112 protein-coding genes, 4 tRNA genes, 1 pseudogene and 1 riboswitch (1 of these 118 only partly in view) are annotated in these 113,004 nt (G+C 65.1%); of the genes and pseudogenes, 59 read left to right on the top strand and 58 right to left on the bottom strand.

Features of this window, described 5'->3' with window-relative positions:
- A partial coding sequence (locus H292_RS28420) for a thioesterase domain-containing protein (RefSeq protein ID WP_020111569.1) occupies positions 1 to 1,806 on the top strand: 1,806 nt, incomplete at its 5' end.
- Positions 1,803 to 2,051 carry a phosphopantetheine-binding protein gene (locus tag H292_RS0111950; protein WP_019667398.1) on the top strand — a complete coding sequence of 83 codons (249 nt, stop codon included), beginning with the start codon at positions 1,803 to 1,805 and terminating at the stop codon, positions 2,049 to 2,051. The genes H292_RS28420 and H292_RS0111950, both read left to right, overlap by 4 nt.
- Positions 2,052 to 2,114: 63 nt before the next feature.
- On the opposite strand, the gene H292_RS0111945 is transcribed toward H292_RS0111950, so the two are convergent.
- The 4 genes from H292_RS0111945 to H292_RS0111930 are packed head-to-tail and all read right to left on the bottom strand — an operon-like array spanning position 2,115 to position 8,154.
- A complete protein-coding gene (locus H292_RS0111945; protein ID WP_020111568.1) occupies positions 2,115 to 3,725 on the bottom strand; it encodes a (2,3-dihydroxybenzoyl)adenylate synthase in 1,611 nt (536 codons plus the stop codon).
- Positions 3,726 to 3,774: 49 nt separating this feature from the next.
- Entirely contained in the window at positions 3,775 to 4,596 is an 822-nt protein-coding gene (locus H292_RS0111940; RefSeq protein ID WP_019667396.1) for a sugar phosphate isomerase/epimerase family protein, read from the bottom strand.
- A gap of 58 nt (positions 4,597 to 4,654) precedes the next feature.
- Positions 4,655 to 6,424, bottom strand: a complete 1,770-nt coding sequence (locus tag H292_RS0111935; RefSeq protein ID WP_231383820.1) for an ABC transporter ATP-binding protein — start codon at positions 6,422 to 6,424, stop codon at positions 4,655 to 4,657.
- Positions 6,421 to 8,154 (bottom strand): ABC transporter transmembrane domain-containing protein, encoded by a 1,734-nt coding sequence (locus H292_RS0111930; protein WP_020111567.1) that lies wholly within the window; start codon positions 8,152 to 8,154, stop codon positions 6,421 to 6,423. Before H292_RS0111930 ends, H292_RS0111935 begins: the two co-directional genes overlap by 4 nt.
- A 170-nt stretch (positions 8,155 to 8,324) precedes the next feature.
- Between H292_RS0111930 and H292_RS0111925 the strand changes: the two genes are divergently transcribed.
- The 4 genes from H292_RS0111925 (at position 8,325) to H292_RS0111910 (ending at position 11,898) form a co-directional block, all read left to right on the top strand.
- Positions 8,325 to 9,125, top strand: a complete 801-nt coding sequence (locus tag H292_RS0111925; RefSeq protein ID WP_019667393.1) for a siderophore-interacting protein — start codon at positions 8,325 to 8,327, stop codon at positions 9,123 to 9,125.
- Complete coding sequence (locus H292_RS0111920; protein ID WP_020111566.1) at positions 9,122 to 10,006, top strand: siderophore-interacting protein; 885 nt, start codon at positions 9,122 to 9,124, stop codon at positions 10,004 to 10,006. The genes H292_RS0111925 and H292_RS0111920 overlap by 4 nt, the downstream gene beginning before the upstream one ends.
- Before the next feature lie 51 nt (positions 10,007 to 10,057).
- Positions 10,058 to 10,804: an ABC transporter permease gene (locus tag H292_RS0111915; RefSeq protein ID WP_027498775.1), complete on the top strand. Its 747-nt coding sequence runs from the start codon at positions 10,058 to 10,060 to the stop codon at positions 10,802 to 10,804.
- Between the two features lie 83 nt (positions 10,805 to 10,887).
- Positions 10,888 to 11,898 (top strand): ABC transporter substrate-binding protein, encoded by a 1,011-nt coding sequence (locus H292_RS0111910; protein ID WP_027498774.1) that lies wholly within the window; start codon positions 10,888 to 10,890, stop codon positions 11,896 to 11,898.
- 4 nt (positions 11,899 to 11,902) lie between these two features.
- On the opposite strand, the gene H292_RS0111905 is transcribed toward H292_RS0111910, so the two are convergent.
- Positions 11,903 to 13,330, bottom strand: coding sequence for an MDR family MFS transporter (locus H292_RS0111905; protein ID WP_020111563.1), 1,428 nt, complete (start codon positions 13,328 to 13,330; stop codon positions 11,903 to 11,905).
- A gap of 63 nt (positions 13,331 to 13,393) precedes the next feature.
- On the opposite strand from H292_RS0111905, the gene H292_RS0111900 reads away from it, so the two are divergent.
- Together H292_RS0111900 and H292_RS0111895 are read left to right on the top strand one after the other, a co-directional pair.
- The gene (locus tag H292_RS0111900; RefSeq protein ID WP_020111562.1) at positions 13,394 to 14,278 is read left to right on the top strand and encodes a phosphoribosylaminoimidazolesuccinocarboxamide synthase; all 885 of its coding nucleotides are present in this window, start codon (positions 13,394 to 13,396) and stop codon (positions 14,276 to 14,278) included.
- Complete coding sequence (locus tag H292_RS0111895) at positions 14,275 to 16,401, top strand: S9 family peptidase (RefSeq protein ID WP_020111561.1); 2,127 nt, start codon at positions 14,275 to 14,277, stop codon at positions 16,399 to 16,401. The genes H292_RS0111900 and H292_RS0111895 overlap by 4 nt, the downstream gene beginning before the upstream one ends.
- Before the next feature lie 3 nt (positions 16,402 to 16,404).
- Here H292_RS0111895 and H292_RS0111890 read toward each other — a convergent pair whose 3' ends face one another.
- Positions 16,405 to 17,085 carry a response regulator gene (locus tag H292_RS0111890; RefSeq protein WP_019667386.1) on the bottom strand — a complete coding sequence of 227 codons (681 nt, stop codon included), beginning with the start codon at positions 17,083 to 17,085 and terminating at the stop codon, positions 16,405 to 16,407.
- A complete protein-coding gene (locus H292_RS0111885; RefSeq protein WP_230621146.1) occupies positions 17,082 to 18,569 on the bottom strand; it encodes a sensor histidine kinase in 1,488 nt (495 codons plus the stop codon). Before H292_RS0111885 ends, H292_RS0111890 begins: the two co-directional genes overlap by 4 nt.
- A 193-nt stretch (positions 18,570 to 18,762) precedes the next feature.
- On the opposite strand from H292_RS0111885, the gene H292_RS0111880 reads away from it, so the two are divergent.
- The 4 genes from H292_RS0111880 to H292_RS0111865 all read left to right on the top strand — a co-directional run bounded on the left by H292_RS0111880 (position 18,763) and on the right by H292_RS0111865 (position 22,272).
- Positions 18,763 to 20,145, top strand: a complete 1,383-nt coding sequence (locus H292_RS0111880) for a C4-dicarboxylate transporter DctA (RefSeq protein ID WP_019667384.1) — start codon at positions 18,763 to 18,765, stop codon at positions 20,143 to 20,145.
- Positions 20,146 to 20,281: 136 nt separating this feature from the next.
- The gene (locus tag H292_RS0111875) at positions 20,282 to 20,788 is read left to right on the top strand and encodes a glutathione peroxidase (RefSeq protein ID WP_019667383.1); all 507 of its coding nucleotides are present in this window, start codon (positions 20,282 to 20,284) and stop codon (positions 20,786 to 20,788) included.
- Between the two features lie 55 nt (positions 20,789 to 20,843).
- Positions 20,844 to 21,539, top strand: coding sequence for a DUF2334 domain-containing protein (locus H292_RS0111870; RefSeq protein WP_019667382.1), 696 nt, complete (start codon positions 20,844 to 20,846; stop codon positions 21,537 to 21,539).
- 91 nt (positions 21,540 to 21,630) lie between these two features.
- Positions 21,631 to 22,272: an LppP/LprE family lipoprotein gene (locus H292_RS0111865; RefSeq protein ID WP_020111559.1), complete on the top strand. Its 642-nt coding sequence runs from the start codon at positions 21,631 to 21,633 to the stop codon at positions 22,270 to 22,272.
- A 71-nt stretch (positions 22,273 to 22,343) separates the two neighbouring features.
- Here H292_RS0111865 and H292_RS0111860 read toward each other — a convergent pair whose 3' ends face one another.
- Entirely contained in the window at positions 22,344 to 22,988 is a 645-nt protein-coding gene (locus H292_RS0111860) for an MBL fold metallo-hydrolase (RefSeq protein WP_019667380.1), read from the bottom strand.
- Positions 22,989 to 23,077: 89 nt separating this feature from the next.
- Between H292_RS0111860 and purS the strand changes: the two genes are divergently transcribed.
- Genes purS through H292_RS0111845 form a run of 3 tightly spaced genes read left to right on the top strand, consistent with a single transcriptional unit; the run spans position 23,078 to position 24,381 of the window.
- Entirely contained in the window at positions 23,078 to 23,314 is a 237-nt protein-coding gene (gene purS, locus H292_RS0111855) for a phosphoribosylformylglycinamidine synthase subunit PurS (protein ID WP_026348182.1), read from the top strand.
- Entirely contained in the window at positions 23,311 to 24,003 is a 693-nt protein-coding gene (purQ, locus tag H292_RS0111850) for a phosphoribosylformylglycinamidine synthase subunit PurQ (RefSeq protein ID WP_019667378.1), read from the top strand. The genes purS and purQ overlap by 4 nt, the downstream gene beginning before the upstream one ends.
- A gap of 27 nt (positions 24,004 to 24,030) precedes the next feature.
- The gene (locus H292_RS0111845) at positions 24,031 to 24,381 is read left to right on the top strand and encodes a VOC family protein (RefSeq protein ID WP_019667377.1); all 351 of its coding nucleotides are present in this window, start codon (positions 24,031 to 24,033) and stop codon (positions 24,379 to 24,381) included.
- Here H292_RS0111845 and H292_RS0111840 read toward each other — a convergent pair.
- Entirely contained in the window at positions 24,378 to 25,247 is an 870-nt protein-coding gene (locus tag H292_RS0111840; protein WP_020111558.1) for a hypothetical protein, read from the bottom strand. The two genes, H292_RS0111845 and H292_RS0111840, sit on opposite strands and share 4 nt — an antisense overlap.
- Before the next feature lie 55 nt (positions 25,248 to 25,302).
- On the opposite strand from H292_RS0111840, the gene H292_RS0111835 reads away from it, so the two are divergent.
- On the top strand, positions 25,303 to 26,583 hold the full coding sequence (locus H292_RS0111835) for a M18 family aminopeptidase (RefSeq protein ID WP_020111557.1): 1,281 nt from the start codon (positions 25,303 to 25,305) through the stop codon (positions 26,581 to 26,583).
- Here H292_RS0111835 and H292_RS0111830 read toward each other — a convergent pair whose 3' ends face one another.
- The gene (locus tag H292_RS0111830; RefSeq protein ID WP_230621130.1) at positions 26,584 to 27,375 is read right to left on the bottom strand and encodes a nucleoside phosphorylase; all 792 of its coding nucleotides are present in this window, start codon (positions 27,373 to 27,375) and stop codon (positions 26,584 to 26,586) included.
- Between the two features lie 107 nt (positions 27,376 to 27,482).
- On the opposite strand from H292_RS0111830, the gene purL reads away from it, so the two are divergent.
- The 5 genes from purL to purF all read left to right on the top strand — a co-directional run bounded on the left by purL (position 27,483) and on the right by purF (position 34,303).
- Positions 27,483 to 29,759 (top strand): phosphoribosylformylglycinamidine synthase subunit PurL, encoded by a 2,277-nt coding sequence (purL, locus tag H292_RS0111825; protein ID WP_019667373.1) that lies wholly within the window; start codon positions 27,483 to 27,485, stop codon positions 29,757 to 29,759.
- Between the two features lie 4 nt (positions 29,760 to 29,763).
- Complete coding sequence (locus H292_RS0111820) at positions 29,764 to 31,554, top strand: alpha/beta hydrolase (RefSeq protein ID WP_020111555.1); 1,791 nt, start codon at positions 29,764 to 29,766, stop codon at positions 31,552 to 31,554.
- Positions 31,551 to 32,129 carry a CPBP family intramembrane glutamic endopeptidase gene (locus tag H292_RS0111815; protein WP_020111554.1) on the top strand — a complete coding sequence of 193 codons (579 nt, stop codon included), beginning with the start codon at positions 31,551 to 31,553 and terminating at the stop codon, positions 32,127 to 32,129. The genes H292_RS0111820 and H292_RS0111815 overlap by 4 nt, the downstream gene beginning before the upstream one ends.
- Positions 32,130 to 32,215: 86 nt before the next feature.
- The gene (locus H292_RS0111810; RefSeq protein ID WP_019667370.1) at positions 32,216 to 32,602 is read left to right on the top strand and encodes a sterol carrier family protein; all 387 of its coding nucleotides are present in this window, start codon (positions 32,216 to 32,218) and stop codon (positions 32,600 to 32,602) included.
- A 135-nt stretch (positions 32,603 to 32,737) separates the two neighbouring features.
- Entirely contained in the window at positions 32,738 to 34,303 is a 1,566-nt protein-coding gene (gene purF, locus H292_RS0111805) for an amidophosphoribosyltransferase (protein ID WP_026348179.1), read from the top strand.
- Between the two features lie 61 nt (positions 34,304 to 34,364).
- Here the strand turns inward: purF and asnB are convergent, their stop codons facing one another.
- Positions 34,365 to 36,182 (bottom strand): asparagine synthase (glutamine-hydrolyzing), encoded by a 1,818-nt coding sequence (asnB, locus tag H292_RS0111800; RefSeq protein WP_027498772.1) that lies wholly within the window; start codon positions 36,180 to 36,182, stop codon positions 34,365 to 34,367.
- 181 nt (positions 36,183 to 36,363) lie between these two features.
- Here asnB and purM point away from each other — a divergent pair, with 181 nt between their 5' ends.
- Positions 36,364 to 37,461 (top strand): phosphoribosylformylglycinamidine cyclo-ligase, encoded by a 1,098-nt coding sequence (gene purM / locus H292_RS0111795; protein ID WP_019667367.1) that lies wholly within the window; start codon positions 36,364 to 36,366, stop codon positions 37,459 to 37,461.
- Between the two features lie 70 nt (positions 37,462 to 37,531).
- Here purM and H292_RS27880 read toward each other — a convergent pair whose 3' ends face one another.
- From H292_RS27880 to ygfZ, 3 genes are all read right to left on the bottom strand, one after another.
- Positions 37,532 to 37,747, bottom strand: a complete 216-nt coding sequence (locus H292_RS27880) for a DUF3073 domain-containing protein (protein WP_080732843.1) — start codon at positions 37,745 to 37,747, stop codon at positions 37,532 to 37,534.
- A gap of 201 nt (positions 37,748 to 37,948) precedes the next feature.
- Positions 37,949 to 38,590, bottom strand: coding sequence for an MOSC domain-containing protein (locus tag H292_RS0111790; RefSeq protein WP_020111552.1), 642 nt, complete (start codon positions 38,588 to 38,590; stop codon positions 37,949 to 37,951).
- Positions 38,587 to 39,717: a CAF17-like 4Fe-4S cluster assembly/insertion protein YgfZ gene (gene ygfZ, locus H292_RS0111785; protein WP_019667365.1), complete on the bottom strand. Its 1,131-nt coding sequence runs from the start codon at positions 39,715 to 39,717 to the stop codon at positions 38,587 to 38,589. Before ygfZ ends, H292_RS0111790 begins: the two co-directional genes overlap by 4 nt.
- A 74-nt stretch (positions 39,718 to 39,791) precedes the next feature.
- Here ygfZ and H292_RS0111780 point away from each other — a divergent pair, with 74 nt between their 5' ends.
- The 5 genes from H292_RS0111780 (at position 39,792) to H292_RS0111760 (ending at position 46,611) form a co-directional block, all read left to right on the top strand.
- Positions 39,792 to 40,670, top strand: coding sequence for an aminodeoxychorismate lyase (locus H292_RS0111780; protein WP_019667364.1), 879 nt, complete (start codon positions 39,792 to 39,794; stop codon positions 40,668 to 40,670).
- A 92-nt stretch (positions 40,671 to 40,762) separates the two neighbouring features.
- A complete protein-coding gene (locus H292_RS0111775) occupies positions 40,763 to 42,217 on the top strand; it encodes a cytochrome ubiquinol oxidase subunit I (RefSeq protein ID WP_020111551.1) in 1,455 nt (484 codons plus the stop codon).
- Between the two features lie 12 nt (positions 42,218 to 42,229).
- Entirely contained in the window at positions 42,230 to 43,273 is a 1,044-nt protein-coding gene (cydB, locus tag H292_RS0111770; protein WP_020111550.1) for a cytochrome d ubiquinol oxidase subunit II, read from the top strand.
- Complete coding sequence (gene cydD, locus H292_RS0111765; RefSeq protein ID WP_020111549.1) at positions 43,270 to 44,958, top strand: thiol reductant ABC exporter subunit CydD; 1,689 nt, start codon at positions 43,270 to 43,272, stop codon at positions 44,956 to 44,958. Before cydB ends, cydD begins: the two co-directional genes overlap by 4 nt.
- Positions 44,959 to 46,611, top strand: coding sequence for an amino acid ABC transporter ATP-binding/permease protein (locus H292_RS0111760; RefSeq protein ID WP_020111548.1), 1,653 nt, complete (start codon positions 44,959 to 44,961; stop codon positions 46,609 to 46,611).
- 179 nt (positions 46,612 to 46,790) lie between these two features.
- Here the strand turns inward: H292_RS0111760 and H292_RS0111755 are convergent, their stop codons facing one another.
- Together H292_RS0111755 and H292_RS28745 are read right to left on the bottom strand one after the other, a co-directional pair.
- A complete protein-coding gene (locus H292_RS0111755; protein ID WP_019667359.1) occupies positions 46,791 to 47,465 on the bottom strand; it encodes an FABP family protein in 675 nt (224 codons plus the stop codon).
- Positions 47,462 to 47,584: a hypothetical protein gene (locus H292_RS28745; protein ID WP_254924937.1), complete on the bottom strand. Its 123-nt coding sequence runs from the start codon at positions 47,582 to 47,584 to the stop codon at positions 47,462 to 47,464. Before H292_RS28745 ends, H292_RS0111755 begins: the two co-directional genes overlap by 4 nt.
- Before the next feature lie 210 nt (positions 47,585 to 47,794).
- Between H292_RS28745 and H292_RS0111745 the strand changes: the two genes are divergently transcribed.
- Complete coding sequence (locus H292_RS0111745) at positions 47,795 to 49,321, top strand: cutinase family protein (RefSeq protein WP_020111547.1); 1,527 nt, start codon at positions 47,795 to 47,797, stop codon at positions 49,319 to 49,321.
- Between the two features lie 63 nt (positions 49,322 to 49,384).
- Here the strand turns inward: H292_RS0111745 and H292_RS0111740 are convergent, their stop codons facing one another.
- From H292_RS0111740 to H292_RS0111720, 5 genes are all read right to left on the bottom strand, one after another.
- Positions 49,385 to 49,690: a DUF1416 domain-containing protein gene (locus H292_RS0111740; RefSeq protein ID WP_019667356.1), complete on the bottom strand. Its 306-nt coding sequence runs from the start codon at positions 49,688 to 49,690 to the stop codon at positions 49,385 to 49,387.
- A gap of 2 nt (positions 49,691 to 49,692) precedes the next feature.
- Complete coding sequence (locus H292_RS0111735; RefSeq protein WP_019667355.1) at positions 49,693 to 50,529, bottom strand: sulfurtransferase; 837 nt, start codon at positions 50,527 to 50,529, stop codon at positions 49,693 to 49,695.
- 52 nt (positions 50,530 to 50,581) lie between these two features.
- Entirely contained in the window at positions 50,582 to 51,124 is a 543-nt protein-coding gene (locus H292_RS0111730; RefSeq protein ID WP_020111546.1) for a DUF4395 domain-containing protein, read from the bottom strand.
- Between the two features lie 183 nt (positions 51,125 to 51,307).
- Entirely contained in the window at positions 51,308 to 51,742 is a 435-nt protein-coding gene (locus tag H292_RS0111725) for a thioredoxin family protein (RefSeq protein WP_019667353.1), read from the bottom strand.
- On the bottom strand, positions 51,739 to 52,518 hold the full coding sequence (locus tag H292_RS0111720; protein WP_026348174.1) for an LmeA family phospholipid-binding protein: 780 nt from the start codon (positions 52,516 to 52,518) through the stop codon (positions 51,739 to 51,741). Before H292_RS0111720 ends, H292_RS0111725 begins: the two co-directional genes overlap by 4 nt.
- Positions 52,519 to 52,664: 146 nt before the next feature.
- Here H292_RS0111720 and H292_RS0111715 point away from each other — a divergent pair, with 146 nt between their 5' ends.
- From H292_RS0111715 to pstB, 6 genes are all read left to right on the top strand, one after another.
- On the top strand, positions 52,665 to 53,438 hold the full coding sequence (locus H292_RS0111715; RefSeq protein ID WP_020111545.1) for a winged helix-turn-helix transcriptional regulator: 774 nt from the start codon (positions 52,665 to 52,667) through the stop codon (positions 53,436 to 53,438).
- A gap of 6 nt (positions 53,439 to 53,444) precedes the next feature.
- Entirely contained in the window at positions 53,445 to 54,353 is a 909-nt protein-coding gene (gene mshD / locus H292_RS0111710; protein WP_019667350.1) for a mycothiol synthase, read from the top strand.
- A 204-nt stretch (positions 54,354 to 54,557) separates the two neighbouring features.
- Entirely contained in the window at positions 54,558 to 55,655 is a 1,098-nt protein-coding gene (pstS, locus tag H292_RS0111705) for a phosphate ABC transporter substrate-binding protein PstS (RefSeq protein ID WP_020111544.1), read from the top strand.
- Between the two features lie 103 nt (positions 55,656 to 55,758).
- On the top strand, positions 55,759 to 56,802 hold the full coding sequence (gene pstC, locus H292_RS0111700; RefSeq protein WP_020111543.1) for a phosphate ABC transporter permease subunit PstC: 1,044 nt from the start codon (positions 55,759 to 55,761) through the stop codon (positions 56,800 to 56,802).
- A 3-nt stretch (positions 56,803 to 56,805) separates the two neighbouring features.
- Entirely contained in the window at positions 56,806 to 57,714 is a 909-nt protein-coding gene (gene pstA, locus H292_RS0111695; RefSeq protein ID WP_020111542.1) for a phosphate ABC transporter permease PstA, read from the top strand.
- Between the two features lie 37 nt (positions 57,715 to 57,751).
- A complete protein-coding gene (pstB, locus tag H292_RS0111690) occupies positions 57,752 to 58,528 on the top strand; it encodes a phosphate ABC transporter ATP-binding protein PstB (RefSeq protein ID WP_019667346.1) in 777 nt (258 codons plus the stop codon).
- 165 nt (positions 58,529 to 58,693) lie between these two features.
- Here the strand turns inward: pstB and phoU are convergent, their stop codons facing one another.
- From phoU to H292_RS0111655, 6 genes are all read right to left on the bottom strand, one after another.
- Positions 58,694 to 59,368 carry a phosphate signaling complex protein PhoU gene (gene phoU / locus H292_RS0111685; protein WP_019667345.1) on the bottom strand — a complete coding sequence of 225 codons (675 nt, stop codon included), beginning with the start codon at positions 59,366 to 59,368 and terminating at the stop codon, positions 58,694 to 58,696.
- A gap of 73 nt (positions 59,369 to 59,441) precedes the next feature.
- Positions 59,442 to 61,361 (bottom strand): LCP family protein, encoded by a 1,920-nt coding sequence (locus tag H292_RS0111680; protein ID WP_020111541.1) that lies wholly within the window; start codon positions 61,359 to 61,361, stop codon positions 59,442 to 59,444.
- A 150-nt stretch (positions 61,362 to 61,511) separates the two neighbouring features.
- Positions 61,512 to 62,651 carry a tRNA dihydrouridine synthase DusB gene (gene dusB, locus H292_RS0111670; RefSeq protein WP_026348172.1) on the bottom strand — a complete coding sequence of 380 codons (1,140 nt, stop codon included), beginning with the start codon at positions 62,649 to 62,651 and terminating at the stop codon, positions 61,512 to 61,514.
- A gap of 151 nt (positions 62,652 to 62,802) precedes the next feature.
- Positions 62,803 to 63,759, bottom strand: a complete 957-nt coding sequence (locus H292_RS0111665) for an acyl-ACP desaturase (RefSeq protein ID WP_019667341.1) — start codon at positions 63,757 to 63,759, stop codon at positions 62,803 to 62,805.
- A gap of 275 nt (positions 63,760 to 64,034) precedes the next feature.
- Positions 64,035 to 64,107, bottom strand: a tRNA-Lys gene (locus H292_RS0111660).
- An 84-nt stretch (positions 64,108 to 64,191) separates the two neighbouring features.
- Positions 64,192 to 65,445: a lipase family protein gene (locus H292_RS0111655; protein WP_231383819.1), complete on the bottom strand. Its 1,254-nt coding sequence runs from the start codon at positions 65,443 to 65,445 to the stop codon at positions 64,192 to 64,194.
- A 714-nt stretch (positions 65,446 to 66,159) separates the two neighbouring features.
- Here H292_RS0111655 and H292_RS0111645 point away from each other — a divergent pair.
- The 6 genes from H292_RS0111645 to H292_RS28130 all read left to right on the top strand — a co-directional run bounded on the left by H292_RS0111645 (position 66,160) and on the right by H292_RS28130 (position 68,401).
- Positions 66,160 to 66,819 carry a TetR/AcrR family transcriptional regulator gene (locus tag H292_RS0111645; RefSeq protein WP_019667338.1) on the top strand — a complete coding sequence of 220 codons (660 nt, stop codon included), beginning with the start codon at positions 66,160 to 66,162 and terminating at the stop codon, positions 66,817 to 66,819.
- A 111-nt stretch (positions 66,820 to 66,930) separates the two neighbouring features.
- Positions 66,931 to 67,003 (top strand) — tRNA-Glu (locus tag H292_RS0111640).
- Between the two features lie 132 nt (positions 67,004 to 67,135).
- Positions 67,136 to 67,209, top strand: a tRNA-Asp gene (locus H292_RS0111635).
- Between the two features lie 66 nt (positions 67,210 to 67,275).
- A tRNA-Phe gene (locus H292_RS0111630) sits at positions 67,276 to 67,352 on the top strand.
- 121 nt (positions 67,353 to 67,473) lie between these two features.
- Positions 67,474 to 68,028: a DUF6584 family protein gene (locus H292_RS0111625; RefSeq protein ID WP_019667337.1), complete on the top strand. Its 555-nt coding sequence runs from the start codon at positions 67,474 to 67,476 to the stop codon at positions 68,026 to 68,028.
- A complete protein-coding gene (locus H292_RS28130; protein ID WP_141216209.1) occupies positions 68,015 to 68,401 on the top strand; it encodes a hypothetical protein in 387 nt (128 codons plus the stop codon). The genes H292_RS0111625 and H292_RS28130 overlap by 14 nt, the downstream gene beginning before the upstream one ends.
- Here H292_RS28130 and H292_RS0111615 read toward each other — a convergent pair.
- The 3 genes from H292_RS0111615 to H292_RS0111605 all read right to left on the bottom strand — a co-directional run bounded on the left by H292_RS0111615 (position 68,372) and on the right by H292_RS0111605 (position 69,823).
- Positions 68,372 to 68,668: an ANTAR domain-containing protein gene (locus tag H292_RS0111615; RefSeq protein WP_230594378.1), complete on the bottom strand. Its 297-nt coding sequence runs from the start codon at positions 68,666 to 68,668 to the stop codon at positions 68,372 to 68,374. The two genes, H292_RS28130 and H292_RS0111615, sit on opposite strands and share 30 nt — an antisense overlap.
- Positions 68,669 to 68,776: 108 nt before the next feature.
- Positions 68,777 to 69,364 (bottom strand): helix-turn-helix domain-containing protein, encoded by a 588-nt coding sequence (locus H292_RS0111610; protein WP_020111539.1) that lies wholly within the window; start codon positions 69,362 to 69,364, stop codon positions 68,777 to 68,779.
- Between the two features lie 42 nt (positions 69,365 to 69,406).
- The gene (locus H292_RS0111605) at positions 69,407 to 69,823 is read right to left on the bottom strand and encodes a hypothetical protein (protein ID WP_230594379.1); all 417 of its coding nucleotides are present in this window, start codon (positions 69,821 to 69,823) and stop codon (positions 69,407 to 69,409) included.
- Between the two features lie 76 nt (positions 69,824 to 69,899).
- Here H292_RS0111605 and H292_RS0111600 point away from each other — a divergent pair, with 76 nt between their 5' ends.
- Complete coding sequence (locus H292_RS0111600) at positions 69,900 to 71,003, top strand: hypothetical protein (protein ID WP_020111538.1); 1,104 nt, start codon at positions 69,900 to 69,902, stop codon at positions 71,001 to 71,003.
- 5 nt (positions 71,004 to 71,008) lie between these two features.
- On the opposite strand, the gene H292_RS0111595 is transcribed toward H292_RS0111600, so the two are convergent.
- The 4 genes from H292_RS0111595 to H292_RS0111580 are packed head-to-tail and all read right to left on the bottom strand — an operon-like array spanning position 71,009 to position 76,055.
- Positions 71,009 to 71,908 carry a pseudouridine synthase gene (locus H292_RS0111595; protein WP_027498768.1) on the bottom strand — a complete coding sequence of 300 codons (900 nt, stop codon included), beginning with the start codon at positions 71,906 to 71,908 and terminating at the stop codon, positions 71,009 to 71,011.
- 23 nt (positions 71,909 to 71,931) lie between these two features.
- Complete coding sequence (locus H292_RS0111590) at positions 71,932 to 73,131, bottom strand: lipase family protein (protein ID WP_020111536.1); 1,200 nt, start codon at positions 73,129 to 73,131, stop codon at positions 71,932 to 71,934.
- A gap of 31 nt (positions 73,132 to 73,162) precedes the next feature.
- The gene (locus H292_RS0111585; protein WP_231383818.1) at positions 73,163 to 74,626 is read right to left on the bottom strand and encodes an MFS transporter; all 1,464 of its coding nucleotides are present in this window, start codon (positions 74,624 to 74,626) and stop codon (positions 73,163 to 73,165) included.
- Positions 74,627 to 74,630: 4 nt separating this feature from the next.
- Positions 74,631 to 76,055, bottom strand: coding sequence for a condensation domain-containing protein (locus H292_RS0111580; RefSeq protein WP_020111534.1), 1,425 nt, complete (start codon positions 76,053 to 76,055; stop codon positions 74,631 to 74,633).
- A gap of 207 nt (positions 76,056 to 76,262) precedes the next feature.
- On the opposite strand from H292_RS0111580, the gene H292_RS0111575 reads away from it, so the two are divergent.
- The 3 genes from H292_RS0111575 to H292_RS0111565 are packed head-to-tail and all read left to right on the top strand — an operon-like array spanning position 76,263 to position 79,123.
- Positions 76,263 to 77,270: an alpha/beta hydrolase gene (locus tag H292_RS0111575; RefSeq protein WP_020111533.1), complete on the top strand. Its 1,008-nt coding sequence runs from the start codon at positions 76,263 to 76,265 to the stop codon at positions 77,268 to 77,270.
- Entirely contained in the window at positions 77,271 to 78,200 is a 930-nt protein-coding gene (locus H292_RS0111570) for a glucosyl-3-phosphoglycerate synthase (protein ID WP_020111532.1), read from the top strand.
- A gap of 26 nt (positions 78,201 to 78,226) precedes the next feature.
- The gene (locus H292_RS0111565) at positions 78,227 to 79,123 is read left to right on the top strand and encodes an oxidoreductase (RefSeq protein WP_020111531.1); all 897 of its coding nucleotides are present in this window, start codon (positions 78,227 to 78,229) and stop codon (positions 79,121 to 79,123) included.
- A gap of 48 nt (positions 79,124 to 79,171) precedes the next feature.
- On the opposite strand, the gene H292_RS0111560 is transcribed toward H292_RS0111565, so the two are convergent.
- The 4 genes from H292_RS0111560 to H292_RS0111545 form a co-directional block, all read right to left on the bottom strand.
- Positions 79,172 to 80,167, bottom strand: a complete 996-nt coding sequence (locus tag H292_RS0111560) for an NADP-dependent oxidoreductase (RefSeq protein ID WP_019667324.1) — start codon at positions 80,165 to 80,167, stop codon at positions 79,172 to 79,174.
- Positions 80,168 to 80,178: 11 nt separating this feature from the next.
- Positions 80,179 to 80,601: an organic hydroperoxide resistance protein gene (locus tag H292_RS0111555; RefSeq protein ID WP_019667323.1), complete on the bottom strand. Its 423-nt coding sequence runs from the start codon at positions 80,599 to 80,601 to the stop codon at positions 80,179 to 80,181.
- On the bottom strand, positions 80,598 to 81,044 hold the full coding sequence (locus H292_RS0111550; RefSeq protein ID WP_019667322.1) for a MarR family winged helix-turn-helix transcriptional regulator: 447 nt from the start codon (positions 81,042 to 81,044) through the stop codon (positions 80,598 to 80,600). The genes H292_RS0111555 and H292_RS0111550 overlap by 4 nt, the downstream gene beginning before the upstream one ends.
- Positions 81,045 to 81,131: 87 nt before the next feature.
- On the bottom strand, positions 81,132 to 82,166 hold the full coding sequence (locus tag H292_RS0111545; protein ID WP_020111530.1) for an ABC transporter substrate-binding protein: 1,035 nt from the start codon (positions 82,164 to 82,166) through the stop codon (positions 81,132 to 81,134).
- A 92-nt stretch (positions 82,167 to 82,258) separates the two neighbouring features.
- On the opposite strand from H292_RS0111545, the gene H292_RS0111540 reads away from it, so the two are divergent.
- Positions 82,259 to 82,729 (top strand): MarR family winged helix-turn-helix transcriptional regulator, encoded by a 471-nt coding sequence (locus H292_RS0111540; protein ID WP_020111529.1) that lies wholly within the window; start codon positions 82,259 to 82,261, stop codon positions 82,727 to 82,729.
- Here H292_RS0111540 and H292_RS0111535 read toward each other — a convergent pair.
- Positions 82,726 to 82,863 (bottom strand): annotated as a pseudogene (locus H292_RS0111535) (hypothetical protein); the annotation flags it as partial. The gene H292_RS0111540 and the pseudogene H292_RS0111535 overlap by 4 nt on opposite strands.
- A 313-nt stretch (positions 82,864 to 83,176) precedes the next feature.
- Between H292_RS0111535 and H292_RS0111530 the strand changes: the two are divergent.
- Positions 83,177 to 84,259, top strand: a complete 1,083-nt coding sequence (locus tag H292_RS0111530; protein WP_020111527.1) for a 3-deoxy-7-phosphoheptulonate synthase — start codon at positions 83,177 to 83,179, stop codon at positions 84,257 to 84,259.
- Here H292_RS0111530 and H292_RS0111525 read toward each other — a convergent pair.
- On the bottom strand, positions 84,256 to 84,879 hold the full coding sequence (locus H292_RS0111525; protein WP_019667317.1) for an alpha-ketoglutarate-dependent dioxygenase AlkB: 624 nt from the start codon (positions 84,877 to 84,879) through the stop codon (positions 84,256 to 84,258). The two genes, H292_RS0111530 and H292_RS0111525, sit on opposite strands and share 4 nt — an antisense overlap.
- Positions 84,880 to 85,004: 125 nt before the next feature.
- Here H292_RS0111525 and H292_RS0111520 point away from each other — a divergent pair, with 125 nt between their 5' ends.
- Entirely contained in the window at positions 85,005 to 86,084 is a 1,080-nt protein-coding gene (locus H292_RS0111520; RefSeq protein ID WP_020111526.1) for an iron-siderophore ABC transporter substrate-binding protein, read from the top strand.
- A 40-nt stretch (positions 86,085 to 86,124) separates the two neighbouring features.
- Positions 86,125 to 86,550, top strand: coding sequence for a VOC family protein (locus H292_RS0111515; protein WP_026348168.1), 426 nt, complete (start codon positions 86,125 to 86,127; stop codon positions 86,548 to 86,550).
- Positions 86,551 to 86,563: 13 nt separating this feature from the next.
- On the opposite strand, the gene H292_RS0111510 is transcribed toward H292_RS0111515, so the two are convergent.
- The gene (locus tag H292_RS0111510; protein ID WP_019667314.1) at positions 86,564 to 87,580 is read right to left on the bottom strand and encodes an AraC family transcriptional regulator; all 1,017 of its coding nucleotides are present in this window, start codon (positions 87,578 to 87,580) and stop codon (positions 86,564 to 86,566) included.
- A gap of 4 nt (positions 87,581 to 87,584) precedes the next feature.
- Positions 87,585 to 88,802: a pyridoxal phosphate-dependent aminotransferase gene (locus tag H292_RS0111505; protein ID WP_020111525.1), complete on the bottom strand. Its 1,218-nt coding sequence runs from the start codon at positions 88,800 to 88,802 to the stop codon at positions 87,585 to 87,587.
- A gap of 103 nt (positions 88,803 to 88,905) precedes the next feature.
- Here H292_RS0111505 and H292_RS0111500 point away from each other — a divergent pair, with 103 nt between their 5' ends.
- A complete protein-coding gene (locus H292_RS0111500; protein WP_026348167.1) occupies positions 88,906 to 89,892 on the top strand; it encodes an LLM class F420-dependent oxidoreductase in 987 nt (328 codons plus the stop codon).
- A gap of 11 nt (positions 89,893 to 89,903) precedes the next feature.
- Here the strand turns inward: H292_RS0111500 and H292_RS0111495 are convergent, their stop codons facing one another.
- The 3 genes from H292_RS0111495 to H292_RS0111485 form a co-directional block, all read right to left on the bottom strand.
- Positions 89,904 to 90,572 carry a DUF3239 domain-containing protein gene (locus tag H292_RS0111495; protein ID WP_026348166.1) on the bottom strand — a complete coding sequence of 223 codons (669 nt, stop codon included), beginning with the start codon at positions 90,570 to 90,572 and terminating at the stop codon, positions 89,904 to 89,906.
- A 26-nt stretch (positions 90,573 to 90,598) separates the two neighbouring features.
- The gene (locus H292_RS0111490) at positions 90,599 to 92,254 is read right to left on the bottom strand and encodes a DNA repair helicase XPB (RefSeq protein ID WP_026348165.1); all 1,656 of its coding nucleotides are present in this window, start codon (positions 92,252 to 92,254) and stop codon (positions 90,599 to 90,601) included.
- A 122-nt stretch (positions 92,255 to 92,376) separates the two neighbouring features.
- Positions 92,377 to 94,647 (bottom strand): helicase-associated domain-containing protein, encoded by a 2,271-nt coding sequence (locus H292_RS0111485; protein WP_020111524.1) that lies wholly within the window; start codon positions 94,645 to 94,647, stop codon positions 92,377 to 92,379.
- A gap of 61 nt (positions 94,648 to 94,708) precedes the next feature.
- On the opposite strand from H292_RS0111485, the gene H292_RS0111480 reads away from it, so the two are divergent.
- Entirely contained in the window at positions 94,709 to 94,897 is a 189-nt protein-coding gene (locus tag H292_RS0111480) for a hypothetical protein (protein WP_019667308.1), read from the top strand.
- A gap of 76 nt (positions 94,898 to 94,973) precedes the next feature.
- Here H292_RS0111480 and H292_RS0111475 read toward each other — a convergent pair whose 3' ends face one another.
- The 3 genes from H292_RS0111475 to H292_RS0111460 form a co-directional block, all read right to left on the bottom strand.
- Positions 94,974 to 95,588, bottom strand: a complete 615-nt coding sequence (locus H292_RS0111475) for a transglycosylase family protein (protein ID WP_019667307.1) — start codon at positions 95,586 to 95,588, stop codon at positions 94,974 to 94,976.
- 10 nt (positions 95,589 to 95,598) lie between these two features.
- Positions 95,599 to 95,796: riboswitch (cyclic di-AMP (ydaO/yuaA leader) on the bottom strand.
- A gap of 286 nt (positions 95,797 to 96,082) precedes the next feature.
- Positions 96,083 to 96,454, bottom strand: coding sequence for a YccF domain-containing protein (locus H292_RS0111465; protein ID WP_019667305.1), 372 nt, complete (start codon positions 96,452 to 96,454; stop codon positions 96,083 to 96,085).
- 15 nt (positions 96,455 to 96,469) lie between these two features.
- Entirely contained in the window at positions 96,470 to 96,688 is a 219-nt protein-coding gene (locus H292_RS0111460) for a hypothetical protein (protein ID WP_019667304.1), read from the bottom strand.
- 169 nt (positions 96,689 to 96,857) lie between these two features.
- Here H292_RS0111460 and H292_RS0111455 point away from each other — a divergent pair, with 169 nt between their 5' ends.
- Positions 96,858 to 97,271 carry a cold-shock protein gene (locus tag H292_RS0111455; RefSeq protein ID WP_019667303.1) on the top strand — a complete coding sequence of 138 codons (414 nt, stop codon included), beginning with the start codon at positions 96,858 to 96,860 and terminating at the stop codon, positions 97,269 to 97,271.
- Here H292_RS0111455 and H292_RS0111450 read toward each other — a convergent pair whose 3' ends face one another.
- Genes H292_RS0111450 through H292_RS0111440 form a run of 3 tightly spaced genes read right to left on the bottom strand, consistent with a single transcriptional unit; the run spans position 97,272 to position 100,298 of the window.
- A complete protein-coding gene (locus H292_RS0111450; protein ID WP_020111521.1) occupies positions 97,272 to 97,793 on the bottom strand; it encodes a DUF2771 family protein in 522 nt (173 codons plus the stop codon).
- Positions 97,790 to 99,424, bottom strand: a complete 1,635-nt coding sequence (locus H292_RS0111445) for an MFS transporter (protein WP_176458701.1) — start codon at positions 99,422 to 99,424, stop codon at positions 97,790 to 97,792. The genes H292_RS0111450 and H292_RS0111445 overlap by 4 nt, the downstream gene beginning before the upstream one ends.
- Before the next feature lie 43 nt (positions 99,425 to 99,467).
- On the bottom strand, positions 99,468 to 100,298 hold the full coding sequence (locus H292_RS0111440; protein WP_020111519.1) for a glutaminyl-peptide cyclotransferase: 831 nt from the start codon (positions 100,296 to 100,298) through the stop codon (positions 99,468 to 99,470).
- 37 nt (positions 100,299 to 100,335) lie between these two features.
- Here H292_RS0111440 and H292_RS27095 point away from each other — a divergent pair, with 37 nt between their 5' ends.
- From H292_RS27095 to H292_RS0111425, 3 genes are read left to right on the top strand one after another with little or no spacing between them, the layout of a single operon-like run.
- Positions 100,336 to 101,265 carry a DUF3027 domain-containing protein gene (locus H292_RS27095; RefSeq protein WP_442978561.1) on the top strand — a complete coding sequence of 310 codons (930 nt, stop codon included), beginning with the start codon at positions 100,336 to 100,338 and terminating at the stop codon, positions 101,263 to 101,265.
- A complete protein-coding gene (locus tag H292_RS0111430; protein ID WP_020111517.1) occupies positions 101,262 to 103,976 on the top strand; it encodes a sacsin N-terminal ATP-binding-like domain-containing protein in 2,715 nt (904 codons plus the stop codon). The genes H292_RS27095 and H292_RS0111430 overlap by 4 nt, the downstream gene beginning before the upstream one ends.
- The gene (locus H292_RS0111425; RefSeq protein ID WP_019667297.1) at positions 103,966 to 104,514 is read left to right on the top strand and encodes a phosphatase PAP2 family protein; all 549 of its coding nucleotides are present in this window, start codon (positions 103,966 to 103,968) and stop codon (positions 104,512 to 104,514) included. Before H292_RS0111430 ends, H292_RS0111425 begins: the two co-directional genes overlap by 11 nt.
- Here the strand turns inward: H292_RS0111425 and H292_RS28415 are convergent.
- Both H292_RS28415 and H292_RS0111415 read right to left on the bottom strand, forming a co-directional pair.
- Entirely contained in the window at positions 104,480 to 104,626 is a 147-nt protein-coding gene (locus tag H292_RS28415; protein WP_167336921.1) for a hypothetical protein, read from the bottom strand. The two genes, H292_RS0111425 and H292_RS28415, sit on opposite strands and share 35 nt — an antisense overlap.
- 174 nt (positions 104,627 to 104,800) lie before the next feature.
- On the bottom strand, positions 104,801 to 105,049 hold the full coding sequence (locus H292_RS0111415; protein WP_019667296.1) for a DUF2530 domain-containing protein: 249 nt from the start codon (positions 105,047 to 105,049) through the stop codon (positions 104,801 to 104,803).
- Between the two features lie 18 nt (positions 105,050 to 105,067).
- Here H292_RS0111415 and H292_RS0111410 point away from each other — a divergent pair, with 18 nt between their 5' ends.
- The 3 genes from H292_RS0111410 to H292_RS0111400 all read left to right on the top strand — a co-directional run bounded on the left by H292_RS0111410 (position 105,068) and on the right by H292_RS0111400 (position 108,430).
- On the top strand, positions 105,068 to 106,522 hold the full coding sequence (locus H292_RS0111410) for an NCS2 family permease (protein ID WP_019667295.1): 1,455 nt from the start codon (positions 105,068 to 105,070) through the stop codon (positions 106,520 to 106,522).
- 52 nt (positions 106,523 to 106,574) lie between these two features.
- Positions 106,575 to 107,003, top strand: coding sequence for a MarR family winged helix-turn-helix transcriptional regulator (locus H292_RS0111405; RefSeq protein WP_019667294.1), 429 nt, complete (start codon positions 106,575 to 106,577; stop codon positions 107,001 to 107,003).
- A 143-nt stretch (positions 107,004 to 107,146) separates the two neighbouring features.
- Complete coding sequence (locus tag H292_RS0111400; protein WP_170947491.1) at positions 107,147 to 108,430, top strand: MFS transporter; 1,284 nt, start codon at positions 107,147 to 107,149, stop codon at positions 108,428 to 108,430.
- Here the strand turns inward: H292_RS0111400 and H292_RS0111395 are convergent.
- From H292_RS0111395 to H292_RS0111375, 5 genes are read right to left on the bottom strand one after another with little or no spacing between them, the layout of a single operon-like run.
- Positions 108,398 to 109,003, bottom strand: a complete 606-nt coding sequence (locus H292_RS0111395) for a response regulator transcription factor (RefSeq protein WP_019667292.1) — start codon at positions 109,001 to 109,003, stop codon at positions 108,398 to 108,400. The two genes, H292_RS0111400 and H292_RS0111395, sit on opposite strands and share 33 nt — an antisense overlap.
- On the bottom strand, positions 109,000 to 110,241 hold the full coding sequence (locus H292_RS0111390; protein ID WP_037188362.1) for a sensor histidine kinase: 1,242 nt from the start codon (positions 110,239 to 110,241) through the stop codon (positions 109,000 to 109,002). The genes H292_RS0111395 and H292_RS0111390 overlap by 4 nt, the downstream gene beginning before the upstream one ends.
- Before the next feature lie 33 nt (positions 110,242 to 110,274).
- Entirely contained in the window at positions 110,275 to 111,048 is a 774-nt protein-coding gene (locus H292_RS0111385) for an ABC transporter permease (protein ID WP_020111515.1), read from the bottom strand.
- A complete protein-coding gene (locus tag H292_RS0111380) occupies positions 111,045 to 111,965 on the bottom strand; it encodes an ABC transporter ATP-binding protein (RefSeq protein ID WP_020111514.1) in 921 nt (306 codons plus the stop codon). The genes H292_RS0111385 and H292_RS0111380 overlap by 4 nt, the downstream gene beginning before the upstream one ends.
- Positions 111,962 to 112,186: a hypothetical protein gene (locus H292_RS0111375; RefSeq protein ID WP_020111513.1), complete on the bottom strand. Its 225-nt coding sequence runs from the start codon at positions 112,184 to 112,186 to the stop codon at positions 111,962 to 111,964. Before H292_RS0111375 ends, H292_RS0111380 begins: the two co-directional genes overlap by 4 nt.
- Positions 112,187 to 112,357: 171 nt before the next feature.
- On the opposite strand from H292_RS0111375, the gene H292_RS0111370 reads away from it, so the two are divergent.
- Together H292_RS0111370 and H292_RS0111365 are read left to right on the top strand one after the other, a co-directional pair.
- On the top strand, positions 112,358 to 112,882 hold the full coding sequence (locus H292_RS0111370; RefSeq protein ID WP_230594381.1) for a hypothetical protein: 525 nt from the start codon (positions 112,358 to 112,360) through the stop codon (positions 112,880 to 112,882).
- A 16-nt stretch (positions 112,883 to 112,898) separates the two neighbouring features.
- A protein-coding gene (locus H292_RS0111365) for a sensor histidine kinase (RefSeq protein WP_020111512.1) crosses the window boundary here: on the top strand, positions 112,899 to 113,004 show its 5' portion. 935 nt of this gene lie beyond the right edge of the window; the window shows 106 of its 1,041 coding nt (coding positions 1-106); the start codon lies at positions 112,899 to 112,901; its stop codon lies off the right edge, out of view.

The following is a 113,004-nucleotide window of genomic DNA, read 5'->3' as shown; positions in this document are numbered from 1 at the left end:
GTGTTCTTCTCCGGCGAAGCCCTCCCCGCCGCGAACGCCGCCGACGCCGACCGACTCTTCGCCGGCGCCGACCTGCACAACCTCTACGGCCCCACCGAAGCCGCCGTCGACGTCACCGCAGCACCCATCCACGCAGACGCGCTCGCTGATGTGGTGACCGTGCCCATCGGAATACCGGTGGCGAATACCTCTGTGCACGTCCTCGACTCGTGGCTACGCCCGGTACCCGTCGGGGTGACAGGTGAGCTGTATCTCGGTGGTGTCCAACTCGCCGACGGCTACATCGCCCGACCCGACCTCACCGCCACCCGCTTCATCGCCGACCCCACCACCGCAGGTGAACGCCTCTATCGCACCGGTGATCTCGTGCGCTGGAACCACGCCGGTGAACTCGACTACCTCGGCCGCTCCGACGACCAAGTCAAGATCCGCGGCTTCCGCATCGAACTCGACGAGATCCGCGTCGTCCTGCAGCAGCACCCCGCCGTCACCGCCGCCGTCGTCATCGCCGCCGCCCACCCCGGCGGCAATGACAAATACCTTGCCGCCTATTACGTCGGTACCGACGTCACCGACGACGAACTGCGGGAGCATCTGACCGCACGGGTGCCGGACTACATGATCCCCACGGTGTTCATTCCCATCGACACCGTCCCGGTCACCCCCAACGGCAAACTCGACCGCCGCGCACTACCCACACCCGACCTCACCGGAGCACTCACCGGCGGACAGGAACTCGAGACCGATGCGGAGAAAGCACTCGGGCGGCTGTTCCGCGAGGTGTTGGGACTCGCGGACGACATCACGCTCGCCGCAGACGACCACTTCTTCCGTCTCGGCGGGCACTCGTTGCTCGCTGTCCGGTTGGTCGCTCGGGCGAACGAGGAGATCGGTACGTCGTTGCTCCTGAACGACGTGCTCCGGAACCCGACCGTCGCAGGTTTGGCTGCTGCAGCGCAGGATCGCGCCGCGAGTACGGTCACCCCGACCGACGTGGCCGACGCGATACTCGCCCCGCTGTTGCCATCCTCGTCCGGTCGCTTTCTGTTCTGTGCGCACACGATGTACGGCGGCGATGCTGCTGCGTACGACGTGTTGGCCGACTACGTGCCGGACGGACTGGGGATCGTGGGGTTGCAGGACCCGGCACACGGCGGTGTCGACATCGAATTCGACACGCTCGCCGAACTGGCGGTCGTCTACGCGAATGCGGTGCAACGTGTGCAGTCGACCGGGCCGTACGACCTGCTCGGCTGGTCCTACGGCGGACACATCATGTTCGCCGTGGCACAGGAGCTTCGCTCGAGAGGAGAGGAGATCCATTCCTTGACGATCCTCGACACCTATCCGACCAGCGCCCCCGACACGCCCGAGACGCCTGCGCCCGACGTGTCGTTCGTCGACGACCGGGATGCCCAGTTGGAGTACCTGGAAAGCAGACGCGAGGACTTGCTGGTCATTCTCGGCGACGAGGGAAGCCGCGCGTTGTTTGCGAACCAGACGCTCGTCAAAGCCTTTGCGGTGTCCGGTAACCGATGTGAACAACTCATGGCTCAACCGACCAGCGGCCGACTCGACTGCGGCTCGCTCGTCGTGTTGGCTGGGGAAACCATCGACAACTCCGAGGCGGAGGGGCTCACCGCTGGACGGGGCGCCTGGCGTGTCCATCTCCCGCGGGCCGTGATCACTGTGGCCGACGGCGAAAACCACACGTCGGTGATCCTCACCGCGCGCGGACGAGCCCACTGGGGTGCGCAGCTCACCCGACTACTGGAACCAGGCGACGAAGGAGCCGAACAGCGATGACACTGAGCAGCGAACAGGTACAGGAAGATGTGGCGAACGTGCTGTACGTGGAGGTCGACGAGCTCGACCACGAATTGGATTTGCGCGAGCAGGGAATGGATTCCGTGCGCGTGATGCAACTCGTCGAGCAGTGGCGCAGCGCAGGGGTGGAGAAGGTGGACTACATCGTGTTGGCAGAGGATCCACGGCTGGAACGCTGGCTTGCGGTTCTGGAGGACCTGCAGCAGTCTGCGCAGAAAACGTAGGGACGCGAGAGTGTGGGGCCGGGAAAGGATCCGGCCCCGCACTCGTCGACACGCGAAGCGGTTCTACTTTCTCTTGCTGATTTTTCCGACGGCGGTGCGCTCGAACTCGGTGACCAATTCGACGACGTCAGGAAGCTTGTACGTCGCGAGCCCCTTGGCCTTCAGGAACTGCCGAACCTTGGTCAGCGACAACGATTTCGGATCCACACCCTCGCGTGGGAGCAGGAATGCTTTGACACGCTCACCGAGGACGGCGTCGGGAATGCCCTGGACGGAGGCCTCGTGGATCGACTCGTGCGCCAGCAGCAGGTCTTCCACCTCTGCGGGTGCGACTTTCTCCCCGCCACGGTTGATCTGATCCTTCGAGCGTCCGGTGACCGTCAGGTAACCGTCGGCGCCCTGGACGACAATGTCACCCGTGCGGTAGAAGCCGTCCTCGGTGAACACGTTCTGGTGCTGAGGGGCGTTGTAGTAACCGCGGATGGTCGACGGTCCACGGGTCAGAAGGTCACCGGCGGTGCCGCTGTCGACATTCTGGCCATGAGAGTCGACGACGCGGATTTCGTCGTAGTCGGTGGTCGGGCGCCCCTGGCGAGTGGTGATGATGTCCTCGTCCGCATCGAGTCGTGTGAAGGTGTGCAGGCCCTCGGCCATACCGAAGGACTGCTGGACCGTTGCCCCGAGTTCAGGCCGAACTCGTCGCGCCGAGTCGGGGCTGAACTTCGCCCCGCCGACCTGGATGACGGCGAGCGTGGACAGGTCGTATCGCTCTTTCAGTGACGAGTTCAACCACGCCAGCGCGAGCGGGGGAACCAGCGCGACGATGGTCACACCATGCTCGGCGATGAGGGGGAAGCTCACGTCCGGACTCCCGTTGGGCGCCATGACGACTGTGCCGCCGGCAGCGAGAGTGGACAGGTAACCGGGGGAGCGCATCGCGAAGCTGTGCGACATCGGTAGCACGACGAGTTGCACTGTGTCCGAGGTGATATCGGTCATCGCGGCTGCCGCCCGCACGGAGGCGAGGTACGTCTCGTGGGTGTGCGGGACAAGCTTGGGGCGATCGGTCGTGCCTCCCGACAATGCCAGGAAAGCGACGTCCGACGGGAGCGATCGTCGACGATGTTCCAGTGTGCCCTGTGCAAGAAGCGGTTCAAGTCCATCGGCGTCGACGATGATCGTGTGTTCGAGTGTGGACGACGTCGACTTCAGTTCGGCTGCGAGGGCTGCGAGATCGTTCCCGTCGTGCGCGGCGGTGGCGATGTACCCGCGGGCACCGGATTCTTCGACGATGTAACCGATTTCGTGCAGGCGCAACGCGATCGGGGTGAGGACGGGTACTGCGCCGATCTCGTAGAGTGCGAACACCAGCGCCACATAGTCGGGAATGTTCGGGAGGTGGACCACGACGCGGTCGCCGCGCCGGATTCCGAGACGCTCGAACCCGGCCGCGAGCGTCAGAATCCGCTCGCCCAGGTGGCCGTACGTGATCCGGGTGTCACCGAAGATCAGTGCAGTCTCCTCCGAGTGCTGCTCGATCGAGCTGAACAGAAACTCCGTGAACGTCTGGTCCACCCAGATGCCCTCATCCCGGTAGCGCTGCGCGAACTCCGGTGGATAGGGGACGACTCCGTCCAGGACGAGGGGTGCGAGGTCGTGAGTGGACGCGGTCATCTATCCCTTCCTATGTGAGCGGAAATGTAGGTCAGGCCTACATTTCCGCTCACGTTGTGGTGTATTGCAGACGAGAAATCAAGGCGTCGAGCGATTCTGCCCCGTGTGCCGCGACGTCGGCTGCGGGGCGTTCGCGGTATCCGGGGTTGAAGATTTCCAGTGAAAGCGGACCGGTGTATCCGGCTTCGATCACGCCGGCAACGGGGGCGAGTACGTCGAACTCGCCGTCTCCGGGGAAGCAGCGGTGATTTCGGCTCCACTGGATCAGCTCGAGATCCATCCACGGGGCGTCGGCGACCTGAAGAAAGCCGATACCGCGGGGGTCGAGGGCGTGGATCTGTTCGATTCCGTCTCCCACCGCATAGAGGTGGAAGGTGTCGACGACGAGTGACAACGACGGGTGGTCGGCGCGCCTCAGTGCATCTTCGACGTCGGCGATGCGGTTGATGTGGGTGCCCCAGGCCAGCGCTTCGAACATGACGGTGGCGCCATGTTCTGCTGCGGCCTCGCCGAGTGCGTGCAATTGCGAGGCGGAGAGGTCTCGGTCGTCGATGGCGTCGTCGTCGGTGTTGGAGACGACGAGGATTGCATCTCCGCCGAGCGCCTCCATGATGTCGCTTTCGCGGTGGAAACGTTGGAGTACGTCGGCGAATTCGGTTTCGGTGACACCTTCGGCGCGCCTGAACGGTTGGTAGAGGTCGACGGTCAATCCGAGGTCGTCGCATCGCCGACGGATGTCTGCGGTGCTCGATGATGCAGCCGTCAGGTCGGCGTCGAGAATTTCGACGCCGTCGAAGCCTGCCGCGGCGATGCCGTCGAGTTTGTCCTCGAGCGTTCCGCCGAGTGACACGGTGGCGATGCAGGTCTTCACGGGTGCTCCTCGGCGTAGGTCCGGCGAGGCTGACATTGATAGCCTAACCTAGCTCAGCTTAACCTAGCCTTACCTCGGAATGGGGTTGTATGTCGGCGCTGTACACGGCCCACAGTTCGGCGTAGCGGCCCGCGGCATCGAGTAGCTCGTCGTGGGTGCCTTCCTCGACGATGGACCCCCGCTCGAGGACGACGATACGGTCGCACGCACGCGCCTGCGAGAGTCGGTGCGCGATGACGATCGCCGACCGGCCATGTAGTGCCTTCGCTGTGGCCTCGTCGAGCAGAGCCGAGTTGCGCGAATCTGCTTCTGCCGTGGCCTCGTCCAGAATCGCCACCGCGGGGTCGTGCAGGACCAGCCTGGCCAGCGCGAGCAGCTGAACGTCCGCCGCGGTGATGCGGTGACCTTCCTCGCCGAGTTCGGTGTCGAGGCCACCGGGGAGCGAGCTGAGAAGGACATCCCCGCCGACGAGTGACAGTGCGTGCGTAAGTGACTCGTCCGAAGCATCCGGCGCGGCGAACGCCAGATTCTCGCGCAGTGTTGCCGAGAAGACTCGTCCCTCTTGGTTCAGGTACGCGATCCGCGATCGGTGTACCGATGCCTCGATGGTTCCGCCGCCCGGCTCGCGCACGCCGGCGATCAGACGGGCGAGCGTTGTCTTGCCCGAACCGCTCGTGCCGACGATCGCGAGGTGCTCCCCGGCGTGGAGCGTCAGATCGACGCCGTTCAGCACGGGGTGCTCCGGCAGATAGGAGAAGGATGCATCACGAACCGAGACGACGGGGCCGGTTCGCCTCACGGTCGAGTCCGGCGCGGCGGCCGGGGCGGCGTAGTTCTTCGTGACACCCACGACCCGAGCGAGAGATGCTGCGGCGGACTGCAAGTCGTCCATCACGAACATCAGCATCGAGATCGGTCCGGTGACCTGCAGGAACAACAGCGAGGCGGCGGTGATCGAACCCAGTGACGTGCCGTACCGCGCAGCCAGAACGAAACCACATCCGACGATCAGGAGCAGGCAGACCGCCTCGGCGAGGTTGATGCGGCTGAAGAAACGGTTCTGCATGATTCGAGCGCGCACCTCCCAACGTGCCACATCCCATGTTGCGCTCTGGATGTCGTTGATACGTGCATCGCCTACCTGAAATGCGGTAACGGTTGGAAGCGCCGTGAGTGTGGTGAGTACGCGTTCGCCGCGGGTGCTGTCTGCCGAGCGCAGTGCGCCGTACACCGGCGGCACCGCGGGGAGGTACCACCTCAATGCCCGTACGTACAACGGCGCGGCAAGCAAGAACGCGATGCCGAAGCGCCAGTCGATGGCCGCTGCCCCGATGACGGTCAGCACGATCGTGAAGATCGCTGCTGACAGCGTCGGCAGAATTGCTGGGAGTTCGTCGGACACGTTCCGCGTGTCGGATGCGGCACGAGTCACGATGTCTCCGACACCCACTCGTTCCACCTCGGTCTCCGTCAGATCCAGTGTCGCCGCCATGAACTTCTCGCGCAGGTCCGCGACCATCGTGTCGATGACGCGTCCGAGCGCCACCATGCCGAAGAACTCGACGACGCCGCCGATGAGGGCAGCGGCCACCAGTGCAGTCAACTGCCACCAGAACACCGCTGGAATTCCCGACGCTTCACTGGCGGTGACTGTGTCGACGATCCACCCGATGGTCAGTGGGAGGACGAGCGTCGTGGCTGCCGAGATCAGCAGAAGTAGGAGGATGCCCGCGATCCTCAGCTTCTTGCCCTCGGCGAGTTCTGTTATCTCGTTACGCATCTCGCGCCAGTCGGCGACCGGCAGGCGCTGCATTTCGGTATCGCTCACGAATGTTCTCCTGCGATGCTGTGCGTGGACACTGCGTGAAAGGCGGGCGAGGACGTGATGACGATCGTGGTCAATCCTTCTCGCGCAGAACGTACCCTGGTGGCGATGTCGTGCTCGGTGGCCGAGTCCACGGAATTCGTGGGATCGTGCAGAACGAGTACCGGCGGACGGCGATGCAGTGCGCGGGCGAGTGCGACGCGTTGGCGTTGGCCACCGGACAGGGTTCTGCCGCCGTCGCCGATATCGGTGTCGTAGCCGTCGCGAAGTTCGTGCTCCAGGCCGTCGCAGCGGGCTGCCTGCAGCGCGCCGCGGGCGCTGGTGTGCTCGTCCGACCCCGGAACTGCCTCCGCGGACGCCACGTTGGCAAACAACGTCGGTTCGAGGAGGTCCGGCTGATGGGGTGAGACGAGTATTCGGCGGCGGACCTCGGCCGGGTCATGTTCTCGCAAGGGACGTCCGTCGAGTGTGATGCCCGGGGTCTTGTCTTGCTCGCCGCGCGAGGTCAAGGTCATCGCGGCGACGAGCCCGTCGGCATCGATCGCGGACGGGTCGATCACGAGAAACTCGCCGGGCGTGACGAGAATCGGGTCGGTCATCTGGGGCGAGTGGATCCGAAGCGTCGGGGACTCCGGGATCGGAGCGGTTCCGAGCGCCTCCGGATCGGGGCCGATGTGCAGTTGATCGAGAACACGCTTGGCCGACGCCAACACCATCGCACCCAACGTTGCGGCGTCCTCGATGAGACTTCTCAGCGGATCGAGAAGCACCTGGGCCATGGCGGCAGCGGCGATAAGGCCGCCGATCGTGATGGAGCCGTTGAACGTGAGCATTGCAGCGATGACGGTCACCACGCCCGCGAACAGACCGGTCAGCGCATTGTTGATGCCGATGACCGCGCCCTCTGCCCTGTTGGCCGCGAGTGTGCCGCGCAGGGCCGATCGGGACACACCTCGATAATGGTCAGTGGCGGCGCGCTGAGCGTGGATGCCCGTGATCACTCGGTAGCCGGACACCAGATCGGCGGCGATGCCTGCCGCGTCCGCGACGGCATCTTGTTCTTCCTCTGCGCGTCTCTGCAGTGGACGCGCGACAACCGCCATGAGCGCCAACAGCAATGGCGACCCGAGTATGACGGTCAAGCCTAGAACCGGGTGGATGGCGAAGAGCGACACAGCCGCGACGACGATTGCGACGATATGGCCGAGTGGATACACCGCGAAATAGATTGCGCTGCTGGCCCGGTCGCTGTCGGAGGTTGCCACCGACAGCAGCCGCCCTGGCAGCTGCGGTCCGCCTGCGGTTCCGCGTGCGTCGAGGATGCGCTCGATCACTCGCGACGACAGCTCGTACTTCGCACGCTGTACAGCGAACCAACCGATGCGCCCGCCGAAGCGATACGTCAAGTTCATGACCACATAGAGGCCTGCGATGACGGCAAGCCACTGCAGGAACCCACCGACGGCCTCACCGGGAGGGGTGCCCGTGGTGACCGGCCCGATGCCGCGGTCGATGGCTGCACCCAATGCCAGCGGAACGAGCGTCGTCGCGGTGTTGTACAGCACCAGGAGCAGGCACCCGAGTGCCGCATGCCAGCCTGCCGATCGGATGATCGACGCCGAGAGGCGTAGCGGCGACATGCCGTCGCGGATTCTGATTCGACGCTGCGGCGGCGTGTCCGGAATGTCGAAGAAAACGGGGATGTGCTTGGGCGGATTCCAGGCGGATGTCATACGTCGGCAGGCTCGTGTTCCAGTGGGAGGGGATGGACGGTGGGGTTCCGGTGCTGCGAGCGGACGCGTCGACGGGGTTGGCCGTAGGGGTTCGACGAATCACAGGGGGTGCGCCCGACTAGTTCTATAGGTTAGCCTAACTTCGAATGTTAATCGATCAGGAGCCTGTAGTGCCTACGCCCGCCCGACGCCAGCCTTATCCCATCAAGATCCGTGCGGCAGAGGTCGTCCGGACCGAGATGATCACCGACACGATGATCCGCGTGACGTTCGGTGGAGCCGGGACCGATGGATTTGTCAGTCAGGTCGCCGACGAGCACGTCAAGCTCATCTTCCCCGACGTCGACACCGGTGAGCTGCGGCTCCCGGTGCCCGACGGCGACCATCTCGATTGGCCGGAGCCCTTCCCGACCACCCGTGAGTACACAGTCCGGAAGTACCGTCCCGAGGAGCGGGAGATCGATATCGATTTCGTCGTGCACCGACATGGGCTCGCGTCGGGGTGGGCGATCGCGGCAAGGCCGGGTGACACCCTTCATGTCGCGGGACCTCCCGGCGGGGTGATCATCGATCCCGGATACGACCATTTCGTCATCGTCGGCGACGAGACCGCGCTGCCTGCGATCGCTCGCTGGGTGGAGGAGATGCCGCGTGACACCCGCGGAGACGTGTACATCGAAGTGCACACCGAATCGAGCATTCAGAAGCTGGACCCGCCGGGTGGAATCGACGTCCACTGGATTGTGACGCCGCACGGTGAGGCGTCGGGGCTCGAGACGGCAGTACGATCGACGAAGATTCCGGACGGCGCTTCGGTGTTCGTCTGGCTCGCCGGCGAGGCCGGGGACATACGTCCGCTGCGGTCCTGGATCCGGAAGGATCTGGGTTTGGGCAAGGGGGACAGCTCGATCACGGGATATTGGCGCCGAGGTGTCTCCGATACCCACGAACATCTGGACGAGGAAGAATGAGCAAGGGTTTCTACTACGCCGAAGTTGTTGCCGTCGAGCAGATCACCAAGCACATGGTGCGGGTGACGTTCGGAGGTGAGGACGTCTCGGAGTACGTCAGTATCGGCGCGCCCGACGAATGCGTGACGTTGTTCTTCGCGCGTGAGGGTGAGGATCGTCCGCCTGCGATGACCGAGGTCGACGGCGAATGGTGGTTCCACGGCATCGAGGATGCGCCCGAGGGCCGCAACTACACCGTCCGTCGGTTCGATGCCGACTCCGGGCGCCTTGTCATCGATTTCGTCGCGCACGAAGGCGGTGTTGCTGCCACCTGGGCGCTGAACGCGACGGTCGGCCAGGTTTTGCTGTGGACGCGGCCACGTTCCTGGTACAACATCCCGGCTACGGCGCAGTGGCAGTTGCTCGTCGCAGACATGACGGGTCTGCCTGCGCTCGGACGCATCATCGAGGAATTGCCGAGTGGCGCACAAGCTCACGCGATCGTCGAGGTGCTCGAGCGCGGTGACAAGCAGGAGTTCGAGACAGCCGGCGACGTGACGTACGACTGGCGATTCGGCTCCGGCAACGGTGATTCCGCGAGTGTGCTCGAAGACGCGGCACGTCAGTGGGAACTGCCCGACGGCGAGGGTTACATCTGGTTCGCCGGTGAGGCTGCGTCGTCCCGCGTCGTGCGAAAGTACTTCCGGAAGGAGCTCGGCTACCCGGTGACTCGATTCGAGATCATCGGATACTGGCGCGCCAACTCCGAGCAGTGGCTGGAAAAATACAAGAAGTACCAGGAAGAAGCGCTGGCGGTGTACAACGGCGCATTGGCCGCAGGCCGCAGTCAAGCCGAGGCCAGCGAGGAGTTCGACGCCATGCTGGAGCGCGTCGGTCTGTAAGTGGAAATGTAGGCTCCCGCCTACCTTTCCACTCACGTGGATAATCTATGGGTGAGTTCTTCCCTGGTCGAGCCCGGCGTTCCCCTTGCAGTCCTGTGCGTGGTCATGGTCCTGCTGGCGGCCTCGGTGTACCGAGTCTCTGCCGTCGGGCGAGTGTGGACGGTGCCGTCGGCAGCTGGCCGTGGGTTCCTGCAGTTGGCCGCGGTGTCGCTGGTCCTCGCCGCGGCGCTCGCTCATCTGTGGTCTTCGTTGCTGGTGTTGGTCGTCATGTTCGCTGCGGCGGCCTTCACGTCCATTCGCCGTTCGGAGGCCGGGAGATCCGGGCTGTGGTTGACGGTCCCGCTGGCCGTGGGTATCGGCGTCGTCGTTCCATTGTGTTTGTCGACGGGAGTCGTTCCTGCCGAAGGGATTGCGATCGTGCCCGTCGGTGGCATCATTCTGGGCGGCACGATGACAGCGACGTCGCTTGCGGCTCGTCGAGCTCTGGACGCACTGTCCGAGCGGCACGGTGAAGTAGAAGCCGCGTTGAGTCTCGGCCTCACCGAACGTGATTCGCGTCTCGAAGTCGTTCGTCCCACTGCCGGGGACGCGCTGCTGCCTGGGTTGGATCAGACGCGGACGGTCGGGCTCGTGACACTGCCCGGAGCTTTCGTGGGTGTGCTGTTGGCCAGCGGTTCGGCCATCCAGGCCGGAGCCGTGCAGATACTCGTGTTGACCGGACTCTTGCTCGCTCAGACATTGGCGGTGGTCCTGACGGTCGATCTCGTCTCGCGCGGTGTGGTGCATCGCGAAAGCTGACCCACCACAACTGCGAGTGATCGATCTAGAATGCTGAGTTGGTCGAGCACTACTGACGTCTCGCGCTTTCGAAAGGATTTACCTTGTCCGGTTCACTTCTTCGGCGGCGCAGTGTGCGCGTGATCGCCGCGCTCGCCGCAGCGACGATCGGTCTCACCGCATGCAGTAGCGACAACTCGCCCGGTGACGACACCGGAACTGGAGCCACAAGCAGCGAGACCAGGGTGATCTCGACCGACAAGGGTGACGTCACCGTGCCCGCCGATCCGCAACGCATCGCGGTGCTGTCTGCAGGACTGGCCGGATACCTCTTCACCCTCGACGCACCGATCGCCATCACCGACACGCGGCTTCTGGGCGTGACCAACCTCGACGGTGGCTTCCCGCCGCAGTGGGCCGAGAAGGCGGAGGAGCAGGGCACCGAAGAACTACCCGCAGGCGAAGCGCTGAACATCGAGGCGATCGCACAGGCAGAACCCGACCTCATCATCGGTGGCGGACAGGGAATTTCCGCCGTCCAGGCAGACGAAGCATACGACCAGCTGACCGCCATCGCGCCGACTGTTCTGATACCCGCGTCCGTCAACACGTGGCAGGGGCAGCTCGAAGCCGTTGCCGACGCTGCGGGTGAGTCGGACAAGGTTGCCGGACTGCTCGAGGCATACGACGACAAGGTCGCCGAAGTAAAAGGCGCCATCAGGGTGCCGGGATCGCCCGTGTCGTACCTGTTGTCGCTGAGCACCAACGAGCCCGCGTTCATCCCGCAGACTGCAACGTTGCCGGAGTTGCTGAAGAACGTCGGCCTCGAACCGGACGACGTGCTCACCAAAGCCGACAACCCCGAGCTCTACGGCTCGGGTGACTCGTTCATCATCAGCCCCGAACTCCTGGCTCCGGTGGCGAGCGCACCCGTCATCATCGTCGTTCCGGTCGCCGGTCGTAGCTTGGACGAATTGAAACAGGATCCCGCCTACGCGAGTCTGCCTGCCTTTGCATCCGGCAACGTCTTCGAGCTGCCTGCTACGAGCTACCGACCGGATTACGACGGGGTCATCTCGACCCTGGATCAGGTCCAGACGCTGTTCGCCCAGTAGATCGTCACGGCTGAGATGCCCGTCCACTCACCTGCGGCGGAGCCGCCTTGGGCATCAACGTTGCGGCGAGGAGCATGAGTACTGCCGCACCGAAGACGCCCAGGAAGACCAGATGAATGGCGTCGGACAGCTGCTGCGGTTCCGGATCCCCGGAGACACGCGAGTTCACGATCGCACCGAAGATCGCGACGCCGACGGCGCTGCCGATGGAGCGGGCGAACATGTTGGTCGACGTCGCGACGCCACGCTCGGACCACTCGACCGACGACTGCGCGGCGATCAGCGTCGGGCTTGCAATGAGACCCATGCCGAGCCCGACGACGAAGCAGACGGCGGCGATCATCCAGATCTGCGACTGCGCGCCTATCAGCGTTGCCGATCCGGTTCCGACCACCGCGATGGACCCACCGGTCAACGCCGTCGCGCGGAATCCGAACCTCAGATAGAACTTGCCGGACAGCGACGCCGCGATCGGCCAGCCGAGCGTGAGGGTTGCCAGAGCGAAGCCGGCCACGATGGCACCGGTGCCGAGGACGCCTTGCACGAAGGTGGGGACGTACGACGTCAACCCCAGCACGATTGCCCCGACGATGAGGGACACCAGGCTACTGACGACGAGGACGCGCCGGGTGAACACCCAGAGCGGCAGTATCGGCTCGGGCGCGCGGGTCTGCTGCCAGGTGAACAACGCCAGTGAGACGACCCCGAGTGCAAAGATCCCCACCGACGTGCCCGACGCCCATGCCCAGGACTGTCCGCCTTCCAGCAACCCGAGAAGCAGCGCAGCCGCGCCGACGGTGAGCAGACCCGCACCGAGGTAGTCGATCGTGGGTTTCGAGCGGTCGACGGGCCCTTCGTGGAAGCGTCGGATCAGCATCCAGGCGGCCAGTGCGCACAGTGGGATGTTGACGAAGAAGATCCAGCGCCAGGACAGGAACTCGGAGAACACACCGCCGAGTGCAGGCCCCAGCACTGCCGACATGGCCCACACGCTGGCCAGGTAGCCCTGGGCTTTGGCGCGTTCCTGCAGGGTGTAGATGTCGCCCGCGATCGTGACGGACATCGGCTGCACCGCCCCCGCCCCGAGTCCCTGAACCGCACGGAAAGCGATCAACGCGGGCATCGACCACGCCAGGCCGCACAGAATCGAGCCGAGCAGGAACACTCCGATCCCCCACAGCATGACCTTCTTGCGGCCGAACAGGTCGGCCAGCTTCCCGTAGATCGGCACGGACACGGCCTGGGCCAGCAGATAGATCGAGAACAGCCACGGGAACTGACTGAAACCACCGAGATCGTCGACGATGGTCAACACGGCCGTCGCGATGATCGTGGAGTCCAGTGCGACGAGGGAGGTGCTCAGCATCAGTGCAATGAGCACCGGCCCGCGCTCGGAGCGGAAGCCGACGTCTGCGATCTCGTTGGTTGCCATCACCAACCATTCTTCTCCTGAGGCAGGAACACGACCACATCAGGCCCAGATAGGGTTGGTTTCGTGCGCCCAACACTCAGTAGCTACCAGCATCTGGCCGGCGGCAAGGTTCGCGATCTCTACATCGTCGACGACGACCACCTGCTTCTCGTCGCAAGCGACCGCATCTCCGCCTACGACTACGTCCTCGATACGCCGATCCCCGACAAGGGGCGCGTCCTGACGGCGATGAGCGTGTTCTTCTTCGAAGAGCTCGGGGGAGTCAATCACCTCGCCGGTGATCCGCTCGACGATCGGATCCCTCAGGAACTGCTCGGACGGGCTCTTGTCGTCAAGCGCCTCGAGATGGTGCCGATCGAATGCGTCGCTCGCGGTTACCTGACCGGTTCGGGGCTCTCGGACTACCAGCGGACCGGCGCGGTGTGCGGTGTCGCCCTGCCCGACGGTCTGGTCGAATCCAGCAAGCTCGACGAGCCGATCTTCACGCCCGCGGCCAAAGCGGCTCTCGGCGAGCACGACGAGAACGTCGACTACGCCGCCGTCGTCGACAAGGTCGGGGAGGAACTGGCGTTCAAACTTCGCGAGGACACCCTCGAGATCTACGCCCGAGCTGCCAATTTCGCACTCGACCGCGGAATCATCCTCGCCGACACCAAGTTCGAATTCGGGCAGGACGCCGACGGCAACCTGGTTCTCGCCGACGAGGTGCTCACCCCGGATTCCTCGCGGTACTGGCCGGCCGACAGCTACGAGGAAGGTCGCGTTCAGCCGAGCTTCGACAAGCAGTACGTCCGCGACTGGCTGACGGGCGAATCGGGCTGGGACCGTCACGGTGACACGCCGCCGCCCGCTCTTCCCGACGACGTCGTCGCGGCGACTCGTGCACGGTACATCGAGGCCTACGAACGCATTTCGGGCCTCAACTTCGACGATTGGGTCAAGCCATGACAGTTACTCCACCGATTGCCAAGAAGGTCCCCCTCGAACGGACCCACCACGGCGACACCGTCGTCGACAACTACGAGTGGCTGCGGGACAAGGAAGATGCCGAGGTGATCGCCTATCTCGAAGCCGAGAACGCCTATACCCAGCAGCAGACCGCCGGTCTCGAGGAACTCCGCGGACAGATCTTCGACGAGATCAAGTCACGCACCCAGGAGACAGACTTGTCGGTCCCGACGCGTATGGGCGACTGGTGGTACTACTCGCGGACCATCGAAGGCAAGTCCTACGGCCTCCAATGCCGTTGCGCCGTGGATTCTCCCGACGACTGGACACCTCCCACTCTGTCCGGTGAGGTGCCGGGCGAGCAGGTCCTTCTCGATTCCAACATCGAGGCCGAGGGGCACACCTTCTTCTCCCTCGGAGCATTCTCGATCAGCCAGGACGGTAACCTCCTGGCCTACTCGACCGACACCGAGGGCGACGAGCGGTACACGTTGCGTTTCAAGGACCTGCGCACCGATGAGATGCTGCCCGACACCATCGAGAAGGTCTCCACCGGAGCGACCTGGTCGATCGACCACGGTCACGTCTTCTACCAAACCGTCGACGAATCCTGGCGTCCCGACACCGTGTGGCGGCACAAGCTCGGCACACCATCCTCCGAGGACGTCAAGGTCTTCCACGAGCCGGACGAGAGCTACTGGGTCGGATTCGGCTCCACCCGTAGCGAGAAGTACCTGATGATCTGGGTCGGCTCCAAGATCACCTCCGAATGCCTCGTCCTGGAATCCGAGAATCCGGAAGGCGAATTCCGCGTCGTACTCCCGCGCGAAACCGGTGTGGAGTACAGCGTCGAGCATGCCGTGGTGAACGGTGAGGATCGATTCCTGATCCAGCACAACGGCTCCGTCAACGGCTGGGGAACTGACGGCGAGAAGGCGGAGAACTTCCTCCTCGCCGACGCACCCGTCGACGATCCGTCGAACCAGACCATTCTGATTCCGCACCGCGACGACGTCAGGCTCGAGGACGTCGACGCGTTCGCCGACCATCTCGTACTCAACTACCGCCGAGAAGCGTTGACACGGCTGGCCATCTGGCCGATCGGACCCGAGGGGTACGGCGACTACGAGGAACTCGAGTTCGAGGAAGAACTCTTCGCCGTCGGCGCCGGCTCGAACCCCGAGTGGACGCAGCCACTTCTTCGTCTTGTCTACACCTCGTTCATCACCCCCGGGCAGGTGTACGACTACGACGTGAAATCAGGCGAGTTGCTGCTCCGTAAGGCGCAGCCCGTCCTGGGCGATTTCCGCGCCGACGACTACGTCCAGCATCGAGATTGGGCCGTCGCGGCCGACGGGACCCGTATTCCGCTGTCCATCGTGTTGCGCAAGGACGTTCCCGAAGGCCCTGCTCCGACCCTGCTGTACGGCTACGGATCGTACGAAGCATCGATGGATCCGGCGTTCTCCGTAGCCAGGCTCTCGCTACTGGACCGCGGAATCGTCTTCGTCGTCGCACACGTGCGCGGTGGCGGCGAGATGGGCCGCCACTGGTACGAGAACGGCAAGACTCTCACCAAGAAGAACACGTTCACCGATTTCGTCTCCGCTGCACAGCATCTGATCGACACGGGTCGGACGGCGCCGAAACACCTCGTCGCCGACGGTGGTAGCGCGGGCGGGCTCCTGATGGGTGCTGTCGCGAACCTGGCGCCGGAGCTGTTCAACGGCATCCTCGCGAACGTTCCGTTCGTCGATCCACTGACCTCCATTCTCGACCCGTCGCTGCCGCTCACGGTCATCGAGTGGGACGAGTGGGGCAATCCGTTGGCGGACAAGGAGGTGTACGACTACATGAAGTCGTACAGTCCCTACGAGAACGTCGAAGCCAAGGACTACCCAGCGATCCTCGCGATCACGTCCATCAACGACACCCGTGTGCTCTACGTCGAGCCCGCCAAATGGGTTGCCGCACTGCGTGCCACCAAGACCGGTGACTCCGACCTGCTGCTCAAGACCGAGATGAGCGCAGGCCACGGCGGCGTCAGTGGACGATACGAGAAGTGGAAGGAAGCCGCCTTCGAATACGCCTGGATCGTGCAGCAGACCGGCGCCCGTATGTGAGTGTCAGCGCCAGACGTACCTGACCTGCGGGCGACCGGCCTTTCCGTACTCGGTGTTCCGGGTGACCAGGCCGTCGTCGGCGAGGCGCTCGAGGTACCGCCAGGCCGTCACGCGCGAGACTCCGACGAGCTTGGCGGCCTCGGACGCGTTGAGCCCGTCGGGGGCGTCGCGGACGATTGCGGTGACGCCGTCCATCGTCTGCGGCGCAATGCCTTTCGGGGTCGAGGCGCGTTCGTCCGCGGTGCGCAGGTGGGACATCGCTCGGTCGATGTCCCGCTGGCTCGCGGCGTTCTCTCCCGCGGGAAGGGCGTCGTGGAACTCGCGGTACCGGTCCAGCTTGTCCCGAAACGCGGCGAACGTGAACGGCTTCAGTAGGTACAGAACGACACCGTGGGCCACGGCGGATCGGACCACCGAGAGGTCACGCTCCGACGTGATGGCGATGACGTCCGGGCTGGGCCGGAGGCCGCCGAGCGCTGCGGCGACGTCGATGCCGTTGGAATCGGGCAGGCCGATGTCCAGCAGCACCAGGTCGATCGGTTCGACGGCTTCGGCTGCGGCCCGCAGTGCGGCCGACCCTGTGTGCGCCAGGGCGACGACGGTGAAACCCGGAACGCGCTCGACGTAGCTGCGATGCGCCTCGGCGATCAACGGTTCGTCCTCGACTATCAACACTCGGATCACGAGGGCCTCCCCAGCGGAATGGTCGCGGTCAACACCGAACCGTAGGTGACCTCGGAGGTCAGCGATCCGCGATACCGATTGACCACCTGTGTCACCAGTGCCAGACCCAGGCCGCGCGACCCGGATTTGGTCGAGTATCCGCGGGTCAGTGCAGTTCTCAGTACGTCGGCGGGCATCCCCGGGCCGCTGTCGGACACCCGAACCATCAGCTCCGATTCCGAATCACGCACCGTCACTTCGACCCACGGCTGCTCTGCTTCCTTCGACGCATCGATTGCATTGTCTATCAAATTACCGACCAGCGTGACCAATTCCCGCGGAGTGACGATGCCGGCATGTTCGAGTGCTGTGTCCTCGGTGATCGTGAGTTCGACGCTCTGCTCGGCTGCCTGACTGACCTTGCCCAACAACAAGGCGGCCAGAGCGGGTTCACCCACGGCACTCATCAATCGGTCGATCAAGTTCTGCGACAGTTCGAGGTCCGCAGTCGCGAACTCGACAGCTTCCTGTGGCCGACCGAGTTCCACCATCGTGATGACGGTGTGCAGGCGATTCGCGGACTCGTGCGCCTGCGAACGCAGCGATTCGGCGAAGCTCCGCACCGAATCGAGTTCACCGATCACCCCTTGCAATTCCGTGCGATCGCGGATCGTGAGAACGTCGCCGAGGCGTCGACCCTCCCACATCACCGGGTCGGAGTTGACGACCAGCACGCGGGTTTCGGTCAGGTGGAGTTCGCCGCCGGACGTCATGTGCTGCAGTGATTCCGGCAGGTCCGTCCGTCGAACAGGGCCGTCGGGGAGATCGAGGAGCCGCCTGGCCTCGTCGTTGACGATTTCCGCCGTGTCCCTCTTGCCGAACACGAGCAACCCTTCGCTGATGGAGTGCAGAACGGCGTCGTGATGCTCGTACATCGAACGCAACTCGTCCGGCGCCATGCCCAACGTCTGACGACGAAGTCGTCGGCTCAGTGCCACCGAGCCGCCGGCGGCGACGATGAAGGCCGAGATCACCACCCCGACGATGAGAGGCAGCCCGGCCAGGAACTGATCGCTGATCTTGTCCCTCGTCACCCCGGCCGACACCAGGCCGACGATGGCACCGGTGGAGTCGGTCACCGGCGTCACCGCGCGGATCGAGGGACCGAGCGACCCGACGTAGGTCTCGGTGAACGTCTCGCCCTCGAGCGCGCGATCGATGTTGCCGCTGAACGGCTGACCGATCAGGTCGACGGTGGTGTGAGTGAAACGAGTTCGGTCCGGCGCCATCACGACGATGAAGTCGACGCCGGTGACCTTTCGGATCCGTTCGGTCTCCGGTTGCAGGTACGCAGTGGGGTCGTCCGAGGCGATCGCCGTCGGCGTCGACGGTTCGTTGGCGATGCTCGCCGCGACGGCGATGACCTCGCGGCGGGTCGCCTCGTCGCTGTTGGACCGCTCGTTGACGATGGTCAGGAACCCGCCGGCAAGCACGATGACGGCCATGACGATCAATTGCAGGATCAGAACTTGCCCTGCAACGCTCGTCGGACGCTTCGCCACGTTTCGTTCCTTTGTTTCGTACCCGGTTCTCGTGAACAGAATGAACGTATTCGTGACTACGGTCACGAATTCCACCAACATCGTCCTCTAGCAAGGCGTGATCCAACTCACTCCATTAGTCACAAAGGACGTACCCATGACTACCAGCATCGATGCTGAAAACCGGAATCCGGCGCCGGAACCGAAGAAGAAGCGCGACAAGACGCACTGGCTCTACATCGCGGTGATCATCGCCGTGGTCGCCGGTGTTGCCGTCGGTCTCCTGTGGAAGGACTTCGGTGTCGAGCTCGCAGTGCTCGGCACCCTGTTCGTCAGCTTGATCAAGATGATGATCAGCCCGGTCATCTTCTGCACCATCGTTCTCGGCATCGGCTCGGTCAAAGCTGCAGCCAGTGTCGGCAAGGTCGGCGGGCTCGCGCTCGCCTACTTCATCGGAATGTCGACGATCGCCCTCGGCATCGGCATGGTCGTCGGCAACTTGATCCAGCCAGGCACCGGCCTGAACATCGTGCCAGGCGGTGGTTCGGAGTACGCCGAGGACGCCGAAGGTGCAGGCGGCACGATGGACTTCATCGCCGGAATCATCCCCGAGTCGCTGTTGTCGTCCTTGACCGCAGGCTCGGTGCTGCAGACGTTGTTCGTCGCCATCCTCGTCGGCTTCGCACTCCAGGCCATGGGCAAGCAGGGCGAGGGCATCCTCAAGGGCATCGGCGCAGTGCAGAAGCTCGTGTTCCGCATCCTGACGATGATCCTGTGGCTCGCCCCGATCGGCGCTTTCGGCGCCATCGCCGGTGTGGTCGGCAAGACCGGATTCGACGCTGTCGTTCAGCTCGGCACACTGATGCTGGCGTTCTACATCACGTGCTTCATCTTCGTGTTCGGCTTCCTCGGCCTGATCCTGAAGTTCGTGTCCGGCTTCTCGATCTTCAAGCTGGCCAAGTACCTGGGGCGCGAATACCTGCTCATCGTCGCGACGAGCTCGTCCGAGTCGGCTCTGCCGCGTCTGATCGCCAAGATGGAGCATGTCGGCGTCGAGCGCACCACCGTCGGCATCGTCGTCCCGACCGGATACTCGTTCAACCTCGACGGCACCGCCATCTACCTGACCATGGCGTCGATCTTCATCGCCGACGCGATGAACATGCCGCTCTCGATCCCCGAGCAGTTCTCCTTGCTGCTCTTCATGATCATCGCGTCGAAGGGTGCTGCCGGAGTCTCCGGTGCCGGTCTGGCAACCCTCGCGGGCGGCCTGCAGAGCCACCGCCCCGAACTGCTCGACGGCGTCGGCATGATCGTCGGCATCGACCGGTTCATGTCCGAGGCCCGGGCACTCACGAACTTCTCCGGCAACGCAGTTGCAACCCTTCTCGTGGGAACCTGGACCAAGACGATCGACGCGTCACGCGTCAAGACCGTCCTCGACGGAGACCTGCCGTTCGACGAGGAGACCATGGTCGACGACCATCTCCCGGAAGACGACAAGCGCGTCGAGCTCGATAAAGCCGCAGCCAAGGCGTAAAAGACCCCGCCTGGTGACGCGCACCCCCCGTCACCAGGCGTGTAGTACAAGAGCGGCCCTCCCACTCGGAGGGTCGCTCTTGTGTGTTCGGACAGCCAACTCACCAGAAGTCGGTACCCACAGGTAAGTTCGTGGAATGACTGAAGTCCAGAACATCGGCATCAACACGCTGGGCGGTGCGCCCACCTCGCTCGACGAGTACGCGGGCAGAGCCGTCCTCGTGGTGAATGTCGCCTCGAAGTGCGGCCTGACGCCTCAGTACGCCACACTCGAGAAGCTTGCCACCGAATACTCGGCGAAGGGACTGTCCGTCATCGGCGTTCCTTGCAACCAGTTCGGTGGTCAGGAGCCCGGCACCGCCGAGGAAATCGAAACGTTCTGCTCCACCACCTACGGCGTCACCTTCCCCATCACGGAGAAGATCGAGGTCAACGGAGAGAACCGGCACCCGCTCTACGCGGAGCTCACCAAGACCGAGGACGCAGAAGGCGTCGCAGGAGACATCCAGTGGAACTTCGAGAAGTTCCTGATCTCACCCGAGGGCGTCGTCACCAACCGCTTCCGCCCACGTACCGAGCCGGACGCCCCTGAAGTACTGGCTGCGATCGACAAGATCCTGCCCAAGGAGAACATCGCCGTTTAGACGCGATCAATTCTGCCGTCGAGCCTCGTTCACATCGGTGTGCGAGGCTCGCGGCATGTCTGGAGCACTGATCGTGTCGGTGAGCGGAATCAGGGACGACACCTGCGACAACGCAGCGGAGTTCGCCCTCGAACTGGACAAGCGTGGCGTCGCGCAGTCGCTTCTCGTTGCGCCGCGGCTGAAGGACAAGTACCGGCTCACGAAAGACGAGAACACCCAGGACTGGCTGCGAGGGCGTCGGGACCTGGGGGATGCGATAGTCCTGCACGGGTACGACCAGGCCGCGACCAAGCGTCGCCGAGCCGAATTCGCAGCACTTCCACGTCACGAAGCACGGCTGCGGCTCATGGCCGCCGACCGGGTCATGGAGCAGACCGGCTTGCGCACAAGGGTGTTCGCAGCGCCGAGGTGGATCGCATCACCCGGAGCAGTTGCCGCTCTGCCCGAGGCCGGCTTTCGAATGATCGCCGGCCTCAGTGCAATTCACGATCTGGAATCGGGATCGCTCGTACGGGCACGAGTCCTGGGCATCGGCGAAGGCTTCAAAGCCGAACCCTGGTGGTGTCGAGCACTGGTCATCGGCGCCGGACGTACCGCCCGACGCGGCGGCACCGTCCGATTGGCGGTCAGCGCAAAACAACTGGGCCGCAGCGGTCCCCGGCAGGCAATCCTGGACGCGGTCGACCTGGCGCTCTACAGCGGTGCAACACCGGGCGTGTACGAACACGTTCGCAGGGTGAGAGCAGCCTGACCGCTCGCGGGGTTATGAGATCGTGACGTAACGGACCACCTGGTCCAGTGGATGTAACCCTCGACGATGCAATCGATGTCGAGGCGGCGCCATGAAAAGAATCGTGCTCGTGACCCTCTGCATGATGGCCGCTGTGGCCTGCGGAAACACCGATGGCGGCACAGCGACCGCAGTGTCGGAATCCACTGCCGCGCCGGGGCAGCAGGCCGCGACGCCGACGGTTGCACCCTCGGTGGGCGCGCTGCCGTCGGTCGTGGTTCCGTCGCCGGTCCCTGCCCTTCCGTCGGACATCAGGATCCCGACGGCGGACGCAGCTCCGACAGTGACCCCGGTCCAGCCGAAGACATGTGTGGACGCTGCCGTGGTCGCCGATGCTGTGGCATCCATTCCGCGATACTTCCCGGACGAAGCCTGGACCGCAGGCCGGACAGGTGATCCCTGTGCGGCGTTCACGTGGGTGGAAGCTGCGGCGTCGCCGTATGCAACCGCGAGCACACCGGAGCACATTCTGTTCTTCGGCAACGGTGTGTACCTCGGCACGGCGACGGCAGCGCCGTACAGCTTCACGAGTGTTGCAACCCAGACCGCCGACACGATCACCGTGAACTATCGCTGGCTCGTCGCCGACGAGGCGTTCGCAGCACCCGACGGTGGCCCCGCCGCAATCCGCTACCAGTGGGACGGGAGCTCCGTGATCATGCTGGACACTCTGCCGCCCGAGGTGACCGGTTGATGTGAGTGGAGATGACAGTGCCATCGGGTCGCTCCGCAGGCTCCGCTCCTGTCCCCGGCCTATATTTTTACTCACATGGAGAGGGAGGATTCCTGAGGAAGCTCGCGGAATTCGGTGTTCTCGTCGGCCATGTCCTTGAACCGGCCGTAGTAGATTCCCCTGGCCTCCTCGGCGACGACGGCCTGGTGGATCGGGAACGCGGTCCGAGGTGCGACTGCGCGCAGAAACTCGACGTTCTCCGAGAGCTTCGACCACGGCGCCGCAGTCGGGAGCGCCAGCACGTCCACCTTCTGCTCGGGAACGAACAACGAGTCGCCGGGATGGAACAGTTGCCCCGGATTCTCCGGTGTCCCCAGCAGATAGCCAGTGTTGTCGATCACGGGCAGTTCGGGGTGGATGACGGCATGGGTTCCGCCGACACCACTCACCTGGATGCCGCCGACGGAGAACGTCTGGCCCGCGTGTGTGGCCGTCCACCGCTCGCCGAGTTGCGACGCGGTCATCGGATCCGCGTACAACGCTGCGTTCGGATTGCCGTCCACCAGTGCAGGAAGACGCTCGAGGTCGACGTGGTCGGGGTGCTGGTGGGTGATCAGAATGGCGTCGAGCCCGGTGATGCCCTCGAAGCCGTGTGAGAAGTTGCCGGGATCGAACAGCACCGTGGTGCCGTTCAGCTCGACGAGTACACAGGAATGTCCGAAGTGCGTCAGCTTCATTCCTCCACACTAAGCGCAGTTTCGCGGCTCGCGCTGGTGCTGCGTAAACTCTTCACCGCCGGTATTTGTCTTATCCAAGGAGCTCCCTCGTGGCCCGAGTAGTTGTCGATGTCATGCCCAAGGCCGAAATCCTCGACCCGCAGGGTCAGGCCATCGCAGGCGCGCTTGGTCGTCTCGGCGTAGCAGGCGTCTCCGACGTCAGGCAGGGCAAGCGGTTCGAGTTAGAGGTCGACGACAGCGTCGACGACGCCGAGCTCGAGAAGATCGCGGAATCGCTCCTCGCGAACACCGTCATCGAGGACTGGAAGGTCACCCGAGAAGCATGAGCACACGCAACTCGTCCGCCCGCGTGGGGGTCATCACCTTCCCCGGAACTCTCGACGACGTCGACGCCTCCCGCGCCGTGACGCTCGCCGGCGGCGAGGCCGTCAGTCTGTGGCACGCCGACGCGGACCTGAAGAACGTGGACGCCATCGTCGTCCCCGGCGGGTTCTCCTACGGCGACTACCTGCGTGCAGGCGCGATCGCCCGGTTCGCACCCGTCATGGAATCCGTCGTCAAGGCGGCCGAAGGCGGCATGCCGGTCCTCGGCATCTGCAACGGCTTCCAAGTTCTGTGTGAAGTCGGCCTGCTTCCCGGCGCGCTGACCCGCAACGAGGGCCTGCACTTCGTCTGCCGCGACCAGTGGCTGAAAGTGGAGAACTCGGACACCGCGTGGTCGTCGCGCTACGAGACGGGTGCCGAGATCCTGATCCCGGTCAAGAACGCCGAAGGCCGGTTCCAGGCATCACAGAACGTGCTCGACGAGCTCGAGGGCGAAGGCCGCGTCGTGTTCCGCTACAGCGGATCCAACCCGAACGGTAGCCAGCGGGACATCGCCGGAATCTCCTCGCCCAACGGCCGCGTCGTCGGACTCATGCCGCATCCCGAGCACGCCACCGAGCCCCTCACCGGCCCCAGCGACGACGGCCTCGGCATCTTCTACTCGGCACTGGACGCAATCGTCTCGGCCTAGCAGGAAGCAGGGTCTATTCTCCGACGCATGACCCTGACACCGGTGATGATCACGATCGACTCCTCCGATCCTGGACCGCTCGCGACGTGGTGGGCGGCCAGGACCGGCGGAACCATCGAAGAAGAGAACGACGGGTGGTTCTACACCGTCTCGCTGCCCTCGGCGCCGTACCGCCTTGCCTTCCAGAAGGTCGACGACCCGACGCCGGGCAAGAACCGAATCCACCTGGATCTGACGACGGCGGATCTCGACACCGAGGTGACGGCTCTGGTCGATTCGGGTGCGTCCAAGGTCGACGAGCACACGATGGGCGAATTCCGCTGGGTCACCCTGACCGATCCGGACGGAAACGCATTCTGCGTCTCGGGCGCGCACTAGAGCTCGGCGAGAGTCCGCTCGAACAGATCTGCCGACGAACTACCGTTGACCTGGCAGTACTGCCCGTCACGCCAGAAGTAGAGATCCTGGGACAGCGGATTCGGGGTGTCCCGAGAGAATATGCGCGCCAACTGCACGAGCAGTGTCGACGCACGAACGGTGGCGTCGAACTCGAAGGGTTTGTAGTAGTCGATCTCGTAGGCATTGGGAACGACGAACAGAACGCCGAACGGTGAATCGCCGAGGTGATCGGCGATCAGCGTGGGCATGTTCGCGACCTTGGATGCGAGATAGATCGAATCGCCTTTGCACACGTCGATCGTCACATCGTCCTTGGTCAGGGTTTCGCGATCGTCGAAGGTCATCGCGGCTGTGTTGTCGCGACCGAACGCCCACGCGGCCTCGAGGTCTCGATTCTCCAGATACCGACCTTCGAGAGTCAACGCAAGGTCCGGAAACGTCAGGTTCAGCACTCGGCGTGGTGAATTCGGCGCATCGACCAGCGGACTCGAATAGCGGAAGTCGCCCCTGCCCGGCAACGCGCTCGGCGCAGTGACCCGCTCACGCAATCGCATGTAGAACTCGTCGTCCGGCATGTTCAGCAGATACTGCGGGTCACTCAGTCGCTGTGACTCGAGCATGCGCGCGACATGGATCTCGATGATCTCGCCCCAGTACTTCCGCGGAGCACCGAGGCAGCGTGCCGTCAGATTCTCGAGCGTCACGTGGTGGCCGTCGTCGGTCTTCAGAGTGGTGGCGTCGATCTTCGTCAGCTTCACCCCGTGCCTGCCGAATGCCTCGATCACTTTCTTGCGGACGATGGCTGTCGTAGCCGGTCCCGATGCCTGCGCTGCCAGATGATTCATGACGCCCCCGAGTCGATGTGTGGTCCTTGCTCTGTTCGACGCAGCTACTGACACAATGGTTCCCATGTCGTCTCTTGCGTCTGCCGCTGGTCTGTGCAATTTCGTCGACGTGTCGCCGTCGCCGTTCCATGTGTGCCGCACCGTAGCGGTGCAGCTCGAGGAGGTAGGTTTCGTCCGCGTCGACGAGACCGAAGCCTGGCCGGCCGAGGCAGGGCGGTACTACCTCATCCGCGGCGGGTCGCTCGTCGCTTGGAGTACCGAGAGCAGCAGCGCTGCATTCCGGATTGTCGGCGGACACACCGACAGCCCCAACCTGCGCGTCAAGCAGCACCCTGATCTGGAGTCGGCGGGATGGCAGATGGTCGGCCTCGAGCCGTACGGGGGAGCGTGGCTCAATTCCTGGCTCGACCGCGATCTCGGTGTGTCCGGTCGACTCAGTGTGCGCGACGGCAACGGGCTGCGTGAGGTGCTCGTCAAGGTCGACGAACCGATTCTCCGTGTCCCGCAGCTCGCAATTCACCTGTCCGAGGATCGCAAGGGCGTGACCTTGGACCCGCAACGACACGTCAATGCCATTTGGGGCGTGGGTAACTCACCGCGATCGTTCATCTCGTTCGTCGCGGAACGCGAAGGCGTCGACCCGTCGACGGTTCTCGGGTGGGAGCTGATGACGCACGACCTCGCGCCCAGCGCAGTCGTCGGCGCTCAGAGCGAACTGGTCAGCGCGCCGAGGCTCGACAATCAGGGAACGTGCTACGCGGGTACACAGGCTTTGATTGCCGCAGTGCAGAATCCGACGGACGTCACCCCGGTGCTGGCATTGTTCGACCACGAGGAAGTCGGCAGTATGTCCGACCGTGGCGCGTTCTCGGACCTGCTCAACACGGTGCTCGAGCGAATCGTGTTGGGCCGCGGCGGCGGTCGCGAGGAGTTCCTCCGCACCATGGCCGGATCCATCTGCGCCTCCGGTGACATGGCGCATGCGACGCATCCGAACTACCCGGACCGACACGAACCCGCGCACCGCATCGAACTCGGTGGAGGGCCCGTGCTCAAGGTCAACCAGAACCTCAGGTACGCAACGGATTCCGCGGGTGCAGGAGCATTCGCGCTGGCCTGCGACCAGGCGGGGGTGCCACTGCAGCGCTACGTTCACCGCGCCGATCTGCCCTGCGGTTCGACTATCGGCCCGATCACGGCCTCACGGACGGGCCTGTCGACCGTCGACGTCGGTGCCGCACAGCTCGCCATGCACAGCGCACGCGAGCTCATGGGCGCCTCCGATGTGAAGGCCTACGCCGACGCCCTCGCTGCGTTCCTGGCTCCGTCGGCCTAGCTAGCTCAGCTGCAGGCACGCGTCGGCTGCGAGCCAGAACAGTTGCTCGCGGACGGTGCCTGCCTTGGTCCAGCCGCGGTGCTCCCAGTCCGCGGCCAGGGAGTCGCCCGCGTACAGCAGTTGCGCGAACCGCACGCCGCGATACCGGGCGACCGCGCAGAACGCCGACGCTTCCATGTCGACCGTCAGGCAGCCCTCGTCGACGCGCCGGGAGACTCGGCTTCGGGTTTCGCGGTACAAAGCGTCGGTGGTCCAGGATCGACCGGTGACGTGTGCGATCCCGGCCTCCGTCAGCACGTTCTGCAGCACCGTGACGCCTGCAGGATCGGCGTCGACGACCCGTCCGGGCGGGAGGTAGTGGAACGACGTTCCCTCGTCGCGGACAGCGCTGTCGACAACCATGACGTGACCCATGCCGAGCTGATCGGTCAGTGCTCCCGCGCCCCCGACGGCGACGAACTCCGAGCAGCCGAGCGCGATCGCCTCTTCGAGGAACAGTGCGGCCAGGGGTGCGCCGACTCCCGGATGGAACACGGCGAGCCGTTCACCGCCCCGCTCGATCTCGTAGACGGGATGCTCGCCGTGCTCGGATCGAAGCACCGACAGGACGCGTGCCTTGCCCTGACCGGCTATGGACTCGATCACTTCCGCGAAGAAGCAGACAACGGCTTTTCTGGGGACATCCACACCCTTGACCACCATCTGAGGCGTCAGGACGCCCGATTCGTCCAGATCGTTCTCCGTCAACGCGATGGGAGCGGAGCCTGAAGAGGCGACAGAAGGGGTATCCACGGCACAATGTTTGCACGCTGCTTTTGGGGCCTGTCACCCTGCACGGATAGACTCCCCCTGGCATTTCGCTCCAGGAAGGGACCCCACTCCTCGTGTCCGACAGCTTTGTGAAAATTGACACTGTCTCCGCCGCAGTCGCTACGCCGGATGTTGCGCAGCCGTACAAAGAACTCGGACTCAAGGACGACGAGTACGCCCGCATCAAGGAAATCCTCGGTCGCAGGCCGACGGATGCCGAGCTGGCGATGTACTCCGTCATGTGGAGCGAGCACTGCTCCTACAAGTCCTCCAAGGTGCACCTGAAGTACTTCGGCGAGACCACCACCGACGAGATGCGTAAGTCGATGCTCGCGGGTATCGGCGAGAACGCAGGCGTCGTCGACGTCGGTGACGGATGGGCCGTCACGTTCAAGGTGGAAAGCCACAATCACCCGTCGTACGTCGAGCCCTACCAGGGTGCGGCGACGGGCGTCGGCGGCATCGTCCGCGACATCATGGCCATGGGCGCGCGGCCCATCGCCGTCATGGACCAGCTGCGTTTCGGTGCTGCAGATGCGCCCGATACACGTCGCGTCCTCTCGGGCATCGTCTCCGGCGTCGGCGGCTACGGAAACTCGCTCGGCCTTCCCAACGTCGGCGGCGAAACGGTGTTCGACGCCTCCTACGCGGGCAACCCACTGCTCAACGCTCTGTGTGCAGGTGTCATGCGCGTCGAGGACATGCATCTCGCGTTCGCGTCGGGCCTGGGCAACAAGATCATCCTGTTCGGCGCTCGCACGGGTCTCGACGGCATCGGTGGCGTGTCCGTGCTGGCCTCGGAGACGTTCGACGGTGATGAGACGGGAGGCGGCAGGAAGAAGCTTCCTGCCGTTCAGGTCGGCGACCCGTTCACCGAGAAGGTCCTCATCGAGGCGTGTCTCGAGCTGTATGCCGAGAAGCTCGTCGTCGGGATCCAGGACCTCGGCGGCGCCGGATTGTCCTGCGCGACGTCCGAACTCGCGTCGGCAGGCAGTGGTGGCATGCACATCGCGCTCGAGCAGGTCCCGATGCGCGCTACCGGCATGACCCCGGCCGAGGTGCTCTCGAGCGAGTCCCAGGAACGCATGTGCGCCGTGGTGACGCCGGAGAACGTCGACAAGTTCATGGCCGTCTGCAAGAAGTGGGATGTTCTCGCGACGGTGATCGGCGAGGTCACCGACGGTGACAACCTCGAGATCACGTGGCACGGGGAGACCGTCGTCGACGTTCCGCCGAAGACCGTCGCCCACGAGGGCCCGGTGTACTCGCGGCCCGTGCAGCGTCCCGTCGCTCAGGACGCACTCGTCGCGAACACCACGGCGTCGCTGAAGCGTCCCGAGACCGCCGAGGAACTGAAGGCAACGCTGCTGAAGATGATCGGCAGCCCACAGCTCTGCAGCCGCAAGTTCATCACCGAGCAGTACGACCGCTACGTCCGCGGGAATACCGTGCTGGCCGAGAACGCTGACGCCGGTGTGATTCGGATCGACGAGACGACTGGCCGCGGTATCGCGCTGGCCACGGACGCGTCGGGCCGGTACACCGCACTCGACCCGTACCAGGGCGCACAACTCGCGCTCGCCGAGGCGTTCCGCAACGTCGCCGTCACCGGTGCGACCCCGAAGGCCGTCACCAACTGCCTCAACTTCGGATCACCCGAGGATCCGGGCGTCATGTGGCAGTTCCAGCAGGCTGTTCGCGGTCTCGCCGACGGCTGCGTCACCCTCGGCATTCCCGTCACCGGCGGAAACGTCAGCTTCTACAACCAGACGGGCTCCGAAGCGATCCTCCCGACGCCGGTCGTCGGAGTCCTCGGTGTCATCGACGACGTGCACCGCCGCGTCCCCACCGGCCTCGGCCTCGAGCCCGGCGAGACACTGATCCTCCTCGGCGACACCCACGACGAGTTCGACGGATCCATCTGGGCACAGGTCGAGCACGATCATCTCGGTGGCGTGCCGCCGAAGGTCGATCTGGCCCGCGAGCAGCTGCTCGCCGACATTCTGCTCGCCGGATCTCGTGACGGACTGATCTCCGCCGCGCACGATCTCTCCGAGGGCGGCCTGGCTCAGGCTGTCGTCGAAGCAGCGTTGGCGGGCGAAACCGGTTGCCGCATCCTGCTTCCCGAAGGCGCCGACCCGTTCGTCACCTTGTTCTCCGAGTCCTCCGGCCGCGTGCTCGTCGCTGTGCCGCGCACCGAGGAGACTCGCTTCACCGGCATGTGCACCGCCCGTAACCTCCCGTGGACGCGCATCGGCGTCGTCGACGAGGGTTCGGACGAGATCGAAGTTCAGGGCCAGTTCGCCGTCGAGATGACCGAACTCCGTGACACTTTCGAGAGCACCCTTCCCAGACTTTTCGGGTAGGGCAGTGAGCGGGGGAGAGGCATCGGAAGGGGCCGTCGACACGGTCGAGCGTGAACACACGCATCACCGTCTGCCGATCGAGTTCGCGGTGCCTTCTCCCGAGCGGCATCCCCTCGTCATGTGGGCGTGGGGGCTGCTGAAACTCGATTTCACGGGCATCGTCTTCAGCGCGCTGTTCTTCTGCTGGTCGCTGACACCGTCGCTGCTGCCGCGTGACTGGTTGTTCCAGGGACTGATCGGCGGAATCAACGCGGCCATCGGTTACGGCTTCGGCGTGGCCGTCGGCTGGGCGGCTCGGAGGTGGTACCTCGACCGGAAGACGTGGTGGCCCCTGCCGCGTCGGGTCGAGCTCTACGTCAAGTTCGCCATCCCGCCGCTCGCGATCCTCGCATCGCTGTACATGCTGTACCTGTCCGCCGGATGGCAGCGCGAACTTGCCGCGTTGATGGACGCCGAGGGAACGACCACCACCGGCTACTTCCGCACCGGTGCGTTGAGCATCGGCGTCGCCGCGCTGTTCATCTCGGGCATGCGTGTGCTGCGTGACCTGGTTCGCTTCGTCGCGCGCCAGCTCAACAAGGTCGTCAAGATGCCCCGTGAGGTCGCGAACGTCATCGGGGTCGTCCTCATCGTCGTTCTGGTCATCGCGCTCGTCCAAGGTGTTCTGCTGCGGGCAGTCTCCGACGTCACCAATTCGATCTTCAGCCTGCAGAACAACGAAACTCGCGAAGGCGCAGAACAACCCACCGAACCCGAGCGATCCGGCAGCCCACAATCTCTCGCGCCCTGGGACACCCTCGGATTCGAAGGACGCAACTTCGTCTCCAGCGGACTGAGCGCACAGGAGATCTCCGACGGCCTCGGACAGCCTGCGCTGGAACCGATCCGCGCCTACGCCGGGTTGGAGACCGCCGAGACACAGGACGAGCGGCTCGACATCGTCGTACAGGAACTCGAACGCACCGGAGCCTTCGAGCGTCAGGCCCTGGTCGTCGTCCCGACCACGGGAACCGGATGGGTCAACCCCACCGCGATCGAAGCCGAGGAACTGATGTTCGGCGGCGACGTCGCCACCGTCGCCGCGCAGTACTCCTACCTACCCAGTTGGATCTCGTTCCTCGCCGAACGCGACAAAGCGGCCGAGGCGGGTAAGGCGTTGATCGACAAGGTCCACGAGCGCTGGCTACAGGAACCGGAGGCCACCAGGCCCAAGCTGTACGTCTACGGCGAAAGCCTCGGAACGCAGTCCGGTGAAGGTGCCTTCGACGGTCTCGCCGAGATCCGGGACAGCGTCGACGGCGTCCTGTGGGTCGGGCCGCCGAACGCGAACCGGCTGTGGTCCCAGTTCAAGAACCGCCGCGACCCGGGTAGCCCCGAAGTACGGCCCGTCTACGCCGATGGTCTCGTCGTCCGTTTCGCCGACAACTCGTCCGGGATCCCGCCCGAGGGTCAGCCGTGGCTCAGTCCCCGCATCCTCTACGTGCAGCACGCGTCCGACCCGGTCGTCTGGTGGTCGCCCGACCTGCTGTTCGAGCGCCCCGACTGGCTGTCGGAAGCTCCTGGCCCCGACCGTCTGCCCGACATGCGCTGGTTCCCGATCGTCACCTTCTGGCAAGTCGCAGCCGATCTGACCAACGCCGCGGGCGTGCCCGACGGTCACGGTCACAACTACGGGACCCTCGTTCTCGACGGCTGGGTCGCCGTTGCGGCGCCCGCAGGATGGACTGCGGAGGACACCGAGAAAGTGCGCGCCGTGATGGACGAATACGCAGGTCGCGACGGCCCCGAGAAGTGAAAGGTCTCGCTCTGGGCGCGGTCACGACGGCATGGAGTACGGCCGTCGTACCTGCGCTGAACTTGCCTGACCGACCGCGCACGGTGGTGAACGCAGCGTTCGGGATTTCGCTGGCCGCAGTGACACGGGCCCCGCTCGGGTTGAGCAAATGGCGAAGCGGTCTGAAGTGGGGGCTCGGTGCGGCGGCGGTACCCGCCCTGGGTTCGGTCGTGATCGCATCCGTACCCGCGCTGGCCACCCGAGTTCGACCGTCGGACGACAACCTCGCCGAGTGGGTGTTGTTTCGGATCCCGATCGGAACCGTCGTCACCGAAGAGCTGGTGTTCAGAGCCGTGTTCGACGACGTGTCCCCGTCGCTGTCGCCGGTGTTCTTCGGCCTCTGGCACATCCATCCCGCCCGTGCTGCCGGCGATTCCGTTCTCGGAACGGTAGCGGGCACCTATCTGGCAGGTCTGTTGTTCTCGTGGCTCCGACGCCGCGGCGGTGTTCTCGCGCCGATGCTTCTTCACTTCGGGGTGAACGCCTCCGGAGCGGTCCTGGCTGCACACAATTCGACCTCGCAGGGCCGGATGTGACCTGCCGGGCGGACTTCTGTGCGCTGGGGACCGCGTCCTGAGCCGGGAGTGGAGCCTGCAGGAACGACCCGAATAGGCTGATCGGCATGGCTCCGAGTAAGACGGTCACCCCCGAGCAGGTTCGAACCGCCGTTCTGGCCGTCGCCGACTGGGTGCGCGACGCCTCCCTCGACAAGCCGCCGCGCGCGGCCGTCGCCGACGCCGTCCGCACGACTGCCCGCACGCTCGCCCAGGTCGCACCGGGATCCAGCGTCGAGGTTCGGGTTCCGCCGTTCGTCGCGGTGCAGTGCATCGTCGGCCCGCGGCACACCAGGGGCACACCTCCCAATGTGGTCGAGACCGATCCGCGCACGTGGCTGGAGGTCGCGACCGGAGTCCGAGCGTTCGACGACGCGCTGAACGACGGTTCGATCACGGCGTCGGGCAGCAGGGCGAGCGAAGTCGGACATTGGTTACCGATCCTGCGTGCCTGACGTGGGCCGAGTGGACAGCCGGTTACCGCAAAACAGACAACCGGGGAATGTCACTCGCCCACGATGCGTTGCCATGGCCTGTGTGCCCGTAGACTGGTGCATGCCCCCCGCCCCGTCCCCCAAGGGAGCAGTGTTGTGACCTCTGCCGATATCTCGGTCGACAGTCCAAATCTTCTGGTAGGCAAGCCTGTAGACGAACCCGAGAACGAACCTCGGGAAGAATGCGGCGTATTCGGAGTGTGGGCCCCGGGGGAGGATGTAGCCAAGCTCTCCTATTACGGCCTGTACGCACTGCAGCACAGAGGCCAGGAAGCTGCCGGCATCGCCGTCTCCGACGGTTCCCAGGTCCTGGTGTTCAAAGATCTCGGCCTGGTCAGCCAGGTGTTCGACGAGCAGACCCTCGGCGCCATGCCGGGGCACGTCGCCATCGGACACTGCCGCTACTCCACCAGCGGCTCGGTGACGTGGGAAAATGCGCAGCCGATCTTCCGGACCACGACGGCCGGTACGGGTATCGCCCTCGGCCACAACGGCAACCTCGTCAACTTCGCCGAACTGGCGACGCGAGCCCGCGAAGAGGGCCTGATCAGCGACCGGTTGCAGGGCAACGGCACGTCGGATTCCGATGTCGTCACCGCACTGCTGGCGCACAAGGCCGCAGACCGCACCATCGAGCAAGCTGCGATGGAACTGCTTCCCACTCTGAAGGGCGCATTCTGCCTCACCTTCATGGACGAGCACACGCTGTACGCCGCGCGTGATCCCCACGGAATCCGTCCGCTGTCCCTCGGACGCCTGGACCGAGGATGGGTCGTCGCCAGCGAGACCGCAGCGCTCGACATCGTCGGAGCCGCATTCGTGCGTGACATCGAGCCGGGCGAACTCCTGGCCATCGACGCCGACGGTGTTCGCTCCTCGCGGTTCGCGGCGCCGGAACCCAAGGGCTGCGTGTTCGAATACGTCTACCTCGCGCGCCCGGACTCCGTCATCGGTGGCCGTTCGGTGCACTCCACTCGCGTCGAGATCGGTCGTCGGCTCGCCGAGGAGCACCCCGCCGAGGGTGACCTGGTGATTCCGGTTCCCGAGTCGGGAACGCCCGCTGCCGTCGGATTCGCGCAGGGCTCCGGAATTCCGTACGGCCAGGGACTGATGAAGAACGCCTACGTGGGACGTACGTTCATCCAGCCGTCGCAGACCATCCGGCAACTCGGAATCCGCCTCAAGCTCAACCCCCTCAAAGAGGTCATTCGGGGCAAAAGGCTCGTGGTCGTGGACGATTCGATCGTGCGCGGCAATACTCAGCGCGCCCTGATCAGGATGCTGCGGGAAGCCGGTGCGCTCGAGATCCACGTACGGATCGCGTCGCCGCCCGTCCGCTGGCCATGCTTCTACGGTATCGACTTCGCGTCTCCCGCCGAGTTGATCGCCAACGGCGTCGACTCCGAGGACGGAATCCTCGAAGGGGTCCGTCAAGCCATCGGTGCCGACTCCCTCGGTTACATCTCCACCGAAGGCATGATCGCGGCGTCGGAGCAGCCCGAATCTCGGCTGTGCACCGCATGTTTCACGGGTAAGTACCCCATCGAGCTTCCCGCCGACAACGCACTGGGCAAGCACGTCCTCGAAGGCATGCTCGCCACCGCCGCCGGACAGGCGTCGGAATCCACCAACGCCAACGTGAGTGCGCTCAGCAGGCCGTGATCCGCTGTGAGCGGAAATGTAGGCCCTGGCCTACATTTCCCACTCACATGCGGCGGAGCCGCTACAGACTGATGGTGTGATCGGCCAGCCAGGAGTTGATGCCGACTACCCGCTCCGCGGCATGCCGGGCGTGCGGATCGTTCTGAGCGCCCAGGATCTTCTCGACGCCGGTTCGGTCCAGCAGGGCCGAGATCGGTGCGTTGGAATCGTCCAGAACGGCGCCGAGCTCCTGCAGGATCGTCTTCGAGTACTGCGGATCCTGGGTGCTCGGGTACGGGCTCTTCACACGCTGCACGACCGACTGCGGCAGTAGATCCGCCGTCGCGGCACGCAGAAGGCTCTTCTCGCGGCCGTCGAAGGTCTTGAACGCCCAGGGTGTACCGAACACGTACTGCACCAGGCGGTGATCGCAGAACGGCACCCGAACCTCCAGCCCCACGGCCATGCTCATCCTGTCCTTGCGCTCGAGCAGCAACGGAAGGAAGCGAGTCAGGTAGAGGTAGGAGATCTCGCGCATCCGGGCTTCCAGGCCCTCGTCACCGGGTCGTCTCGGAACTTCCGCCAGCGCCCGCCGATACTCATTCTCGTAGTACCCCTCCATGTCGAGCTGACGTTGCAGATCGAGCGAGAACGGCGACGTCGTGTCCCTGCCCTGCGCCATCGACCCGGCCAGCCATGGGAACGTATCGGCGGCAACCACGTTCGGGTCGTGGAAATCGGCGTACCCGCCGAACACCTCGTCCGCGGACTCGCCGGACAGCGCCACCGTCGATTGCTCGCGTACGGCCTTGAACAGCAGATACAGCGAGGTGTCCATGTCGCCGAGTCCCGGGTAGTCCCGTGCGGCCAGCACGGCCGCCCGGTGAACCGGATCGAGCAGGTCGTCGTTGCTCAGCACGATGTCCCGGTGGTCCGACGCCACGTGCTGCGCCACGTCCTGCACGAACTTCGTGTCGGGCGCGTCGCGGAGACCGTCGGCGACGAAGTTGTCCGCGTACCCCACGAAGTCGACGGCGAACGACCGCACAGGTCCTGTGCCCTCGGCGGCGAGCCGGCCGGCCGCGAGTGCGGTCAACGCCGACGAGTCGAGCCCTCCCGACAGGAGTGTGCACAGAGGAACGTCGGCGATGAGCTGGCGAGATGCAGTGTCGTCCAGCAGCTCTCGAACCGTGCGGATCGTGGTGTCGAGGTCATGGGTGTGCTCATGATCGTCGAGGCCCCAGTACTTCACTTCGTGCGCACCGTACGCGGTCACTCGAACGACGTGACCGGGCGGAACTTCCTTCATGCCGTCGAACACCGCGTTCGACGGATCGGCGACGAAACCGAGGAGTCGACGCAGACCGTCGATACCGACGTTCTTGGAGGCCAGTGAATTGGCAAGTATCGCTTTCGGTTCGGAGCCGAACAGGACTCCGTCCTCGGTTTCGAGGTAGTAGAGGGGCTTGACGCCCAGGCGGTCGCGGACGAGGAGGAGTTCCTCGGTTGCGGTGTCCCACAGTGCGTACGCGAACATGCCGTTGAGTTGTGGGACGGCGTTCTCGCCCCACTTCTCGTGGGCGCGAAGAACCACCTCGGTATCACTGCTGGTTCGGAAGTCGCCGCCGATCACTCCGCGGAGCTCGCGGAAGTTGTAGGTCTCGCCGCTGTAGACGATGACGGCTTCGGTGCCGTCGGGCCTGCGGTGGATCATCGGCTGATGGCCACCGGGTAGATCGATGATGGCGAGGCGACGATGTCCGAGGGCTGCGTGCTCGGACGTCCACAGTCCCTCGTCATCGGGTCCTCGTCGGGTCATGGTGTCGGTCATGGCTCGCAGCGTTCGATCTTCGCCACGTAGATCCCGCCCGTAGGACACCCATCCCGTGATTCCGCACATATGTTGCCTCCTGGTCCGAAGTCCCCCGACCGGCACATCGACGCAACAAGAACGTTACGCGAACTAAATAGTCTCGGCTACATCCACGGCATCCTGCATCGACGGATCGGACTCCGGTACCGTTAGAGCGCAATTGCGCGCATTTGGTGTGCAACGATCACGAGTACAAGGCTGGAGCCGCATGACCGAGGAAACCCGACCACAGAGCGCAACCTCCTCGGGTGGTGCTTCCTACGCTGCGGCCGGCGTCGACATCGCCGCGGGTGACCGGGCCGTCGAGCTGTTCGCGCCGCTGGCGAAGAAGGCATCGCGTCCCGAGGTCATGGGTGGCCTGGGCGGATTCGCCGGCCTCTTCGCTCTCAAGGGTGACTACCGCGAACCGATTCTCGCTGCGTCCACCGACGGCGTCGGCACCAAGATCGCCGTCGCGCAGGCGCTCGGCAAACACGACACCCTCGGGCTCGATCTCGTCGCGATGGTCGTCGACGACCTCGTCGTGTGCGGAGCCGAACCGCTGTTCCTGCAGGACTACATCGCCGTGGGGCGCGTCGTCCCCGAGATGGTCGCAGAACTCGTCAAGGGCATCGCAGAGGGCTGCGTCATCGCCGGCTGCGCGCTCCTCGGCGGCGAGACGGCCGAGCACCCCGGGCTCATGGCCGACGGGGACTACGACCTCTCCGCCACCGGCGTGGGCGTCGTCGAGGCCGATGCAGTCCTCGGACCGGACCGTGTGCGTCCCGGTGACGTCGTGATCGCGATGGGCTCGTCGGGACTGCACTCCAACGGATACTCCCTGGCGCGCAAGGTTCTGCTCGAGATCAACCACATGGACCTCGGCGGGCACGTCGAGGAGTTCGGCCGCACCCTGGGCGAAGAATTGCTCGAGCCGACGAAGATCTACGCCAAGGACTGCCTTGCACTCGCCGCGGAAACCGACGTGCGCACGTTCTGCCACGTCACCGGCGGCGGGCTTGCCAACAATCTCGGACGTGTGATGCCTGCAGGCCTCGTCGCAGAACTCGACCGTACGACGTGGAGCCCAGCGCCGGTGTTCTCGCTGATCGCCCAGCGTGGCCGCGTCGAGCGCGCCGAGATGGAGCAGACGTTCAACATGGGCGTCGGCATGGTCGCCATCGTCGCACCCGAGGACGTCGACCGTGCACTGGCCGTGTTGACGGCGCGTCACATCGACTGCTGGACTCTGGGAACGGTCAAGAAGTCGAGCGACAAGTCCGCGACCGAGCGAGCGCTTCTGCTGGGTAACCACCCACGCTTCTGAGCGATCAGCACGAACGACAATGAGGGGGAGCCGCCGTGCGGCTCCCCCTCACTTCGTTGTCAACTCGCTGTCAGCGTCGCCAGTCCTCGTATTCGTCTTCTTCGGCGCGGGAATAGCCGTCCGCGTCCGAAGAGGAAATGCCGCCCGAGGTGATACCGCCACGGTGGGAGTTGGACGAATGACCGGAGAGCTCTCTTTGCAGACTCTCCAAGTCCGTTGTCGGCGAGCTGTACTTCAGCTCACGAGCGACCTTTGTCTGCTTTGCCTTAGCCCTGCCTCGGCCCATGGCGTTGCCCCCTCGCGGACTTGCGGGGCGGCCTGGGGAAATTTGGGCGCCCCGTTAGATTTGGTATTTCTTCCTGGCACACACTCTAGCGCGCGAATCGCTCGGATGCTCATACGGAGTACGTGTCCGGCCTGTTTGCTTCATCTCAGCGGCGCAGGCAGTGCCCACAACCTGCGAAAATGTGCTGAGTCTCGGTAAGAATCACGATTGGGTATGTTTTCGGAGCGCGAGCTTGGCGTCCCGTTCCACCTTGACCGGCAGATCGCCGCGACCGAGAAGCTCCGTCAGACCCTCGGGGTTTCGGCCGAGAAACAGGTCTCGAACGGTCACTCCGTGCGACGGCACATCCTCCACCGAGATGCCGACACCGCCTTCGAGAGCGCCCGGCGTGATCACCCGCAGATAGGCCCCGACGTCGCCACGCTCGGTGAACCGTTTGACCCAGTTGGGCTCGCCCACCCACCGAGCGAACGTCGAGCACGGCTTGCGCGCGATGGTCACCTCGAGAACCACCTCACCGAGACGCCACCGCGAACCGACGACGGCGTCCGTGACCGCGATCCCGGACGTCCGCAGGTTCTCGCCGAACCAGCCGGGCGGAATCTCCCGGCCCAGGTCTGCAGCCCACCGATCGGCCTCCGCCGAGTCGTAGGCGTAGACGGCCTGATCGCCGCCGCCGTGGAACTTGGTGTCCAGGCTGTAGTCACCGGTCACCCCGTCGGCGTGCACGAGCACCGGGTGATCGACCGGCCGCTTGTCGATGGCGCTGTCCACGACGCCTCGACGGCCCACCGGAACGTCCGCGTGCACGACGCACACCGCGTCGACCTGCCCAGCGATCATCGCCCGCGAAGTCGGTCGACGGCGGCGCGGCCGGCCTGGACGTCGTCGTAGTCGGGAATCGAATCCGGGTCGATGGAGGCCGCACACGGACCGGCGGTGAGCTCGGTCCCCGCAGGAACGGTGCGCTTGACCAACGCGAGCGCAACCGGACCGAGTTCGAAGTGATCGACGACGGTGCCGAGGCGACCGATCGTGCGACCACCCGCGGTCACCGCATCCCCGGTGGCAGGCCGGCCGTCCGCGGAACCGTCGAGATGAAGCAGGACGAGGTGGCGAGGCGGCCGCCCCAGGTTGTGCACCCGAGCCACCGTCTCCTGTCCTCGGTAGCAGCCCTTCTCGAGGTGAACTGCCCCGAGTTCGGTCACACCGCCGATCCACCGCACCTCGTGCGGGATGGTCTTCTCGTCGGTGTCCACGCCGACTCGAGGCCGGATCGACTCCACGCGCAGGGCCTCGTACGTCCACGTTCCGGCGGGAGAGGCGCCGGCGTCGCGCAGCCTGGAGAACCACTCGGCCAACGCGGCCCGGGGAACCAGCAGGTCGAAGGCGTTGCGGCCCGGCCACGGCATGCGGCGTACGAAACCGCCACCGGTGAGCGGGGCGGCGTCGTAGACCTCCGCGGGCACCGGCGCGCCGACGGCGGGCAGAACAGCCTCGGCTTCGGCGCCCAGCAGGCTCAGCACGGCGAGTTCGCTGCCTTCACGGGGTTCCGCCTTGGACCAGAACACCATCTTCTTCAGGAACGACAACAGGTCCGGGCCGTGCGCGGCTTCGGTGTCGATCCACGTGACACCGTCCAGATCGGTCTGCACGAAATGGTGCTCGACGCGCCCGTTGACGTCGAGCGAGAGGTTCTCCGCGGAGTGCCCGTCGGGCAGATTCGACACGAGCTGGCTGGAGATGGTGTTGAGCCAGGTCAGCCGCTCTTCACCGCTGATCGCGATCACGAAGCGATGGGATCGGTCGATCACCGCAGCGTTCGACACCGCGTCCCGTTGTTCGCCGAACGGGTTTCCGTAATGCCACGCGACGGCACTGTCCGGCGTGTTCTCCGGGGACGGCACGGCGTCGGGGAAAGTCAGAAGTGGGCTCGGTGCGATCACAGCAGTATCCGACACGTCCTCCATAGTAGGTCGACACGGTGACAGCGGGTCGTCGCGGGACGTGAAAACGGACATCAGGGCCCACGTAGGCTGCGTTCATGTCGGATCGCGTAGTAGTCACCTTGGACGGGCAGGTTCACGACGCGGACGCTCCGCTGCTGCATGCGGACGATCTCGCGGCCGTACGCGGAGACGGGGTGTTCGAGACGCTCCTGGTACGCGGCGGAGCGCCGTGCGGTGTCGAACTTCACCTGGCCCGCTTGACGGCGTCGGCCGCTGCCCTCGACCTGCCGACACCGGACCTGGATTCGTGGCGTCTCGTCGTCGGCCTCGCAGTGGACGAATGGACCCGGACGTCCGACGCGGAGGGTGCGTTGCGGCTCGTGCTCAGCCGCGGTCGCGAGAGCGGAGGGGAACCGACGGGCTATGCGACGGTGGGGCCGCTGAACGAACGGGTGACGAAAGCGCGGGACGACGGTGTCTCGGTGGTCACGTTGAACCGCGGTTACTCGGTCGATTACGCGGCGTCTGCGCCGTGGGGATTGCTCGGCGCCAAGACGCTGTCCTACGCGACCAACATGGCAGCACTACGGCACGCGGCGCGTCTCGGAGCCGACGACGTCATCTTCACCAGCAGCGAAGGGCGAGTGCTGGAGGGTCCGCGGTCCACCGTGGTGCTCGCACGCGGTAAGACTCTCGTCACACCCCCGGTGGAGCAGGGCATTCTCGCGGGAACCACGGTCGACGCACTGTTCCAGGTCGCGTCGAGCAAGGGGTACACCTGCGAGCGTGCGAACGTGTATCCTGCCGATCTCGTTGCAGCAGATGGTGTTTGGTTGATCTCGAGCATCACCCTCGCCGCCCGCGTGACGACGCTCAACGGCGTCGAACTTCCGGTCCCGGCCATCGCCGAGGACGTGCGTTCCATGGTCGATCTGGCGGTCGAATCGATCGGAGACTCCGCCGCCGACGCTTGAGCTACTACTACGCGTAGTAGTACTCTCGAACTCGCTGGGGCACGCCCGTAAGCAGCGGTATCTTCCCCGCGGGCCGAGAGTTCGGAGTAGCCATGGACGCCTTGGACGTCTCGAGGTGGCAGTTCGGAATCACCACCGTCTACCACTTCATCCTGGTGCCGCTCACGATCGGTCTTGCACCGATCATCGCGGCGATGCAGACCATGTGGGTCATCACCGGGAAGGACTCCTGGTACCGCCTCACCAAGTTCTTCGGCAAGCTCTTCCTCATCAACTTCGCCCTCGGCGTCGCCACCGGAATCGTTCAGGAGTTCCAATTCGGAATGAACTGGAGCGAGTACTCGCGGTTCGTCGGCGACGTCTTCGGAGCACCCCTCGCGCTCGAAGGGCTCGTCGCATTCTTCCTCGAATCGACGTTCCTCGGCCTGTGGATCTTCGGCTGGAACCGACTGCCGAAACTCGTTCACCTGGCCACCATCTGGCTCGTCGCGATCGGCGTGAACGCATCGGCCTACTTCATCATCGCCGCCAACTCCTGGATGCAGCATCCCGTCGGCGCACGCTTCAACCCCGAGACCGGTCGTGCCGAATTGACGAGCATCTGGGAGTTGATGACCAACAGCACCGCACTCGCGGCATTCCCACACGCTGTCGCAGGCGCGTTCCTGACGGCTGCGACCTTCGTGGCAGGCATCTCGGGCTGGTGGATGGTGCGTGAGGCACGCGGCACATCGACGGGCGAGGGGCGAAGCGACAACTCGCGCAGCATGTTCCGTCCTGCGGCTCGGCTGTCCTTCGTCGTCATGATCGTCGCGGGCGGCGCACTCGCGATCACCGGAGACATCCAGGGCAAGCTGATGTTCGAGCAGCAGCCCATGAAGATGGCGTCGGCAGAATCGTTGTGCGATACGGAGACCGGTGCATCGTTCTCGCTTCTCACCGTCGGAACCCACAACAACTGCGAGTCGGTGGAACACCTGATCTCCATCCCCGGACTGACGTCCTTCCTCGCCGAGAACGACTTCGGCGCAACGGTCCAAGGGGTCAACCAACTGCAGGAACAGTACGAGCAGCAGTTCGGACCGGGTAACTACAAGCCCAACCTGTTCGTCACCTACTGGGCATTCCGAATGATGATCGGCCTCGCCGCCGGATCGGCACTGCTTGCCCTCGCCGGCCTGTGGGTCACTCGCGGCGGAAGGGTGCCGGACCAGAAATGGTTCTCGTGGCTCAGCCTCGCCGCGATTCCGACGCCGTTCCTCGCCAACAGTGCCGGTTGGATCTTCACCGAGATGGGGCGCCAACCGTGGGTGGTGGCACCGAATTTGAACGGAATCGACCAGATTCGGTTGACCGTGGACCAAGGCGTGTCCGACCACCCGGTGGGTCTGGTCGTCGCCTCGCTCGTGACCTTCACACTGCTCTACGCCGCCCTCGGATGTGTCTGGTTCTTCCTGATCAGGCGCTACGTGATCGAAGGACCGCTCGAACACGACGAGCACCCCCACGAGGACGTCGATTCCGAACAACTCTCGTTCGCGTACTAGAGGAAGACGACCATGGGACTTCAAGAATTCTGGTTCATCGCGATAGCGGTCCTGTTCATCGGATACTTCGTCCTCGAAGGCTTCGACTTCGGCGTCGGAATGCTCATGCCTTTCCTCGGCCGTCACGCCGATACAGAGGTGGGGGAGAAGAGGCGCAGGGCTGTTCTCAACACGATCGGGCCGGTCTGGGACGGCAACGAGGTATGGCTCATCACGGCGGGCGGGGCGTTGTTCGCGGCCTTCCCTGAGTGGTACGCCACGCTCTTCGCCGGCTTCTACCTCCCGTTGCTGCTGATTCTCGTCGCGTTGATCCTGCGGATCTGCGCCATCGAGTACCGCGGCAAGATCGACGATCCGGTGTGGCGTCGGCGGTGCGACCTGGGTATCGGTATCGGATCGTGGGTGCCAGCAGTGTTGTGGGGAGTGGCGTTCGCCAATATCGTCAGCGGGGTGGCGATCGACGAGAACAAGAAGGTCACAGCCGGGCTTCTCGACCTGCTCGGTCCGTACGCGCTGCTCGGCGGCGCGACGATGGCACTGGTCTTCGCGCTCCACGGAGCGGTCTTCATTGCGCTCAAGACCTCCGGCGACGTCCACGAGGATGCGGTGAGAATGGCTGTGCGGCTGTCGATCCCAGCTCTGATCGTCGGCGGCGGATTCGCCCTGTGGACCCAACTTGCCCACGGCACGACGTGGACGTGGATTCTCGTCGGCGTCGCCGCGGCATCGTTGATCGCGGTGGTCGCGCTGACGGCCAAGGTCCGCGAAGGGTGGGCGTTCGTGTTCACCACGGTGGCCGTCATCGCCGTCGTCGTGCTGCTGTTCGGGTCACTGTTCCCCGACGTCATGCCGTCGACGACGGATCCCGCCTTCAGTCTCACCGTCGAGAACGCGTCGTCGAGTCCGTACACGCTGAAGGTGATGACCTGGGCAGCAGCGTTCATGGCGCCCGTCGTGATCGGCTACCAGGCCTGGACGTACTGGGTGTTCCGCAAGCGCATTTCCACCGCTCACATTCCTGATTCGATCGGATTGTCGCTCGGTCGTTCCAAGTGAGTACGACTGTCACGGCCGGCCGCGGACCGGTGGACCCACGGCTGTGGCGCTACTCGCGATCCGCACGTCGGTACCTCGTCCTCATCGTCGTACTCGCCCTGATCGACACCGCGGCCGTCGTGGTGTCCGCGGTGATGCTCGGCACTGTCCTCGCGGGCGTCATCACCTCCGACGCCCGCGAGATGTCCGACTGGGCAGCGCAGCTGTGGATTCTCCTGGGCGCCATCGTCGTTCGCACCCTCGCGGCGTGGTTGCAAGCGCGGTACGGCCACCGTGCCGCGTCACGAGTCGTGGAGGAGATCGAGAACGAAGTCCTCGATGCGGCGTCGCACATGGATCCCCGGGACCTGGACTCCGAACGCGAGTCGATCGCGATCGTGGTGACGCGCGCACTCGGCGGCCTCGCGCCGTACCTGACCGGATACGTGCCGTCGCTCGTGCTGGCCGCGACACTCACCCCCATCACGCTCGTGGTCATCCTCACCGAGGATCTCACGTCGGCTCTGATCATCTTCTTCACTCTCCCGCTGATCCCGATCTTCATGATCCTGATCGGATTGCTGACCAAGGGGCGCGCGGAGAAGACGCTCGAATCGATGACGAGATTGTCCGCGCAACTGCTCGATCTCGTCGCCGGCCTTCCGACGCTGCGCGCACTGGGCCGCGAGCGTGGCCCGGCGGCGAGAGTCCAGGCGCTCGGCGACGCGCACCGCCGAGCGACGATGCGGGCACTGAAGATCGCGTTCCTGTCCTCGATGGTGTTGGAATTGCTTGCGACGCTGTGCGTTGCCCTCGTCGCCGTCAGTATCGGACTGCGACTCGTGTTCGGCGACATGGCGTTGGAGGCAGGCATCATCGCACTCGTACTCGCACCGGAGGTGTACGTGCCGTTGCGTCGCGTCGGAGCCCAGTTCCATGCCGCGGAAGACGGAGTTGCCGCCGCCGACAGAGCATTCGCGATCCTGGACCGACGGGCACCGACCGCATCCGGAACGGCCGTCGTCGACGCCGCAGGAACCGGAATCCGATTCGAATCGGTGTCCGCGAGGAGCGTAGCCCGCGGACAGACTCGGCAACGGGAATCCGAGGGAACCGTTGCACCGTACGAACTTTCGGCCGACATCGCGCCCGGGACCGTCACCGTGCTCGCCGGACCCAACGGTGCAGGGAAATCGACGGCGCTGAACATCCTGCTCGGGCTCACCGAACCGTGCGAGGGCCGAGTGGTCGTCGGCGACGTGGACGCCCGCAGCCTCGACCTGCGATCGTGGTGGGATCAGATCGCCTGGCTGCCGCAACGGCCCGTACTGGTACCGGGAACCCTGCGGGAAAACCTGGAATTCACCGGCAGCACCATCGATCTGCTCGGCGACACCGCTGCCGCAGTCGGTTTCGACCGAGTCCTCGCCGAACTACCCGACGGATGGGAGACGAGAGTGGGCACCGGCGGCGTCGGCCTGTCCCTCGGCCAAGTGCAGAGGCTCGCCCTGACCCGGGTCCTGTCCACCGACAAACCCGTCCTGCTGCTCGACGAACCGACCGCGCATCTCGACGACGCAGCCGAGGCACGCGTCCTCACCGCCCTGCGCGAGATCGCCGACCAGGGAAAGACCGTGATAGTCGTCGGGCACCGGCCGTCGGTTCTGGCGTGGGCCGACGTCGTGGTGAACGTGAGGGCCGCGTAGATGTACACCGATCTCCGACGAGCACTCGCGCTGTTCGAACTGCGGCCCGCGAGAGTGGCGACGAGCGTGGCTGCCGGCGTCGCGACGCTGGGCAGCGCTCTGACGCTCGCCGCCGTCTCCGCCTGGCTGATCACGCGAGCATGGCAGATGCCGCCGGTGCTCGACCTGACCGTCGCCGTCGTCGCCGTGCGAGCCCTCGGCATCTCCCGTGGCGTCTTCCGCTACCTCGAACGCCTCGCCACCCACGACACCGCCCTCCGCGGAATGACATCGGCACGCACCAGGCTGTACGAGCGACTCGCCGACGGCAATGCTCGCGCAACTCTGGACCTACGCCGCGGCGACCTGATGGCACGGGTAGGCGCCGACATCGACGCAATGGGCGACGTCGTCGTACGCGCCGTCGTTCCGATCTGCGTGTCCGCGATACTGATGATCAGCGCAACCGTGCTGATTGCACTGATCTCGCCGAGCGCGGCGCTGATCCTGTTTCTCGCGTTACTGCTCGCCGGGGTCGTCGCACCGATCCTGGCCGCACGCGCAGCCCTGATCACCGAAACCGAAGGCGTCGCCGCACGAACCGAATTCACCCTCATCGCGGTACGCGCGCTCGACCACGCACCGGAATTGCGAGTCGCGGGCACGCTGACACGAACCCTCGCCGACGCCTCCGCCGCCAACCGGGCCGCGGTGACCGCCCGCGACCGCGTTTCGATGCCCACCGCCTTCGCCGACGCGGCTCTCCCACTGTCCATCGGCGCATCCGTGCTCGGATCGTTGCTCGTCGGAATCTCGCTGTACGGCAGCACCGGTAGCGCCCTGTCGCCCATGGCCCTGGCCATCATCGTGCTGGTTCCACTGGCGGCATTCGAAGCGACATCGGTCCTGCCCGCCGCAGCGGTGACTCTGACGCGCGCGCGTCTGTCCGCGTCGCGCATCACGGCGCTGTTGGACGACGCCGACGCGCCCGAGCCTCGGCGGGTGGGCACAGGCGCGGCGCTTCAGGGACCGCACGACGCCGCCAGAATCGCCGTCGTCGGGCCGAGCGGCGTGGGCAAGACGACACTGCTCATGGAACTGGCAGGGCTCGTGCCGTCGGACGGTGGACTGGGGGATGCAGAACTGCCGGGCGCACGGTTCTTCGCCGAGGACGCCCACGTGTTCGAGACGTCGATACTCGAGAATCTTCGGGTCGTCCGAGGCGACGTCGACGCCGACCAGGCACGAGCGGCGCTGACGAAGGTCGGCTTGGGGGATTGGCTGGACCAGCTCCCGGACGGCGTCGACACCACTCTCGTCGCCGGTGCTGCCTCTCTGTCCGGCGGTCAGCGTCGACGCCTACTGCTGGCACGCGCCCTGCTGTCGGACGCGCCGGTACTGCTGCTCGACGAGCCGACCGAACATCTCGACGACGTGTCCGGTTCCGACTTGATCCGGCGGTTGCTCGATCGCGACGGCGGCCTCGTCGACGAGGACAGAACGGTTGTTCTCGTCACTCACCAGCTGCCGCCGGACACCCGTGCGGACCAGGTCGTGGATCTCGGGCGTTCGCTGTCGGCCGAACTTCGAAAAAACCCTTTGCGAGCCTCGAAATCCGGGCGTACGTTGTCGAGTACACGAGAGAGGAGGTGGTCTGAAGTTGAAGAACTCTAGGACGCGTGAGGTGGCTGCCAGCTAGCCGCTACCGCTGACGGATTCTTTTACCGCGCGAGCGGCGAGCGAATCCACGGCAGCTACCCGGCCCCCGAGCTCTCGGTCCGTCCGACCGAGACCTGCATCAGCGCAGGTATGGCTCGGGGGCCGTTCGCATGCTCATGGTGTGTAAGGCTGAATCAGCCGATGTACCGGGCGAGCCGGGCGGAGAGTCGCGGTGCGAGTTCGCCGTCGGCTCCGATGCGTTCCTCGACGTAGGCGAGATCAGCCCCTTCGACGATGCCGTACAGGCGCTTCGCGCCGCCGACGAGCGCACCCGACGTCGACCGGATGACGACATCGGTAGCGAGCTCCCACGACGACTGGTTGAGTGCGTGGCCGTAGTACAGCTCGACGACGCCGGTGCTGTGAGTCAGAAGCAGTTCGATGACCTCTTCGTTCTCGGTGCCCTTCTCTCCGTCGCCGCCACTGACCCGCCAGAAGCCCGTCTCGCGGAGATCGGGGTGCGCGTAGTTGCCGTCGGAGTCCAGACGCCAGGACCGCGATTCCCAGCCCAGGTACGCACCGCCGTCGTGGGAGACGACGATCTGCTGACCGAAGGCGTACTCCTCGCCCGATTCCGGGTCGCGGCCCTCGCCTTCGCCGCGCCACACGCCGACGAGCGGCAGCAGTGCGAGCAGCGCGGGATTGAGATCCGGCCCCAGCCGCAGATTCGCCGTGTCCTCGGGATGCGGCAGGTCCGGCAGTGTGGGGATGTTGCGCGTCGACGAGGACGCGAACTTCTCGGCTGCCTCGGCGATGGCCTCGTTGGCAGACCGGGTTTCGTCCGATTCGTCGGCGGCGCGATCACTCACGATTCGTCGGTGACCAGGCGGTAGACGACATAGAGCGAGAACGCGATGATGGCGACTGCAGCGACGGCGAGCAGTACCTCGAAGAAGATGACCACGTCGCCGAGTTTAACCCCAGCCAAGTCCAGGATCGAACCGCGCCCCGACATTGTCGTGACCGCAATAGTGGCTTCTCACTGACGATCGCCCACAGGAATGGTCCGATTCACGTCCCGTCTCTACAGATCGCGTTCTGCACGGTACGTTTCTTCTGGCGTCGGGTCGGGGGAGTATCGAGATCCGGCGCTGACGGCTGTCGAAAACGTTTCGAAGTTCTGGGGAAGGACCCGTACATGCAGCGCCGATCACGTGCCGGCTCTTGGCTGTTCACAACCGCGACAATTGCAACGGCCCTGCTGTTGGTGGTTCCCGCCGCAGCCTCCGCTGCCCCGGACAGTGGCTCTGCGGACAGTGGTTCGTCCTCCGGATCCTCGGACGAACCGAACATCGACCCCAATAATTACGCCCAGGATTGCCCGGACGTGCTGATGCTCGCAGTGTCCGGTGCGACGGACTCCGACGCCGACCGCGACCCCCTGAACGAGGAGCCGCGGTCCCCGGCGTCGAACTGGGTGGGAAATGTCACACTTCCCGTCGGGCAAACGAACGCGAACAGCCCTGGCTCCGTCGGTTGGCTCTACGTTCCGTACCCGTCGACCTACGGCGTCGGCGTGCTCTCCGACGTCGACACCTACCAACAGTCCGTCGCAGAGGGCATCGCCTCCACCAACCGCCTGCTCGACGAGTACAAGACCAAGTGCGGCGACAACACCAAGTTCGTCCTGCTCGGTTACAGCGTCGGCGGTGAAGTCATCGAACGCGTCTCCATGGAGCTCGGCCATCGTGATCCGAACGCACTGGTCACCGGGGACGACATCGCAGGAGTCGTCATGATCGGTGCGCCGTACCGGCCGGCGGGTGTGCCGAACTTCGACGAGCCCGGCCCGACCGACGGTGGCTTCCAGTCGCAGACCGCCAAGGATTACGGAACGCTGAACGACAAGGTGACATGGTCGTGCCGACCGTACGATCTGGCCTGCGACGCGCCGGACAACATCGTCGCGCTGCAGTTGGCTCTCGGAATTCTCGGGCAGATGCGGTTGACGATTCTCAACCCGCTGCAGACCGTCGCCGATTTCGCGCGGGCCGTGAGCTCCATCGCCACCCGCGCCATCGTCGACATCGCCACCAACAAGGACTGGCTCGAGTCCGACGAGACGCTGCTCGAAGTTCTGCTCAAGGTGTCCGATCAGCTCTACGAGGTCGACGAACAGAAGGCCTGGGAGCAGTTGACTCCCGACCAGCTCCTCGCCGATCTCAACTGGGCTCTCGGCCCCGGTGCGGACAAGGTGCGCGAGAAGCTCCGCCAGGAGGGTGAGGGCCTCGTCGAGAACAACAAGGGCATCGTCGACGTCGTCGTCGGGCCGTACATCTTCATCGGCTTCCTCCAGCACCTCCTGTACTGGAACAACAATCCGGGCGACGGCCGCGAATGGGAGAGCGAGAAGATCGTCGCCTGGGTGACCGATCTGGCGCAGACCGAACGCGAACGCAAGAACACCGACGACGCACCCCTGGCGCCTTCCGAGGTGGACCCGGCTCCGGCCCGGGATGCGGAGTCCCTCCCCGAGGCTGCGCGTGAGCCGAATCCGCAGACACTGCCCACCCCGGGCACCGTCACGCGCGACAGCGATCTGGGTGCGTTCCTGGAGTCGCTGAATCTGGTTCCCCCCGGGGTCTTCCCGCCGCAGTACAGCGTGGTGCCGGATCCGTCGACCGAGCCGAAGACCGAAATCGTTCCCGAGACGACGCACGGCTGACACCACACAGAAAAGAACCCCCGCACCGATCGGTGCGGGGGTTCTTTCGGTCTACGGGAGAGATCAGACTCCGACGGTCACGTCCGCCGAGTGGATGCCTGCGCCCTCCGGCGCGATGTCGGCCTGGCCGTTGCCCGACGCCGACAGTGCTCGCAGCGTCCAATTGCCGGGAGCTGCGAAGAAACGGAAGTCTCCGGTCCCCGACGCGACGACCTCGGCGGTGAACTCACCGGTGCCGTCGAGCAGGCGCACGAACGCACCGCCCACAGGCTCCCCGTCGCCTCCGAGGACACGACCGGTGATGACGGTTTCCTTCTCGACGTCGACGCCTGCCGGAATGGCCTGGCCCTGAACGGGTGCAGCACACATGATCAGTGAACCTCCAACTCGATGGGTGCTCCGACGAGGGAGCCGTACTCTACCCAGCTGCCGTCGTAGTTCTTGACGTCCGACTTGCCGAGAAGTTCCTTCAGCACGAACCAGGTGTGGCTCGAACGCTCGCCGATGCGGCAGTAGGCGATGGTGGCCTTGCCGTCGTCGTATCCCTTTTCCTTGTAGAGCGCCTCGAGAGCGTCGTCGTCCTTGAAGGTGCCGTCCTCGTTGGCAGTGGTGCTCCACGGGATGTTGATGGCGCCGGGGACGTGGCCGCGCTGCTGTGCCTGCTCCTGCGGGAGGTGAGCGGGGGCGAGGATCTTGCCGGAGAACTCGTCGGGCGACCGCACGTCGACGAGGTTCTTGTTGCCGATCGCGTCGATGACCTCGTCGCGGAACGCGCGGATCGACAGGTCGGGAGCCTCGGCGCGGTACTGCGCGGCGTCACGGGTGACGACGTCCTTCGACAGCGGGCGGCCGTCGAGTTCCCACTTCTTGCGTCCACCGTCGATGAGCTTGACGTCCTTGTGGCCGTACAGCTTGAAGTACCAGTACGCGTATGCAGCGAACCAGTTGTTGTTGCCGCCGTAGAGGACGACCGTGTCGTCGTTGGAGATGCCCTTCGACGAGAGCAGATCGGAGAACTGCTCCTGGTTCAGGAAGTCGCGACGAACCGCATCCTGGAGGTCCTTGCGCCAGTCGAGCTTCACTGCGCCTTCGATGTGACCGCCGTCGTAGGCGCTTGCGTCTTCGTCGACCTCGACGAAGACGGTCTTCGGGGCGTTCAGGTTCTGCTCGGCCCAGTCGGCAGAGACCAGGACGTCGGAGCGAGCCATGGGTTTCCTTTCGATCTTTTGCGTTACTTCGGTCGGTGGAGGGGTCGAGCGATCAAGCGCGTGCGGATTGTGTCCGCAGTCGCGCTACGAGGGGATAGATCTGGCAGCCCAGGCAGAACGCGAAGGCTGCGTTGAGGAACGCCGCGAACAGCGCGAAGCCGGTCGCGATCGTTCCCACGAGGGGAGCGCCGAGCGCGAAGCCGAGGACGCCGACTGCAGCGAACAGGAAGCCGACGAGCTGAGCGAACTTCAGCGGTGCGACGGGTTCACGTTCGGTGGTCGGTCCGAGTCGCGGCGCGACGAGGTGTCCGAAGAACGCCCCGTACGGGCTCTTCCTCGGCCCCCGCGCAGCGCCGATCGCGAACACGACGGCCTGTACTGCCAGGAGCACCGCAGCAGCGGTGGTCTGGAAGGTGGACAGAACCAGAACGAGTACCAGGACAGCCGTGGTGATCCACGCCGCGAAGCGTGGCCCCCGAACATCGACCTGGTCGACTGCGGCGGACGAAGCTGTGGGCGATGGAGATTCTGGGGACAACGGCGTGCTCCTGCGTGCTGGGCTGATGACAGACAACTGCATGGGCGCGGCGAACACGAAAGATTCGCCGACGATCTCGAACCGGATGGATGCGCGGCCACGAGGCCGGCGGTGAGATCAGTGGCAGCGACAGCAACAACCGCCCAGTCGGCACAGATCGACCGTGCGGCGACTGGTGAGCATCAGCTCGTGGGCGGTGAACACACCGTGCATCCTACCGGACGTCGCGGACCAGCAGAACTACAGGTTCTCGAGGGCGGAACGCAGGGCGTCGGCCTTCGGAACGCCGGAAATCCTGGCTCGTTCCACCAGCTCGGCGTCGAGCACGAACGTCGTCGGTAGCGACAGGACGCCCATTTCCTTCGCGAGCATCGGGTGAGCGTCGATGTCGACCTCGAGTTCACGTGGCCCGCTCGGCGGTGTTCCTCCGTCGGTCGAGCCGCCGATCACCTGGTCGACGACCCGGCGGACAGCAGCACACGGACCGCACCACTCCGCCGAGAAGTGCAGCACCGTTGCCGCGCCCGGCACGGCCCCGGCGTCGAGAAGCAGCGCGCGGCGATCGATCGAACCGTGCGACTCGGTGACCTGCACCCTGCCGGATCGATACCGGAGGACCAGCCCGACAACCGTGGCGACGACGAGCGTCACCACGAGAATTGTGATTCCGGTCATGGCTTCTCGATCTGCTCGAGATCGATGGTCACGTCCTTTGCATTGCCCTCGATCACGATCTGCGAACCCTCGGCGTAGACATCGGTCGGCAGAATCCCGAACGGCAGCGTCTGCCTGTCGATGGTCTTGGTGAAGAGCCCGAGAACCGCAGGCTTCGCGAAGTCCGGAATGCTGAAATCGGCGTTCCCCTCCGGGCCGAAGTAGAAGTCGCTCGCAACGATGTCGACGCTGTCACCGTCGAGGATGAGGTCCGCTTGGACGGCGACCTTGGTCTCGATCGGACCCACGGGCACCGTGCCGGTCAGGACGACGCCGCCGTTCGTGGTCATACCGGAGCCGCCCGACCCGCCCGTGCCGTCCGACTTGTCCGCGGGGGGAGCGGAAACCTGCAGGTCGACGATACCGAGGAACCGTCCGAGGTCGGTCGCCTCGATGCGCACTCGGCCGTCGAGTTCGTCGACGGGCACTGCTCCCACCGACCCGTCGACGAGGTCGGAGAGGGGTACCGCGACGCCGCGGAGGTTGGCCTCGATGGTCGTCGACTCCACGTAGTCGGTCGGTACGTCCTGGGCTCGAATCTCCACGTTCTGATACTTGCCGTCGGCGGCCTGGGTCAGGAACGGGAACCCGTGGACGATCACCTGTGGGTCGGAGGTCAGATCTCCGCCGTCGCGGATTGCGCGTGAGACGCGGTACTCGGAGTACGCGGCCGCTCCGAAGTCCACGACGACGGCAAGTGCCAGCAGGCTCACGAGTCCGATGATCAGTTTGCGCATGACGCCCATTGTGACCGATGCCCGCCGGGGCTTTCGGGCACGGCGGCACGCGACAGGTATGTCGGACGGGTTAGTCTTGTTGCCTGAACAAGGACTCGACCTCGGCGAAGGAGTCTTTGAGTGACAGCGGTAAGAATGGAGGCTGAATGGAGCTCTTGCTTCTGACCTCCGATCCGAACCCGGAGGCCGTACTGCCGTCTTTGGCATTGTTGGCTCACCACGTGCGGCCCGCTCCGACCGAGGTCTCCTCGCTGCTCGAGGCAGGTGCCGCGGACATCGCGCTGGTGGACGCCCGTACCGACCTCGCCGCAGCGCGCGGACTGTGCCGGCTGCTCGGTAGCACCGGTTCCGCGATTCCGGTGGTCGCGGTGCTCACCGAAGGCGGCCTCGTCGCGGTCAACTCCGAGTGGGGTCTCGACGACATCCTGCTCCCCGGGACCGGCCCCGCCGAGATCGACGCGCGGTTGCGACTCCTCGTGGGCAGGTCGGGCGGCATCGCGAGTCCCGAGGCATCGGGCAAGATCACGCTCGGTGAGCTCGTCATCGACGAGGGCACCTACACGGCCCGGTTGCGCGGTCGACCGTTGGACCTCACCTACAAGGAATTCGAACTCCTCAAATACCTGGCCCAGCATGCGGGACGTGTCTTCACCCGTGCCCAGCTGCTCCAGGAAGTGTGGGGATACGACTTCTTCGGAGGCACCAGAACCGTCGACGTCCACGTCCGGCGTCTGCGGGCCAAGCTGGGAAGCGAATACGAGTCGCTCATCGGCACCGTCCGCAACGTCGGCTACAAGGCCGTGCGACCCAGCCGTAGCTCCAAGGGAGGCCCGGCGACTCCCGACGGCGACGACGACAACGAATCGGACAGCGCCGAGTTCAGTTCACTGGGCGGCGCGACAAACGGAAGTACGAACTGACCGACGATGACTCTCTCGATCGATATCGCTCGCATCGATTCCGCGGAGATGGCGCCAGACGTCGTCGACGAGATCCGGGCGATCGCCGCACGCGCAACCGAGGTCGACGGCACGGCGCCGCTGTCCGAACAGGCACTGAAATCCGTCGGATCCGGCGACGACACGACCCATCTGGTCGCGACGGCCGGTTCACGCGTCGTCGGGTACGCGGGCACCGCTCCCGGATCGCCCACGATGACCGAGATCGTGGTGGACCCGGAGTTCCGCACTCGCGGAATCGGAACACAGTTGATCGACCGATCCTTCGCCGACGGCGGGGCCGGGGCCCGGATCTGGGCGCACGGAAACATCGATGCCGCACGGGCATTGGCGTCGACGCTCGGGCTGTCGGTCGCTCGCGAGTTGCTTCAGCTCAGGCGTCCGCTCGCCGAGCCTGCGTTGCCGGACGTCACTGTGCCGGACAATGTTTCGCTTCGGACGTATCGAGGGCATCAGGACGACGCGGAATTGCTCCGCGTCAACAACGCGGCGTTCTCGTGGCACCCCGAGCAGGGTGGATGGACCGAGAAGGACATCGCCGAACGGCGTGACGAGGCCTGGTTCGACCCGGCCGGAGTGTTCCTTGCGTTCGAGGAAGGGACCGACACGCTCCTCGGCTTCCACTGGACCAAGGTCCACCCCGCCGAGGCGGGGGAAGACGAGATCGGCGAGGTCTACGTCGTCGGCATCGACCCCGAGGCTCAGGGCCGAGGGCTCGGCCGAGTGCTGACGCTTGCGGGCCTGCACTACCTGCGTGGCAGGGATTTGCGAGACGTACTCCTGTACGTCGAATCGGACAATGCTGCCGCCGTGCACACCTACGAGCGACTCGGTTTCACGCGTTTCCATACCGACGTCGCCTACGCACGTCCGTAGAACCGGACATACAGCCCACTCTGTTCATCTTCCGTTAACCAACCCGGGGGTAGCCGTCCACCGGCGGCCCTTACCTTTTCCAGCGGGTGGCGCCGACGCCGCCCGGTGCGAGGAACGACAAACGGGCCGGCACCTCGATCCTCGTGACACGCACGACCCGAGTGCGGACACGAGACACGGCACAAGATTCCCCGGAGGAAACAGGTGAAGCTCAAGCGCAGCGCGTCTCTCGTAGGCGCAGTGGCGATCGGCGCCATGCTGCTGACCGCATGTGGCAGTGACGCGAACGTCGAATCTGCTGCGGGCACGGACTCGGCAGCAACGTGTGAGGGCAAGACCCCTCTGACCGGTGAAGGATCTTCTGCTCAGCAGAACGCGATGTCCAACTTCACGTCCATCTACTCCGGTGTCTGCGCCGGGCAGGCCGTCGAGTACACGACCAGCGGTTCCGGTAACGGCCGTACCCAGTTCGTCGCGGGCCTCGTCGACTTCGCCGGCTCCGACTCGACCATCAAGGACGAGCAGGCCGCAGCAGCAGCCGAGCGCTGCCAGGGCAACCCGGCATGGAACCTCCCCCTCGTCTTCGGCCCGATCGCCGTTGCCTACAACGTCGAAGGCGTCGACAACCTCGTCGTCAGCCCGGACGTCGCCGCACGTATCTTCACCGGCCAGATCACCACGTGGAACGACCCGGCGATCGCCGCACTGAACGAGGGTGCGACCCTGCCGTCCACCTCGATCACCCCGATCTACCGCTCCGATTCCTCGGGCACCAGCGACAACTTCCAGCGCTTCCTCTCCGCAGCCGCACCCGAGGCATGGACCCTCGACCACAGCTCGGACTGGGCCGGTGGAGTCGGTGAAGGCGCCAACGGATCCTCGGGCGTCGCTCAGGCCGTAGCAGCCACCCCCGGTTCCATCACCTACGTCGAGAAGGGCTTCGCCGACCAGGAAAGCCTCGGCACCGCCGCGGTCGACTTCGGCAACGGACCCGTCGAGCTGTCCAGCGAGACCGCAGGCGCAGCCATCGACACCGCCGAGTTCTCCGGTGAAGGCAACGACCTCGCAATCGACATCGACGCTCTCTACGCGTCGAACGCAGCGGACAGCTACCCGCTGGTTCTCGCCACCTACGAGATCGTCTGCTCCGCCGGCTACGACGCCGACACCTCCGCAGCAGTCAAGTCGTTCCTGCTGAGCGCAGCGAACGAAGGCCAGCAGGGCCTCGAGGAAGCCGGATACGTCCCGCTGCCCGAGTCCTTCAAGGAACGCCTCGAGACGGCGATCAACGCGATCGCCTGATTCAATTGAGACGAGACCCCGCTTCGGGCGCCGCGAGCAACAGCCGCGGCGCCCGGGTGGGACTCCCGTCTCTCTAAGCCACCAAACGAGAGACGTGAGCGGTATGAGCGACACCCACTCGATCACCGGCGAACCATCTGCGGCGAGCATTTCCGCGGGCGGCGTGCCGCGGAACACGGAAGAACCCAAGCAATTGCCCGACAAAAAAGCCAAGGGCGGCACCGTCACGCGCCCAGGTGACCGGATCTTCTCCACCCTCGCCACGGGCTCGGGTGTCTTCGTCATCGTTCTCATCGCGGCCATTGGCGTGTTCCTGCTGTGGCGCGCGATCCCGTCGTTGCAGAACAACACGGTCAACTTCCTGACCTACAACGGCCAGTGGAACACCTCGAACACCTCCGCGATGATCTTCGGTATTCGCGACCTGTTCCTGGTGACCGCGACCGTGTCGATCTTCGCGCTGATCCTGGCCATGCCCGTGGCACTGGGAATCGCGATCTATCTGACCAACTACGCGCCGAAGAAGGTCGCAGGCCCACTCGGTTACGTCATCGACCTGCTCGCCGCGGTTCCCTCGATCGTGTTCGGCCTCTGGGGCCTCTACGTGCTTGCTCCCGCCATCAGCCCGTTCGCCGAGTGGCTGAACGAGAACCTGAGCTGGTTCCCGCTGTTCTCCACCGGTTCGGTGTCCATCGCGGGCGGCGGCACCATCTTCACCGGCGGCATCGTGCTGGCCGTGATGATCCTGCCGATCATCGCCGCGGTGACCCGCGAGGTGTTCGTACAGACTCCGCGCGGACAGATCGAGGCTGCACTCGCCCTCGGCGCCACTCGCTGGGAAGTCGTTCGCACCACCGTCATCCCGTTCGGCAAGTCCGGCTTCGTCTCCGGCTCGATGCTCGGCCTCGGGCGCGCCCTCGGTGAGACCATCGCCCTGTACATCATCATCCGCAGCGTCCAGTCGAGCTTCGGATGGACGTTGTTCGACGGTGGCAGCACGTTCGCGACCAAGATTGCCCTTGCCGCAGGCGAGTTCAACAACCAGCTGCAGGCCGGCGCCTACATCGCCGCAGGCCTCGTGCTCTTCGTACTCACCTTCGTGGTCAACGCAGGCGCTCGCGCCGCGATCGCAGGAAAGAAGGACTAGGCCATGACCGCAACCATGGATCGCCCGGTCAAAGAGCCCACGTTCAAGGGCGTCAGTGCGCGTCGCAAGTTCTCGAACGGCGCTGCCACCGTCCTCGTCAGCCTGGCCGTCCTCATCGCGCTCGTGCCGCTGGTCTGGGTTCTGTACACGGTGATCTCACGCGGGCTCTCCGCCGTCGTCTCCCCGACGTGGTGGCAGAACTCGCAGGCAGGCATCACCCAGTTCATCGCCGGTGGTGGCGCCTACCACGCCATCGTCGGAACCCTGACGCAAGGCTTGTTCTGCGCCCTGATCTCCATCCCGATCGGCGTGTTCGTCGCGATCTACCTCGTCGAATACGGTGCGGGTACGCGGTTGGCTCGCCTGACCACCTTCATGGTCGACATCCTCACCGGTGTTCCGTCCATCGTCGCAGCCCTGTTCATCTACGCACTGTGGATCGCCACGTTCGGCTTCGAACGGTCCGGCCTCGCCGTGTCGTTCGCTCTCGTCCTGCTGATGATTCCCGTCATCGTGCGGTCCTCCGAGGAGATGCTCCGCATCGTTCCTCAGGACCTGCGTGAGGCGTCCTACGCCCTCGGCGTACCCAAGTGGAAGACCATCGCCAAGATCGTCGTCCCGACGGCACTGTCCGGCATCGTCACCGGCATCATGCTCGCCCTGGCCCGCGTCATGGGAGAGACCGCACCGGTACTGATCCTGGTGGGATCCGCCACGGCGATCAACTTCAACCTGTTCTCCGGGCCGCAGACGTCCCTGCCGCTCATGATGGTCGACCTGCAGAAAGCAGGAACCGGCGCGCTCACCTCCGAGCGCATGTGGGGAGCAGCCCTGACGCTGATCCTGATCATTGCCCTGCTCAACATCGGCGCAAAGCTGGTCTCGAAGTTCTTCTCGCCGAAGAACGTCTGACCGTCACACGCCCACCCCGAAACTTCAGGAGCCGACCATGGCAAAACGTCTCGACCTCAAAGACGTGAACATCTACTACGGCAAATTCCACGCCGTGCAGAACGTCACCCTCGCAGTCCCGCCGCGCGGCGTCACCGCCTTCATCGGACCGTCCGGCTGCGGTAAGTCGACAGTCCTCCGCTCCCTCAACCGCATGCACGAGGTCACCCCCGGCGCACGCGTCGAAGGCTCCGTCCTGCTCGACGGCGAGGACATCTACGGCGCAGGCGTCGACCCCGTCGGTGTGCGACGCACCATCGGCATGGTCTTCCAGCGCCCCAACCCGTTCCCGACGATGTCCATCCGCGACAACGTCGTCGCAGGCCTCAAGCTGCAGGGCGGCAAGAGCAAGAAGGAGCTCGACGAAATCGCCGAGCGTTCCCTCAAAGGTGCGAACCTCTGGAACGAGGTCAAGGATCGCCTCGACAAGCCAGGCGGCGGACTCTCCGGCGGCCAGCAGCAGCGCCTGTGCATCGCCCGCGCCATCGCCGTCCAGCCCGACGTACTGCTGATGGACGAGCCCTGCTCGGCCCTCGACCCGATCTCCACCCTCGCCATCGAAGACCTCATCGGTGAACTCAAGAAAGACTTCACCATCGTCATCGTGACGCACAACATGCAGCAGGCCGCACGCGTCAGCGACCAGACCGGATTCTTCAACCTCGAAGCCACCGGCAAGCCCGGCCAGCTCATCGAAATCGACGACACGGAGAAGATCTTCTCCAACCCCAGCCAGAAAGCCACCGAGGACTACATCTCCGGTCGCTTCGGATAACCTGCACTACGGAAAAACCCCCGACTGCCCAGAGCAGTCGGGGGTTTTCTCGTTGCGCGTGGACGCCGGAAGCGAGTTCGACCGGGGTGTGTGGAGCGAACGTGCCGTTCGGTCACTCAGACTGACCGAACGGCACATTCGCTCCGGAGGTAGACGGAAGAACGATCAGGAGTTGCTGAGCTTGGGTGCGTTCAGGTCGACGGGCAGCTCGCCGGTCACCAGGAAGATCACTCGGCGGCCGACCTCGACGGCATGGTCGGCGAAGCGCTCGTAGAACCGGCCGAGGAGTGTGACGTCGACGGCTGCGGCAACGCCGTGCTGCCATTCGCGGTCCATGAGGACGGTGAAGAGGTGGCGGTGGAGGTCGTCCATTGCCTCGTCTTCTTCACGCAGCTTGGCGGCGCGTTCGGGGTCGCGGGTTTCGAGGACCTCGCGGGCGGATGCGCCGAGCTGAACTGCGATGCGTCCCATTTCGGCGAAGTAGCCGTTGACCTCTTCGGGCAGGGCGTGGGCGGGGTGGCGTCGGCGCGTGATCTTGGCGACGTGCAGGGCGAGGGCGCCCATGCGGTCGATGTCGGCGACGATCTGGATTCCGGAGACCACCGAACGCAGATCACCGGCGACCGGTGCCTGCAGGGCGAGCAGGGAGAACGCTTTTTCCTCGCATACCGCGCTGAGGTCGGTGATCTTGTCGTGATCGGAGATGACCTGTTCGGCGAGAACGAGGTCGGCTTGGAGGAGGGATTGGGTGGCCTTGTCCATGGCGGAGCCGGCCAAGGTGGCCATCTCGCCGAGGGTATCGGCCAAATCGTTCATCTGTTCGTTGTAGGCGACGCGCATAAGGCGCAAGTTTAGTGCGTCACACAGATCCATTCATGGTCCGCCGGGTGAACGGGGCATGAATGGATTCGCACTAGGCGCAGGTGTCGTCGGCGGCGTTGGTGAAAGCGAGGTTCTCGGGGAGTGCCGGAGCTTCCGTGCTGCCCTCGACCTGGGTGGCTTCGATCGGCTGTCCGAAGACCGTCGGTGCGGTGGTGTAGCCGGGGTAGTCGGCGCCGAGGACGACCTCGACCACGCTGTCCAGACCAGCGGACTGTTCGATGACGGCTCCGGGTATGGCGGAGGCGACGGTAGCAGCTTCCGATTCCTGACCGGGCGAGAAACGTACGACGGTCTGCGCCGCAGAACCGACGAAGTTGCCGACGTCGAGAATCTGGAAGCCGTAGGACGCGAGTTCGCTCGACGCGGTGGCAGCCATGCCGGCGGTGTCCGAGGCGTTCGAGACCTGCACGGAGACGGTCGCCGGGTCGACGGCGAGTGTGGGGACCGTCGGCTCTGCGGGGGACTCGGGAGCGGGCGTCGGCTCGGAGCGTTCCTCTCCGGGGAGGGGGAGGTCGTCGATGATCGCTCGGAACAGGGCTGCGATGGCGCTGTCGACGGGGATCTCGTTGCCCCATTCGTTGGTGCCGTCCGTCGGGAGCGTGAGGAACGTGACGGCGCCTGCGTCGACGTTCTGCAACGAACGTCCGAGCGTGATGAGGTCCTGCGTCTTGACGTTCTCCACGAAGGTGTCCCGGGTGAACGCGCTGACGAAGCCGTTGAGCTTGCCGGGATCGAGAAGGACCTGGTTGGACAGTGCGGACCTCAGCAGTGACGACAGGAATCGCTGCTGGCGTTTGATACGCCCGTAGTCGCCGTTGCCTTCGGTGTCGACGTGCCGTGCACGGACATAGTTCAGTGCGGTTCTGCCGTCGATCCTCTGTTCACCGACATTGGGGAGGACGGTGCCCAGCTCGTAGTCGACGAGAGGTTGCGCCGTGCAGACGTCGACTCCGCCGATTTCGTCGACCATCGACTCGAAGCCGGCGAAGTCCATACCGACGAAGTGGCCGATTCTCAGGCCCGAGATCTTCTGGATGGTCTTCACGAGACACTTCGGTCCGCCGAGTGCGTAGGTGGCGTTGAGCTTGTCTCCATCGGCAGCCGGGTACATCTCACCGGTGTAGCTGTTGGTGTCGTTGTCGAACGCTTCGCATTCGGGGCGTTCGACGTCGAGGTCGCGAGGAAAGGACACGGCGACGACGCGGCTACGGTCGGCCGGGATGTTGACCAGCATCACGGTGTCCGATCGGGCGCCCTCGGCGTCCTCGACGGTTCCGGCGCCGATCTCGCCGCTGGCACCGGCCCTGGTGTCGGTTCCCACGATCAGGTACGTCTCGTCGCCGTACTGCCCGTCGGCGTCGACGACGTCGGTGGAGTTGGGGTCGAGCGCGGCAACCTGAGCGAATCCGCGGTCGGTGCTTCGGAGGTAGCCCCAGACGACACCGGTCAGTGCCACGGACAGAATGGCGATGATCGACACCAAGCCTCGAGCCATGTTCTGCATGCGCTTGCGGCGGCGCACCTTGCTCATCGCGAGACGGGTCAGCGCGGGGCGCGACTCGGCGGGTACACCGACTGCTTCCGGGAGCGCGGTCACCGGGGGAGGTGTGCTGTCCGTGATCGGATCGATCTTCTCGGTGGGGGCCTCGACGTCGGGCTCCCGTCGAGCGCGTTCTCCGGTCGACTCTCTGGGCGTGCGCGGTGCCGGGCGCTCGTCCTCGGAATCGCGATCCATGAGCTCGGCGACGGACACGGCGTCCGACTTGCCGGACGGCTTCTTACCGAATCTCTTCAGCAGACCGCCGTTCGATTCCTGCTCGGGCTCGGGCTCGGGTTCGGGGTCGGGTTCCGAAGCCTGTGGCCTCGGCGCGGCGGAAGGCCGAACGGACTCGGACTCGGGGTTGTGGATTCGCGAGATCGGTCGTTCCCACGGCGCGCGACCGTCGGACATGGAAGAGCCCGAATCTCGATCGTCAACCACGGATTCGAACCTGACCTTCCTCGAACACATCTTCTCGCCGTCGATCGGGCGATCCCAGCAATGATACTGAGGAATTCGATGTGGTCCACTTCAGTACGTTCGGCCGGGCGTCGGTGCAGGTCAGCCTCCGGAATGCATGAGGTCTGCGCCCGCCGGGACCGAGATGTCCTCCGGGTCGTCGAGCCACCCCTCCGGCAGTGACACCGCACCGGGAGAGCCCTGGCGACCACGAGGACCTTCGGCGTCCTTCGGGAAAGGAACCGACGGGTCCAGTTGTCCCAGTAGGTCGTCGAGCTCGGGAAGGGTCTTGACCAGCGCCATGGACACCCGGAGGTCCGAGCCGGCGGGGAAGCCGCGTAGGTACCAGGCGACGTGCTTGCGGAGCTCGCGCAGGCCTCTGTCCTCCCCGTGGTGTTCCGCCAGGAGCTCGGCGTGCCGCCTGATGACGACGGCCACCTCGCCCAGCGTCGGTGCAGTGGGTTCCTCGCGGCCGGCGAACCGAGCGCTGAGCTCGGCGAAGAGCCACGGCCTGCCGAGGCATCCGCGACCGACGACCACACCGTCACAACCGGTTTCGGCCATCATTCGGACAGCGTCCGACGCCGAGAAGATGTCGCCGTTGCCGAGGACCGGCACGTCGGTGACGTGTTCCTTCAGGCGTGCGATCTGCGTCCAGTCCGCGGTGCCGGAGTACCGCTGCGACGCCGTCCGCGCATGCAGTGCGACAGCGGCGGCGCCTTCGGCGGCTGCGATTCGTCCGGCGTCGAGGTGGGTGTGGTGCTCCTCGTCGATGCCGACGCGGAACTTGACCGTCACCGGAACATCGGTTCCTTCAGTGGCTTTCACGGCTGCAGCGACGATTCTTCCGAACAGGTTGCGCTTGTACGGCAGTGCCGCGCCGCCACCTTTTCTGGTGACCTTGGGAACCGGGCAGCCGAAGTTCATGTCGATGTGGTCGGCGAGGTTCTCGTCGACGATCATCTTCGCGGCCGCGTACGTCGTGTCCGGGTCGACGGTGTAAAGCTGAAGTGACCTGGGCGTCTCGGTCGGTCCGAATGTGGTCATGTGCATCGTGGCGGGCTGGCGTTCGACGAGTGCGCGCGCGGTCACCATCTCGCAGACGTACAGACCCGAGGTGCTGCCTGCGCGCTCGAGTTCCTGCTCGCGGCACAGGGTGCGGAATGCCACGTTGGTCACACCGGCCATCGGTGCCAGTACCACTGGGCTTCGGAGTTCGAGTGAACCGATCCGCAATGTCATGGGTGAAGCCTCGTTCGTGTTCTTCTCGGAGATGGTCTGTCGGCCGGCAGCGGAGCCTGCGGTGCTGCCTGTCGGATTCACGAGCGAAGCCCTACACCGCGGTCGAGGTGTAGGGCTTCGATCGCTGGTCTGTAGATCAGGAAGCTCGAGATCAGGAAGCTTGCTTCTCTGCCTTCTTCGCCTCGCGAGCGAGCGAGCGATCGCGCATTTCCTCGAACTTCGTCGCCTGCTTCTCGAGGTCCTCGAGGAACGCGGCCAGCTCTTCACGCTTGTTCTCGCCGCGTCCGGTGAAGTCGTCGCGCTCGAAGATGCGCCACTTGCGCAGTACCGGCCACACGACGTCCTCGAGGTGCTGGCGCAGGTCGTAGATTCCGTGCTTGGCCATCAACACACCGTTGCGGCGGAAGTTCGGCATCCCGGCGCCGGGCATCTGGAAGTTCATGACGATGTCCGACAGCGCGTCCAGCGTCTGATCCGGTGCGATGTCGAGGGCCGCAGCGCTGATGTTGCGGTAGAAGATCATGTGCAGGTTCTCGTCCGCCGCGATGCGCTGGAGCATGCGGTCGGCGATGGGGTCGTCGCAGACCTTGCCGGTGTTGCGGTGCGACACGCGCGTCGCGAGCTCCTGGAACGTCACGTACGAGACGGAGTGAAGAAGACCCGTCTGCGAACCGGCGGGAGAGGCGAATCCGTTGGTCATGTGGATCATGCGCGCCTGCTCGAGGGCCACGGGATCGACCCCGCGGGTCACGACGAGGTAGTCACGCATGACGATGCCGTGACGGTTCTCCTCGGCGGTCCACCGGCCTACCCAGGTGCCCCAGGCGCCGTCCTGCGAGAAGTTCTCCGCGATCTCGCGGTGGTACGACGGCAGGTTGTCCTCCGTGAGGAGGTTCGTGATCATCGCGGCCTTTGCCACCTCGGACAGTTTGCTCTGCTCCGGGTCGTAGTCGATGCCACCGAGTTCGGCGAAGTTGCGGCCTTCGTCCCACGGCACGTAGTCGTGGGGATGCCACTCCTTCGCCATGGACATGTGCCGGTTGACGTTGTCTTCCGCAACCGGAACGAGCTCCTGGAGCAGCTCCAGCTGTGTCAGATCCCTCGCCATTACATAGCCTCCATACATTGCGGACAACGGTCTCGAGCTTACGGCACCGTAACCACGCTGTGAACTCCGCTGAGTTCGCTGGGCGCGGCACGTCACCGGCTGATTTGTCGGAGAATCCCCCGAAGGGTGTGTTCGTTCCCCGAAGTCGAACCGTTACCGAGTGTACGACCGTGCACCTCGGAAGTGTGCGTACTCGTAGCTGGGAGTGCGCTGCGAATCCGTCGGCGACCCGATGCGACATACCGCTCGGCCCGGTGGCGGGAGAGGTGGTGAAGTGCCCCCAGTAGGACTCGAACCTACGACCTGCGGATTAAAAGTCCGTAGCTCTACCAACTGAGCTATAGGGGCGCGGATCGAAAGTGTAGTGGGTCCGCCCCGGCACTTCGCCACGCCCCCTGGCGCGCTCTCGAAAAGAACACCGGGAGGGTTCGGTCACCGACCGAAACTGCTGCATCCGTCGGGTGCCGGTATCCCGGCGAGCCTGTCGTCGATCCACTGATGGGAGCCTGGGAGCCCGGAGACGGCGACGATCATGTGTTCGCCGACGTATTCCTCCAGTCGAACCTGGGCGCCGCCCGCGCACCATTCGTCGTACAGGGTTTCGGCGCCTTGTTTGGGAATCCAGAACTCGTGCTGTCCCTGATAGATGAAGACCGGCGCCGACGGTGTGAGGTCGCCACCCATGCGGGTCTGCCGGATGATCTCTTCGGCTATGGGCGTTCGGTCGACGTTCGGCACGTCGGAGAGAGCCTGGACAGGAATCGGCGCGACGAGGCCGCCGGGCGCGAGCAGGTACACGCACATGTCCTTGGCGATCTGGGCGAGTCGCAGCCCGTTGGCGTTCATCAGTTGGAACATCTCGGGATATTCACGTGCCACGCCCATCGCGGCCGACAGGAACAGGGTCGATGCGGCGTTGTTGCCGTTCATCGACCCGAGGAGGATGCGGTAGTCGATGGGGGCGCCGCCGAATGCCGTTCCGACGATGTTGACGTCGGGTGCGTACACCGGTGCGAGTTGGGCCGCCCATCCGGATGCGATGGCGCCTCCGGAGTACCCGGTGATGGCGATCGGTGATTCGGCAGGCAGGCCGAGTGACGGCAGATTCACCATGGCGCGTAGGGCATCGAGGACGGCGTGCCCCGCCATGCGTCCGGCGGCGTACGCCTGGCGCGGGCCTTGGTGATCGGTGACGACGACGGCGTAGTTCTTGGCCAGGAAGAGTTGTACCGCAGCGATTTCCGGTGCGATGCCGCGGGGCAGTGTCCAGGACGGCGCACATGTCTGGCCGAGTGAGTCGATTGCCATGTTGTAGGCGACGACGGGTCGGGGTCCCGGCCCCGCCCAGGGTGCTGTCGGCACGATGACGGTGGTAGCTCCGGCGACCGGCCTATCCTTCGAATCCGTTGTTCGGAAGAGGATCTGTGTCGATTGGACAGGGGTGAGCAACGGGCCGACGGTGACTGTTCTGGTGTTGAGAACCGCGCCGGGAGAGTAGCTTTCGAATCCTGGTGGTGGATCGAACCACGGCTCGCCCAGTGGTGTTGCCGCGGCCAGTGTCGGGTCCTGGGCTGTATCGAGGAAATCGGACACCGGGTCGGCGTTCGCCGTCCAGGTGGCGGTGGTCAGCAGCGCGACGCTGAAGATTGTTGCTGCCGATCGGCGGAGGATGGTTCGAAGAGTCATGCGTGCCCCGAATTCGTTGTCGTCGTTGACCACGATGTGTTGTGGGCCACAGTAAGGGCGAGTTCGGGTGGGCGAGTGCTTCCGGCGCTTTCGGAGGCGAAACCGTTATACGAACCCCTTCTGAGACTTGCACGGCCACAGCGATATCGGCGTCGAGACGTGCGAATGAATCGAACTGGCAACGAATCCCGGGGTGTTCGATTGTTTCGACGCCATCGGTGTGGTCGAGCGGTCCAGAATGTCTGCGTGGCAGGGGATTCGTGACCGGCCGGGCTCGGTCGACCGTCGGCACGGTAGAAGTGTGTCGGACCCGTGGCCGATGGGAGTGCTGCATTTCGAGTCCATCGGAAGAGGCGCTTCACACAATTGTGACGCTTTTGTGGCGGAGGTCTCGATTTCGCCGTGCGTCGAAATCGTGGATTGACACCGGCGGGCTATATGTAAAGCCGTTCGGAATTGCTCGGTGTAGAGCTCCAATAGCGCGGCCCGCGACAAAGAAACGGCTCGAGTGCGCACCCCCTGCAGCGCACTCGAGCCGGCCTGATCGTACCACTCGGATTGTTTGAAGACAGCTCGGAGATTTGTCCGGATTACTGTTTCCAGCACTTTTTCCGAGCGAGTGGTCGGTCTCGAGTGCGCTGGTTCAAGTACGCTCGACTAGCGGTACTGCCTGCTGATAGATGCAGGTCGCTCGGGTTCGGAGGCACGGAAGCAATGGCACAACAAGAGCGCGCTCGGCGAACCCGAGCAGCGATAGTCGAAGCGGCGGCATCGGAGTTTGCACGCCGCGGGTACGCGGCTGCGTCGGTGAACACCATTCTGGAGGGCTCGAATGCCACCAAGGGTGCGATGTACTTTCACTTCCAATCCAAGGAAGACCTGGCTCGTGCCGTTCTGACGGCCGCGCTGGACCGGTACGTCGCCATCACGGAGAAATGGCTCGATTCGCCGCTGCACCCCTTCGAGGTGATCCGAGGGATCATCGACGACCTGGCGCTCGGGTTCCAGAACGACGTGATCGTTCGTGCCGAGTTCCGGCTGATAGTCGAGCCCGAGTTCTACGCCGAGATTCAATCCGGCGGAGGCCGTGTGTGGGGCCGTGCGGGGGTGCAGCTCGCGCGGAAGGCCCAGGAGATGGGCGACCTCGACCCCGAGTTCGGCCCGGAGAAGTTCATCCGAGTGCTGTCTGCGTCTCTTGCAGGCCAGCGGTACATGGCCGACCTCGTCTCCGACAGTCGCGATCTGCGCGTGATGTTCGAGGAATCGCTCGAAGTCGTTCTTCACGCGATGGCGTCACCGGCATGGCTGGACCGCTGGAAGGCTGAGGGATGGCGCGAAAACACCGCAGAAACCGAGTCTGACCTGCCGGTTTGAGTTTTCCGCGAAAAGTGTCCTAAGCTATCCCAGCTCCCAACGGAACGCCGTTGAGGGTAGCGGCGGAGCAGTTCGGAACCGAAGAAATTCGAGTCCGGGTCATTCCGTCGGGCCCCCTTCGTCTAGCGGCCTAGGACGCCGCCCTTTCAAGGCGGTAGCGCGGGTTCGAATCCCGTAGGGGGTACGCAGGAAACGATCGGAATTGACAAACCGGTCGGCAGTACAGCAGTCTCTTGCAGGCCGCCGCGGTTCGAAGCAGGTTCAAAGCCTGCTAAGGTCTACGGCGGGAAGTTCCTCCGGGAATGTTTCACAGCAAGGCCCTGTGGCGCAGTTGGTTAGCGCGCCGCCCTGTCACGGCGGAGGTCGCGGGTTCGAGTCCCGTCAGGGTCGCAAATCCGATGCGAAAGCATCGGCTTGCGCGTAGTTCACGAGATGGCATTGTCACCGGTGCCGCCCGGCCAGGTAGCTCAGTTGGTACGAGCGTCCGCCTGAAAAGCGGAAGGTCGCCGGTTCGATCCCGGCCCTGGCCACCACAGCGTTCACAAGCCTCCACCGAGAAACTCGGTCGGGGGCTTGTTTCGTTTCCGGGTTGCTGCAGGCTCCGCTTCACGGTCACGGCGCCGACCGAGTTGCCGGACGGTTACGCTTCTCGCTGTGGACGTGATCGACAGCGCGCAGCGCGCCTTGGCCGCGGGTGACCTCGACGGCGCTCGGGAACGTCTGTACGAGGCACTGAGGACGGCGCCGGCATCCCAGCCCGTTCTGGAACTGCTCGCGTACACCCACCTGTTGCGGGGCGATCGTGCTTCCGCTGGGGCGGCGTGGTTCCTGACCGACAAAGCCGACGACGACCCGACCGCGTCGTCGGCGTTCGAGGCCCTGGCTGCCCGTCACCGTTCTGCTCTCGAGTTGGCGAAATCGCTGCCCATCAACGCCCCGTCTCGGTACTACCCGGAGCGAGCTCGCGCGCGGCTCGACCGATTGGTCACCGCAATCGCTGCCGGCGGGCAGGAATGGGTGCCACCCAGGGACACGGTGTACTTCGACGAGGCGGGCGTCGATGTCGACGATTTCGTCGACGACGAGTTCTCGGACGGAAGCGTGACTCGCAGCGGCAGGCCACTGCGTCAACGTGTGTTGGCGACCCTGGTGATCGTCGCGATCGCGGCGACGTCCGCATCGGTTGTGTTGGCCATTGTGTTCTCCTGACACACTGCGCGACGGTCGGAGATACTGCAGGCGTAAAGTTTGTTTTTCGACACCGTCCGGAACAGAAGGCACCATCATCGATCCCACCCCGCAGGAGACGAGTCACCGCGACGCCAACTACGCGGTCAATCTTGCGCAGGCCCGCGTCTTCGCGAGGAGTCTTGCCGAGCACATCGAGAAGTGTTCGGCCTCCATCGAAGTTGCGCAGGCCCGGTCTTTTCGAGCGCGCGCGGACAAGGCCTTGACCCGGGCACGTGAACTCGACAGCGAAGCGGCCACGTTGCGTCGTGAGCTCTACGAGATGTATCGCCAGATCGACAACATGACCGCCCGCTTTCCCGAACTACGCGGAGACCCCGCTCTGCGCAACTGAGCCCGGCGCCAACACGTGCCCCCAGCGCGCCAGTGCTATCCGTCGTGACTCGGAATCGTGGCTGTCGCGGCCCTCGGCGATCGTGATGACCGTCCGCGCCAACTCGAACAGGCTCACCCTGTTGTCACGGGCGGTGGCGAACAGGTCGTTCACCGCGGCAGTGACGGTCACGCCGCATCGGCCGACGAGCACACCCGTCGCGATATCCACATCCGAGCGCGATGCGGGTCCCCGAGACACCGTTGTTTCGGGATTTCTCTCAGTCATGAACGTTCCTCGTACCTCTCGTGTGCTTCGGTGGTTCCGGAGCCGACGTCGTCTGCTCTCGGATCGCTCACTCTGCCATATGGATCCGACTGGAAAGTAGCGAAACAGCTACGAATCGGTGGGCTTGGCTCGAACGTGCATCCGTTCGCCCTGCGGGCCGAAAAGACTGAGGATTTCCACAGGGAGATCGTCGACTGCACCGAACCAATGCGGTACCCGGGTGTCGAACTCGGCGGCTTCGCCCGGCTTCATGACGATGTCGTGTTCACCGAGAACGAGGCGCAATCGACCGTTGAGAACGTACAACCATTCGTACCCCTCGTGGACACGGGGCGACGGCTCGGTGCGCACCGGATCCACGATGAGTTTGTACGCCTGCATCCCGCCCGGCCGACGGGTCAGCGGGTGAATGGTCACGTGCTCGCGGCGTACCGGGGTGCTCTTGATGCGAGGGTCTTCGACGGGCGGTGGGCTGATCAACTCGTCGAGCGGAATCTGATGGGCCCGTGCGATCGGCAACAGCAGCTCGAGGCTCGGTTTGCGTGAGCCGGATTCCAGCCGCGAGAGTGTGCTGACGGAGATGCCCGTGGTGTCCGCCAGCGCGGAGAGTGTTGTTCCGCGTTCGCTGCGCACCTTCCGCAGGCGCGGGCCGACGCCTGCGATGACCGAACCGACGTCGTCCTCGGAAGTGCTCATGAGGATATTGCAGTTTCGGCAAACGATTTTGTCAAGCGAGAGTCAGGGGCAGGCGAGTGCGGCCTGGTCGTAGATCCGCTGCGCCTGCTCGGTCGTCGGAACGGCGTCGCCCTTCGCGGCCTCCACCTCCAACTGCGCAACGATGTCCGACTCCGGGGTACCGCCGGCGATCTCCGTACACGTACTGGACAGGAGGTTCTCGATCGCGGTGTCGTCCCTGCCCTCGGCCAGCCCACCGAACTGGGCACGGAACGCGACCACGAACGCTTGCACCTTGGCCTCGTCGAACACGCTTCCGGCGCGATCCCGGACACTCGTCGCGATGCTGCTTGCCGAGCCGGCGGCGTTCTCGAGCGACCGATCCGCGTCGGATCGATCCTCCGCAGTGCACCCCGCAAGAAGCAGGGCACCGATCACGACGGACAGGGCCGCAGTACGGGTTCGCGAAACGATCGTCATGTCCGCGATGCTATCGCGCATCACCGACGTCGCCTTTTCACCCTCATCGGCCCCTGATCGCGCCCATACTTGTGCAGTGACCCCCGACGTCGCACACACGACCGTCCGAGTTCGGCACTCGCGCGTGCACCGTGACGCGTACGGCAGCACCGCCGCCGAAGCATTCATGATCATCGCGATCGTGACGATCCTCGTCACCCGCTTGTATCTGGAACTCACCCACTACCCCCAAGTGGGTGGCAAGACCCTGCACATCGCACACGCGCTGTACGGCGGCGCGCTGATGATGGTGGCGTTGCTCGTCGGGTGGCTGTTCATCGGGTTCGGTGTCCGGGCGCTGGCCGTCGTCCTCGGCGGCGTCGGATTCGGGCTGTTCCTCGACGAGGTCGGCAAGTTCGTCACCAAGGACAACGACTACTTCTACGGGCCGTCGTCGGAAATCATGTACGTCCTCGTCGTCGTGGTCCTCGTGCTGAACCGCATCGTGCGGGATTCCCGACGGCCTTCCCACGAGGAGACTCTGGCCAATGCGGCCGCGATCGCGGCGGAGGGCGTCGCACACGGGTTGCCGGATCATCGCCGGGAATGGGCGTTGCGCATGGTCGACCGCGCGGAAGCCGAGGGCGCCGAGGTCGATACCGTCGCCGGTCTTCGATTGTTGCTGGAGGGTGCCCCGGTGACGCGTTCGCGGTTGTACGACGCTCGCATGTTCGCGCCGCGGCTGATCCCTGGCTTCCTGAAGAGTCCGCGCCTGGTTCCGGTGGTGGCGTGGGCGATGACGGCTGCGTCGTTCGTCGGTGTGGTCTTCGGGGTGGTCGAACTGACGCTCGGTGGACTCGATCTCGACACGCGCGACAGGACCATCGATATCGACGAAATGGGAATTGCCGGCGGAATTCTGTTCGCGTCGTCGGCGATCACGTTCCTGCTCGCGTTTCCGGCCGTGCTCCGGCTTCGCAAGGGCAGATTGTGGCCACTTCGATCCCTGCGTATCGCCGCATTGGTGTTCACTCTGCTGAATGCCTTGGTCGATTTCGCGCAAGAAGGATTCACGGCGCTGATCAATGTCGCGATCGGATTGGCCACAATGGCTGTTCTTTCTCACCGAATCTCGGTGCGAACGGCCGAGATCGCCGAGGAGAACGCGTCGCGGGGCGACGTCGTATCGATGCCGAAATAGACTTGTCAGGACGGAAAATCGAGCGTTCGACGGGTCTCGAAGACACACCGTTCGCCGGTGAAAGGATCGTCGAAACTCAGCTCACGAGCCAACAGCGCCAGGGGGCAGGAATAGTCGTCGTGAGCGACCTCGTAGAACGTCGGGTAGAAGTTGTCCCCGACGATCGGCACTCCCAGTGAGCTCATGTGCAATCGAAGTTGATGTGTGCGTCCGGTTTTGGGTGTCAACGTGTACCGTGCCCAGCCGTCGTGGACGGCAGCGACCTCGACCAGTGTCTCGGCGTTGGGCTCGCCAGGTACCTCTTCGGCACGAAGAACGCCGCGCTCTTTGACCATTCGACTTCTGATCACCAACGGAACGGTCAGGTTCGGATCGTGGCGAGCGATGGCGTCGTAGATCTTGGTGACGGTACGAGCCGCGAACAGTTCCTGATACGCGCGCCGCACCTCGGGCCGGATCGTGAACACGAGAACTCCGGCGGTGAGCCGATCGAGGCGATGGGCGGGCGACAGATCCGGCAGGTCGAGTTCCCGACGGAGAACGACCAGCGCGGACCGCGCCACATAGGCACCGCGGGGGGTCGTCGCCAGAAAGTGCGGTTTGTCCACGACCAGAAGGTTCTCGTCGCGATGCAGAATCTCCATCGGGAACGGCACGACCGGTTCGACGGGCGGGTCTCGGTACAGATAGATGTCCGCGCGAGGACGCACCACGGAATCCAGCGAGATGGGAGTGCCGCCTGCATCGACGACCTCACCCAGCGCAACCTTCTCGCGGAGCCTCCTCTCGTCCTGCGGAAACCGCGAAATCAGGTATTGCAACACAGTGACAGGGCTCGGGTCGTAGGGCATCCGAATCCGAGTCGGACCGAGCCCGTCGCGCACGGGTAGGGGAGCACGCGCCATGCGCCCACCCTAGTTGCTCGGGATCAACAGCCACTCGGCGCGGGCTCGCCACGTAACCGAGCGTCGAGCCAGAGGTAGGCCTCGGGGAGGCCGAGGACGGTCGCGGAGAAGTGCTCGGCCGCAGGGTATCCGCGGAACACGACGTCGGCGCCCGATCGGCAGTATCGGTCGACCATGTCGGCGACAGGCTGGTACGGGGCGATGAAGTCGTTGACGCCCTGCCACACGAACAGTGGTGCCGTCGGGACTCCGTCGTAGAAGGTGACACTGTTCTCGCGTAGTACTTGTTGCGCACTCGGTGTGTCCGCCAGTGACGCGGCGGTGCTCAGGTCGCGAGCGCTGTGGAAGGCGCCGTCGATGAGGATCGAGCGTCGGCACTCGTTGAACATCTTGTTGCGCAGTGCGATTCCTCGGTCGTTGAGGTTGCTGGTGATGGGGAATCGACCCGGGTACTCGCGTTCGAGCCCGAGCGCCACCGCCATCGCCATGCCGAAGCCCGGGTGCGGTAGCGGGCTGTACGCCAGGTTCTGGGCGATCTGCGCCAGATCGGCCGGGATTCCACCCTCGGCGATTCCGGCGATGTCGAGATCCGGCGCGTACGTCGGCGCGAGCGCAGCAGCGAAGGATGTCGCGAGTCCACCGCCGGAGTAGCCCAGTAGGCCGACCGGCGAGTCACGGAGCGGCAGTTGCTCGAACCGCTTCACCGCTCGTACACCGTCGAGGGTGATCTGGCCCGCCATGCGCGCGGCACCGTAGGCTGCCGTCGGGCCGAGGTAATCCGGCACGGCAACGGCCCAGCCGCGGGCGACCATTCCCAGATACACGGCCGGTGCTTCGATCAGTTCCTCGGAAAACAACCCGTGCGACGGTGCGCATTTGGTGCCGAGGGCATTGACGATCGCCTGGTACGACACGAGGGGCGTGCCCTCACCGTGTCCCTGCGGCATCAGGACAGTCGTCACGGCCGCGATGGGATCGCCTGCGGAATCGGTGGAGCGAAACTTGACCTGCCACACGTCGGTGCCCGGGTACGCGGACGTAGGGACACGTCGGCTGTCGAGGACGTCGCCGTTGGCGGCGTCGGCCACGTCGGCGGGCGCGGCGTAGAACGCATCTGGATCGGCGACCAGTTCGACGGGTTCCGCGGCAGCGGTGGCCGGAAACCCGACCAGGGCGCCGACGGCTGCCAGCACTACGAACACAGCGGTGATGCGAGAACGCACGGATCTTTCCTTCTTCTCGGGCGGGCGGTGATCAGGCAGGTACGGGAACGGGCGGCGGCCCCGCGACCCGTTTGGGCAAGGCGAAGGCAAGCACCGCCGCACACGCGACGACGGCGGACAGTACGAAGAACACGTGACGCTGAGCGACGATGTACGGCTGTGCGGCGATCCACCCGGTGCTGCCCGGTGGGAGTGCGTCCGACAGCGTCGACAGTCGGTGGAAGAACAGCAGTCCCACGAGAGCGATTCCGACGGCTTGACCGACCTGCTGGACGGTAGGGATCAACCCCGACGCCGATCCGACGGTCGTGTCGTCGGTGCCCGAGACGATCGTCGTCTGCAACGGTGCGACGAACACGCCGATGCCTGCGCCGCCGACGAACAGTGGTGGTGCCAGCAGGGCGAGGCTGCGTGCCGTGTCCTCACGGTAGGTGAGGGCGGCGAAGCACATCATGGATACACCGAAGAGGACGAAGCCGAGCGGGAGCATCCGAGTTCCCAGCCGTGCGAACAAGGTCGGAGACACGACCGAGCACACCGCGGCGCCGACGGCGAACGGCAACGTGATCACGCCGGTGCGCATCGGCGACAACTCCAGGCCGAACTGCAGACTCAGCGAGACGGTGAAGAAGAAGCCGGTGAACGAGCCGAACATCAGAACGGACAGGGCGCAGCCGAGTGCGAACGTCCGTTGCCGGAACAGATCGAGCCTCACCATGGTGTGGCGTCCGGCTCGGCTCCATCGCCGTTCGTGGAGTACGAACAGCGCGAGGACCGCGAGCGAGGCGAGCACTGCCGAGGTGCCGCCGATACTCCATCCGTGCTCGTAACTGTGAGCCAACGGATAGATCAGAAGGACCAGTCCGAGGGTGGACAGAAGAACTCCGAGAACGTCGAGACGCTGAACCCCTGTGGGTTTCTCACGCGAGAGGCTCGCGGCCGCGATCACCATCGCCCCCACGCCGAGCGGTGCGTTGACGAGGAACACCGACCGCCAGCCCCACCCGAACATGTCCAACGAGACCAGGATCCCTCCGACGGACGGACCCAGAATTGCGGCACCGCCCGCGGTGGCACCGTACAGCGCGAACACGACGCTGTGGCGCTCGCGCGGAAACGCTGTGGCGATGATCGCGACGGTCTGAGCGGACACCATCCCGCCCGCGATGCCCTGCAGAACTCGCGCGGCGATCAGCAGTGTCGGCGAATCGGCGGCCCCGCACAGGATCGACGCAGCGACGAACACCGACATCCCGGTTACGAACACCGTTCTCCGGCCGACGATCCCGCCGAGCCACGCCCCGGTCAACAGGGTGCATGCGAACGCCAACGTGTAGGAGGACACGATCAGCGATTGCGCGCTCGAACCAGCATCGATGTCGGTGGCAATGGACGGAAGAGCCACGTTGACGATCGTGACGTCGATCATCAACATGAACACGGCCACCAGGCACGCGGCGAGCCTGCGCCGTGCCGTGCGCCGTGGGGATTGCACTGTCCTACGCGGTTTTTCCGGTCATCGACTGGGCGAACGAGTAGTCGCCGGTGGTCGCGACGGACTTCAGAATTTCACTGATCTTGGCGTTGTACCGCGCCACCGAATCCCGTGCGATGTCGGTGCCCGGGTACATGAAGGTCGTCCCGGTCTCGTTCTGGAATCGGTTGATCCACATGTACACCTCGTCGGAACTGCCCTGATTTCCGAAGAGTCCACCGTTGACGCTCGAGACGATGTCCGCGCCGGGCAGCGTACGGACATCGACGTACGAAATCATCGGCGCCGACCACCCGGGTCGGGTTCGAATCCCCGTGTCGGGTGTCACGAGTTCGAGGACGCGGTGGTACGAGACGTCGGACAGTTCCTTTCCTGAGTCGAACGCGCGCTGCGCGACCCCGGCGAGGTGCGAGAACGTCTGGGTCCCCGAGACCGGGAATTGAACGGGGACGAGACTGGAGAACCAGCCGATCGCGCCGAACTCGGCGGGCATGCTCCTCGTGCTCTTCGGAGTCAGGCCGAGGTAGGTGAGGTGGCCGGCCAGTTCGTACTCGGTGATTGCCGCCGCAGCGAAAAGGCCACCGATGAATTTCGCTCCGAACCTGGCACAGGCCTCGTCGAACGCCTCGCCCTCGGCTCGGTCGAAGAGCGGCTGCGTGGCCACCTCGGATCGCGTGTACTTCTCGAGCTCACCGAGGGGAAGCGCGAAGGACGGCAGGTCTCCGCCGTTGGCCTTCACCAGATCGACCCATTGACGCACTTCGGGCGAATCGAGTGTCAGTTCGCCGGATGCGGTGCGTTCGCGGGCGCAGTACTCGAAGTAACTGCCGAGGCAGGGTTGCACGTCCAGCGTCCCGGCAACCGCGTCGGTGTAGAGCGAGCGCAGCTCGAAGAACGTCAGTGCTTGAGATATCCCGTCGGTGTCGAGGTGATCCACCGCTGCGTAGACGGTGAACCCGTCACCGCGGTCGATCACACCGAACGAGAAGCAGTCCCAGGACGTCGGACCGGGTGTCGTGTTCTGTACGTGGACGCGCAGGGCTTCCTCGTCGTCGAATCTGCCGTGCTCGGTCGGTGCGAGCTCGATGTCGTCCGCTGAGGCCTGATGGCGCACGACACCGGTGTCGTCGGTGACGAACCACGTCGAGAACGTGTCGTGTCGTCGGACGAAACCGTTGATCGCGCTATCCATGGCGGCCGGGTCCAGCGGTTCGAAGATGTCGAAGGTGACCAGACATAATCGAGAGAACCGAAAACCCGAGTCGCGATTTCGGTACGCGGACTTCAGGTATTCCTCCTGGATGTGCGACGCGGGTGTCGGGTGCGGCGGCGCAGCATGCACGCGTGCCCTCGACTCGGGTGTCGCGGTCCACGTGGTCACCAGTCCTGGCTGTGGTTTCCAATCGCCGATGAGACCGAAACTGACCACGTGGACCCCTTCTCCCGACAACAAGGTGTATTCGGATGCGCAGCACGAAGCGTGCCGACGCGGGATCCATCATGGTCGTGCAGGCATGACATGGCGACGGTTTCCGGCTTGTGAGACGGCCCAAACATGGCCTGCTCCAACGCCGACTTCTCTCAATTCTCGTCGGTCGACGCGATCGGTGATGCAGTCCGACTTACCATTTCACAAATGTCGCACCGCCCTGCTCTGAAACTGCTCGCCGCGCTCGCGTCGGCGTGCTTGTTGTCCTGCGTTGCGGCTGGAGGTGCGGGCGCAGACCCCGGCGGCGGTGCCGCGGTTGTGTCGAACCGAGTGATCGCGGACCGGACCAGCGTCGTGGACGTCTTCTCTCCCTCGATGGGTAGGCCGATTCCGGTCACGGTGTACCGGGCCGCGAATCCTGAAATCCCTGCTCCTACTCTGTATCTGCTCAACGGTGCCGCCGGTGGAGACGGTGGCAGCAGCTGGTTCGACCGCACGGACATCGCCGGGTTCTTCGGCGACCAGCAGGTCAATGTCGTCGTACCCACCGGGGGTGCGGCAAGTTACTACACCGACTGGTACCGCGACGATCCAGTTCTCGGGCGCAACCAGTGGGCGACCTTCCTCACTCGTGAACTGCCCGCGGTGGTCGACGCGGAGTTTCGTGGCAACGGAACGAACGCGATTGCAGGTATCTCCATGGCGGGAACCTCGGTGTTCCAACTGGCCCTTGCCCATCCGGGCTTCTACACGGCAGCCGCGTCGTACTCCGGGTGTGCCATGACGTCGGATCCGCTGGGGCGTGCGTACGTCAAATCCGTCGTCGAAATGCGCGGTCGGGGAAACACTCTCAACATGTGGGGTCCGGACTCGGATCGGGCGTGGACGGACAACGACCCGTACGTGAACGCGGAGAAGCTGAGAGGAACCGAGCTCTACATCTCCAGCGGTAGCGGACTGCCGGGGCCACTCGACACCATCGACGGGCCGGATGTGAACGGTAGTCCGGGAAAGCTCGTGGAACAGTTGGCCGTCGGAGCCTTGATCGAGTCGGCGACCGACCGGTGTTCGCGCATGATGCAGGCTCGTCTCGATTCTCTGGGGATCCCGGCGAACTACAACTTCCGAGACAACGGCACGCATTCGTGGGGGTACTGGCAGGGCGACCTGCACGATTCCTGGCCACTGCTGGCCCGGTCGCTCGGGGTGGCGTAGATGAGCGACGTCCTGCGCAATTCGTGGCGCGAGGCGCTGTGGTCCGTCGAGGAACTGACGGCCGCGAAACAGGGGAGAACCGTGTCGGTCGTTCTCCCCGCGTTGAACGAGGAGGCGACGGTCGCGGCCGTGGTTCGGTCCATCCTGCCTCTGCTCGGCGGTCTCGTCGACGATCTCCTCGTCCTGGACTCGGGATCCGTCGACGCGACGGCGGCCGAGGCGCGTCGTGCGGGCGCCCGAGTGGTCACCCGCGAACAGGCGGTACCGCATCTGCAACCCCGACCCGGCAAAGGGGAAGTCCTGTGGCGATCACTGGCCGCGACCGATGGAGACCTCGTGGTGTTCGTCGACTCCGACCTACTGGACCCGAACCCTCGGTTCGTGCCGTCACTTCTGGGACCGCTGCTGCTGGACACCGGGGTGCAGTTGGTCAAGGGGTTCTATCGTCGACCGCTCCGAGGCGACGGGATGACGTCCCCGAAAGGCGGTGGGCGAGTGACCGAGATGGTGGCGCGACCCCTGCTGTCGGCTTTGCTACCGGACCTCGCCGGCGTTCTGCAACCGCTGGGCGGCGAGTACGGCGGGACGCGCGAGCTTCTCTCGTCGATACCGTTCGCCCCCGGATACGGCGTCGAGATCGGGATTCTCATCGACACGTATCGGCGCCTGGGCGTCGACTCGATCGGTCAGGTCGGCCTCGGTGTGCGGGAGCATCGCAACCGTCCGACGTCCGAGCTGGCGGTGATGAGCAGGCAGATAATGGCGACGATGTTCGGTCGACTCGGCATCGCGGACTCCGCCGTCGGGCTGACGACGTTCGGCTGCGAAAGCGACCCGTTCCGGGGCGTCACGAGCGACGTCCTGGGACTCGACCGGCCGCCGATGGCCGAGGTGTCCGCGACAGCGAGCAAGGAGATCAGGGCGTCCTGACGCCGCTGCAGAGTTAGGCTCGGTCGGTGAGCGCGCAGCGAGGTTGGACCACGTCGGACATTCCGGATCAGACGGGCAGACGATTCATCGTCACGGGGGCCAACAGCGGACTGGGGGAGGTGACGGCCCGGGCCCTCGGGGCAGCCGGCGCCGACGTGGTGCTCGCCTGCCGCGACACCGGCAGAGGCGACGAGGTCGCGCGCAGCATCGGGCCGCGTGCGCACGTACGTCGACTGGATCTGGCGGACCTGTCGTCGGTGAGGACGTTCGCGCACACCGTCGACACCGTCGACGTGTTGATCAACAATGCGGGCGTGATGGCGTTGCCTGAGCGCCGGACTGCCGACGGGTTCGAGATGCAGTTCGGCACCAACCACCTGGGGCATTTCGCTCTGACGGGGCTGCTGATCGAGAAGATCACCGACTGCGTCGTCACCATGTCCAGCGGCCTGCACCGGATCGGTCGGATCCATCTGGACGATCTGAACTACTCGCGCCGGCCGTATCGTCGGTGGCCGGCGTACGGGCAATCGAAGCTCGCGAACCTGATGTTCGCACTCGACCTCGACAGACGATTGACCACGGCGAATTCAGCGATCAAGTCCGTTGCCGCGCACCCCGGTTACGCGACGACCAACCTGCAGGGCCACACCGAGTCCGTACAGGACGCATTCCTGTCGGTGGGGAACCGAATCGTCGCCCAGTCCGCGGACATGGGTGCTCTCCCCGAGTTGTACGCAGCGACATCACCCGAGGTCACCGGTGGCTTGTACATCGGACCGAGCGGTCGGCAGGAGTTGCGAGGGTATCCGACGATCGTCGCTCCCAGTCGGCCTGCGCGGGACCGCGCCGTTCAGGAGGCGCTGTGGGACAGGTCGGAAAGACTGACCGGAGTGCGCTTTCCCTCTCTCGGGAGTCGGTGACGCCGTGGGGGTGACCGGTATCGGATCGCCCTCCACGGCGCCTGGGCGTCAGATGCTGACGACCATCTTTCCCGTGTTCTCACCGCGGAGCAGCCCGATGAACGCGCGAGGCGCATTCTCCAGACCGTCGACGACGGTTTCGTCCCACTCGACGACGCCGTCGGCGAGCCATCCGGCCATCTTCTCGGAGAACTCTCCCGCGAGGTGGCTGTAGGAACCGACGATGAATCCCTTGAGCGTCAATTCCTTTCCGATGGCGAGGGCAAGGTTGCGCGGCGCGGCGGTCGGCTCGGTGGCGTTGTACTGAGAGATGGCCCCGCACAGTGCAAACCGGCCGTACTTGTTGGCGGACGCAAGTGCTGCTTCGAGGTGATCGCCACCGACGTTGTCGAAGTAGACGTCGATTCCGTCCGGTGCGGCGTCGGCGAGCTGCTTCTTCACCGGTCCGTCGTGGTAGTCGAACGCCGCGTCGAATCCGAGCTCCAGCAAGCGCTTCACCTTCGCCGGTGAGCCTGCGCTGCCGATTACGCGAGCAGCGCCCAGAGCCTTGGCGATCTGCCCGACGAGGGACCCGACCGCGCCTGCCGCGCCCGAGACGAACACGGTGTCGCCCGGCTCGAACTGCGCAACGGCGGTCAGCCCGGAGTACGCGGTCAGACCGGTCATTCCCAGCGCGCCGAGGTACGCCGACGCGTTCGCCTTCGTCAGGTCGACGACACGAGCCGAATCACCGTCGAGGACAGCGAGATCACGCCATCCTTTGCCGTGGGAGACGGCGTCGCCGACGGAGATCGCGCTGTTCTTCGATTCGATCACTTCGCCGACGGCTCCACCGTCGAGAGGTGCGTCGATCTGGAACGGCGGGACGTAGGACTTGACGTCGTTCATTCGTCCGCGCATGTACGGATCCACCGACATGAAGAGGTTGCGTACCAGGATCTGACCGTCCTCCAGGGCGGGCAGTTCGGTGGTCACGGTCCGAAAGTTCTCCGGCGTGGGCTCACCGTGTGGCCTGGATGCGAGATGAATTTCGTTGGACTGCATACGGTATCGCCTCAGTCTTCCGTGACCGTCACGGTCACGTCGATGTTGCCCCGGGTGGCGTTCGAGTACGGGCAGACCTGATGCGCCTTGTCCGCGAGGGCCTGAGCTTCGTCACGTGCCAGGTTGGGGAGGGTCACCTCGAGCGTCACAGCGAGCTGGAAGCCGCCTGCGTCGTTGGGTCCGATGTCGACTCGGGCGCCGACGGCCGAGTCGGTGACGTCGGCCTTGTCCTGGCGAGCGACCATCTGCAGGGCCGAGTGGAAGCACGCGGCGTAACCGGCGGCGAACAACTGCTCCGGGTTGGTGCCGTTGCCGCTTCCTCCCATGGCCTCGGGAATCGCGAGGTCGAGGTCGAGACGGCCGTCGGACGTGCGGGCGTGCCCGTTGCGTCCTTCGCCGGTGGCCAGTGCTTCTGCGGTGTAGATCGTCTTCATTCCGATACGCCTTTCGTGTTGTGCAGCGCGTTGGTCAGTGTGATCAACGAGTCGCGGAGGTGTTCGAGGTCCTGCACGGTCATGCCGGTCTTGCCCGCAAGCTCTTTCGGGATGTCGAGGGCATGACGGCGTCGGTCCTTGCCTTCGTCGGTGAGATGAATCTCTACTCGACGCTCGTCCGACGCCAGGCGTCGACGTTCGATGAGGCCGAGTCCTTCCAGTCTCTTCAGGAGCGGAGACAGTGTGCCGGTGTCGAGATCCAGTTCTGCGCAGATCTCCCGCACTCCGCGCCCGTCCTTCTCCCACAGCACCAGAAGGACGAGGTACTGGGGATATGTCACGCCGAGGCGCTCGAGCATCGGGCGATACACCGCGGTGGTAGCCCGCGATGCGGAGTACAGCGCGAAGCACACCTGACGGTCGAGTGCGAGGTCGTCTGACATAGGAACGAATGTAGTGCACAACTAAGTTGTGCGCAACCTATCGAGGCAAGCACATGGGGAACGCGCACGTTCCCCATCCTGACTGCTTTACCGGGTCAACGTCTCCGTCAGTCCGTCGAGAACGATCGTCGCCGCCGTCGGACCGGCGTTGAGGTACCACGGATCGTCGTCGACGGTCACGATGTGGCCTTCGGTGGACGCGCTCATCCCGGTCCACAGGGGGTTGGTGGTGTACGTCTGCTGCCGGGAACCCGGGCCGTTGTCCTGACTGCCGACGAAAACCCAGTCCGCATCGGCCGATTGGATCTCTTCTTCACTGAAATCCTGTGACGTCTTGTCGAACTGCTGGCTTTCCGGGCGTGCAAGACCTGCATCCCAGGCGATGTAGCCGGCGAACGACGGAACCCCGAACACTCGGGCGCGGTCGGCAGTGAACCGCACGAACGACACGGTGTCGTCGCCGACCTCGTTACCGAGATCCTGTGCACGCGAGACGAAGTTGTCCACGAACGACTGCGCCTGCTCGGTTCGGCCGAGAGCATCCGCGAGCAGCAGGAAATCCTGCTTCCAGTTGACGCCCGTGCCCTCGGTCAACACCGTCGGCGCAATCGCCGACAACGTCTCGTAAATGTCCTCGGACGCAGCCTTGTTCGCGAGAACGAGATCAGGCTCCAGCGCCGCAATGGCCTCGAGGTTGGGGGCCTGCCTGTTCCCGACGTCGACGAACTCCGCCATCTCCGCGCTGAACTGCGGGAATTCACGGCCGACGTAGTCCGGAACCAGGGCTGCTCCGTCACCGTAGGCAACGCCGGTGGGAACGACGCCCAGTGTCAGTACCGCGTCGAGTTGGCCGGTGGCGATGACGACGATTCGCGTGGGCTCGGCCGGTATTTCCGTCGACCCGCCGAAATGAACGACGGTGCGGGGGAAGACACCGTCGTCGACTCCCGGGGAGCCCATCCCGTCGGGAATGCCGGTCGGGCCTGGGGCCTCGACGACCGCCGGTGCCGCGAGAGTCGTCGTCGGTGTGGTGCTCGGGTCGGCGGGGGTCTCGCTCGACCCGCATGCGGTGACGAGTACTGCGGTGGCGAGAAGGGGCAGGAAGATCGGTGCGCGTTTCACGAGGCCTCTGGGTACGAGATCGACAAGATGAGGTAACGCTATCCTGCATCAGCGTCAATAAACAATATCTGTGTCAGATATAGTTCTGTGGCATGAACCACCCCGCCGACGACGTCGCCCGCGGCCTTCTCGAGGTCGCATTCGACCTACGCCGCGTTCTTCGGCTCCACCTGGACATCTCCGGTACCGACGAGACGCTGCCGCTCGCACAAGCCGAAGTCGTCCGAACGATCCTGGCGTTCCCGGACAGTCGGATCGGTGACGTCGCCGCCAGACTGCGACTTCGCCCCAACACCGTCAGCACGCTGGTGCGCACACTGGTCGACAAAGGCCTGATCGACCGGCACCCCGACCCAGCCGACGGCCGAGCCGTCGTGCTCCGGGTGAACGGCGAACGGGCGGCCCGACGCGAACGCCGGGCCGACCGCAGGATCGAGGTACTTTCAGCCGAAATCGCGAAGCTCCCCGCTGCCGAGCGTCGGGCAGTGGAGGACGCCATGCCGATCCTCGCGAAGGTGAACGACGCGCTTCGCCGCTCACCGGAGGATCGAGGTCAGAATTAGCGAACGGCGCGCGGCGCCTCGACGAGATTGCGCAGCGACGCCTCGACCTCGACGGTTCCGCGTGTCTTCAGCCCGCAATCCGGGTCGACCCACAACCTTTCGGCGGGAACCGAATTCAGTGTCGCGTCGATCGAATCGGTTTTGGAGAGCAGGAGGAACATCACCGGGTTCCCTCTTGCGTCGCCGTCCGTGGTCTTCGGGGCTCCTCGCGACCGCTGGGCGAACCAACTGCACGCATGAGCGCAGGTGCCGCGCCCGCCCCCGTGGAGAGGCGTGCTACCGTCTGTTCCATGCAGCGCACGTATTTCTGGTTTAGCAGGCCGGCCCCGGGTGGGTCAGCCAGCGACGCCATGCGCTGAGACCCCACCCCACGAGCCGGATGCAGACCGGCTCGAAGCGTGCGTGGAGCTCTCCGAGGGCCGGTCTGAGAATCGAAAAGGATTTCTCATGACTACAGCTGTCACCCCTACCGATACGTCGTTGGACGATCAGCGCACCATCAGCATCAGCCCGCTGGTGGCGCCGTCGTTGCTGCGACGTGAGCACGCCGCCGACGACGCGGTGTCGTCGACGGTTCGTCGCGGCCGCGCCGGTGTGGTCGACATCCTGAACGGCGCGGACACCCGTCTCATCGTGGTGGTCGGGCCGTGCTCGGTGCACGACACCGAGGCCGCGATGGAGTACGCACGCAAACTCGCCGAGAAGGCGTCCGAGCTGGGCGATCGGTTGCACATCGTCATGCGCGTGTACTTCGAGAAGCCGCGTACGACGCTGGGCTGGAAGGGCCTGATCAACGATCCGCACCTCGACGGCTCGTTCGACATCAATTCCGGTCTGCGCGTGGGGCGTCAGCTGCTGGTGGACATTTCCGCTCTCGGACTGCCGGTCGGGTGCGAATTCCTCGACCCGATCACGCCGCAGTACATCGCGGACCTGGTCAGCTACGGCGCCATCGGTGCTCGCACCGCAGCCAGCCAGGTGCATCGCCAGCTGTGCAGCGCTCTGTCGATGCCCGTCGGGATCAAGAATTCGACGGAAGGCGACATCCAGGTCGCGGTCGACGGTACCCGTGCTGCCGCCTCGAGCCATGTGTTCCCCGGTACCGATCTGGACGGCCAGGCCGCGTTGATTCGCACCACCGGCAACCCGGACTGCCACGTCATCCTGCGCGGCGGCACCGACGGACCGAACTACGACGCAGAATCCGTCGCCGACACGGTCGCGCGTCTGCGGAAGTCGTCGCTACCCGAGCGCGTCGTCATCGACGCCAGTCACGGCAACAGCCGCAAGGACCACAACAAGCAGGTCGACGTGGTCACCGACGTTGCCCGACGCCTCGGCGAGGGTGAGCACGGCATCGTCGGTGTCATGCTCGAGAGCTTCCTCGTCGCAGGCCGTCAGGATCTGACGCTCGGACGCAAGGAGGACCTGACCTACGGCCAGTCCATCACCGACGCGTGCCTCGATTGGGACACCACTGCAGCACAACTCGATGTGTTGGCTGCCGCCGTCGAGACTCGCCGCGGTTAGCGGACACCGCGCGGCCGGAACTGCACGCTGATGCGTGGTCCGGTCGCGCGGGTGCTCTTGGGGACGGCGTGCTCCCAGGTGCGCTGACACGAGCCGCCCATGACGATCAGATCGCCATGTCCCAGTGTGAATTTCAGTGATGTGCCGCCTCCACGGGGGCGCAGCATCAGTTGCCTGGTGGCGCCGAGCGAGACGATGGCGACCATCGTGTCCTCGGTGGCGCTGCGGCCGATGTTGTCGCCGTGCCACGCCACACTGTCGGATCCGTCTCTGTAATAACACAATCCGGCCGTCGCGAACGTCTCGCCCAGTTCCCGGCCGTAGTGTGCGTCGAGTGCGTTCTTGGCTTCGTCCAACGCCGGATCCGGCCACGGCTCGGATTCCGAATAGAACCGGACCAGGCGAGGCACGTCGACCACGCGGTCGTACATCCGACGCCGCTCCGACCGCCAGTCCACCGCGTCGACGAGGCGGTCGAACAGATCGATCGAGCCTGCCCATCCCGGCCTCACGTCCACCCATGCGCCGTTCGACAGTGCCCGCCTGCTCACGGTCGATCCGAGAGGACCGAACCGCTCCTCGTCGTCGGTGAACAGCGAGCCCTGAAGTTCCACGCTCATCACCTCAGCGTAGCTGCATTCGAACGTATGTTCCACCTATACGCGAGTGGATGTTACGAGGTTAGGTGACCCTTCCCAGCGTGCTACTTTAGTGAACCTAAACCAACTCTCGGAGGGTTCTGTCGATGTACATAGGGTCGCCGACGCGTCGTATCACCGCGTTCCTCGTTGCTGCTTCGATGGCAACGGCGCTGGTCGGATGCAGTACCGACTCCGGTGACTCTGCGGCCGACACCGAGACGTCCGCAGCGACCGGGTCGGCCGCGGCGGCGGGTTCGTTTCCTGTCACCATCGACTCCGCTCTCGGAAGCGCCACCATCGACTCGGCCCCGACTCGCGTTGCCACCTGGGGTTGGTCCAACCAGGATGCTCTCCTGGCCTTGGGCGTGGTGCCGGTCGCAATGCCGGCATTCGTCGGTGAAAGCTACGGCGCCGACGCCGAGGGCGTGCTGCCGTGGGATCGAACCGCTCTCGGTGAACTCGGCGCCGCGACTCCCACATTGTTGGCTGGAGACGGCACCGGCCAAGCCCCGATCGAACAGTTCGCCCTGGCCGAACCCGACCTGATCTTCGCGCCCTACTCCGGCATGAGCCAGGCCGAGTTCGACGCGCTGTCCGAGATCGCGCCCGTCGTCGCGTATCCGGAGCGACAGTGGACCGCGTCGTGGCAAGAGCAGGTGACGATTGCAGGCGAGGCCCTGGGCAAGCAGGACGAAGCGGCCGCGGTCGTCGCGGATACGGAGAAGAACATCGCGGAGGTCGCGGCGAAATACCCCGCGCTGAAGGGCAAGTCGATCACGGTCGCCCTGCCGAACGTGCCCGGTGTGTTCTCGGTGAGCAAGGACGACGACGTGCGAGTGGAGTTCCTCGAGCAACTCGGTCTGGTCAACGAGGAGTCGATTCAGCAGTCCGATCCCACCGACGACGCCGAGGCCGTGTACTTCGACCTCAGTTACGAGAAGGCGTCGGCGATCGCATCGGACGTCCTCTTCGTCGTCGCGTACGACAAGCCGTCCCTGGCCGCGTTCCTGGCGGAACCGGTCATCGCCGAGCTTCCCGTCGTCGCCGATGGACGAACCGCTTCGACCGAAAGCTTCTCGGTGGAGAAGAACTTCGCGTTCGGTGGACTCACCGTGCTGACCATTCCCGTCGTCCTGGACGATATTGCGTCTGCGTTGAACGCTGCTGCGGAGAACGTCGACTGACCGACGTATGCGTGTCGGTGCATCGGCCTATCGTGTGCACATGGGATACGAATTTCAGGTCACGGTGGACAGTGGGAAACCTCATGAGCAGGCGAAATGGTGGGCATCCGCGCTCGGGTGGGTCGTCGAACCCACCGATGGTGCGTTCATCGAGGGCCTGATCGCGGCGGGTCACGCCAGGCAGGAGGACACCGTGGTGTTCGAGGGCGACCTGGTCTGGAAGATCGGCGCGGCGATCTTCGATCCGGACACTCCTGGAACCCCGCGTGTTCTCTTCCAACTCGTGCCCGAGCCGAAGACGGTCAAGAACCGTCTTCACTTCGACATCAGGGTCGGCGACGAACGCGAGGCCATCGCCCAGAAGCTGGTCGACGCCGGGGCCTCGGTCTCGCACCGCGGTCAGGTCGGTCCGAGCACGTGGATCACCATGACCGATCCCGAGGGAAACGAGTTCTGCGTGTCCTGACCGGGACGGGGTGTCAGCGGTAGGCACCGGGGGTCTGTCCTGTCCAGCGCTTGAAGGCTCGGCGGAATGCGGACGGTTCGGAAAAGCCCAGTCTGTTGGAGATGTCGTCCACCGAGTCGCCGCGGCTCAGACCGGAGACGGCGGCGTCTCGTAGGACTTCCTCACGAATCTGGTTGACGGACGTGCCTTCTTGTCGCAGGAGTCGACGTAGATGGGCGGTGCTGACGGACAACATGTCCGCGATGTCGTCGGTGCCGGGTGCTTGACCCTGCAGGCCGAGTTCGAGTGCACGTCGGACTTGGGCGGATGCAGTGCTGTCGTAGTCGCGGGCCGTGAACAGGAGGTTGGGGGATTCGCGGAGATACTCGGCGAGAGTGTCCTCCGTTTGCACGATGGGTGCTCGCATCGCGGAGTTGTCGAACTCCAGAGCGGCTACGTCCGCTCCGAAAGTGACTCTCGTACCGAACATTCGGTCGTAGAGCTTCCCCGTGGACGGATCGTCGAGGTCGTAGGGGAGTTCGACGGAATGCAGTTTGACTCGTCCTCCGATGAGCCATGCAGCGAAGCGGTGCACCAGAACCATCCGAAAGTCGGTGAGCAATCTGCCGGCAGCAGCCCTCGCATGCTCGGGTAGGTGGCTGTTGTCGGCGGGCGGGATGGTCAGCCGCGTCGCCCCGTCGTCGCCGGTGATCAGCATCGGGGGCATTCCCGACAGAACACGGGTCGTCTCGGACATGCGGTTGAGTGCGGCGGAAAGGTCGGGACAGTGGATCAGCGTCAGACAGATGACCCGAAAACTTCCGCGCCGCATCGGCGTCGACGCAAGTCCGAACAGTTCGTCACCGGTGACCTGCCATGCCGCCTGGGTGAACAGGGTGACCTGCTCGGCGGTCAGCCGGTTGCTCGGATCGTGCAGCGAAGACCGGTCGATTCCGGCGATGGTCATGGGGTAGGACAGGTCGACGCCACCGCTCTCGGCGAGCACGACAGCCTTGGCGATGAACTCGGCAGGAATCGTACGGGCACTCATGGGATCACAGCGTGAGTAGCCTGGAGGCGGCGTCGGCGAGCACGTCGTCCTTCTTGCAGAAGGCGAACCGTACGAGCGTCGTCCAGTTGCTCGGGCCGGAGGCGGGCGTCGGATCGTCGACGAAGGCGCTGACCGGAACGGCCGCGACTCCGATTCTCTCCGGCAGGGTTCGGCAGAACTGCAGGGCGTCGACTCCGCCCACCGACGAGATGTCCGCGCACACGAAATAGGTTCCGTCGCTTGCCTTCACGTCGAGACCGGCGTCGGCGAGCGCGGAGGACAGTACATCTCGTTTGGCCTGCAGGGACGTACGTAGATTCTCCACCCACGCGTCCTCGTGATTCAACGCATGCGCGACGGCAGGCTGGAACGGAGTTCCGCCGACGAAGGTCATGAACTGTTTGGCCGCGCGTACTGCATCGATGAGCTCACGTGGTCCCAAGGCCCAGCCGGTTTTCCAGCCGGTGGCGTTGAAGGTCTTTGCGGCACTGGACACGGTGACCGTGCGCTGGAACATTCCAGGGAGAGACGCGAGTGATACGTGGGTGGATCTCGCCGATCGACCGGACGAGTCGGGGGAGTCGAAGGTCAGTCGTTCGTAGACCTCGTCGGTCAGGACCAGAAGGTCGTGCTCACAGGCGATGTCGGCGATTCGCGTCAGCTCGGCGTGTGTGAGCACGGTCCCGGTGGGGTTGTGCGGTGTGTTGACCACGAGGAGTTTCGTGTTCGGGCCGATCGCTGCGGCCAGGGCATCGGTGTCGAGCGCGAATCCGTTGCCGTCCGGGACCAGCGAGACGGCCTTGCGTCGTGCCCCGGCCAGTGCGATGGCAGCTGCGTAGGAGTCGTAGTACGGCTCGATGAGCAGAACCTCTTCGCCGGGTTCGACCAGTCCGAGAATGGTGGCTGCGATGCCTTCGGTGGCGCCGACGGTGATCAGCACTTCCGTTGCCGGGTCGTACTCGATGCCCAGACGGCGCTTTCTGTCCGCGACGACGGCGTCGCGCAGAACGGGCAACCCCGGCCCGGGTGAGTATTGGTTGAAGCCGTCGGCGATGGCGCCCCTCGCGGCGTCGAGCATCGACGCGGGTCCGTCGGTGTCGGGGAAACCCTGGCCGAGGTTGACGGCACCGGTGGACACGGCGAGCGCCGTCATTTCGGCGAAGATGGTGGATCCGAACGGGCGTAGGCGCTCGACGGTTCGGCTCTGATACTCCGCGGACATTCCTGCAGCGTAGCTGGTGTCACATTTCGGGCATCGTGGTCGTCCGTCATCGGCGGTGTCGGTCGAGGAGTGTGATTCCTACTGGATCGGTAGGATTCCGGTCATGCGATTCGGACTCTTCATTCCTCAAGGCTGGCGACTCGACCTGGTCGGTATCGATCCTGCGGCGCAGTGGGACGTGATGCGGAACCTCGCATCCGCCGCCGACGCCGGACCGTGGGAATCATTGTGGGTGTACGACCATTTCCATACCGTCCCCGAGCCGACGGACGAGGCGACGCACGAGGCCTGGACTCTGATGTCCGCGTTCGCGGCGACGACGTCGCGCATCCGTCTGGGGCAGATGTGCACGTCGATGGCGTACCGCAATCCCGCGTATCTGGCGAAAGTTGCGGCGACGGTGGATCTGATCTCGGCCGGCCGCGTCGAAATGGGTATCGGTGCCGGCTGGTACGAGCACGAGTGGCGGGCATACGGATACGGCTTCCCTCCCGCCGGGCAGCGTCTTGGCGCACTCGAGGAGGGTGTGCAGATCTTCAAGCAGGCCTGGGAAACCGGTGAGGCGACGCTCGACGGCAAGTACTTCCAGGTCGATGGCGCTCGGGTGTGGCCCAAGCCGGTCCAGGAAGGCGGCATCCCTCTGTGGATCGCCGGCGGCGGCGAGAAGGTCACGCTGAAGATCGCGGCGAAGTACGCCGACTACACCAACTTCGACGGCACCCCGGAGGGATTCACGCGTAAGTCGGAGTTGCTGAAGGGGCACTGCGACGCGGTCGGACGCGATTTCGACTCGATCGTGCGCTCGTCCAACTACAACGTCGCGATCGGGACCACGGAAGCAGAAGTGAAGGACAGGCTGGACCGGCTTCAGGCGCGTCTGACGCAGTACGTGGGGGCCGAGAAGGCGGACGCGGCGCTCGACGCGTTCCGTGGTCTTCCCGGTGTCGGCACGCCGGAGCAGATCGTCGAGAATTTGACGGCGCTGAAGGAGAAGGGGCTCGCGTACGGCATCTTCTATTTCCCGGAAGCCGCCTACGACCGTTCCGGCATCGAACTGTTCGAGCGCGAGGTCATTCCGGCCCTGTCGTGATCGGTGGTGCGCTACCGCAGTTCGTCGGGCAAGTCGTGCGGATCCACCAGGAGTTGCTGGTTGTCGGATTGACGGACCTTGGGGGACAGACCGATGTTGGCGACCAGCAGAGCCCATTCCGCTTCGCTGATCTCCGCGGTAGCGCGCTCGATCACCGATGCGTCCGTGGTGCCCCAGGCGATGGGCATCGGGGCGACCATCTGCCAGGTGTCGCTGATCGCGTTCTTGCTTCGATCCGACAGGACCGAGATCGACGGAACCAGTTCCCCTTCGACCAGTTCGTGGCCGGGCAGCGATCGGATGCTGCGTGTGACGAGGGCGTAGTGCGACGCGTCCGCGTCGGGCTTGGCGATGTCGATCAGCGCCAGCAGGGTGACGCCGCGTGCACGCGTCTCCGCGATGACGGCGGGCACCAGCCCGCCTTCGGCATAAAGGTCCTCGACGGTGCCGACCTTGCGCGGCGCCCAGACGGTCACCCACAGCGACGTCGCCGCCGTGATCAGGAACACCGCGCCCAGAATGTAGGACCACGGGTGCGCCAACCAGAAGAACCACGCGGCGGCGGCGATCAGCACGACGGCGGTGACGACGGCGGAGACACGGAGCCGCCGGACGTCGCCCATGGTCTCGTTCACCGAGTTGGCGTGGGCAACGTCTACGGGAAAATCGAATCGGCGCACCTGCCCATTATTAGCACGCCGGCAGCTCAGATCGCAGGCCCCAGCATGTCGTCGGCGTCGGTGATGCGATAGGCGTACCCCTGCTCGGCGAGGAATCGTTGCCTGTGCGCAGCATATTCGGCGTCGAGGGTGTCCCGGGACACGACGGAGTAGAAATGCGCCTGTCCGCCATCGTGTTTCGGCCGAAGGAGGCGTCCGAGGCGCTGTGCTTCCTCCTGACGTGATCCGAAGGTTCCTGAAACCTGCACGGCCACAGATGCTTCCGGGAGGTCGATGGAGAAGTTCGCGACCTTGCTGACCACCAGGGTCTGAATCTCGCCCTTGCGGAACGCGTCGAAGAGGATTTCTCGTTCCTTGTTCTTGGTCGACCCCTGGATGACCGGGGCGTTCAGTGCCTCACCCAATTCGTCGAGCTGATCGAGGTACGCCCCGATCACCAACGTCGGCGCGTCCTCGTGCTTCGCCAGAATGGATTTCACCACGGCGATCTTGGTGTGCGCCGTCGAGCACAGTTTGTATCGCTCCTCCGGTTCCGACACCGCGTACGCCATGCGTTCGGCATCGGTCAGCGTGACGCGAACCTCGATGCATTCGGCGGGCGCGATCCAGCCCTGCGCCTCGATGTCCTTCCACGGAGCGTCGTATCGCTTGGGGCCGATGAGCGAGAACACGTCGCCCTCGCGGCCGTCCTCACGGACCAGGGTCGCGGTCAGGCCGAGGCGACGCCGCGACTGCAGATCGGCCGTCATGCGGAACACCGGCGCCGGAAGCAGGTGGACCTCGTCGTAGATGACCAGACCCCAGTCGCGCGAGTCGAACAGCTCGAGGTGCTTGTACTCGCCCTTGGTGCGACGAGTGATGACCTGGTAGGTGGCGATGGTCACAGGGCGAATTTCCTTGCGCTCGCCCGAGTACTCACCGATCTCTTCCTCGGTGAGCGAGGTACGCGCGATCAGCTCGCGCTTCCACTGGCGGCCCGCGACGGTGTTGGTGACGAGAATCAGCGTCGTGGCCTTGGCCTTGGCCATCGCGGCGGCACCGACCATTGTCTTGCCTGCGCCACAGGGGAGGACGACGACGCCCGAGCCGCCGGCCCAGAACGAATCCGCGGCCATCTCCTGGTAGTCGCGCAGCGACCAATGGCCGCCCTCCTGATCCAGATCGATCGGGTGCGCTTCGCCGTCGACGTACCCGGCGAGGTCTTCCGCGGGCCAGCCGATCTTCAGCAGCATCTGCTTGAGATGCCCGCGCTCGCTCGGGTGAACGATGACCGTGTCCTCGTCGACCTTGGCGCCGAGCATCGGCGCAATCTTCTTGTGCCGCATGACCTCGGTGAGGACGGCACGGTCCAGGCTGATGAGCGAGAGTCCGTGGACCGGGCTCTTCACCAGCTGAAGGCGTCCGTACCGTGCCATCGTGTCGACGATGTCCACCAGCAACGGTTGAGGCACGGCGTAGCGCGAGTAGTTGACGAGTGCGTCGACGACCTGCTCCGCATCGTGGCCGGCCGCACGCGCGTTCCACAGTGCGAGCGGGGTGATGCGATAGGTGTGCACATGCTCGGGCGCTCGTTCGAGCTCCGCGAACGGAGCGATGGCGCCGCGCGCTTCACCGGCTTGCGGGTGGTCGATTTCCAGCAGCAGAGTCTTGTCGGACTGGACGATCAAAGGCCCATCGGTCACGTGTTCCTCCTACAGAACTCTTCGGCGCAACGCGCCTGATGCGCATCGAAAATGCGCAACTGTTCCATTGTCCACATAACGTGCCGTCCGCGCATGTGAGCGGAACTGCATTGCCGCTCACGTCAGTCGACGAGAGCCACCGAGGTGATGCGATGCAGGGTGAAGCGACGTACTTCACCGGTCGCGGGATCGAATGCCTCGAGCAGACCACCGCCCATCGCGACCGGATCGACGACGCGTCTCGACGCGGTGCCCTGGGCGTCGACGTAGCCGATCGTGACGCTTCGCCGCACCTGCAGTGCGGTCTGGAGCAGGGCGAGCGTCGCGGTTCCGGTTGCGCGGGTGCCGTCGGAACGCACGGTGTGACCGCTCGCCCGGGAGGCGCGTTCGCCCGCTCGCAGTTCGGTGACGAGCCGGGCGAGTTGCTCGTCGGTGGGTACGGCCGGGCTGCGGAACTGGGCTCGGGTTCTGCGGACCGGGACCCGCGCACCGCGGCTGCGGAGGTCGACGATGGCGCCGTTGGAATCCTCGCCTGCGGGTGCAAGCCCCGCCGCGGTGAGGACGTTCATGACTTCGGCCAGGGGCGCTTGCGAGATGGCGACCGTCGGAGCGAGCGCGCGGAGCGCCAGTTGTTCGCTCGCCGGGGAGGCCAGAACCTCGGCGAGCAGAGCCGGATCCTCGCACCGGACGAACGATGAGGCCACACCGGCCCGGAGTCGTCCGTGGCGCCGGGCGACGTCGTCGATCAGGTAGCTCAGTCCCTGCGGAACCGGGGTACGGGAGTGTGTGGTGAACAGACTGTGCAACTCGGCCGCGCTCATGCCCACGTCGAGAGCTCGGCGCAGACTGTCCTCGGTGATCCGGTACATCGTCGCCGCGCCTGCCGACTCGACGTCGGCCACGAGCTCGATCCGGTCGTTCAGATCAGGTTCGAGAGGTCCCGGTGCCACCAGGGTGAGGTCGGCCTGGAGGAGGATGTAGTCGATCGGTTTCGGAAGAACGGACCGCATGGCGGCTTCGGCGTCGCCGCCGTGCAACAACGCTTTGCCCGGTGACGACAGCGCACCGCGGGCGACGATGCCGAGGGTCGTGGCTTCGTCGATCATCTTCTGCGTCGGGCGCATCGCGAACCTGGCCGCTGCCCGTGGACGTCGCCAGCCGAGTCCGCGCGAGACGTCGGCGGGCGTCACCGAGTTTCCGGCGCCCAGATCGGCCAGGTACTCGAGGATCGTACGACGGTCGCGCGGGGCCGCAGGCGAGCGAACTTCCTCGGACAGCGCGGCGACGGGTTTGTCGTTGGAATCGCGCATACCGATGAGCCAGGGGGCACGCTGCAGATCGAGCCACGCCGACGCCAGGGCGTGCCAGCGCGCGGCAGGCGTTGCCGTCGTCCAGGCGTCGACGGCGGAGGTGGGCGCCCAGTAGTCGTCGCCGGAGTCGTTCGACGGAAGGGGATCGGGGGTGCCGCTGGAGATCAAGCCCGCGGCCGCGAGGAGTTCGACGAGCAGTCCCACCTGGTTCTCGTCGAGACCCGTCGCTTTGGTGATGCGTTTGAGTTCTCGGATGCCGAGACCGCCGGCCTTCAGCGCCGGGGCGGGTGCGACCGCCAAGGACTCGATGATCGCCGCGCAGTGCCTGATCAGCTCGAGCGATTCGCCCGCCGCCGCGGCGTCGACGTCGGCTGCCGTGTACTTGGTCGTCGCCGGCTTGGGTGGAGTCAGCGAGGTGGGATCGGAGATCGGCTCGCCGCGCAGCGCCTGACCCACCTGATGCGGAAGCTCGACCGTCTGCTCGTCCAGCCACGTCAGCAGCCCGGCGCGCAGCAGCTTCTGGACCGGACGGTCCGGCGACGTGCCCGGCGCGGCATCGCGGGTCCGACCGACGGGAGAAGACCTCGCGAGAGTGTCGAGCAGGCCACGTTCGCTCGATTCGATACCGGCGAGCGCTTCGGTGACGCGCTCGGGCGTGAGTGAGTCGTCTGCGTCCAGGATGCGGCCGATTCGCCATGGCACGGCGTCCGGTGCCGCGGGAGCCATCCGAAGGGTTCGAGTGCCCCAGACCAGAGCGCGTTCCCGCAGCGCCGTCAGCGCACGATCGACGGCTTTGGCGGTGGCGCGCTTGTCGATCACGTCGTCGAGACGCGCACGAGTCACCGGCAGATCACCCGCACCCTCGATCGAGAGAAGCTCGAGAATCGTCAGCGCGAGGGTGTCGAGTGAGTCGGCACTACGGAGAATCGACGCGCGCTGCTCGGCGCGGCCGGCGAGAACACCGATGGTCGACGGCGGTGGCACCGTCAGGTCCGGACGCAGCGTGAGAAAGCCGACGAGTTCGGAATCGGAGCGGGACTCCAGCCACGTGGCGAGGTCCGGTGGCGCTGCTTTATCGGTCATCACGTATCAGATTAGTGACCTGGGCTGGTGTATGCCGCAGCGCAGGTGTCAAAATGGGCGCATGGTGAACAAGTCGAAGAAGCCCTATGTCGATCCAGGCTGGCCGGACACCGCACGCGGTGACCATGCGGTGACGGAATTGTCGTCCACGCGCTCGGGAGGCTTGTCGCCGTACGGCGAGGAGACCGAGTTCCCGCTGCCCGTGGAGGAACTGCCCTACGCGCACCCTGTGACCGTCGTCAACCGCTGACACAGCCGATACGAACAGACGAGAAAGGCCCCCGAGACCACGGTCTCGGGGGCCTTTCTCGTACCGGCGATGTGCCTTACTGGGGCAGGAACGCCTTGTTGGCCTGGTAGAACTCGACCAGCTGCGGGTCGAGCTGAATGCCCTGCGTCGCGTCCTTGATGATCGAGGCGATCTGCGGGTCGTTGGTGAAGGTCTGCACGGCGCTCGTGATGCCGTCGATGACCTCGGCAGAGCCGTCGACCGTCGGGATGGACGTCAGGTCGGGGAGCTTGGGTGCTTCGGGAGCGGACTTCGGCGAGGCAGGCACGCTGCGCTCGGACGGTGCGCTGCTGAGGCCGAGGCTCGAGGAGCAGGAGGGCCATGCGCCCCAGCCCTGCGATGCGAGAACCTTCTCGGCGACTGCGATCTGCTCTTCGCGGCTGGCCTGGTTCGCGGTGGCTGCGTACTGCTGGCCGCCGTGCGAGTTCCAGGTGCTCGGGGAGAACTGCAGACCACCCTGGAAACCGTTGCCGGTGTTGATGCCCCAGTTGCCGCCTGCTTCGCACTGAGCGAGACGGTCCCAATCGGAGTCAGGAGCTGCGTTGGCGGTACCGGTGAAGGCGATGCCTGCGGTGCCCATGATGGCGCCGGTGACGGCGACCTTGGCGACGGTGCGGCCGGTGGTGGTCGGCTTGCGATGACGTCCGCTCATACTTTTCTTCGAATCCTCTCCACAGGCGCCTGCGAGGTCAGCTGTCGGGTTCGGGCTGAGAGGTAGCCCGGCCCGGCGTGTCCAGCAGTGAGATCACTGCAGGATCGACGGGCTTCACCCCAAGGAATGTTCCGCGTGAGCGGAGCGTTCCGGTTATCCGAGAGGACGTGTGGGTCCCCCGTCCTCGTCCCCTGGGTGTTCTTGGTGGGGGTCCGTTTCCGCGGGACGAGGTTTGGCGCTGCGGGAACGGATTCGGCCGAAGTTTCTCAGCCGCCACTGACCGTACTGAAGTTCCCGTGGAGTGTCACCATTTGGTAACTGTTGCTTTTTCGAGCCGCTACGCGGCGTGCTCGTGTCCGATTTTCGGTAACGAACGAATCTGCAGCTAGAGGCGTCGGCACCGCGACGACGTCCGTCCGTTGCCCTTCCGTTACCACCCTGTTATGTGATGGAAGTCACACCCATCCGGATTGGGGCGGAAGGGGCAGAAGTGATCACGCGTCGACGATGTCCTTGCCGAGCGGCATCAGGGAGATCGGAATCATCTTCAGGTTCGCGATCGCAAGCGGGATCCCGATGATGGTGATGGCCATCGCGACGGCAGTCGCGATGTGCCCGATGGCGAGCCAGACACCGGCGACGATCAACCAGATCACGTTGCCGATCACCGATGCGACCCCCGACGTCGGACGTTCGACGACCGTCTTTCCGAACGGCCACAGTGCGTAGACGCCGATTCGGAAGGACGCGATTCCGAACGGAATCGTGACGATGAGGATGCAGCAGATGATTCCCGCTGCGAAATATCCGAGGGCGAGCCACAGCCCGCCGAAGATCAGCCAGATGATGTTCAGTATCGGACGCATGGTCGGTACTCCCGTCTATCGTGCTCGTCGGCCGGAAAACAGTGCGAACACCAGCGCCAGCACGAAGCCGAGCGGTGCGGCGATCATCGCGGTCAGGTACAGCCACAGCGGCGGCTCGTTTCCGCCCACCGCCGGAACCAGAAAGATCGCCGCGATGGCAACCAGTCCGGCAACGAAAAGAACGAGTGCTACGCGCAGCAGAGCCGAGCTGCCTCGGGGTCGTCGATCGGTCACATCTCCAGACGGTAGTCGCTCGCCGGACGTCGGCTCACCCGACGGAGAAACCCAGGTGCTTGCACCGGCCCACTCGCGGTAGACTGTCGTATTCGCGTCTCGCCGATCGTGCGGGGCGCGAAATTTTGTGCCAGCAACAACAATCGAGACAAATGGACGGGTGAGCGCAGTGCCTACCGGCAAGGTGAAGTGGTACGACGTCGACAAGGGATTCGGCTTTCTCTCTCAGGAGGAAGGTGAGGACGTCTATGTTCGCTCGTCTGCGCTCCCTGCAGGTGTCGACGGCCTCAAGGCCGGTCAGCGCGTGGAATTCGGCATGGCCGCAGGCCGCCGCGGACCGCAGGCGCTCAGTCTCAAGGTCCTCGAACCGGCTCCGACCGTGCGTCAGAACACTCAGGGTCGGCGTGAGCATGTCGAGCGCAAGCACACCCCGGACCAGCTGCACGGCATGGTCGAGGACATGATCACGTTGCTCGAGGCCACCATTCAGCCGGAGCTGCGCAAGGGCAAGTACCCGGACCGCAAGACCGCTCAGAAGATCTCCGAGGTCGTCCGCGCCGTCGCGCGTGAGCTCGACAGCTGATCAGTCGGTCTTGGTCGCGATCGACCAGATCGCGTGGCTGATGATCTCCTCCTGCTGAGTGTCGGAGTCGATGACGCCCGACGGCAGTCGGATTTCGACGCCCAGTAGCTCCCTGCCCTCGTCGTCGAGGGGCTGGACCGTCATGCCCAGCTTCTCGTCGGGCAGGTAGAGGGTGTCCGACTCGACGGCGCCGTCGCCGTCCGCGTAGACCGCGGCGAGGATCCAGGGCGCCGACGTGATCTCACCGGGCAACGACAGCTGCAACGGGTGGCCCTCGCGCACCGGAACGGTGGCGCTGGTGCCGTCGGTGTCGCACAGCGGCTCGTTCACGGGGCAGTAGAGGTACGGCTCGACGACGACGGTTCTACCGTCGGCGAATGCGGTGACGGTCGGCCGATGCGACGGTGCATCCTTGACGAGCAACGCGAGAACCGCGACGAACGCAACTGCGACGACTACGAGGCCGACGGTGCCGATGGCCAGTATCTTCTTGGTCTTCGGTGCGAAATTCACTGTGCTCACGTTCTGTTCGTGCTGGTCGCGGCGGACGGATGTCCGACGGCGTCGGGGATTTCCTGGTCGGCGTGGTCGGGTCGGTTGCCCCCGAATCCGGGGAGCAGCGACTTCCCACGGTAGGTGAGGAAGGTTTGGACCAGACCGATCGTAAGCACCACCGACACGACGGTGAAACCGAGCCAGAACTCGGTGGGCAGCAGTACGCCCATGGTTCCGCCCATCACCCAGCAGAGCTGGAGCACGGTCTCGGATCGGCCGAATCCGGAGGCGATGGATTCCGGTGGCAGGTCCGACTGCAGTGATGCATCCAGCGAGACCTTGGCCAGTGCGCTCGCCGCGGATGCGATCAGCGCTGCGAGCGCGGCGGTCAGCAGACTGCCGGTGATCGCTGCGACGATCGCGCCGACGGTGACCGCGGTGGTGCACCTGAGGACGACGATGGCGGGCCTGCCCAGCTTGATCCGGGCGCCTGCCGCGTTGCCGGCGAAGTTGCCGATCGCGGCAGCGGCGCCGACGAGCCCCAGCATCGCAGCCTGCTTGATCGGCTCGTGTTCGGTCTGAGCTTTCGCGACGAAGGCCACGTAGAGCGTCAGAAACCCGGTCAGGATTCGGATGGTTCCGTTGCCCCAGAGCCCGATGATCACAGCTTTGCCCAGCGGCTGGCGTCGCGCCTTCGCGGGCGTAGCCGACGGTGTTTCCCCGGCTCGGCCGCGACGGATCACTTCCGTCTGGGCGTCGTCGCCGTGGTAGCTCAGGGTTGCGGGGACTTCGCCTTCGGTGACCTCCACCCACGAGGGGATGCGCATGCTCAGGTATGCACCGAACACCGTGACGGCGGCGACGAACCAGAGCGCACCAGGGGAGCCTGCGACGAACGCGATTCCGGCGGCGATTCCGCCCGCGACGATGGTGCCGCCGATGAGGCCGAACACCGTGAGCCGTGAGTTGACCCTCACGAGGTCTATCTCGGGTGGAAGTACGCGGGGCGTCACCGCGGATTTGAGTACCGCGAAGGATTTGCTGAGCACCAACATTCCCAGTGCGGCCGGATACAGGACCCAGCTGTCGAAGTTGAACACCAGCACCACCGCCAGCACCGTCCGCAGACCGAACGAGGTGGCGAGCGCGATGCGACGGCCGTGCTGCAACCTGTCCAGCATCGGTCCGATCAGCGGCGCGATGACGGCGAACGGTGCGATCGTGATGACGAGGTAGAGTGCGACCTTCAGCTTGTCCTCGCCGGTTGCGGCAGAGAAGAACAACGTGTTGGCCAGGGCGACGGCGATGGCAGCGTCGGACGCGAAGTTGGCCATGGTCGCGTAGGTCAGTGCCGTCAGGCCGGACTTGTCGGCGCCGTCGGCTTTTGCTGCGCGCTGGAACGTCGCGATGCCCTTGCCCGTCAGTTCTCGGCTCCGCATCGCGGCGACCCGGGTGACCGTCAGCTTCCGCGGAATCGGGGGAGCTTTCGGCCCTTGCGGTTTCCGGTCCTGCGGCCGATCGGCCTGAGGCTGGGGATTCGGTGGGTGCAGAGGAGGCAGCGGGGTACGCCGGTTCGCGGCGCGGGGGGCCGGCCGGTAATTGTCGAACCCTGGGTGGTCCTCACCCGCGGGGGCGTCGGAATCACGGGGATCGGTCACGGATCAATTCTGCACTGAAAGTCGGATGGGCGAGTACACCGACTCACGTGAACTCCACCTCGTACATCGTCGGCCACAATTTTCCGGTCACGAGGAACCGGTCGGTGCCCGGTATCTGTGCGATGCCGTTGAGGACGTCGGCTCCGGCCCGTTCCTCGTCGGTCATGGCGTCCCACAGCGGCCGAGCGTCGATCATCGCCGTGACGGCGCCGGTCTGCGGATCGATCCGCGCGATGTCGAACGTCTTCCACACGTTCGCGTACACGGATCCGTCCTCGGCGCACTCGAGCTCGTTGAGGTTCGACAGCGGGTTCCCGTCCCGGGTGACCGATACCTCGCCGGTGGCGTCGAACGTCGCCGGATCGCGGAACGTCAGCGTCGACGAACCGTCACTCATGATCAGCCGCGACGAACCGTCCGTCGGCGCTTCGCACAGTCCCCACCCTTCACCGTCGTAGTCGACGCGGGCGCGTTCGGCCAGTGTCTGCGGGTCGCGGGCGAACGCGACACCGTCCTGCCAGGTGATCTGCCAGGCCGTGCTGTCGGTAACGGTGATGCCTTCACCGAAGTAGGAGGAGGACAGGTCGACCTGCCGAAGGATGTCGCCTGTGTCGAGGTCGCTCACGCGGACGTAGGACGTTCCGTTGCGGCCCGTGCTCTCGTACAGCACTCCGTCGGAGATCTCGAGCCCCTGGGTGAACGACGTCCGGTCGTGGGGCAGTGTGCGAACAACGGTGACGGACAGCGCGTCGGCCGATGTCTCCGGCGATTCCGGTTCCGTCTCGGTGCATCCGGTCATCAGTCCCGCGGCGGTGAGCAAACCCATCGCGGCAGCCGCTGTGGTCTTCACCCTGGAACGAAACGGCGCAGGCATCGCCCCATCATGGCAGCCCGAACTGGGCGCATCCGAAGTGATGCGGCAAAATGAATGTGTGAGTTTCACATCGTCTCCTGAGCTCGACCAGATTCGTCCCGTTCTCGCCGACGCCGCGGAGTTGGCTCGTGCGGCGCTGATCGATTCGGCCGAAGGCGGCGTCGGAGAATATCTCGGCGTCACCGCCGAGGATCGCTCGGCGGCCACCCACCGCTTCCGTGCCGAATTGCAGGGCTACCGCGGATGGCAGTGGGCGGTGGTCGTCGCCGCGCCCGAGGACGCCGACGTCGCGACCATCAGTGAAATCGTGTTGCTCCCGGGCCCCGATGCTCTCGTTGCGCCCGCGTGGTTGCCGTGGGACGAGCGGATCCGTCCGGGCGACCTCGGACCGGGTGATCTACTCCCGCCCCGGCACCAGGATCCGCGTCTGGTTCCCGGGTACGTGGCGACCGGTGACCCCGCTGTCGACGACGTCGCTCTCGAACTGGGTCTGGGTCGCACCCAGGTTCCGAGCCGGGAGGAGAGGCTCGACGCAGCCGAACGGTGGCACGACGGTGACTTCGGCCCGGGCAGCGAGATGGCGAAGGCCGCTCCGTCGACCTGCGGGCTCTGCGGATTCTTCCTGCCGATCGCGGGGTCGTTGTCGGCTGCCTTCGGAGTGTGCGGCAACGAGTACTCCGCCGACGGGCGAGTGGTGCACGTCGAGTACGGCTGTGGTGCGCACTCCGACACCGAGCTGCCGACCGGCGCCGGGTCCCCACAGTTCGACCCGTACGACGACGCGGCTCTCGAGGTCGTCGCCACACCACCCGCACCGGAGGCCGCCGAGCCTGAGGCCGCCACGCCTGAGGCCGCCACGCCTGAGGCCGCCACGACTGAGGCCGCCACGACTGAGGTCGCCGCGCCCGAGGCCGAGTCGGAGGCTATCGCCGACGCCGCCGAGCAGGACGATCGATCGACCGATTGAGCGATCCATTCGACACCGAATCGCTGCGTGCGGCGGTTCTGTCCGCGTGGACGTCGTCGCCGACCCGATTGCGGGAGGACTCTGCCACCGAGAGTGATCTGGTGCGCGGTGGTTATCGCGAACGGCTGCTGACCGAGCTGGCGCAGAACGCCGCCGACGCTGCCGCACGCGGCGGGGTGCCCGGTTCGCTCCGCGCGTGGTCGGATGGGGAGTTCCTGCACGTCGCGAACACCGGCGCTCCGCTCGATCGAAGTGGGGTGCACGCTCTGACGGCGTTGCGGGTGTCCGCGAAAACCGAGGGTGTCGGCCGGTTCGGTGTCGGTTTCACCGCGGTGCGCGCAGTCAGTGACGAGATCGAATTCCGTTCCGCTGCAGGCGGAGTGGTCTTCAGCGCCGATCGGACGATGCAGGCGCTGGCGGACGCCGGGGTGGTGCCGCCGGCGACCGGTGTTCCGGTTCTGCGACTGGCGTGGCCGAGTTCGGTCCCGCCCGCCGACGGGTTCGACTCCGAAATCGTGTTGCGGGTGCGAGACGCCGACGAGATCCTCGCTTCGATGCGCGAGGACGCGGCGTCGCTGTTGCTGGAACTGGAAGCTCTGACGGTCATCGACATCGCGGGCGACCGGCTCGAACGCGCCGTCACCGACGTCGGCGTCGGGGTGGAAGCCGTCGACGTGGACGGGCGCCGGTGGTGGCAGTATCGCACCGAGCGTGTGCGGTGGCTGATGCCGACCGTCGACGGCCGGCCGGTACCCGATTCCGCGAATGTTCTTCGCGCGCCCACGCGGTCGGACGAGGAGTTGTCGCTACCGGCGATACCGATCGCCGACGTGGCCATGCAACCCGATCGCCGACGGGTACTGCCCGGTGCCGATGTGGCCGGGCTTGCCGCCGGATACGGCCGGATGCTGGCGGCCCTGCCTCCCTCGGTGCGGCCTGTGTTCGTCCCGGTGCCCGGGTTCGCGCGCAGTGCCGTGGACGAGGTCCTGCGGGAGTCGATTCTGCGTGAGGCATCCTCCACTGCATGGCTTCTCGGAGTCGGAGGGGTGGATCTGGTTCCGTCCCGCGCCATGGTTCTGCCCGGGCTGACGGACGAGTTGGCGGAGGTGATGGCCGAGACGTTCCCGGACCTGGTTGCGCCGTCGATGTCCGGTCCACGACACGCAGCGGCGTTGGCGGCGGTCGACGTTCGTCGCATCGGTTTGGCACGTCTCGCCGAGATGCTCACCGGTGTGGACCGCGAACCGGCATGGTGGGGTCGCTTGTACGACGGGCTCGCGGCTCTCGTCGTCGACGGCGTTGCATCGGAAGAGCTTGCTGCACTTCCTGTTCCACTCGCGGACGGCCGTACGGTGACGGGGCCGCGGACGACGGTGCTCGCCGACGGCGTCAGCGGTGCGATCGGGGTGCACTGGACTCGGTTGGTTCACCCCGATGCCGCTCGTCCACTGTTGACGAGGCTGGGCGCGGCACAGTTGTCCGCCGCGGAGATGCTGTCCGATCCTGCGCTGGAAGCTCTTCTGGACGAACTGGACTGGGACGACGGTGATGCCGTCGACGAGCTGACCGACGCCGTACTCACTCTTGCCGCGAACGCCGACGGTCTGCCCGGGTGGCTCGGATCGATTCCGCTGGCCAGTTCCACCGGCGAACTGCGTGCGGCGGACGAATTGTTGCTGCCCGACGCACCGTTGGCGGCCGTCTTGGCCGAGGACTCGCCGTTCGGTACGGTCGATCCCGCCGTCGTACGTTCACACGGACCGGATGCGCTACGCGCTGTGGGTGTCGGCTGGGGATTCGGGGTCGTCACCGACGACCTGCCGACCGAGCCGGATCACGATCTCGACGACGAGGCCGAGTGGTGGGCGTCGCTGGCCGATGACCCGGAGACGCTCGTCGCGGTCCGCGACCTGGATCTCGTGGACTCCGATGCCTGGCCGGAAGCGCTGTCACAGCTGTTGGCGGATCCGAGAACGCGTGCCGCGCTGCAGGATCGGGACGGATACACCGCGTGGTGGTTGCGGCGTCACGCCGTCGTCGACGGCACGTCGGTCGGAACATACCGTGCGCCGTCGGACACGACGTTCGACGGACTGCTCGACGTGTTCGAGCACCCGAGTGCGGACGATCTCGCAGCTGCGCTGGCGCCGACCCACTGCGACAGCGCCTGGTTCACCCGGCTGCTGATCGACCGTCTCGCCGATCCCTCGCGCACACCGACTCCTGCGGTGATCGCGACAACTCATACAGCGATCGCCGACGCAGTGGCGTCGGGGCGCGTCGAGGAGGACGACCTGGACCTGCCACCGCAGGTTCGATCCGTGTCGGGTGCACTCGTCGACCCGATCGATGCGATGGTGCTCGATCGACCGTGGCTCGCAGCCGTCCTCGACGCCGACGTCACCGTGCTGTCGACACTGGAGTCCGCGTCCGTGCTGGCTTCGGTGCTCGATGTGCGCCTCGCCTCGGACGCTGTCCAGGGTGATGTCCGAGGCGTGGGACGGGTGAGTTCCTTCGATCGTGAGCCATCGGCGGTGTTGGCCTGCGCGGCACTGGGACTCGACTTACCCGCGGGGCGGGTCGTCGTGCACCACGAATTGATCGTTCGACTTCGCGGAGCTGTGGCGGGGGACCGAACCCTCGCTTGGTGGGTGGCCGAGGACGGCACCACTCACATCGCCGACAACAGGGAGGCCGAGGGTGGACGCTGACGTCCTTCTGTGGATGGTCGAGCATCGCGTGGCCTGGGTGACGTCACTGTTCTGGGTGATCACGACACTCGGGAACACGGTGTGGATGTTCGTGTGGTCCATCGCGGGATGCTCGGCATTGCTGATGTCCGGCCGGCGGCCCGACGCGATCATGGTCGGCGGTGCCATGCTGACGGGTTGGGGCGCAATGAGTCTGGCCAAGCTGCTGTGGGGGCGTGCCAGGCCACCGGTTCCGGAGCGACTGGTCGAGATCTCGAGCTATTCGTTCCCGTCCGGCCACGCGATGATGTCCGCGATCCTCGCGACGGTGACGATCGCTGTCCTGGTGACGTCACGAACGCCGTGGCTGCACAGGCGCAGTCTGCTGGCGTTGCCCGTCGTCGGCACCCTGGCGATCGGGTTCTCCCGGATCTACCTGGGCGCCCATTGGACGACGGACGTGCTGGCGGGCTGGGTGTTCGGAGCCCTGTGGGGACTGCTGTGGATCGTCGTGGTCCGTGCGATCAGCGACCCGCGTAGTCGGACCGCTGCGCGATGACGAGGAGTTCGTCGCGCATCGAGGGGCTGCTGACTGCGTGTGCGCGTGCGTAGAGGGCGCGAAGCGAGCGGGTGTGGTTACGGCGGGTACGGAACTGCGAAACGAACTTCATGGCCTTGCTTTCGTGGATTACTCGGTTGCTTGAAACTGACATAACCAATACTCCACGTTAAATCTGTGTAACTCAACCGATTCAGAGGTGAGTTTCCGCACGTCAGAGCATGTGTGGCGTGACGACGATTACGTGCGGCGGCACGACGTGACGTGGGTTATGGACGGCGGTCGGTCAGTTCAAGCCGCGCTGCGCGGTCTTTTTGCCGCGCCTCGATGCTGCGCGTTGGACGAGAAACACCACGTAACCGGTTGCTCCGACGCCGATTCCGGCCCAGCAGACGGGCAGCGCCGACGACCACCGTTCGCCGACGAGCAGAACGACCACCGTTGCCGCGATCCACAGAGCGAGACCGGCCGCGAGCACCGGAGCCGGATCGGTCAGCCTGGGGCTGAGCTCGTTCGGTTCCGACTCGGGGTCCACGAAATGTAGGTTACCTCCATGGCCTTCCAGTCCCGGCTCCTGGACAACTACTTCAAGATCACCGAACGTGGATCCACCGTTGGATCCGAAGTGCGCGGCGGCGTCGTCACGTTCGTCGCGATGGCGTACATCGTCGTACTCAACCCGTTGATCCTCGGCAGCTTCTCCGCCGACGACGCCGCGGCCAAGACGGACGTGCTCGGCAACATCTTGCCGGTGTCGCAAGTCGCTGCCGTGACCGCGCTCGTCGCGGGATTCATGTCGATTCTGTTCGGCATCGTCGCCAACTACCCCTTCGGCATCGCAGCCGGACTCGGCATCAACACCCTGCTGGCGGTGACCATTGCGCCTCAGGTCACATGGCCCGAGGCAATGGGTCTGGTGGTGATCGACGGGATCATCATCGTGCTGTTGGCCGTCACCGGATTCCGTACCGCCGTGTTCAACGCGATCCCGTCCGAGCTGAAAGCTGCGATCGCGGCCGGCATCGGAGCGTTCATCGCGTTCATCGGTCTGGTCGACTCCGGATTCGTCCGGCGAATTCCCGACGCCGCCGGTACGACGGTTCCCGTCGGGCTCGGCATCGACGGCTCCATCGCGTCGTGGCCGACGGCAGTGTTCGTCTTCGGACTTCTCCTCATGGGCATCCTCGTCGCACGCAAGGTGCGCGGTGGACTGCTCATCGGAATCGTCGTCACCACCGTCGTCGCGGCCATCGTCGAGGCCGTCACCGACGTGGGTCCGTCGCAGGGCGTCGACCCCAAGGGGTGGAACCTCAGCGTCCCGATTCTCCCGGATCAGCTCTTCCAGATCCCCGACCTGTCGTTGGTCGGAGATGTGAACCTGTTCGGTGCGTTCACCCGCATCGGTGTACTGGCTGCCAGCCTGCTGGTGTTCACGCTCGTGCTCGCGAACTTCTTCGACGCGATGGGAACGATGACCGGTCTGGGCAAGGAGGGGAATCTCGTCGACGAGAAGGGCACGCTCCCCGGCATCGGCAAGGCACTCGTCATCGAAGGCACCGGAGCCATCGCCGGCGGCGGGGCGTCGGCGTCGTCGAACACGGTGTTCGTCGAGTCCGCGTCGGGAATCGCGGAAGGAGCGCGTACCGGCCTGGCCAACGTCGTCACCGGTGTGCTGTTCCTCGCGGCGATGTTCCTGACGCCGTTGACCGCCATCGTCCCGATCGAAGCCGCGGCCCCCGCCCTGGTCGTGGTCGGTGCGTTGATGATCGGACAGGTCAGGGACATCGATTTCACGAAGTTCGAGATCGCTCTTCCCGCGTTCCTGACCATCCTCGTGATGCCGTTCACCTACTCCATCGCGAACGGTATCGGCGTCGGCTTCATCGCCTGGGTGATACTCGCGGTCGGTCGAGGCAAGGCCAAGTCGGTACATCCCCTGCTCTGGGTCGTCGCTCTACTGTTCGTGGCGTATTTCGTGGTCGGACCCATCACGGACGCGGTTACCTGAGCTCATCCTCGCTGCTAGGCGTAGTCTCCTCGCTGTGACGTCGGGAAATAACGTGAAGGACAACCGTGAACTGGCGAGCGACCTGTCGCTTGCCGTCGTGCGATTGACTCGTCATCTGAGGGGGAGACGAGTCGATTCGCAAGTGTCGTTGACTCAGCTGTCGGCCTTGGCCACGCTGAGCCGTGAGGGGGACATGACACCGGGGGCTCTCGCGGCTCGTGAACGCGTGCAGCCACCGTCGATGACCAGGGTCATCGCGTCACTGGCAGACCTGGGATTGGTGGTGCGCACCGCGCATCCGACCGACGGCCGTCAGGTGATCGTGTCGCTGTCGCCCGCCGGGCACACGCTCATCGCGGACGAGGCGAGTGCGCGGGAGGCGTGGATGACTGCGCAGCTGGCCGGGTTGAACGAGACCCAGCTCGCAACCCTGCGCGATGCCGTCGGGATCATCAGCGCGTTGGTGAGCGAGTCCGAATAGGCAGGGAGCGGAAGTGGAGCCTGCGGAACGACTCGTTAGGCCAGGAGTGGAGCCTGCGGAACCACTCGTTAGGCCAGGAGTGGAGCCTGCGGAACGACTCGTTAGATAGGTTTAATATCTATGGGGTGCCCACAGCCTCGCCGATGTTCGCTGCGCTTCGTACGCGCAATTACCGATTGTGGGCGTCGGGGCAGATCGTGTCGCTCGTCGGGACCTGGATGCAACGTGTTGCTCAGGACTGGTTGGTTCTGACGCTGTCCGGCGGTAACGGGTTTGCCGTCGGCATCGTCATGGCGTTGCAGTTCGGTCCGACGTTGCTGCTGTCGGTGTGGGGCGGTGTGCTGGCGGACCGCTACGACAAGCGCAAGCTTCTGATGATCACGCAGGTCTTCGCTGCGGTGTGTGGTCTGGTGCTCGGACTGTTGGACGTGGGCAACGTAGTCGAGTTGTGGCATGTCTATGTCATCGCCTTCGTGCTGGGGTGCTCGTCCGCCATCGACGCTCCGGTGCGTCAGTCCTTCACCATCGAGATGGTCGGCAAGGAGACTCTGTCCAACGCAATTGCGTTGAATTCCATGACGTTCAACATGGCCAGGATCATCGGGCCCGCGATTTCCGGTGTCCTGATCACGCTCGTGGGAACGGGCTGGGTCTTTCTGATCAACGCAGCGTCGTTCGCCGCCGTCTTCGGTGCGTTGATCGCGATGCGCGCCAAGGACTTGTTCGCCGTGGAACGTGCCCCACGAGCGAAAGGGCAAGTACGAGCCGGTTTTTCCTACGTGTGGGGACGGCCCGACCTGCGAGTGTTGCTGGCGACGGTGTTCGTGGTGTCCACGTTCGGCTTGAACTTTCCGCTGAGTCTTGCGGTGTTGGCTCGGAACTCGTTCGGCAGCGGTGCCGATGCATACGGTCTGCTGTCGACGACGCTGGCGGTGGGCACATTGCTGGGAGCGACGTTGGCCGCGCGACGATCGACGACGCCTCGGCTCCGGTTGTTCCTCGGGGCGGTCATCGCGTTCGGTGTGTTCGAACTTCTCGTCGGCCTGATGCCCAACTACCTGCTCGTTGCGCTGCTGCTGATTCCGACGGGTGCACTGAACCTGACGTTCTCGACGTCGGCGATGAACATACTGCAGATGTCCGTGCCGTCGGACATGCGTGGACGAGTCATGGGTATCTACATGCTCTGTTTCCTCGGCGGTACACCGATCGGAAGTCCGGTCCTCGGGTGGTTGGCGGACGTACTGGACCCCCGCGCCCCTCTCGTCGTCGGCGGCGTCGTCTCGCTCCTGACCGGCGTCATCGCGGCCGTGTACCTGCTGAAGCACAACGGTTTACGGATCGGGGTCAGCCGGGCCGCGCCCGGTCGTCGGCTGCCGTCCTTGGAAGTGACGTCAAATCCAGCCGTGGCGTCGCGCAACGGCTGACGCCTCGTGCCGGTTGGCTGCTCCCAGTTTCGCAGCGGCCGAGGACAGGTAATTGCGCGTGGTTCCCTGGGACAGGTGAGCGCGTGAGGCGATTTCGGCGATGGTCGCGCCGTCCGCCGCGAACTCGAGCACGTCCGCTTCACGCGGGGTCAGTGGAGAATCTCCCGCGCCGATTGCTTCCGCGGCGAGCGATGGATCGACGTATCGGCCGCCTCCGTGCACGGTCCGGACAACTTCGGCGAGCGTCGCGGCCGATGTCGTCTTCGGTAGGAACCCGCGAACTCCGGCTTCCAATGCTTTCTTGAGATACCCCGGCCTGCCGTGGCTGGTGACGATGATGGCGGCACAGGTGGGGACGGCGTCGGCAATGAGTCCCGCGGCCTCGATACCGTCGATTCCGCCCATCTGCAGGTCGAGAACAGCGATGTCGGGTGAGTGTTGCTGCGCCGCGGTGACGGCTGCTTCCCCGGAATCGGATTGCGCCACGATGTCGATGTCGTCCTCGAGCGACAGCATCGTCGCGAGGGCGGAACGGATCAGGTTCTCGTCGTCGGCCAGGAGTACGCGAATCATGAACCAACCTTAGGGTTGGAGCCTGCGGAATGACCGGGGTGGGCGGGAGTGGAGCCTGCGGAATGACCGGGGTGGGCGGGAGTGGGGTGGGCGGGGGTGGAGGTGCTCGTCGATGCCGATGCCGATGCCGACGCCGAGGCGAAGGTCGCGGTAAGGGTGAACTCGTCCTCGGTGAGGGTGGTGTCGACGGTTCCGCCGACGGCGGCGAGTCGTTCCCGGAGTCCTGCGAGTCCGGTGCCGTCGGTTGTCCGTTGCCGGTGGGGGACGTTGTTGGTGATGCGGACGGAGTTCTCGGTGACGTCGAAGCTGCTGAGGGTGGCGTCGGAGTGGCGGAGGATGTTGGTGGCACCTTCGCGCACGATCCAGGCGGCAGCTTCGCTGAAGTGGGGTGAGACGTCGTCGGGGCTGCCGGTGACGGTCGTGTCGATGCCTGCGGCACGCAGGAGCGAGCATGCTCCGTTCAGTTCGGCGGCGAGGTCGATCGAGCGGTATCCGCGGACGAGTTGTCTGGCCTCGGTCATGGAGTGCTGAGCCAGGTCTCGGACTTCCTCCATCTGCTCGGCGGCCCGCTCGTCGCCGCGTCGGGACAGTGTGGCGGCGAGTTCGCTCTTGACCGCGATGGCGGACAGAGCGCGGCCGACGACGTCGTGCAGGTCGCGGGAGAATCGAAGTCGCTCCTCGGCGACGGACAGCAGGGCTGCCGCCTCCCGGGACGCGTCGAGTTCGGTGACGACGGCCAGTAGCCACATCGACAGCTTGACCGTGGCTGCCATACCCACCACGACTACGAATGCGATGACGCCGGCGAGGGGGCCGTAAGGGGAGACGCCGGTTGCGACTCCGGCGACCACCCCGATGGCCGCCGACCACCGGAGCGGGACGAGGGCCGTCACCGGGATGGCCACGATGAGCAGTGCCCACATCTTGAACGTGGCCGTTCCGGCGATCCCCGCCACCACTGCAGCGACCGCCGTGACGGCGAGGGGCCACCGAATCTCGCCGGTGCGCATTCCGCCGATGATCGGCATCCGGTGCACCGTGATCACGGTCGCGCCCGCGGTGACGGCGAGAGCGACTCCGGACACCCACAGTCGTTCGGTCACCGATTCTGCGAGCGCGACCACTCCGAGAAGGACGATGATGCTCACGAACGACTGGCGGGTGTAGAGCCGCACCTTGTCGACATCGGTGGTGTCCCGCCATGTCGTTCGCGGATCGAGGTAGCGCCGCAGGTTCATGTCCTCCACCTTTCCAGAGCGTGACCGAGGACTCTAGGCACGCGGTTCCCAGCGGAAGTGCGTCTTGGCGATCACGATCGACCCGACGATCCACGCGGCGATGACCAGAATCGGCTTCAGGGCGGGGGAGAAGGTGTCGGCGAAGGCGAGTGCGGCCGAATCCGGATCGGTGGTTCCGAGCCACCCCAGGTTGACGACGTCGAGGACGGCCGCCATCGGAGTCAGGTCGATGACCGTGTCCACCGACTCGGGAACGATTCCCCGCAGGAACGACGTTCCGGCCATGGCGACGAGGATGATCGGCAGGCTGGTGATCTGTGCTGCCTCGGCGTTGCGGGTGAACGTCGACGTGATCAGGGCCAGCGCGGCGAACAGTGCTGCGCCGCCGCCGAATCCGATCACGAGGAGTATCGGGTTGACGGGGAGTCCGCCTCCCAGGACTGCGATGACGGCGACGATGACGATGGTCAGGAGAATCGTCAGGGCGAACGACGGTACGGCCGGGCCGAGCAGGATCTGATTATCCGTGGCTTCACCGGTGCGAAGTCGCTTGAGTACCAGCTCGTCCCGTCTCGTGGCGTACGCCGAGAGCAAGTTGTAGTACACCAGGAACACGAGCAGGAACAGGGAGAAGACTTCGAGGGCGGAGGACACGATCGTGTCGGTCAACCCCGCGTCGCTGTTCCGCCCGATGATCAGGACCACCACGGGGAACAGCAGCGGCATGATCATGGCGTTGAACAGCAGTACTCGGTTGCGAACGAGGAGTGTGAACTCCGAGCGCGAGAGAGTGGCCAGGGTACTCATGCTGCAACTTCCTTACGATCGTCGAATTCGTCTGCGATGGAGAGGAACACGGTTTCCAGCGATGCGGCGCGGGCGTCGAGTCCTTCGAGGCGTACTCCGGACTGTCGTGCCCACAGCAACAGGTCGGTCAACGTGTCCTGCACGGTCTGGGTGGAGATGACGAGGCGACCGCCTTCGATGTCGAGCGTCGCACCGGGTAGCTCGGGGAGCGTCACGGGTGGCAGTTCAAGGTGGATCTTCGCGGGATGCCCGGAGATGACGTCGGCGACGGTTCCGCTACGGACGACGCGGCCCTTGTGCATGATCGCGAGCCTGTCGCACAACTGCTCGGCTTCGTCCAGGTAGTGCGTGGTCAGCATGATCGTCACACCGGACTGCTTGAGTTCTTCGATCAAAGTCCATGTGTTGCGGCGACTCTCGGGATCGAGACCCGTCGTCGGTTCGTCGAGGAACAGCACCCGCGGCTGCCCGATGATCGCGCACGCCAGGTCCAATCGCCGCTGCTCGCCGCCGGAGAGGAACTTGACCCGGGTGTCCGCGCGGTCCGCCAGATCCACTCGGGCGAGGACGTCGCGTGCCGGCAGCGGGTTGCTGCACGTGCCCGCCCACATCTCCAGGCTCTCGAGTGCGGTCAGGTCGGATGGAAGTCCGCCCTTCTGAAGCATGATCCCCAGATTCGGGCGCACGTCGCGGCGGTCGCGGACCGGATCCATGTCCATGATGGACACCGTCCCTTCGCTCGGACGCGAAAGTCCTTGGATCACTTCGAGAGTGGACGTCTTACCGGCGCCGTTGGTGCCGAGGAGTCCGAACAGTTCGCCCTCCCGCACCGAGAGATTCAGGTCGCTGACCGCCTCGAACGCCGTCTTGCCGGTGCCGTAACGACGGGTCATGCCGTCGACGTCGATGATGCTCATCGATTGCCCCACTCACGAAGACCGAACGCGAAGCGTGCCGCGAGGAACACGACCGCGACCGCGGCGACGATCCACACGAGCGTGCTGGTGCCCACGAGGGCGATGACGGCGGCCAGGAGGGCAAGGGAGATGACGATGACGACGACCTCTCGCGCCATCGTCGGCGCGGGGCCGAACTCCATCAGGTCGGTGAAGAGGTTTCCTTCGTCTGGTTGTTTCATGAGAACAACTTTCGTCCGATCCGGCCGCGACCAGTAGTGCTGTGCGTCATCGGCTGGCGTGACGATGTCACGGCCGAGCCATGACAAATGTCAGGGGGCGGAGACGAGCTCCACCTGATCTCCACCCGTGGGTCGATACGAATGCACTCGATCGTTCCTAGCGTTGTGGACATGAACATCACCTGGATCGTCCTCATCGCAGCCCTGGTTCTCTACCTACTGTTCCGCCGCATGACGGGTCAGATGATCGAAGTTCGCCGGACATTGGTGCTCCCCGGGGTCATCGCGGTCATCGGCCTCGCGAGTATCGGCTCCGTCGGCATCACCCCGATGGCCGTTGCCTTCGTGGCGTTCGGCGTCGCCGTCGCCGCGGCTCTGGGAGTGCTTCGCGGGTTCACCATCAAGATAGAACCCCGCGACGGCTTCGCCTTCATGCGCTACACGGTCGCGTCGGTGGCCCTGCTGATCGCGTCGGTTGCCGTACGTCTGGTCGCGGCACCGATCGAAGCCTCCATCGACGCGTCGGCGGCAACCGTCGCAGGACACGCGCTGATGCTGTCGCTGGGCGTCGGCTTCCTGGCCGAGGGCCTTGTGGTCCTCTACCGCGCCACGCGTACCGGGCACGCCATTGCATGGCAGGCACGCAAGACCGGTGACCACGCGGTGTGGCGGCACGGAGCCGCCCGCGCGGCGTGAGTGACAGACTGAATCCGTGCTGACCCCGTACTTCGCGGCGGTGATCGTCGTCGCCTCGTTCCTCACCCTCCGCCCACTCGGGGTGGAGGGTGAGGGCCTTCTCGTGCTGTGCCTGCTCGTCG

Origin of the sequence: Rhodococcus sp. 114MFTsu3.1 (assembly GCF_000383555.1) — a bacterium.
Classification (GTDB): Bacteria; Actinomycetota; Actinomycetes; order Mycobacteriales; family Mycobacteriaceae; genus Rhodococcoides; species Rhodococcoides fascians_E.
The sequence above is the reverse complement of the archived record's forward strand: the minus strand, read 5'-3'. Positions and strand labels throughout refer to the sequence as shown.

Bases quoted from the DNA above. Each gene is read 5' to 3' on its own strand.
- H292_RS0111905 (WP_020111563.1), bottom strand. From the start codon at position 13,330: ATGGCAACCAACGAGATCGCAGACGTCGGCTTCCGCTCCGAGCGCGGG.
- H292_RS0111810 (WP_019667370.1), top strand. From the start codon at position 32,216: ATGGCTCCGAGTAAGACGGTCACCCCCGAGCAGGTTCGAACCGCCGTT.
- H292_RS0111665 (WP_019667341.1), bottom strand. From the start codon at position 63,759: ATGGCGAGGGATCTGACACAGCTGGAGCTGCTCCAGGAGCTCGTTCCG.
- H292_RS0111395 (WP_019667292.1), bottom strand. From the start codon at position 109,003: ATGATTCGCGTACTCCTGGCCGACGACGAGAACCTGATCCGTTCCGCC.
- pstA (WP_020111542.1), top strand. From the start codon at position 56,806: ATGACCGCAACCATGGATCGCCCGGTCAAAGAGCCCACGTTCAAGGGC.
- H292_RS0111510 (WP_019667314.1), bottom strand. From the start codon at position 87,580: ATGAGTGCCCGTACGATTCCTGCCGAGTTCATCGCCAAGGCTGTCGTG.
- H292_RS28415 (WP_167336921.1), bottom strand. From the start codon at position 104,626: ATGAAGTTCGTTTCGCAGTTCCGTACCCGCCGTAACCACACCCGCTCG.
- H292_RS0111375 (WP_020111513.1), bottom strand. From the start codon at position 112,186: ATGAAACAACCAGACGAAGGAAACCTCTTCACCGACCTGATGGAGTTC.
- H292_RS0111835 (WP_020111557.1), top strand. From the start codon at position 25,303: ATGGTTCCCATGTCGTCTCTTGCGTCTGCCGCTGGTCTGTGCAATTTC.
- H292_RS0111595 (WP_027498768.1), bottom strand. From the start codon at position 71,908: ATGGCGCGTGCTCCCCTACCCGTGCGCGACGGGCTCGGTCCGACTCGG.
- H292_RS0111550 (WP_019667322.1), bottom strand. From the start codon at position 81,044: ATGTCAGACGACCTCGCACTCGACCGTCAGGTGTGCTTCGCGCTGTAC.
- H292_RS0111570 (WP_020111532.1), top strand. From the start codon at position 77,271: ATGAGCGACGTCCTGCGCAATTCGTGGCGCGAGGCGCTGTGGTCCGTC.
- H292_RS0111840 (WP_020111558.1), bottom strand. From the start codon at position 25,247: ATGAATCATCTGGCAGCGCAGGCATCGGGACCGGCTACGACAGCCATC.
- H292_RS0111605 (WP_230594379.1), bottom strand. From the start codon at position 69,823: ATGACGATCGTTTCGCGAACCCGTACTGCGGCCCTGTCCGTCGTGATC.
- H292_RS0111520 (WP_020111526.1), top strand. From the start codon at position 85,005: ATGTACATAGGGTCGCCGACGCGTCGTATCACCGCGTTCCTCGTTGCT.
- H292_RS0111875 (WP_019667383.1), top strand. From the start codon at position 20,282: ATGACTGAAGTCCAGAACATCGGCATCAACACGCTGGGCGGTGCGCCC.
- H292_RS0111385 (WP_020111515.1), bottom strand. From the start codon at position 111,048: ATGAGTACCCTGGCCACTCTCTCGCGCTCGGAGTTCACACTCCTCGTT.
- H292_RS0111845 (WP_019667377.1), top strand. From the start codon at position 24,031: ATGACCCTGACACCGGTGATGATCACGATCGACTCCTCCGATCCTGGA.
- H292_RS0111410 (WP_019667295.1), top strand. From the start codon at position 105,068: ATGGCCTTCCAGTCCCGGCTCCTGGACAACTACTTCAAGATCACCGAA.
- H292_RS0111645 (WP_019667338.1), top strand. From the start codon at position 66,160: ATGGCACAACAAGAGCGCGCTCGGCGAACCCGAGCAGCGATAGTCGAA.
- H292_RS0111555 (WP_019667323.1), bottom strand. From the start codon at position 80,601: ATGAAGACGATCTACACCGCAGAAGCACTGGCCACCGGCGAAGGACGC.
- H292_RS0111865 (WP_020111559.1), top strand. From the start codon at position 21,631: ATGAAAAGAATCGTGCTCGTGACCCTCTGCATGATGGCCGCTGTGGCC.
- dusB (WP_026348172.1), bottom strand. From the start codon at position 62,651: ATGACATTGCGGATCGGTTCACTCGAACTCCGAAGCCCAGTGGTACTG.
- H292_RS0111500 (WP_026348167.1), top strand. From the start codon at position 88,906: ATGCGATTCGGACTCTTCATTCCTCAAGGCTGGCGACTCGACCTGGTC.
- H292_RS0111655 (WP_231383819.1), bottom strand. From the start codon at position 65,445: ATGACTCTTCGAACCATCCTCCGCCGATCGGCAGCAACAATCTTCAGC.
- H292_RS0111715 (WP_020111545.1), top strand. From the start codon at position 52,665: ATGGAGCTCTTGCTTCTGACCTCCGATCCGAACCCGGAGGCCGTACTG.
- H292_RS0111790 (WP_020111552.1), bottom strand. From the start codon at position 38,590: ATGATCGCTGGGCAGGTCGACGCGGTGTGCGTCGTGCACGCGGACGTT.
- H292_RS0111480 (WP_019667308.1), top strand. From the start codon at position 94,709: ATGGTGAACAAGTCGAAGAAGCCCTATGTCGATCCAGGCTGGCCGGAC.
- H292_RS0111895 (WP_020111561.1), top strand. From the start codon at position 14,275: ATGACAGTTACTCCACCGATTGCCAAGAAGGTCCCCCTCGAACGGACC.
- H292_RS0111540 (WP_020111529.1), top strand. From the start codon at position 82,259: ATGAACCACCCCGCCGACGACGTCGCCCGCGGCCTTCTCGAGGTCGCA.
- H292_RS0111885 (WP_230621146.1), bottom strand. From the start codon at position 18,569: ATGGCCGTCATCGTGCTTGCCGGCGGGTTCCTGACCATCGTCAACGAG.
- H292_RS0111930 (WP_020111567.1), bottom strand. From the start codon at position 8,154: ATGACATCCGCCTGGAATCCGCCCAAGCACATCCCCGTTTTCTTCGAC.
- H292_RS0111465 (WP_019667305.1), bottom strand. From the start codon at position 96,454: ATGCGTCCGATACTGAACATCATCTGGCTGATCTTCGGCGGGCTGTGG.
- H292_RS0111870 (WP_019667382.1), top strand. From the start codon at position 20,844: ATGTCTGGAGCACTGATCGTGTCGGTGAGCGGAATCAGGGACGACACC.
- H292_RS0111610 (WP_020111539.1), bottom strand. From the start codon at position 69,364: ATGAGCACTTCCGAGGACGACGTCGGTTCGGTCATCGCAGGCGTCGGC.
- H292_RS27880 (WP_080732843.1), bottom strand. From the start codon at position 37,747: ATGGGCCGAGGCAGGGCTAAGGCAAAGCAGACAAAGGTCGCTCGTGAG.
- H292_RS0111945 (WP_020111568.1), bottom strand. From the start codon at position 3,725: ATGACCGCGTCCACTCACGACCTCGCACCCCTCGTCCTGGACGGAGTC.
- H292_RS0111740 (WP_019667356.1), bottom strand. From the start codon at position 49,690: ATGTGTGCTGCACCCGTTCAGGGCCAGGCCATTCCGGCAGGCGTCGAC.
- H292_RS0111505 (WP_020111525.1), bottom strand. From the start codon at position 88,802: ATGTCCGCGGAGTATCAGAGCCGAACCGTCGAGCGCCTACGCCCGTTC.
- H292_RS0111530 (WP_020111527.1), top strand. From the start codon at position 83,177: ATGACTACAGCTGTCACCCCTACCGATACGTCGTTGGACGATCAGCGC.
- H292_RS0111760 (WP_020111548.1), top strand. From the start codon at position 44,959: ATGTACACCGATCTCCGACGAGCACTCGCGCTGTTCGAACTGCGGCCC.
- H292_RS0111370 (WP_230594381.1), top strand. From the start codon at position 112,358: ATGAACATCACCTGGATCGTCCTCATCGCAGCCCTGGTTCTCTACCTA.
- H292_RS0111400 (WP_170947491.1), top strand. From the start codon at position 107,147: ATGTTCGCTGCGCTTCGTACGCGCAATTACCGATTGTGGGCGTCGGGG.
- purM (WP_019667367.1), top strand. From the start codon at position 36,364: ATGACCGAGGAAACCCGACCACAGAGCGCAACCTCCTCGGGTGGTGCT.
- H292_RS0111880 (WP_019667384.1), top strand. From the start codon at position 18,763: ATGACTACCAGCATCGATGCTGAAAACCGGAATCCGGCGCCGGAACCG.
- asnB (WP_027498772.1), bottom strand. From the start codon at position 36,182: ATGTGCGGAATCACGGGATGGGTGTCCTACGGGCGGGATCTACGTGGC.
- H292_RS0111775 (WP_020111551.1), top strand. From the start codon at position 40,763: ATGGACGCCTTGGACGTCTCGAGGTGGCAGTTCGGAATCACCACCGTC.
- H292_RS0111525 (WP_019667317.1), bottom strand. From the start codon at position 84,879: ATGAGCGTGGAACTTCAGGGCTCGCTGTTCACCGACGACGAGGAGCGG.
- H292_RS0111920 (WP_020111566.1), top strand. From the start codon at position 9,122: ATGAGCAAGGGTTTCTACTACGCCGAAGTTGTTGCCGTCGAGCAGATC.
- H292_RS0111780 (WP_019667364.1), top strand. From the start codon at position 39,792: ATGTCGGATCGCGTAGTAGTCACCTTGGACGGGCAGGTTCACGACGCG.
- H292_RS0111615 (WP_230594378.1), bottom strand. From the start codon at position 68,668: ATGACTGAGAGAAATCCCGAAACAACGGTGTCTCGGGGACCCGCATCG.
- H292_RS0111720 (WP_026348174.1), bottom strand. From the start codon at position 52,518: ATGCGCAAACTGATCATCGGACTCGTGAGCCTGCTGGCACTTGCCGTC.
- H292_RS0111380 (WP_020111514.1), bottom strand. From the start codon at position 111,965: ATGAGCATCATCGACGTCGACGGCATGACCCGTCGTTACGGCACCGGC.
- H292_RS0111390 (WP_037188362.1), bottom strand. From the start codon at position 110,241: ATGAACCTGCGGCGCTACCTCGATCCGCGAACGACATGGCGGGACACC.
- cydB (WP_020111550.1), top strand. From the start codon at position 42,230: ATGGGACTTCAAGAATTCTGGTTCATCGCGATAGCGGTCCTGTTCATC.
- H292_RS0111515 (WP_026348168.1), top strand. From the start codon at position 86,125: ATGGGATACGAATTTCAGGTCACGGTGGACAGTGGGAAACCTCATGAG.
- H292_RS0111950 (WP_019667398.1), top strand. From the start codon at position 1,803: ATGACACTGAGCAGCGAACAGGTACAGGAAGATGTGGCGAACGTGCTG.
- phoU (WP_019667345.1), bottom strand. From the start codon at position 59,368: ATGCGCGTCGCCTACAACGAACAGATGAACGATTTGGCCGATACCCTC.
- H292_RS0111860 (WP_019667380.1), bottom strand. From the start codon at position 22,988: ATGAAGCTGACGCACTTCGGACATTCCTGTGTACTCGTCGAGCTGAAC.
- ygfZ (WP_019667365.1), bottom strand. From the start codon at position 39,717: ATGGAGGACGTGTCGGATACTGCTGTGATCGCACCGAGCCCACTTCTG.
- H292_RS0111735 (WP_019667355.1), bottom strand. From the start codon at position 50,529: ATGGCTCGCTCCGACGTCCTGGTCTCTGCCGACTGGGCCGAGCAGAAC.
- mshD (WP_019667350.1), top strand. From the start codon at position 53,445: ATGACTCTCTCGATCGATATCGCTCGCATCGATTCCGCGGAGATGGCG.
- pstC (WP_020111543.1), top strand. From the start codon at position 55,759: ATGAGCGACACCCACTCGATCACCGGCGAACCATCTGCGGCGAGCATT.
- H292_RS0111440 (WP_020111519.1), bottom strand. From the start codon at position 100,298: ATGCCTGCGCCGTTTCGTTCCAGGGTGAAGACCACAGCGGCTGCCGCG.
- H292_RS0111475 (WP_019667307.1), bottom strand. From the start codon at position 95,588: ATGAGCGGACGTCATCGCAAGCCGACCACCACCGGCCGCACCGTCGCC.
- H292_RS0111745 (WP_020111547.1), top strand. From the start codon at position 47,795: ATGCAGCGCCGATCACGTGCCGGCTCTTGGCTGTTCACAACCGCGACA.
- purQ (WP_019667378.1), top strand. From the start codon at position 23,311: ATGAGCACACGCAACTCGTCCGCCCGCGTGGGGGTCATCACCTTCCCC.
- H292_RS0111725 (WP_019667353.1), bottom strand. From the start codon at position 51,742: ATGACCGGAATCACAATTCTCGTGGTGACGCTCGTCGTCGCCACGGTT.
- H292_RS0111680 (WP_020111541.1), bottom strand. From the start codon at position 61,361: ATGTCCGACGGTCGCGCGCCGTGGGAACGACCGATCTCGCGAATCCAC.
- pstB (WP_019667346.1), top strand. From the start codon at position 57,752: ATGGCAAAACGTCTCGACCTCAAAGACGTGAACATCTACTACGGCAAA.
- H292_RS0111560 (WP_019667324.1), bottom strand. From the start codon at position 80,167: ATGCAGTCCAACGAAATTCATCTCGCATCCAGGCCACACGGTGAGCCC.
- H292_RS0111485 (WP_020111524.1), bottom strand. From the start codon at position 94,647: ATGACCGATAAAGCAGCGCCACCGGACCTCGCCACGTGGCTGGAGTCC.
- H292_RS0111575 (WP_020111533.1), top strand. From the start codon at position 76,263: ATGTCGCACCGCCCTGCTCTGAAACTGCTCGCCGCGCTCGCGTCGGCG.